We start from the raw sequence: 114,609 nt of genomic DNA on the forward strand, positions 1-114,609 counted from the left end.
GCCGGGCACGCCCGGGGTGCCCGGCACCGTGGTCGACGAGGACGCGCTCGCGCGGTGGGCGGCGCCGCCGGAGCGGGTGGCGCACTGGGAGGCGCGCCTGGCCGAGGTCAGGGCGCTGCGGCAGGATCGACGTCCGTGAGCACCCACGCCGAGCCCACCGGGCCCACCGGGCCCACCGAGACCACCGAGCCGCCCTCGGCCCTGCTGGCGCGCGCGGTGGTGACGGCCCTCCTTTTGCACGGCGTGCGCGACGTGGTGGTCGCCCCCGGGTCGCGCAACGCCCCGCTGTCCTTCGCCGTCCACGACGCGGCGACCGCGGGGCTGCTGCGTCTCCACACCCGCGTCGACGAGCGCTCGGCGGCCTTCCTCGCACTGGGGCTGACCCGGGCCGGGGCCCGGGCGGCGGTGGTGTGCACGTCGGGCACGGCCGTGGCCAACCTGCACCCTGCGGTGCTGGAGGCGGCCCACGCCGGCCAGCCCCTCGTCGTCGTGACCGCCGACCGCCCGGCGCGGCTGCGCGGCACCGACGCCAACCAGACCACCGACCAGGTGGGCATCTTCGGCGCCCTGGTCGCGACCCACGACCTGGCCGGTCCCGACGACGTCCCCGTGCTCGACGACCCGTGGGGCCCGGTGCACCTCGACGTCCAGCTCGACGACCCGCTGCTCCCGGCCGCGCCGTGGCGGCCGGGCGTCGTGCCGGGGGAGCGCCCCGCGCGGGTGCGCCCCGCCGGGGTCGACCGCATCCCGCTCGGCCCGCGCACCGTGGTCGTCGCCGGCGACGACGCCGGCCCGCCCGCCCGCCAGCTCGCCGAGCGCGCCGGCTGGCCGCTGCTGGCCGAGCCCTCCAGCGGCTCGCGCACCGGCACCCACGCGCTGCGCTGCTACCGGCTGCTGCTCGACACCGACCTCGCCCGCAGCGTCGAGCGCGTCGTCGTGGTCGGTCACCCCACGCTGTCGCGTCCGGTGATGCGCCTGCTCGGTCGCGACGACGTCGAGGTGTGGGCCACCCCCGGCCGCGGCGCCTGGCCCGCGCGGCCCTACCGCGTCGACCGCCCGCTGGGCGGCGGCCGCTTCGAGCTGGTCGACCCCGCCGACGACCCCGCCGACGATCCCGCCGCCGACCCGACCGCCGAGGTCGCGGCGGGGCCGGTGCGCACGCCGTGGCTCGAGGCGTGGCTCGAGGCCGACCGCGCGGTCGCCCGGCGCCTCGACGCGCTCGTGGCCGCGGAGCCGGGGCTCACGGCGTACGCCGTGGCGGGGGCCGTCGTGCGGGCCACCCCGCCCGGCGGGCTGCTCGTCGTCGGGCCCTCCAACCCGGTGCGCGACCTCGACCTCATGCAGACCGGCTTCGGGGTCGGCGCCCGCCGCTTCGTGGTCGCCAACCGCGGCCTGGCCGGCATCGACGGCATGGTCTCGACCGCGATCGGCGCCGCGCTGGGCCGTCCGCACAGCACCCGGGCGATCGCCCTGCTGGGCGACGTCACCTTCCTCCACGACAGCAACGGCCTGGTGCTGGGACCCGACGAGCCCCGGCCCGACCTGACCCTGGTGGTGGTCAACGACGACGGCGGGTCGATCTTCGCCACGCTCGAGCAGGGCGCCCCCGAGCACGCCGACCGCTTCGAGCGGCTCTTCGGCACCCCGCACGGCGTCGACCTCGCCGCCCTCTGCGCGGCGACCCGCACCCCCCACTGGCGGGTGGAGAGCCTGCCCGAGCTCGAGCAGGCGCTCGCCTCGCCCGCCGGCGGGATCGAGGTCGTCGAGGTGCGCGTGCCCCGCCAGGACCGCCGTGAGGTCGACGCCCGGATCCGCGGCCTGGCCGCGGACTGACGCCACCGGCCGCCACCGGGGGATGATGGGGCGGTGGAGATCGCCCTGCTGCTGTGTGGACTCGCCGTCGGCGTGCTGGTGTGCACGGCGCTGGCCGACCGGCTCGAGGTGCCGGCGCCCTTCCTGCTGATCGCGGTGGGGGTGGCGGCCTCCTACGTGCCGCAGGTGCCCCAGGTCTACCTCGACCACGACGTCGTGCTCCTCGGCCTGCTCCCGCCGCTGCTCTACGCCGCGGCCCAGCAGACCTCGCTGGTCGACTTCAACGCCAACCGCCGACCGATCCTGCTGCTCTCGGTCGGGCTCGTCGTCTTCACCGCCGCCGGCGTGGCCTGCGTCGTACGGCTCTTCCTGCCCGACCTGCCGTGGGCCCTGGCCCTGGCCATCGGAGCGGTCGTGGCCCCGCCCGACGCGGTCGCCGCCACCGCCATCGGGCGCCGGATCGGTCTGCCCCGGCGGGTGGTCACGATCCTCGAGGGCGAGTCGCTCTTCAACGACGCCACCGCGCTGGTCTTCCTGCGCACGGCCCTGGCCGTCGCGGCGGGCAGCGGCCTCGACGCCGGCGGGGTCGCGCTCGACTTCGTGCTCGCCGCGGGCGGCGGGGCCCTGGTCGGCCTGGCCTTCTTCGTCGTGGTCGGCAAGGTGCGCCGGCGCATCACCGACCCGGTCATCGACTCGGCGATGTCGCTGGTCGTGCCCTTCGCGGCGTACGTGCTGGCCGAGGAGATCCACGCCTCCGGCGTGATCTCCGTCGTGGTGGCCGGGCTGCTGCTGGGCCACAAGGCGCCGGTGCTGCAGACCGCGCAGTCGCGCATCGCGGAGCGGCTCAACTGGCGCACCATCGCCTTCGTCCTGGAGAACGCCGTCTTCCTGCTCATCGGGCTCCAGGCGTGGTGGATCGTCGAGGGTGCGGTCGACTCCGACATCGGGCTGGGGCGCATCGCGGCGGTCTGCGGGGCGACGCTGGCCGCGGTGATCGTGCTGCGGCTGCTGTGGGTCTTCCCGGCGCGCTACCTGCTGGTGCGCCCCGGACCCGACCCCGACCTCGGCCAGGACGCGCCGTGGACCTACACCTTCGTGCTCGGCTGGGCCGGCATGCGCGGGGTCGTGACGCTCGCGGCCGCCTTCGTCGTCCCGGAGGGCACGCCCTACCGCGAGGTGCTCCTGCTCATCGCCTTCACCGTGGTGGCCGGCACCCTCTTCGTGCAGGGGCTGACGCTGCCGATGGTGGCCCGTCGGCTGCGGGTGCCCTCGCCCGACCCCGCCGAGGACGCGCTCGCTCGCGCGACCCTGCTCCAGCAGGCCTCCAAGGCGGCGCTGGAGGAGCTCGACCGGCTGGAGTACGACGACCGGCACGGCGCCGTCGACCTCATCCGCCAGCGCCTCGACCAGCGCAACTTCGCCGCCTGGGAGCGCCTGGCCACCGTCGGCGACCAGGAGTCGCCCAGCGACCTCTACTCCCGCGCGCGCCGGGCCATGATCGGTGCGGAGCGCCGCCGGGTGCTGGAGATCCGCAGCGGCGGCACGGTGCCCGCGGAGGTCGTGGCCGACGTGCTGGCCATGCTCGACGTCGAGGAGTCGATGCTCGACGTGGCCAGCGAGGAGCGCGAGGAGCTGCGCGCCACCGCCGTCGGCCGCCGCCTGGGCGAGGTGTGCGCCGACCTGGAGCGCTTCCCGGCGGTCCTCACGGCCCAGGACCCGGTGTGCGCGCGCTGCCTGGAGGACGGCACGACCTGGGTGGCGCTGCGCCAGTGCCTGGAGTGCGGCCACGTCGGCTGCTGCGACTCCTCACCGCAGCAGCACGCCACCGTGCACTTCCACGAGACCACCCACGCGGTGATGCAGTCGGCGGAGGAGGACGAGAGCTGGCGCTGGTGCTACGTGCACCACCTCACCGGCTGAGCGTGCGGTGCCCGGGCCTGCGAGAGCCGGACCCGGGACGGCCGGGCCGCGACAGCCGGGCCGTGACAGCCGGGCCGGCGGCGGCTCAGGCCAGCGCCTGCTCCAGGGTGCGGGCGTCGTGGCCGGTGACGCGCCGCACGTCGTCGGTGACCCGGGCGCACGAGCCGTCGGCGATGGCGGTGTAGGTGCTGACCCAGGCGTCGAGCTGCCAGTCCTCGGCGTCGTAGGCGGCGCGCCGCGAGGCGTAGGCCTGCTCCACGCCCTCGTCCTCGAAGCGCAGCTCGCGGCCCAGCACGGCGCCGGCGCGGGCGGCCACCTCGGTCATGGTGAGCGCCTCCGGCCCGGTCAGCACGTACGTCGCCCCCGCGTGGGCGGCCGGGTCGCGCAGCACCGCGGCGGCGACGTCGGCCACGTCGGCGCGGGCCACGGCGGCGACCCGGCCCTCGCCCGCGGGCCCGCGGATGACGCCGGCCTCGTCGGCGAAGAGCGGCAGCACGTCGACGTAGAAGTTGTCGCGCAGGAACGTGAAGCCCATGCCGGTCTCCGCGGCCGCCTCGCGGATCGCGGTCTCGGCGTCGTGGTGGTCGCGCCCGAGGGTGAAGGTGGCCTCGGGATCGGCGCCGGCGAAGGAGGTGTAGACCAGGTGGCGCACGCCGGCGTCGGCGGCGGCCCGCACGAAGGTGCGGTGCTGCTCGCGCCGGTCGACGGCCTCGGCCGCGGAGACCATGAGGAGGGTCTCGACCCCGCGCAGGGCCTCCAGCGACGCGGCGTGGTCGGCGTAGGTGCACTCGCGCACGTCGCAGTCGACGTCGGGGGCGCGCGAGGCGTCGCGCACGAGCAGGCGCAGGTCGAGGCGGAAGTCGGCGCCCGCGAGCTGCGCGGTGACGAGGCCGCCGAGCGCCCCCGTCGAGCCGGTGACGCCCACGGTGCGGGTCAGGTCGGTCATGCGTCCTCCTGGACGTCGAAGCGGATCGGGAAGCGGAGCGCGCCGGTGTTGCCCGACACGGGCAGCCAGGTGCCGGGGCCGTCGGGGCGGGCCCCGGGCAGCCGGCGGGCGAGCAGGGGCAGGGCGACGGCCATGTCGGTGCGCGCGACGAGGTGGCCCAGGCAGTGGTGCACCCCGGCCCCGAAGCCGGCGTGCGGCGGCCGCTCGCGCCGCGCCTGGGCCTCGATGTCGAAGGACGGGTCGGCCATCGCGGCCGGGTCGGTGCCGGCGGCGTGGGAGAGCACCTGCACGATGCCGCCTGCCGGCACGCGCAGGCCGCCGAGGTCGACGTCCTCGAGGGCCTCGCGGGTCACCCAGGTGACGGTGGGGTTGACCCGCATCACCTCCTCGACGGCGGCGGCGCCGAGGTCGGGGCGCTCGCCCAGCAGCCGCCACTGGTCGGGGTGGGCCAGCAGCGTCTGCACGGCCAGGCCGATCTGGTTGCGGGTGGTCTCCATGCCCGCGAAGGCCAGGAAGACCAGCGCCACGCTGAGCTCGCGCCCGGTGAGCCGCTCGCCGTCGTCGGCGGCGCGCACGAGCGTGGTCACGAGGTCCTCCGGTGGGTCGTCCGGACCGGGGGCCGGGCCGGAGGCGATCCGGGCCCGCCGGTCGGCGACCACCTCGTCGACGTAGCCGGTCAGCCCCTCCAGCGCGGCCTCGATGCGCGGCAGCCGGGCGGCCACGTCGACCGAGAACGACGCCCCCAGGTCGTCGGCCCAGCGGGCCACCTGCGGCCAGTGCGCCTCGTCGAGGCCGAGCAGCACGCAGATGATGCGGGCGGCGTAGGGCTCGGCGAAGTCGTGGACGAGCTCGACGCGGCCGGTGGCGGCGAAGGCGTCGACGAGCTCGTGGGCCAGCGCCTCGAAGCGCGGTCGCATCGCCGCGATCGCGCGGCCGCGGAAGGCCGGGGCGAGCAGCCGGCGCACACGGGCGTGGTCGTCGCCCTCGAGGCTCAGCAGCGTCTCGGCCCACCAGTCGGAGAAGAGCCCGGAGTGGATGCCGTTCTGCGCCGGCCAGCGGGCGTTGCCCTGCGCGAAGCGGCGGTCGCGCAGCACCGCGGTGGCCTCGGCGTGGCGCAGCACGGCCCAGCCCCACGTGGTCTCGACGTACCAGTCGCGCTCGCGGGCCTCGAGCACCGCGGCGGAGGTGACGTCGAAGGACGGGTCGCCCAGGTCGAGCACGCTCACGTGCCGGCCCGCAGCATGCGCAGGTGGCGCCCGTCGTCGAGCTCGTCGACGGTGCCGTCGAGGCGGAAGCCCTGCCGCTCGTAGAAGCCGATGGCCCGGTCGTTGCCCGCCAGCACCCACAGGTACGCCGCGCGGTCGCCGATCGCCGCCTGCAGCAGCGCGTAGCCGACCCCGGTGCCCCACAGCCGGGCCCGCACGTAGAGCGACCACAGCTCGGTCGCGGTGTCGACGTCGCCGTCGCGGGCCGGGCCCGCGCTGGCGAAGCCCACCAGCTCCTCCCCGCCGCCGGGACCCGCCTCGACCGCGAGCCACAGCGGCTCCTCGCGCGGGCCGGCGAGGATGCCGCGCCAGCGCTCCACGCGGGCCGGCACGTCGGCACGGCGCTCGTCGAGCACGCGCTGCTCCACCAGCCCGGCGTAGGCGTCGTCCCAGACGTCGAGGTGCAGGTGGGTCAGGGCCTCGGCGTCCTCGGGCGTCGCCTCGCGCAGCCGCACGGCGGGAGCGGGTCGGGGGCTGCTCGTGCTCACCCCTGCATCGTAGGGACCACCCGGGTCGCGGGATGGCTACGGTGGGGGCCATGCGCATCACCAAGCTGGGCCACGCCTGCGTGAGGGTCGAGCACGACGGCGGGGTGCTGGTGGTCGACCCCGGGGTCTTCACCGACGCGGCCGCGGCCCTCGACGGGGCCGGCGCGGTGCTGCTGACCCACGAGCACCCCGACCACTACCTCGCCGAGCACCTGCGCCTCAGCGACGCGCCCGTCGTCACGATCAAGGCGGTGGCGGCCCGCATCCGCGAGGACGCCCCCGACGTCGCCGAGCGGCTCGTCGTGGTCGCCCCGGGCGAGCGCTTCACCGCCGCGGGCCTCCCGGTGCGCGCCGTCGGCGAGCGCCACGCGGTCATCCACCCCGAGCTGCCCCGCATCGACAACAGCGGCTACGTCGTGACCTGCGGCGACCAGCGCGTCTACCACCCCGGCGACGCCCTCACGCCGCCCGGCGAGCCCGTCGACGTGCTGCTCTGCCCGGTCAGCGCGCCGTGGCTCAAGGCCGCCGAGGCCATCGACTTCGCCCGCGAGGTCGGCGCCCCCCGGGTGCTGGCGATCCACGACCGCGTCTACTCCGAGGCCGGCCTCGACATCGTCGACGGCCACCTGCGCCGCTTCCTCGAGCCGGCCGGGAGCGCCTACACCCGGCTGCCCGACGGCGCCGACCTCTGAGCGGGGCGGCCGTGACGGCCTGGGTGCGACTCGAGCTCGACCTCGCGGCCTTCGACGAGACACCGTTCCTGCCCTGCCTCGACGCCGCGACCGCCGCCGGCGTCGCCCTTACCACGATGGCCCGCCTCGGCGACGGCGCACGGCAGCGTCGCCGCCTGGAGGCGCTCTGGGCGCGCTGCGCCGCCGACGACCCCGGCGCCGACCTGTCCGCGGGGGTGCCCGAGCGGTGCGCGGCGGCCTCCTACGACCCCCACGGCGCGGTCGTCGCGGTCGAGGGCGAGCACTGGGTGGGGCTCAGCGTCACCTCGCTGCGCCCGCTCGAGGGCTACGCCTTCGGCGAGATGACCGGCGTGGTGCCCGAGCGTCGGGGCCGCGGGCTCGCGGTGGCGATGAAGCTGGAGGCGGTGCGCTGGGCGCGCTCGCGCGGCCACACCCGGCTGCGCACCTTCCACCACCCCGACAACGCCGCGGCGATCGGGCTCAACCTGCGGCTGGGGGCGACGGCTCCGTCGCCGTGATGGCGTCGCGCACGGGCACGAACTTCGCCTGGGCCTCGGCCAGCTCCGACTCGGGGTCGGAGTCGCCGACGATCCCGCAGCCGGCGAAGAGGCGCACGGTCGAGCCGTCCACCGACGCCGAGCGCAGCGCGATGCCCCACTCGCCGTCGCCGGAGGCGTCCATCCAGCCGACGGGCGCGGCGTAGCGACCGCGGTCCATGCCCTCGATCTCGTGGATCAGCGCGGTGGCCGCCGCCGTGGGCGTGCCGCCGACCGCCGCCGAGGGGTGCAGCGCCTCGGCCAGCTGCAGCGACGAGACCGTCGCCGCGTCGTGCACCACGCCGGCGACGTCGCTGGCCAGGTGCATGACGTTGGGCAGGTGCAGCACGAAGGGCGCCTCGGGCACGTTCATCGACGAGCAGTGCGGCTCGAGGGCGTCGGCGACCGAGCGCACGGCGTACTCGTGCTCCTCGAGGTCCTTGGAGGAGCGGGCCAGCGCGGCGGCCAGCGCCAGGTCGCGCTGGTCGTCGCCGCTGCGACGGATGGTGCCGGCCAGCACCCGCGAGGTCACCAGCCCGCGCTCGCGGCGCACCAGCATCTCGGGGGTCGCGCCGAACATGCCGTCGACGTGGAAGGTCCAGCACATGGGGTAGCTCTCGGCCAGGCGGCGCAGGGGCCAGCGCACGTCGACCGGCGCGTGGGCGGTGGCGAGCAGGTCGCGGGCCAGCACGACCTTCTCCAGGTCGCCGGCCTCGATGCGGGCCACCGCGTCGGCCACCACGCTCATCCACCGCTCGCCGTCCAGGGCGCCGTCGACGAAGCTGATCCCGACCGGCACCGCCGGGTCGTCGGCGGGGGCCAGGTCGGGCGACCCGCCCTCCTGCTCGGCCGGGCCGATGGTCGTCACCCAGGTCAGGTCGCCGCGGCGACCCACGACCACCGACGGCACGACCAGCACGGAGTCGCCCGGCTCGTGGGCGAAGGCGAAGGAGCCGAAGCACACCAGGCCCGTGCCCGGCTCGTCGACCGCGTCGTGCTCCACCGAGCGCGCGACCAGCTCCGACCACCACTTCGCGGCGTCGGCGAAGCGGGTCGGCCCTTCGGTGCGCAGCTCGGCGGCGACACCCCAGCCGACGAGACCCTCGCCGCGACGCAGCCACGTGACCGGACGGTCCGCAGGCAGCAGGGACAGCAGCGAGTCGACGTGGCCCGGCTCGACCACGACGGTGCGAGCGACCAGGGGACCGGCGGCCAGACGGTCCGCGGTCGCGCCGGAGGTCTCGCTGGTGCTCACGTCTCGAGGGTACTCAGCCGATGGGCGATCCCGACCGAGGCGTGGGTAACGTCACCGCCGTGACCACCACTCCCACCATCGCTCGTACCCGCGTCGCCGGCGTCGTCCTCGGCGCCGTCCTGCTGGCCCTCATGGTCGTCTTCGCCGTCGTCCTGCCGAGGATCGACAGCGGCGCCGAGGAGCTCTCCGGCGCCGACAGCGTCGCGGCCCTGCCCGACGAGCTGCCGGGCGGCCTGCGGGCCCTCGACCTCGGCGTCGAGGCCCCCGAGGGCCAGGACCCGGCCCAGGCCGAGGAGCTGACGCAGCGCCAGACCGAGCTCCAGGAGTCGGCCGGCGAGCGGCTGGGCGAGGTCTTCGACGCCCCCGCCGAGGTCCGCATCTACGCCGACGAGGCGCTGCAGCGCCAGGCGGCCGTGGCCGTGGTCGGCGTGCCCGCCGGGCTGTTCATCCCCGGCGCCCTGCCCGTCGACCCGGCGCTGCTCGACCTCGCCCGCAGCTCCACCGAGCTCGAGCGGGTCGGCGACGCGGTGTGCCAGCTCACCTACGGGCAGAACGTGCCGGCCGGCCAGCCCGTGCCCGAGGACGACCCCGCCGGCGTGACCTGCCAGCTGGGGGCCGAGGGCACGACGTACTGGATCCAGGGCGGCGGGATCACCGCCGAGGAGGCCGTGGCCGTGCTCGACGACCTCGCCGGCTCCGAGGACTGACCCGGCCCGACCGGCCCGCTCAGGGCAGGCGCGTGCCGTCGTCGGCGTACGCCGCCAGGACGGCGCGCACGTCGACGAGCCGCGGACGGCCCGCGGGGTCGGGGTCGCCGCACGCCGCCAGCAGCGTCGCCAGCTCCGCCGGCGCGTGGGACGCCACCCGCACCGGGGCCGTACGCCGCGCCCGCCACCGCGCGGGGGGTGTCGGCTCCTCGCCGCTGAGCGCCTCGCGCAGCAGCACGCCGAGCCCCCACACGTCGGTCGCGGGCGCGAGGCCCTCGCCGGTGACCTGCTCCGGGGCGAGGTAGCCGGGGGTGCCGGCGCCCGGGCGGCCCGCACCGGGTCGCGCGGCCAGGCTCAGGTCGAGCAGCACCGCCTTGCCGTGCTCGACCACGACGTTGCCCGGCTTGAGGTCCAGGTGCAGCCAGTCGTGGCGGTGCAGGTAGCCCAGCACCGAGACCAGCTGCAGACCGAGCAGGGCGGTGTCCTCGACCCCCAGGGCGCCGTCCTCGACGACCGCGGCCAGGGTGGCGCCGCGCAGGGTCTCGAGCACGACCGCCGCACGCGGGTCGGTGAGCACGGCGTAGCCGCGCACCAGGTGCGGGTGGGTCAGCGTCGTCACGATGCGGCCCTCGCGCAGGACCCCGTCGACGACCTCGCGCTCGTGGCGGCGGTCGGCGCGCACGACCTTGACCACGCAGCGGCAGCCGCGCTCCTCGTCGTAGGCGTCCCAGGTGTCGAGGCGGCGTCCGTGGGCCAGGCGCTGCACCGCGCGGTAGCCGGGCAGCAGCGGCTCGCCGGGGGCGACCTCCGGCGCGGGTCCCGGCACGGCGTCGCGACCGCCCGCGAGGAGCCTGCCCGGGCGCGGCCCGCTCACCGGGACACCGCCGCGGCGACGGGCACGGGGTCGGCCGGGTCGGCCGGTGGGTGGTCGGCGAGGTCCTCGAGCCGCACGACGCGGTCGACGTACTCCAGGGCGAGCGGGTCGTGGGTGAGCAGCAGCACCGTGCGCCCCAGCGCAGGGTCGGTGACGGCCTCCAGCAGCCGGCGGGTGGCGTCGGGGTCGAGCCCGGTGGTGGGCTCGTCGAGCACCAGCACCCGGCTCTCGCGCAGCAGCGCGCGGGCCAGCGAGAGGCGCTGGCGCTGGCCGCCCGAGAGCGTGCGTCCGCGCTGTCCGATCCGGGTGTCGTAGCCCTGGGGGAGCCGCTCCACGAAGGCGTGGGCGTCGGCGGCCCGGGCGGCGGCGCGCACCTCGGCGCGGGTGGCACCGGGCCGGGCGTAGGCGATGTTGTCGTGGACGCTGGCGTCGAGCAGCAGCTGCTCCTGCAGCAGCAGGGTGACCGCGGCGCGCACGGAGGTGGCGGTGTGGTCGGCGACGTCGTGGCCGTCGACGGCGACCACACCGGCGTCGGCGGTGACCTGACGGGTCAGCAGCCGCGCGAGGGTCGACTTGCCCGAGCCGCTGGCACCCACGACCGCGACCCGCTCGCCCGGCGCGACGTGCAGGTCGAGCCCGCTGACGGCGTCGCGTGCTGCGCCGGGGTAGCGCACGGTCACGGCGCTCAGGTCCACGGCGCCCCGGCCGCCGGGCAGCGCGGTGGCCCCCGCCCGGTCTCCCGCGCGGGGCTCGTCGAGCAGCTCCACGAGGCGCTCGACGCCGGCGGTGGCCGAGAAGAGCGACGGCACCAGGTCGCTGAGGTCGCGCACCGGGCGGTAGCACTGCATGAGCAGGGTGAGGAAGGCCAGCAGCCCGCCGAGGGTGAGGCGGTCGGTGGAGAGCGCCCAGACCCCGAGGGTCACCACGAGCAGCACCCCGACCAGCTCGGCCAGGTCGACGAGCGGCAGGAAGAGGCCCCGCACGCGGCTGCCGGCCAGCTCGGCCGCGGCGATCGCGCGGTTCTGCCGGTCGTAGTCGGCGACGGCCTCGCGCTCGCGGCCGTAGGTCTGCACGAGCGTGGCGTTGGCCAGGCTCTCCTCGGTGATGCTCGACAGCGAGCCGCCGCGGCGGCGGCGCTCGCGCGAGACGTCGCGGGTGAAGCGGGCGAAGTGGCTGGAGACCCACCAGAAGACGGGCACGACCACGAGCGAGGCGAGCGCGAGCTCCCACTGCAGCCACAGCAGCGCGCCCACGAAGAGCACCAGCCGCAGCAGGGCGCCCAGGCCGGTGGCGAGCTGGCCGACCATGAAGCTCTCCACCGCGCCCACGTCGGAGGTCAGGCGGGCCATGGTGTCGCCGAGGCGGCGCCGGTCCTGCACCGTGGCGGGCTGGTGAAGGACGTGCTCGAAGGCGTCGCGCCGCAGGTCGACGAGGAAGCGCTGGGAGACCCAGGTGGACAGGTAGTCGTCGGCGCTGGAGACCAGGCCGCTGGCGAGGTTGAGCGCGAGGTAGGCCACGGCGAGGGTGAGGAGCGGGGAGAAGTCGGCCGGCACCAGCACGTCGTCGACGAGGCGCTGGAAGAGCACGATCTCGACGACCTCGATGGCCGGGGCGGCCGCCAGGAGCACCAGCCCGAGGGCCAGCCAGCCGCGCAGCGGACGCAGTCGTGGCCAGAAGCGGCGTACGACGGCGAGCACGGTCAGCTGCCGGGCCGCGTCGACGACGGGTGCGGCGTCGGCCGCGGGGCGCAACGAGGCGATCAGCCTCCGCCAGGCTCGGCGCATCGGGGGTCTCCTCCGGTGGTGGGAACGGCCGCGACGGGGGTGGCTCGCTGCGTGGGAGCCACCCCCGTCGTCCGGGTCCGCCGACGGGGGGTCGGCGGACGGGTGAGCCGAGGCCTCAGTTGGTGCGCGAGCGCGAGCGGCTGCGGTTGCGACGGTTGCGACGGCGGCGCCGGCGACGGCCGCCGTCGCGGCTGTCGGTGTCGGCGCGGCGGGCCATGGTGGCCGGCTTGACGGCGGTGAAGATGCTGGAGCGTGCCATGACGGTCTCTTCTCTCTCGTGCGGTCCGCCCGGCCCTGAGGCCGGGTCGGCCACCCCGGTGGGGTGACGAGAAGAACTCTGCGGCGGTGCGGTGAGGCACGCGTGAGGCGCCGATGAGAGGGCTCTCACCCGTCTCATCGACGCCTCACGGTCGGTCACGCGGCCGGCCCCGACCGCCGCCGGCACGGTCTCAGGACCAGTACACGACCACGTCGTCGCCCAGCCGGACCTCGTCGAAGAGTGCGGCGACCCCGGCGAGGTCGCGGGTGTTGACGCAGCCGTGCGAGGCGCCGGCGTAGCCGGTGGCGGCGAAGTCGGGGGAGTAGTGCACGGCCTGGCCCCCGGAGAAGAACATCGCGTAGGGCATCGCGGTGTCGTAGAGGCTCGAGACGTGGTCGCGGCTCATCCGGTAGACCTCGAAGACCCCCTCGCGGGTGGGGGTCCCGGCGGCGCCGAAGCGGGCGTCGAGGGTGCGCAGCACCTCGCCGTCGACGACCCAGCGCAGCGTGCTGGTGCTCTTGTCGACGCAGATCACCCGGCCCTCGAGGCAGCGCGGGTCGAGCGCACCGGCCTGCTGCGTGCGGCCCTCGAGCTCGGCGTCGGTGGGCTCGGTGGTCATGGCCAGCAGCCGGTCCATGGTGCGCTGGTCGACCTCGCCGGTGACCGGGATCGCGCGCTTGTCCTGGAAGCCGCGCACCGCCGCCTCCGTGATCTCGCCGTAGTGGTCGGTGAGCCCGGCGTCGAACCAGTCGATCTGGGCCAGCCGGGCCTGGAGCTCGCGCACCTCCGCGCCGTCGTCGCCGGGAGAGAGGAGTGCCGGACCGGGCACCAGCTCGGGTGTGGGGGACGGCGTGGCTGTGGCTGTCGGCGGCGGCGGCGGCGTGGGCGCGGTCGTGGCCGTTGGCGTCGACCAGGGGGCGGGCTCGGCCGCGGGACGGGCGGGCCGGCGCTCGGCCGCAGCGCCGGGTCGCGGGTCGGCGGCCCCCGCGCGGTCGGAGCGCTCGTGCCCACCGGACCCGCCGAGGGCGGTCGCGCCGAGCACGGCGACCAGGACGAGGGCCACGGCCAGGCCGAGGGCGAGGGAGAGGCGGCGCAGCAGGGGCATGGGAGGTCCTCGTGGTGTGTGGGTGGCCGACCGGGTCGAGCCGGTCACCAGGGAGACGCACGAGGAGGGCCTCCGGTTGCCCGGGTCCCGGCAGCGATCGCCCGGCGCCCTCCCGGCGCCCGCCCGATGGTGCGGTGCGGTGGTGCGGTGCGGGTGGTGGTGTGCGGTGGGGTGCGACGCCTGGACGCGGGCTAACCTCGGGGTCGTGGCCCGCGCGCAGCTCGACAAGCAACCCATCGACGTCCGTCGCATGTTCGACACCGTGGCGCGTCGCTACGACGTCACCAACGACGTGCTCTCGCTGGGCCAGGACCGCCGCTGGCGCCACGACGTCATCGAGGCCGTCGCGCCGGTCGCCGGCGAGCGCGTCCTCGACCTCGCCGCCGGCACCGGCACCTCGAGCGAGCCCTTCCACGACCGTGGTGCCACCGTCGTGCCGTGCGACTTCTCCCTCGGGATGCTCCGGGTGGGCAAGCAGGCCCGGCCCCACCTGCCCTTCACCGCGGGCGACGGCACGCGGCTGCCCTTCGCCGACGCCACCTTCGACGCCGTGACCATCTCCTTCGGTCTGCGCAACATCGTCGACCCGCTGGCGGGCCTGCGCGAGATGCGCCGCGTGACCCGGCCCGGTGGCCGGCTGGTGGTCTGCGAGTTCAGCCACCCGACGTGGGCGCCCTTCCGCACCGTCTACCTCGAGTACCTGATGAAGGCCCTGCCGCCGATCGCCCGGGCCGTCTCCTCGGCCCCCGACGCCTACGTCTACCTCGCCGAGTCGATCCGGGCCTGGCCCGACCAGCAGGGCCTCTCCGACCTCGTCGCCGAGGCGGGCTGGGCCGGCGTCGAGTGGCGCAACCTCACCGGGGGCGTCGTCGCCCTCCACCGCGCCACCGCCTGAGCCCACCCGAGCCCAGCCGGGCCCGACCCGGGACCGGCAGCGACCGACCGGGCCGGCCATGCCGTCGTCGACGGCCATTAACGCAAGCCCGGGGTGCGTTAAATCCGCAGGTCAGCGCCGCGCACGACTCCTCGCCGACGCGGAATGTGACCGGGGCCACCCCCGGGTCGCCACGCCCGCGAGCGAGTGGCAGTATGTGTCCTGCGCCACTTAGTGATTCTCTTCACAAGGCCACAAGGGGCTTTCGTCGGGCATCGCTCGGGGCGCGTCGACACGGACGTGTGCCACGGGAGGTCGGACGATGGAGCTCTACACACCGGTGCTGGTGCTGGCGGCCCTGGCCGCCGGCTTCGCCGTCTTCTCGGTGGCCGTCAGCACGCTGACCGGGCCCAAGCGCTACAACCGCGCCAAGCTCGACTCCTACGAGTGCGGCATCGAGCCCACTCCGCAGCCCGTCGGCGGTGGCCGCTTCCCGGTGAAGTACTACATCACCGCGATGCTCTTCATCGTCTTCGACATCGAGATCATCTTCCTCTACCCGTGGGCCGTGCGCTTCGACGCGATGGGCCTCTTCGGTCTGGTCGAGATGGTCATCTTCATCGCCACCGTCTTCGTCGCCTACGCCTACGTCTGGCGTCGCGGCGGCCTCGAGTGGGACTGATCCGCGTGGGACCGAGAGGACAGCACTGATGGGTATCGAGGAGAAGCTCCCCAGCGGCGTCCTGCTGACGACCGTCGAGGGCGTCGCGGGCTACATGCGCAAGGCCTCCTTCTGGCCCGCCACCTTCGGCCTGGCCTGCTGCGCCATCGAGATGATGACCAGCGGCGGCCCGAAGTACGACCTGGCCCGCTTCGGCATGGAGGTCTTCCGGGCCAGCCCCCGCCAGGCCGACCTCATGATCGTGGCCGGCCGGGTCAGCCAGAAGATGGCGCCCGTCCTGCGCCAGATCTACGACCAGATGGCCGAGCCCAAGTGGGTGCTCGCCATGGGCGTGTGCGCCAGCTCCGGCGGCATGTTCAACAACTACGCGATCGTGCAGGGCGTCGACCACGTCGTGCCCGTCGACATGTACCTCCCGGGCTGCCCGCCGCGCCCCGAGATGCTCATCGACGCCATCCTCAAGCTCCACGACCAGGTCCAGGCCACCAAGCTCGGCGCCAACCGCGCCGCGCAGATCGCCGAGCTCGAGGCCGAGGCGCTGACCGCGCTGCCGACCTCCGACCGCACGGGCCTGCTGCGATGAGCCCCGACGAGCCCACGCAGGGCGGCGCCCGCGGCACGGTCGACCAGGCCGCCACCGACCAGTCCCCGGAGAACCTCCCGGCACCGCCCGAGGGCCAGCCGGGCTCGCAGACGGTGCGCCAGGTCGGCGAGCGGCGCGGCATGTTCGGCGTCAAGGGCTCCGGCGACACCAGCGGCTACGGCGGCCTGCGCGCCGCCGTCCGCCACCCCGCCGCCACCGCGCGGCCCTACGGCGGCTGGTTCGACGAGGTCGCCGACGCCCTCGAGGTCGCGGCGCGCGACGCCGGCGTCGAGCGGGCCGTCGAGAGCGTCGTGGTGCACCGCGGCGAGATCACCTTCCACGTGCGCGCCGACGACCTCCTGGTGCTGGCGCGGCTGCTGCGCGACGAGCCCCGGCTGCGCTTCGAGCTGCTCTCGAGCGTGAGCGGCGTGCACTACCCCGCCGACACCGGCCACGAGCTCCACGTCGTGCACCACCTGCTGTCGATGACCCACAACCGCCGCATCCGCCTCGAGGTCGCGGTGCCCGACACCGACCCGCGGCTGCCGTCGCTGGTGCCGGTCTACCCCACGGCCGACTGGCACGAGCGGGAGACGTGGGACATGTTCGGCGTGCTCTTCGAGGGCCACCCCTCGCTGACCCGGATCCTCATGCCCGACGACTGGCCCGGCCACCCGCAGCGCAAGGACTACCCCCTCGGCGGCATCCCGGTCGAGTACAAGGGCGGCACCGTCCCCCCGCCCGACCAGCGCCGCTCGTACAGCTGATGCTCGCGCCGCACCGGGCCGTCCGGCCCCCCAGCCACCCCCTCGCCCACCGTCCCCGGAGGTCAGCATGACGACCCAGGAAGACCTGTACGCCGGCACCAGCGAGACCACCGAGGGCCGTGTCTTCACGGTCACCGGGCAGGACTGGGACCAGATCGCCGAGGGCCTGGCCGAGGACGCCGAGGAGCGCGTCGTCGTCAACATGGGCCCCCAGCACCCCTCGACCCACGGCGTGCTGCGGCTGATCCTCGAGCTCGAGGGCGAGACGGTCACCGAGGCCCGCTGCGGCATCGGCTACCTCCACACCGGCATCGAGAAGAACATGGAGTACCGCTCCTGGGTGCAGGGCGTGACCTTCTGCACCCGCATGGACTACCTCAGCCCGTTCTTCAACGAGGCCACCTACGTCCTCGGCGTCGAGCGGCTGCTCGACATCGAGGCCGACGTGCCCGAGAAGGCCCAGGTCATGCGGGTGCTGCTCATGGAGCTCAACCGCATCTCCTCCCACCTCGTGGCCATCGCCACGGGCGGCATGGAGATCGGCGCGCTGACCGTGATGACGATCGGCTTCCGCGAGCGCGAGCTGGTGCTCGACCTCTTCGAGCTCATCACCGGGCTGCGCATGAACCACGCCTTCATCCGTCCCGGCGGCGTGGCGCAGGACCTCCCCGCCGGAGCCCTGGACGAGATCGCCTCCTTCGTGGCGCTGATGAAGAAGCGCCTGCCGGAGTACGCCGCGCTGTGCAACGCCAACCCGATCTTCAAGGCCCGCCTGGAGGGCGTCGGCCACCTCGACCTGGAGGGCTGCCTGGCCCTGGGTCTCACCGGGCCCCCGCTGCGCGCCAGCGGCTACCCGTGGGACCTGCGCAAGACCCAGCCCTACTCCGGCTACGAGGACTACGACTTCGACGTCCAGACCTGGGACACCGCCGACGCCTACGGCCGCTTCCGGGTGCGCCTGGCGGAGATGTGGGAGTCGCTGAAGATCGTCGAGCAGGCCGCGGCCCGGCTCGCCGGCCTCGAGGGCGCGCCCGTCATGGTCGCCGACCGCAAGATCGCCTGGCCCAGCCAGCTGGCCATCGGCTCCGACGGCATGGGCAACAGCCTCGACCACATCCGCCACATCATGGGCGAGTCGATGGAGGCCCTCATCCACCACTTCAAGCTGGTCACCGAGGGCTTCCGGGTGCCGGAGGGCCAGGCCTACGTGCCGGTGGAGTCGCCTCGCGGGGAGCTCGGAGCCCACGTCGTCTCCGACGGCGGCACCCGCCCCTTCCGCGCCCACTTCCGCGACCCGTCCTTCACCAACCTGCAGGCCACGAGCGTGATGAGCGAGGGCGGCATGGTCGCCGACGTCATCGTCGCGATCGCGAGCATCGACCCCGTCATGGGAGGCGTGGACCGCTGATGATCAGCCAGGAGACCTACGACGAGCTCACGGCGATCGCCGCGCGCTACCCCGAGGCCCGCTCGGGCCTGCTGCCCATGCTCCACCTCGTGCAGTCGGTCGAGGGACGGGTGACCCCCGAGGGCATCGAGACCTGCGCCGACATCCTCGGGATCTCCGCGGCCGAGGTCAGCGGGGTCGCGACGTTCTACACGATGTACAAGCGCAAGCCGGTCGGCGACTACCACGTCGGGGTCTGCACCAACACGCTGTGCGCGGTGATGGGCGGCGACGAGATCTTCGCCCGGCTCAAGGAGCACCTCGACGTCGGCAACGACGAGACCACGCGGCTGCGCGACGGCGACCGGGCCACCGTGACGCTGGAGCACCTGGAGTGCAACGCGGCCTGCGACTACGCCCCGGTGATGATGGTCAACTGGGAGTTCATGGACACCATGACGCCCACCTCGGCGGTCGACCTGGTCGACGACCTGCGCGCCGGGCGCGAGGTCACCTCGACCCGCGGCCCGCGCATCTGCACCTGGCGCGAGGCCGAGCGGGTGCTGGCCGGCTTCCCCGACGGCCGCGCCGACGAGGGCCCGTCGGCCGGACCGGCCTCGCTGGTCGGGCTCGGCATCGCCCGCGAGCGCGGCTGGTCGGCGCCCCCGGCCGACCGTGACGCCGACGCCGACGCCGTCCCGGAGGAGCCGGGCGAGGAGCTCGCGGCCGCGCGCGAGTCCGACGACAACCAGGCCGAGCAGGCCGTCGTGGAGGCGGAGAGCGGCTCGTCCGAGACCGCCGCCGAGAAGGGAGAGGCGTCATGACCGCACCGGACACCCTGACCCCCGTGCTCACCGCCACGTGGGCCGACGAGCGCAGCTGGACCCTGGACTCGTACACCGCCAGCGGCGGCTACGAGGGCCTGCGCCGCGCGCTCACCATGAGCCCCGACGACGTCATCGCCGAGGTCAAGGACTCCGGCCTGCGCGGGCGGGGAGGAGCGGGCTTCCCCACGGGCATGAAGTGGGGCTTCATCCCCCAGGACAACCCGAAGCCGAAGTACCTCGTCGTCAACGCCGACGAGTCCGAGCCGGGCACCTGCAAGGACGTCCCGCTGATGATGGCCTCGCCGCACACCCTGGTCGAGGGCGTGATCATCAGCTGCTTCGCCATCCGGGCCCACACCGCCTTCATCTACATCCGCGGCGAGGTGCTGCACGTGGTCCGCCGGGTGCAGGCCGCGGTGGCCGAGGCCTACGCCGCCGGCCACCTCGGTCGCGACATCCACGGCTCCGGCTTCGACCTCGACGTCGTGGTCCACGCCGGTGCCGGCGCCTACATCTGCGGAGAGGAGACCGCGCTGCTCGAGGGGCTCGAGGGCCGCCGCGGCCAGCCGCGCCTGCGCCCGCCCTTCCCGGCCGTCGCGGGCCTCTACGCCAGCCCCACGGTCATCAACAACGTCGAGTCGATCGCCTCGGTGCCCAGCATCGTGCGTCACGGCGCCGCGTGGTTCGCCTCGATGGGCACCGAGAAGTCCAAGGGCTTCGGCATCTTCTCCCTCTCGGGCCACGTCACCCGCCCCGGGCAGTACGAGGCGCCGCTCGGCATCACGCTGCGCGAGCTGATCGGGCTGGCGGGCGGCATCCGCGAGGGCCACGAGCTGAAGTTCTGGACCCCCGGAGGCTCCTCGACGCCGCTGCTCACCGCCGAGCACCTCGACCTGCCGCTCGACTTCGAGGGCATGGCCGCGGCCGGCACGATGCTCGGCACCCGCGCCATCCAGCTCTTCGACGAGACCACCTGCGTGGTGCGCGCGGTGCTGCGCTGGACGGAGTTCTACAAGCACGAGTCCTGCGGCAAGTGCACCCCGTGCCGCGAGGGCACGTGGTGGCTCGTGCAGACCCTCGCCGCGCTCGAGCGCGGCCAGGGCAGCGAGGCCGACCTCGACCTGCTGCTCGACCAGTGCGACAACATCCTGGGCCGCTCCTTCTGCGCTCTGGGCGACGGCGCCACCAGCCCCATCACCAGCTCCATCAGGTTCTTCCGCGAGGAGTACCTCGCCCACCTCACCCACGGCGGCTGCCCCTTCGACGCGGCCCGCTCCACTGCCTGGGCCGGACAGGAGGCGCTCGCATGAGCGACGTCGAGCAGCGCACCGACCTGGTCTCGGTGACCATCGACGGGATCCAGGTCAGCGTGCCGCGCGACACCCTGGTCATCCGCGCCGCCGAGCAGGTCGGCGTGCAGATCCCGCGCTTCTGCGACCACCCGCTGCTCGCGCCCGTCGGCGCCTGCCGCCAGTGCCTGGTCGACGTGCCCGACGCCGGCAACGGCCGCGGCTTCCCCAAGCCGCAGGCCTCCTGCACCCTGCCGGTGGCCGAGGGCATGGTCGTGCAGACCCAGGCCACCAGCGAGGTCGCCGACAAGGCCCAGCAGGGGGTCATGGAGTTCCTGCTGGTCAACCACCCGCTCGACTGCCCGGTGTGCGACAAGGGCGGCGAGTGCCCCCTGCAGAACCAGGCGATGAGCAACGGGCGCGGCGAGTCGCGCTTCGCCGGCTCCGGCAGCGGCGGGGTGAAGCGCACCTTCCCCAAGCCGATCAACCTCTCCCCGCAGGTGCTGCTCGACCGCGAGCGCTGCATCGTGTGCCAGCGCTGCACCCGCTTCGCCGAGGAGATCCCCGGCGACCCCTTCATCGCGCTGGTCGAGCGCGGTGCGCAGCAGCAGATCGGCATCGCCGAGGACGCGCCGTTCCTGTCGTACTTCTCCGGCAACACCATCCAGATCTGCCCGGTCGGCGCGCTGACCTCGGAGTCCTACCGGTTCCGCTCGCGCCCCTTCGACCTCGTCTCGAGCCCGTCGGTGGCCGAGCACGACGCCTGCGGCGCCGCGATCCGCGTCGACCACCGCCGCGGCAAGGTGATGCGCCGTCTCGCCGGCAACGACCCCGAGGTCAACGAGGAGTGGATCACCGACAAGGACCGCTTCGCCTTCACCTACGCCACGCAGCCCGACCGGATCACCTACCCCCGGGTGCGCGACCGCGTCGAGGACGGCGGCGACGGCTCGCTGCGCCCCGCGTCCTGGCCGGAGGCCTTCGCGGTCGCCGCTCGCGGGCTCGCCGCGGCCGGTGCCTGCGCCGTCCTGCCCGGCGGCCGGGTCACCGCCGAGGACGCCTACGCCTACGCCAAGCTGGCCCGCGTCTCGCTCGGCACCAACGACGTCGACTTCCGCGCCCGCCCGCTCTCGGCCGAGGAGGAGTCCTTCCTGGCCGGCCACGTCGTGCTCACCGGCCCCGGCGACGGCGGCGTCACGTACGCCGACCTGGAGCGGGCCTCCAGCGTGGTGCTCGTCGGTCTCGAGCCCGAGGAGGAGGCCGGCACGCTCTTCCTGCGCCTGCGCAAGGCCTCGCGCCGCGGGCTGCGCGTCGTGTCGATCGCCCCCTTCGCCACCCGCGGCCTGCGCAAGCTGTCCGGCACCCTGGTGCAGACGGTGCCGGGTCGCGAGCCCGGCGCGCTGCGCGAGCTCCTGGGGCACGCCGACCACGGCATCGACTCCCGCGCCGTCGTGCTGCTGGGCGAGCGGCTGGCCACGGTGCCCGGCGCCTACACCGCCGCGGCCGAGCTGGCCGCCCGCACCGGTGCCCGCCTGGCCTGGGTGCCGCGCCGCGCCGGCGACCGCGGCGCGCTCGAGGCCGGCTGCCTGCCGAGCCTGCTGCCCGGCGGCCGTCCGGTCGCCGACGCGGCGGCCCGCGTCGACGCCGCCACGTCCTGGGGCGTCGAGAGCGTGCCCGAGACGCCCGGTCGCGACGCCGACGCCATCGTCGCGGCGCTGCTGACCGGCGAGGTCGGCGGCCTGGTCGTCGGTGGCGTCGACCCCGACGACACCGCCGACCCCGACGCGACCCGCCGTGCCGTGGAGGCCGCCCGCTTCGTCGTGGCCCTGGAGCTGCGCGAGACCGAGGTGACCCGCGCGGCCGACGTCGTGTTCCCGGTCACGCCGGTGGTCGGCAAGGCCGGCACCTTCGTCACCTGGGAGGGGCGGCCCCGCCCCTTCGAGGCCGTGCTGGCCGAGGCCGGCGCGCTGCCCGACCTGCGGGTGCTCTCCGGCATCGCCGAGGAGCTCGCCCGGCTCGGCCGCGGCGCCCCCCTCGGCTTCCGCACGGTCGCCGAGGTGCGCGCGGAGATGGCCGAGATCGGGCCCTGGGACGGCGAGCGGGCGACCTTCGCGCCGATGAGCGCCCTGGACACCCCGAGCACCGACGACCCGCTGACCACCGCCGGGGGCGCCCCCGGCTCGGTGCTCGCGACCTGGAAGCAGCTGCTCGACGACGGCGCGATGCAGGCCGGCGACAAGCACCTCGCCGCCACCGCGCGGCCCGCCGTGGCCCGCGTGCCGCGCACCGTGCTCGACGCCCTCGGGCCGGTGGTCACGCTCACCGGCGACCGCGGGTCCGTCACCCTGCCCGCCGAGGCCGCCGACCTGCCCGACGGCGTGGTGTGGGTGCCCACCCGCTCCAGCGGGCGGGGCGTGCTGGCCGACCTGGCCTCGCCGGGTGCCCGCGTCACCGTGAAGGGAGCCGAGCTGTGACCCCCGACGACCTCTCCGCCTTCGGGCAGGACCCGTGGTGGCTGGTGCTGGTCAAGGCCGTGGCCATCTTCGTGGTCCTGGTCCTGCTGACGCTGTTCAACATCTGGTGGGAGCGGCGCGTCGTCGCGCGCATGCAGCACCGCATCGGCCCCAACCGCAACGGTCCCTTCGGCCTGCTGCAGTCGCTGGCCGACGGCGTGAAGCTGGCGCTGAAGGAGGACATCATCCCCAAGGCCGCCGACAAGGTGGTCTTCGTGATCGCGCCGGTCCTGGCCGTCATCCCGGCCTTCGTGACCTTCGCGGTGATCCCCTTCGGCCCCGAGGTGGGGGTGCCGTTCAGCGACCGCACCACCCCGCTGCAGCTCACCGACATGCCGGTCGCGGTGCTGTTCGTGATGGCGATCGCCTCGATCGGCATCTACGGCATCGTGCTGGGCGGCTGGTCGAGCGGCTCGACGTACTCCCTGCTCGGCGGGCTGCGCTCGAGCGCCCAGATGATCTCCTACGAGGTCGCGATGGGCCTCGCGCTGGTGGCGGTGTTCCTCTACGCCGGGTCGATGTCGACCTCGCAGATCGTGGAGGCGCAGAGCGACGTGTGGTTCGGGCTGATCCTGCTGCCCTCCTTCGTCATCTACGTCATCGCGATGGTCGGCGAGACCAACCGCGCGCCCTTCGACCTCCCCGAGGCCGAGGGCGAGCTGGTCGGCGGCTTCCACACCGAGTACTCCTCGCTGAAGTTCGCGCTGTTCTTCCTCGCCGAGTACATCAACATGGCCACGGTCTCGGCCGTGGCGACGACGCTGTTCCTCGGCGGCTGGCGCGCGCCCTTCGGCATCGAGCGGGTCTGGGAGGGCGCCAACGAGGGCTACGTCCCGGTGGTCTGGTTCTTCGCCAAGATGCTCGTCTTCATCTTCTTCTTCATCTGGCTGCGCGGCTCGCTGCCGCGGCTGCGCTACGACCAGTTCATGGCCTTCGGGTGGAAGGTGCTCATCCCGGTCGCGCTGGTGTGGACCGTGGCCGTGGCCACCATGCGCCTGGCGCGCAACGAGGGCTGGTTCGCCGAGCTGCGCGACCCGGTCAGCCTCGCGATCGCCGTCGGCGTCGCGGTGGTCCTGCTCGGTGCCCTGTTCGCCTTCTCCGCCCGCGAGGGCGAGCCCGAGGAGGTGCCCGACACCGCCGCGGCCCGCCCAGGCGGCTTCCCGGTGCCGCCCATGCCCGCCGGCGGCGCCCGCCGCGGTGCGGCCGCGCCGCTGCGCTTCGCGTCCACCAGCCCGTCACCGGGAGCCGCGTCGTCCGACCCGGCGCCCGCGACCGTCCCCGCCGGTGCGGGGGAGGAGCACTGATGTCCGCCTCGACACCCGCCCAGCCCGCGAAGCGGGACCCGGAGAAGGGCCCCACGCTCAAGGAGCAGTTCTGGGACCCCGTGGCCGGCTTCGGCGTCACGTTCCGCACGATGTTCCGCAAGGTCGTCACGGAGCAGTACCCCGAGGACAAGCAGCCCACCGCCCCGCGCTTCCACGGTCGCCACCAGCTCAACCGCTGGCCCGACGGCCTGGAGAAGTGCATCGGCTGCGAGCTCTGCGCCTGGGCGTGCCCGGCCGACGCGATCTACGTCGAGGGCGCCTCCAACGTGGACGGTCCCGGCCCCGACGGCGAGACCTCCGGTCGCTTCAGCCCCGGCGAGCGCTACGGCCGCGTCTACCAGATCAACTACCTGCGCTGCATCCTGTGCGGGCTGTGCATCGAGGCCTGCCCGACCCGCGCGCTGACCATGACCAACGAGTACGAGCTGGCCGACGACAACCGCGCCGACCTCATCTACGAGAAGTCCGACCTCCTCGCGCCGCTGCTGCCCGGCATGGAGCAGCCGCCCCACGCGATGCTGCTCGGCGACGACGAGGGCGACTACTACCGCGGTGCCTACGCCGCGCCGGCGCCGTCCTCCACCACCGAGGAGACCCCCGCGTGACCGCCTTCTGGATCCTCGCCCCGGTCATGGTGCTGGCGGCGCTCGGCATCCTGTTCGTCCGCAAGGCCGTGCACGCAGCGCTGCTGCTGGCGGTGGTGATGATCAGCCTCGCCGTGCTCTACGCCGCGCTCGACGCGCCGTTCCTCTTCGCCGTGCAGATCATCGTCTACACCGGCGCCATCCTCATGCTGTTCCTCTTCGTGCTCATGCTGGTCGGCGTCGACGCCTCCGACTCGGTCGTCGAGACCATCCGCGGCCAGCGCGTGCTCGCGGTGGCCGGCGGCCTGGTGCTCGGGGTGCTGCTCGTCCTCGGGCTCAGCCAGCTGACCCTCGGCACCGTCGTGGGCCTCGACGAGGCCAACTCCGGCGGCAACATCGAGGCGCTGGCCAACATCCTCTTCAGCCGCTACGTCTTCGCCTTCGAGACCACCAGTGCGCTGCTCATCACCGCGGCGGTCGGCGCGATGGTGCTGGCCCACCGCGAGCGGCTGACCCCGAAGGCCGGCCAGGCCGAGCGGGCGGCCCAGCGGGTCCGCGACTTCAGCGAGAAGGGCACCCACCTCGGTCCGCTGCCCTCGCCGGGCGTCTACGCGCGCCACAACGCCGTGGACACCCCGGCGCTGCTGCCCGACGGCACGCCCGCCCCCGACTCGGTCTCGCGGGTGCTCTCCTCGCGCGGCACCGTGCGCTCCGCACCGGCCCTGGCCGACGACATCGAGCAGGTGCGCCGCTCCATCGACGGCGTGCCCGGCGGTGCCAGCGGCGAGCAGGCGACCGCCACCGGCCACAACACCGAGCAGCACTCGCTCGAGGAGGAGGGCCGCTGATGGACACCACGCCCTACGTCGTCCTGTCCGCGATCCTGTTCACGATCGGCACCGTCGGCGTGCTCACCCGCCGCAACGCCATCGTCGTGTTCATGTGCGTGGAGCTGATGCTCAACGCCTGCAACCTCGCGCTGGTCGCCTTCGCGCGCCAGCACGGCAACCTCGACGGCCAGATCGCCGCCTTCTTCGTGATGGTCGTCGCCGCCGCCGAGGTCGTCGTGGGCCTGGCCATCATCATGACCATCTTCCGCACCCGTCGCTCGGCCTCGGTCGACGACGCGAGCCTGCTGAAGTACTGAGACAGGACCGGTGACACCGCAGATGTACCTCATGTCAGAGGGCGGCCACACGATCCCCGTGGTCGCCCCCCTCGAGGCCGAGGGCGCCTACACGCTGCTGTGGCTGGTGGTGGCCCTGCCGCTGCTGGGCGCCGCGGTGCTGCTCGTCGGCGGTCGCCGCACCGACCGCTGGGGGCACCTGCTCGGCACGGCCACGGCGCTCGCGTCGTTCGTGCTCAGCGTCGTGCTCTTCGTCGACCTGCTGGGGCGCGAGGAGTCCGAGCGCCAGGTCGCCCAGCGGCTCTGGGAGTGGATGGAGGTCGGCGGCTTCTCCGTCGGCATGGACCTCCTCTACGACCCGCTCTCGGCGCTCTTCCTGCTGCTCATCACCGGTGTCGGCACGCTGATCCACGTCTACTCGATCGGCTACATGGAGCACGACCCGCGCCGCCGGCGGTTCTTCGCCTACCTCAACCTCTTCGTCGCCGCGATGCTCACGCTGGTCCTGGCGGAGAACTACGTCGTGCTCTTCCTCGGCTGGGAGGGAGTGGGCCTGGCCTCCTACCTCCTCATCGGCTTCTGGCAGCACAAGCCGTCGGCGGCCGCCGCGGCGAAGAAGGCCTTCGTCATCAACCGCGTCGGCGACATCGGCCTGAGCCTGGCCATCGCCCTGATGTTCGTCACCTTCGGCACCACCAGCTTCACGCAGGTCAGCGAGCTGACCTCCGGCGCGGGCGAGGGCACGCTGACCGCGCTCGGCCTGCTGCTCCTGCTGGGGGCCTGCGGCAAGTCGGCGCAGGTGCCGCTGCAGGCCTGGCTGCTCGACGCCATGGAGGGTCCCACCCCGGTCTCGGCCCTCATCCACGCCGCCACCATGGTCACCGCGGGGGTCTACCTCGTGGTGCGCTCCAACTTCGTCTACGAGCTCGCTCCCCACGCTCAGACCGTCGTGGTCGTGGTCGCCACGGTCACGCTGCTGTGGGGTGCGGTGATCGGGTGCGCCCGCGACGACATCAAGAAGGTCCTGGCCGGCTCGACGATGAGCCAGATCGGCTACATGATGCTGGCCGCCGGCCTGGGCGTGTACGGCTACGCCTTCGCGATCTTCCACCTCATCACCCACGGCTTCTTCAAGGCCAACATGTTCCTCGGCGCCGGCTCGGTGATGCACGGCATGGCCGACGACGTCGACATGCGCCGCTACGGCGCGCTGCGCAAGGCGATGCCGGTGACCTTCCTGACCTTCGCGATGGGCTACCTCGCGATCATCGGGTTCCCGCTCTTCTCCGGCTTCTGGTCGAAGGACAAGATCATCGAGACCGCGCTGGTCGAGAGCCCGGTCGCGGGCGTGTGCGCCCTGGTCGGCGCCGGCGTGACCGGCTTCTACATGACCCGCCTCATGCTGATGACCTTCTTCACCGACAAGCGGTGGAAGGAGGGCGTGCACCCCCACGAGTCGCCCTCGGTGATGACCGTGCCGCTCATCGTGCTGGCCGCACTCTCGGTGCTCGGCGGCATCCTGCTGCTCGGCGACTGGATCGTCGGCTGGCTGGCCCCGGTCGTCGGCGAGGCCCCGCACCACGAGCCCCCGGTGCCGGTCATCGTGCTCACGGTCCTCACGGTCGCGGTCGTCGCGGTCGGCGTCGCCGCCGCGTGGTTCCTCGTCGGTCGCCGCGAGGTGGCCCGCACGGCCCCGCAGGACGTCTCGTTCGCGGTCCGCGCGGCTCGCGCCGACCTGTACGGCGACGCGATCAACGACGCCGTCGTGGTGCGGCCCGGCCGCCGGCTGGTCACGCTGCTCCTCGGCGTCGACCACCGCGGCGCCGACGGGCTCTTCACCGGCGGCGGCTCGGCCGTGGCCGGGGTCGGCGGGCTGCTGCGCCGCGTGCAGAACGGCTTCGTGCGCTCCTACGCCCTGTCGGTGCTCGCCGGCGCCCTGATCGTCGTGATCGCCCTGATGGTGGTGAACTCCTGATGTCCGACTTCCCCTGGCTCACGGTGCTCGTGCTGGTGCCGCTGGTCGGCTCCGTCGCCGTGGCCCTGCTCCCGCTGCCCGCGGCGCAGGCCAAGCAGGCCGGTCTGGCCGTCAGCGTGGTCACCCTCGCCCTGGCCGCGGCCGTCGCCGCGCAGTTCGACGTCGAGGGCGGCATGCAGCTCACCGAGACCCACGACTGGATCTCGGCCTTCGGGGTCCACTACGCCCTCGGCGTCGACGGCCTCGGCCTGCTGCTGATCCTGCTCACCGCCGTGCTGGTGCCGCTGGTGCTGCTCGCCGCCTGGTCCGACACCGACCAGCCGCTCGGCCCCGACGGTGAGGACGAGACCACCCGCCAGGGCTCCGGCCGGGCCTTCGTCGCCTGGACCCTCGCCCTGGAGGCGCTCTCGCTGGCGGTCTTCGCCGCGACCGACGTCTTCCTCTTCTACGTCGTCTTCGAGGCGACGCTGATCCCGGCCTACTTCCTGGTCGGGGGCTTCGGCCGCGAGGGTCGCAGCGCCGCGGCGCTGAAGTTCCTCATGTTCCAGCTCGCCGGCGGCCTCGTGCTGCTGGCCTCGGTGATCGGGCTCTACGTCGTCTCCGCCCAGCAGGGCAGCCCGTCGTACCTCCTCTCCGACCTCGAGCAGCTCGACATCGGCACCGAGGCCGGTCGGTGGCTGTTCCTGGGCTTCTTCATCGCCTTCGCGGTCAAGGCCCCGCTCTTCCCGGTGCACACCTGGCTGGCCGACACCACGGAGCGGGCGACCCCGGCCACGAGCGTGCTGCTGGTCTGCGTGCTCGACAAGATCGGCACCTTCGGCATGCTGCGCTTCTGCCTCGGGCTCTTCCCCGAGGCCTCGCAGTGGGCCACGCCGGTCGTGGTCGCCCTCGCCCTGGTCTCGATCGTCTACGGCGCGCTCATCGCGATCGGCCAGGACGACCTCCTGCGCCTGATCGGGCTGACCTCGCTGAGCCACTTCGGCTTCATCACGCTGGGCATCTTCGTGCTCAACACCCAGGGCGGGTCCGGCGCCGTGCTCTACATGGTCAACCACGGTCTCGGCACCGCGGCGCTCTTCCTGGCCGCCGGCTTCGTCATCCGCCGCCGCGGCACCACGCTGATCAGCCAGATGGGCGGGGTCGAGAAGGTCACCCCGGTGCTCGCCGGGCTGTTCCTGGTCGCGGGCCTGGCCACCCTGGGCCTGCCCGGGCTGAGCACCTTCGTCTCGGAGTTCCTCGTCATCATCGCCGCCTTCCAGTACCAGTGGTGGGTCGGCGCGATCGCGGTCACCGGCATCGTCCTGGCCGCCATCTACGTCCTGTGGATGTACCAGCGCACGATGACCGGCCCGACCGTGCCCGCCCTGCCCGGCACCGGGACCGGCGCCGACCCCGACGCGACCGGGTCCACCCGCACCGACCTCACCGTGCGCGAAGGCGTCGTCCTGGTGCCGCTGGTGGTCGGGCTGGTCCTCTTCGGCTTCTACCCCGGGCCGCTGCTGGAGGCCAGCAACCCCTACGTCGGGACGCTGCTGGAGCGGGTCGGGGTCACCGACGACGCGCCCACCGTCACCTCCCCGGAGTCCGAGACTCCGGCGTCCGCCGAGGAAGGCAGCTAGACCATGGACTCCACGACCTTCGTCAAGCCCACCCTCGACTACTTCCACCTCTGGCCGATCCTGGTCGTGCTGGGCGTCGCGGCCCTGGGCGTCGTCGTCGAGGCCTTCGTGCCCCGCGCGCGCCGCTTCGCGACCCAGACCGTGCTCGCCCTCGCCGGCCTGGTCGCGGCCCTGGTGGGCACCGTGCTGGTCGGCCTCGACCTCACCGAGGTCGGCGACGGCGCCGCGCGCGGCCTGCTCACCGCGGGCGGCACCCTGGTGATCGACGGACCCGCGGTCTTCCTGTGGGGGCTGGTCCTGATCTTCGCGGTCGGCGGGGTGCTGCTCTTCGCCGAGCGCCGCCTCGAGGGCGGGGTCTCGGCCTTCGCCGGCCAGGCCGCCGCGCTGCCGGGCACCGAGGCCGAGCGCCAGGCCCAGGGCCTGGACCACACCGAGGTCTACCCGCTGATGATGTTCGCGGTGGCCGGCATGATGATCTTCCCGACCGCGGGCGACCTGCTCACGATGTTCGTGGCCCTCGAGGTCCTCTCGCTGCCGCTCTACCTGCTCTGCGGTCTGGCCCGCCGCCGCCGCCTGCTGAGCCAGGAGGCCGCGATGAAGTACTTCCTGCTCGGGGCCTTCTCCTCCGGCTTCTTCCTCTACGGCGTCGCCCTGGTCTACGGCTTCGCGGGCTCGATGGACCTCGCCGCGATCGACCAGGCCGTGCGCGCCGACACCGGCAACCACACCCTGCTGGCCATCGGCATGGGGCTGCTCGCGGTCGGGCTGCTGTTCAAGGTCGGGGCCGTGCCCTTCCAGTCCTGGACCCCCGACGTCTACCAGGGCGCCCCGACGGCGGTGACGGCGTTCATGGCCGCCGGCACCAAGATCGCCGCCTTCGGCGCGATCCTGCGGCTGTTCTACGTCGGCTTCGGCTCCGACCGCTGGACCTGGCAGCCGATGCTGTGGGTGGTCGCGATCCTCACCATGGTCGTCGGCGCCGTGCTGGCGATCTCGCAGTCCGACGTGAAGCGGATGCTGGCCTACTCCTCCATCGCCCACACCGGCTTCCTGCTCACCGGGGTCCTCGGCGTCCAGACGAGCGCCGAGCTGGCCGACGGCCAGGTCACCTCGCTCCAGGCGATCCTCTTCTACCTCACCACCTACGGCTTCTCGATGGTCGCGGCCTTCGCCATCGTCACGCTGGTGCGCGACTCCGGCGGCGAGGCGACCGCCTTCGACCGCTGGGCCGGCCTGGGCCGGCGCTCGCCGTGGGTCGCCGGGGCCTTCGCGTTCCTGCTGCTGTCGATGGCGGGCATCCCGCTCACCGGCGGGTTCGTGGGCAAGTGGGCGGTCTTCACCGTCGCCTTCTCCGCCGGCGCCTGGCCGGTGGTGCTGGTGGCGATCTTCTCCAGCGTCGTGGCCATCTACTTCTACGTCCGCCACATCCGCCTGATGTTCTTCACCGCACCCACCGCCGACTCGGCCGCGGTGGTCGCGCCCTCGCTGTTGACGTCGGCGACCATCGCGGTGGGCGTGCTCGCCACGGTGCTGCTCGGCATCGTGCCCGGCCCGGTGCTCGACCTCGCGGGCCATGCGGGAGAATTCATCAGGTGACGTCCTCTCCCGCGCCGGCCGCCCTGGCCCTCCCGGTCACCGACGAGGCCCTGGCCGCCCGTCTCCACGGTCGGATGGCGGAGGTCGAGGCGCTCCTGGCCGGCCACGTCGAGGGCCGCACCCGCTACGTCTCCGAGGCCGCGCGGCACCTGCTGCAGGCCGGCGGCAAGCGGTTCCGCCCGCTGCTGGTGCTCCTCGCGGCCGAGACCGGGCCCCACCCGGAGGCCGCGGAGGTGCTGACGGCGGCCTGCGTCGTGGAGATCACCCACCTCGGCTCGCTCTACCACGACGACGTGATGGACGAGGCCGACCTGCGTCGTGGCGCCGACTCCGCCAACGCCCGCTGGGACAACCTGGTCGCCATCCTCACCGGCGACTTCCTCTTCGCCCGCTCCTCCGAGCTCACCGCCACCCTCGGCGCCGACGCCGTGCGCATCCAGGCCGAGACCTTCACCCGGCTCGTCGAGGGCCAGATCATGGAGACCGTCGAGCCGGGCCCTGACGAGGACGCCCTGCAGCACTACCTCGACGTGGTGGCCGGCAAGACCGGCTCGCTGATCGCCACCTCCGCGCGCTACGGCGCCCGCTTCTCCGGCGCCCCGCGCGAGGTCGAGGAGGCGCTCGCGGCCTACGGCGAGATCGTGGGCAGCGCCTTCCAGCTCTCCGACGACATCCTCGACGTGGCCTCGGAGTCGCAGGAGTCGGGCAAGACGCCCGGCACCGACCTGCGCGAGGGCGTGCCGACGCTGCCCGTCCTCATGGCCCGGGCCTCCGAGGACCCCGCCGACGCGCGCCTGCTCGAGCTCCTCGCGGGTGACCTCACCGACGACGCCCGTCACGCCGAGGCCCTGGGCCTGCTGCGCGCCCACCCCGCCATGGATCAGGCCCGTTCCTACGTCGTGGCCCGCGCCGACGAGGCCAAGGCGCTGCTCGACGTGCTGCCCGACAGCCCCGTGAAGGAGGCCCTGGAGGCCTTCGCCGACCTCGTGGCGCTCCGCACGGCCTGAGACGCCGGGGCTCGCGCCGGGCGGGCTGCGCCGCTCAGGCGGCGCTCGACGCCGCGACGGTGAGCCGCAGCTGGCGCCGGTGGTGCCCGACCGCCTCCACGGTGAAGAGCACCAGCGCGAGCCAGACCAGGACGAAGCCGGCCCAGCGGCCGGCCGGCATGTCCTCGCCGTACCAGAGCACGCCGAGGGCGAACTGCAGGATCGGCGCGAGGTACTGCAGCAGCCCCAGCGTCACCATCGGCACCCGTGTGGCGGCCGCGCCGAAGCACAGCAGCGGCACCGCCGTGACGACGCCGAGGGTGGTGAAGAGCAGCGCGTGGCCGACGCCGTGCTGCCCGAACTGCGCGGTCCCGGTGGTGGCCAGCCACGCCAGGTAGGCCCCGGCGAAGGGCGCGATGAAGGCCGTCTCGACCGCGAGGCTCTCCACCGCGGGTGCACCGGCGGTCTTCTTGGCCAGGCCGTAGGTCCCGAAGGAGAAGGCGAGCACGAGGGCCACCCACGGCGGTCGGCCGTAGTCGAGCGTGAGCACGGCGACCGCGGAGGCGGCGATGCCCACGGCCACCCACTGCAGCGGACGCAGCCGCTCGCCGAGCAGCAGGACGCCCATGAGCACCGTCACGAGGGGGTTCATGAAGTAGCCCAGCGAGGTCTCGACCACGCGGCCGTTGGTGACGCCGTAGATGTAGGTGGCCCAGTTGCAGGTGATGGTCACCGCGGCCAGGGCCAGCAGGGCGGTGGTGCGTCGGGAGGCGAGCAGGGCCCTGACACCGGCGGCTCGCCGCAGCGCCAGCACGAGCACGCCCATGGTGAGCACCGACCAGACGATGCGGTGGGCCAGGATCTCGAGCGCACCGGCGGGCTCGAGGAGGGGGAAGTACAGGGGGAAGGCGCCCCACATGAGGTAGGCCGCGGCCCCGAGGGCCACGCCGCGGCGAGAGTCGGACACCGGGGGAGCATAAGTCCGGTCGAGACCGGTGTTTACCGCGGTCCGCGCGGGGCAGGTTCGAGGCGTCCCCCACACCTGAACCCAGGAGCCCCCATGCGGATCACCCGCCTCGTCGCCGGCCTCGTGTCGCTGCTGATCGCCGCCGCGCTGTCGTTCGTCGGAACCTCCTCCACCGCGGCCCCCGCCCCGGCCAAGGAGGCCCGCACGATCAGCATCAGCACCAAGGAGTACAAGCCCGACCGGTTCGCCCTCCAGGGCGACATCACCGGCAGCGGCAAGATCAACTACATCGTCGAGCGCAAGCTCTGCAACCAGAAGACCGGCGCCAACCGTCCCTGCAAGAGCGCCCCCTGGAAGCGCTTCGAGAAGGACCGGACCAAGGACAACGGTCGCTACTACGAGCGCATCGCCAACCCGCCCAAGGGCAAGAACCACGCCTGGTACCGGGTCCGGACCTTCGAGTCCCCGAAGTACGTCGCCGCCACCTCGGGCCTCATCAAGATCTACGTCATCCGCTACTGACCGGAGACGTTCCCCGCGCCACACGTCATCAGGGCCCCCGCCGCACCAGCGGTCGGGGGCCCTGCTGCGTCGCGAGGGCGTCGGTGCTCAGCCGCGGCGCCCACCCGCCCGGCTTCAGACGACCGTCCAGGTGTCGCCGCCGCCGATGAGGCCGGCCAGCCGCTCGGCCGGCTCGCCCGGGGCGGCGTCGCGGGCCGCCGACACCTGTGCGCGGGTCTGGTCGTCGTAGGTGGGGCGCTCCACCTGGCGGAAGACGCCGATGGGTGAGCGGTTGAGGTAGCCCGCGTCGGTGAGCCGGCTGATCGCGAAGGCGGTGGAGGGGTCCTCGGCGTGGGCGTCGTGCACGAGCAGGTCGGCCTCGTCGACGTCGCCCACCTCGACCACCCTGACCCCGCCGGAGGCGGCGTCGCGCGCCAGCCCCAGTGTCCCGCCACCGAAGGTGATCCGCTCGCCGTGCACGAGGGGGATGACCGCCCGCTCGGCCGAGTCGCGGTCCTTGAGGCCGTCGAAGGCGTGGTCGTTGAAGATCGGGCAGTTCTGGTAGATCTCGACCAGCGAGGTGCCGCGGTGGGCCGCCGCGGCGGCGAGGACCCCGGTGAGGTGCTTGCGGTCGGAGTCGATGGTGCGGGCCACGAAGGTGGCCTCCGCTCCCAGCGCCAGCGACACGGGGTTGAAGGGCTGGTCGACCGAGCCCATCGGGGTCGACTTGGTGATCTTGCCGACCTCGGAGGTGGGGGAGTACTGGCCCTTGGTGAGGCCGTAGATCCGGTTGTTGAAGAGCAGGATCGTCATGTTCACGTTGCGCCGCAGCGCGTGGACCAGGTGGTTGCCGCCGATCGACAGCGCGTCGCCGTCGCCGGTGACGACCCACACAGAGAGGTCCTCGCGGGCGGTGGCGATCCCGGTGGCGATCGTCGGGGCCCGGCCGTGGATGGAGTGCATCCCGTAGGTGTCGAGGTAGTAGGGGAAGCGGCTGGAGCAGCCGATGCCGGAGACGAAGACGATGTTCTCGCGGCGCAGGCCGAGGTCGGGCAGGAAGGACTGCACGGCCTTGAGCACGGCGTAGTCGCCGCAGCCGGGGCACCAGCGCACCTCCTGGTCGGAGGTGAAGTCCTTGCCGGTCTGGCTCTCGCCCTCGGCCAGGGTGGGCACGCCCTCGGTGCCGCGCATCGCGGGCACGGGCAGGTCGGTGGTGGTCATCGCTCAGTCCTCCGGGTGGTCGGCGGGGTCGCCGGCGGGTGCGGACAGGTCGACCTCGACGCCCTCCGCCTCGGCCACGAGGGCGCCGATGGCCTCGGCGAGCTCGGCGGCCTTGAGCGGGAGCCCGCGCACGTGGTTGTAGCCCACGGCGTCGACGAGGTAGCGCGCACGCAGCAGCAGCGAGAGCTGGCCGAGGTTCATCTCCGGCACGAGGACCTTGTCGTAGCCGCGCAGGATCTCCCCGAGGTCGTCGGGGAAGGGGTTGAGGTGGCGCAGGTGCACCTGGGCCACGCGGTGGCCGGCACGGCGCACGCGACGCACGCCCGCGCCGATGGGGCCGTAGGTGGAGCCCCAGCCGATGACCAGGACCGAGGCCGCGCCCGAGGGGTCGTCGACCTCCAGCGGCGGCAGCGAGGCGGCGATGCGGTCGACCTTGGCCTGCCGGGTGCGGACCATGCGGTCGTGGTTGGCGGGGTCGTAGGAGATGTTGCCGTGGCCCTCGCCCTTCTCGAGCCCACCGATGCGGTGCTCGAGTCCGGGGGTGCCCGGCACGGCCCAGGGGCGGGCGAGGGTGTCCTCGTCGCGCAGGTAGGGCCAGAAGTCGCGGGTGTCGGGGTCGTCGGGGGAGACCACGTGGTTGGGCTCGGTGGCGAAGCCCGGGTCGATGCGCGGGAGGTCCTCGACGTCGGGGATGCGCCACGGCTCCGAGCCGTTGGCGAGGTAGCCGTCGGAGAGCAGGATGACCGGCGTGCGGTAGGTGACCGCGATCCGGGTGGCCTCGAGCGCGGCGTCGAAGCAGTCGCCGGGCGACCGCGGCGCGACGACCGGCACCGGGGCTTCGCCGTTGCGCCCGAACATCGCCTGGAGCAGGTCGGCCTGCTCGGTCTTGGTGGGCAGCCCGGTGGAGGGTCCGCCGCGCTGCACGTCGATGACCACGAGGGGCAGCTCGGTCATGACCGCCAGGCCGATCGCCTCCGACTTCAGCGCCACGCCGGGCCCGGAGGTCGTGGTCACCCCGAGGTGGCCCGCGAAGGAGGCGCCGATGGCCGAGCCGACTCCCGAGATCTCGTCCTCGGCCTGGAAGGTCGTGACGCCGAACGCCTTGTGCTTGCTCAGCTCGTGGAGGATGTCGGAGGCCGGGGTGATGGGGTAGGACCCCAGGAAGACCGGCAGGCCCGACTGCACGCCCGCGGCGACGAGGCCGTAGGACAGCGCGAGGTTGCCGGTGATGTTGCGGTAGGTGCCGGGGGCCATCGGCGCCGGCTTGACCTCGTAGCGCACCGCGAAGGTCTCGGTGGTCTCCCCGAAGCTCCAGCCCGCGGAGAAGGCGGCGAGGTTGGCGTCGCGGATGGCCGGCACCTTGGCGAAGCGCTTGGCCAGGAACGCCTCGGTCGAGTCGGTCGGCCGGCCGTACATCCACGACAGCAGCCCCAGGGCGAACATGTTCTTGGCGCGCGCCGCGTCCTTGCGCGAGAGCCCGAACTGCTTGACCGCCCCGACCGTCATGCCGGTGAGGTCCACGGGGTGGACCGCGAAGTCGGCCAGCGGCGAGCCGGGGGACTCGAGGTCGGCCAGCGGGTCGGAGTCGTAGCCGGCCTTGGTGAGGTTGCGGCCGCCGAAGTCGTGGGTGTCGACGATGATCGTGGCCCCGCGGGGCAGGTCGGGCAGGTTGGCCCGCAGGGCGGCGGGGTTCATGGCGACCAGGACGTCGGGGGCGTCGCCGGCGGTGAGGATGTCGTGGTCGGCGAAGTGCACCTGGAAGGACGACACGCCCGGCAGCGTGCCTTGGGGGGCGCGGATCTCGGCCGGGAAGTTGGGCAGGGTGACCAGGTCGTTGCCGAAGGCCGCCGACTCCTGGGTGAACCGGTCGCCGGTCAGCTGCATGCCGTCACCGGAGTCCCCGGCGAACCTGATGATGACCCGGTCGAGCTGCTTGACCTGCTTCGACACCTCGCGACACTCCTCGCCTCGGACGTGTTCGGACTGTAGCCCGCGTCACGTGAGGCGCCCTGGGTTTCCAGGTGCTGGACGACCCCCTGGACGACCCTCTGGGCGTCCCCGGCGCGAGACCGCGCGACGCGCCGGACGACTCTGTCCAGACCAGTGGTCGTTTAAACCTCATTTGTGCAGTAATCTACGCGAGATTGGTTGTTCACTCCTGTTCTGTCGGGAGTGGTGAGCAGCCTCTGGGTGCAGGGGCGGACAAGGGACACACGATGAACAAGCAGCTCAAGGCGGCGCTGGCGCTCGGTGCGACGGGGGTGCTGGCCCTGACCGGGTGCTCCACCTCCAGCGGCAGCGAGTCGGGCGAGACCATCAGCGTCAACGCCTTCTCGGTCATGGAGGCGGCCAACGAGCCGGTCTTCGAGGACTTCGTCGGCACCGACGCCGGCGAGGGGATGTCGGTCGGCGACTTCACCACCTCCTACGGCGCCTCCGGCGACCAGAGCCGTGCGGTCGAGGCCGGTGCCGACGCCGACGTCGTGCACTACTCCCTCGAGACCGACGTGACCCGCCTGGTCGGCGACGGCCTCGTGGCCGAGGACTGGAAGGACAACGCCACCAACGGCATCGCGACCTCCTCGGTCGTCGTCTTCGTCGTGCGCTCGGGCAACCCCGAGGGCATCGAGACCTGGGACGACATCGTCGAGCCCGGCGTCGAGGTCATCACCCCCAACCCCGGCTCCTCGGGCTCGGCCCGGTGGAACATCCTGGCGGCCTGGGCGCACATCGCCGGCAACGGCGGCACCGAGGACGAGGCGCGCGACTTCGTGACCTCGCTGCTCGACAACACCATCGCCCTGCCCGGCAGCGGCCGCGAGGCCACCACGGCCTTCACCGACGGCAGCGGCGACGTGCTGCTGTCCTACGAGAACGAGGCCATCCTGGCCAAGCAGAGCGGCGCCGACATCGACTACGTCGTGCCGCCGGACACCCTGCTGATCGAGAACCCCGCCGCCGTCACCGTCGACGCCGACGAGACCGCCCAGGCCTTCCTCGACTTCATGACCAGCCCCGAGGCGCAGGCCGACTACGCGCAGTCGGGCTTCCGCCCCGTCGTCGACGGCGTCGACGTGGGCGAGGTGGAGGGCGCCAACGACCCGGCCGACCCGTTCCCGACCCCCGAGGAGCTCTTCACCATCGACGACGACTTCGGTGGCTGGGGCGAGGCGGCCGACCTCTACTTCGGCGACGGCGAGGACGGCAACCCGCTCGGCATCATCACCGAGCTGCAGCAGGAGACCGGCAAGGTCGGCGAGGAGTGACCAGCACCCCTGTGCTCGAGCGGCCGGCGTCCCCCGAGGGACGCCGGCCCCGGCGCGTGCGCCGTACGACGCCCCGCAGCACGCTGACGCGTGGTGCGGGCCTGGGCCTGGGCATCGCGATGCTGTGGTTCAGCATCCTGGTGCTGCTCCCGCTCTCCGCCGTGGTCGCCGCGGCCGCGGAGGGGGGCTGGGGCCGCTACCTCTCGGTCCTGCAGAACGACCAGACCTGGGCCGCGGTCACCCTGACCGTCTCCCAGGCCGTCCTGGTCACGCTGGTCAACGTCGTGGTCGGCACCGTCATCGCCTGGGTGCTGGTGCGCGACCGCTTCTGGGGCAAGCGCGCCCTCGACGTGGTCATCGACGTGCCCTTCGCCCTGCCCACCATCGTCGCCGGGCTCGTGCTGCTGTCGCTCTACGGGCCGAACAGCCCGCTGGGCCTGCACTGGGCCTTCACGCCCAACGCCGTCACGCTGGCCCTGGCCTTCGTGACGCTGCCCTTCATCGTGCGCACGGTGCAGCCGGTGCTCGAGGAGCTCGAGACCGACGTCGAGGAGGCGGCCGCCTCGCTGGGGGCCAAGCGCTCGACGATCTTCCGGCGCATCATCCTGCCCAGCCTCGTGCCGGCCATCACCGCCGGTGCGGCGCTGTCCTTCGCCCGCGCGATCTCGGAGTACGGCTCGCTGGTCCTGCTGAGCGGCAACAAGCCCTACGAGACCGAGGTGGTCTCGGTGCGGGTGCTGACCTTCATCGAGAACGGCAACACCGCCTCCGCGGCGGCGCTGGCCTCGGTGATGCTGGCGATCGCGCTGGTGGTCATCGTGCTGCTCGACGTGCTCCAGCGACGGGTGTCGCGCCGTGGCTAGCCGGGGCACGAGCACCGCGATGGTCTCGCCGCCGGTGAAGTGGGGCCTGCGGGTCCTGGCCGTCGGCTACGTGTTCTTCCTGGTGGCCTGGCCGCTGGCGCTGCTGGTGCGCCAGACCTTCGGCAACGGCCTGGGCAACCTCGTCGACGCGCTCGGTGACGAGCAGGTCACCGGGGCGCTGCAGCTGACGGCGATGATCGCCTTCTGGGCCGTGGTCATCAACCTGGTCTTCGGCGTGACGATCTCGATCCTGCTGGTGCGCTACGAGTTCCCCGGCAAACGGGTGCTCTCGGCTCTCATCGACCTGCCGCTGTCGGTGTCGCCGGTCGTGGTCGGCCTGGCGCTGGTGCTGGCCTACAACGGCCGCAACGGCCTGGTCGGCCCCGAGCTGGAGGCCCGCGGCGTGCAGGTCATCTTCGACTCCCCGGGCATGATCATGGCCACCTGCTTCGTGGCGCTGCCGCTGGTCATCCGCGAGGTCGTGCCGGTGCTGGTCGAGGTCGGCGACGACCAGGAGCAGGCCGCGCGCAGCCTCGGCGCCAACGCGCCGCAGACCTTCTGGCGGATCACCCTGCCCAGCATCAAGTGGGGCGTGGTCTACGGCGTGGTGCTCAGCCTCGCCCGCTCGGTCGGCGAGTTCGGCGCGGTGAAGATCGTCTCGGGCAACATCACCGGCCGCACGCAGACCGCCACCCTCGTCGTCGAGCAGAAGTACCAGAACTTCCAGCAGGAGACGGCCTACGCGACGTCCTTCCTGCTGATCCTGGTCAGCATCGCCTGCCTCCTCGTCGTCGCCTTCCTCCGCCCCAAGCACGACTCGTGACCTCCCGAAGGAGCCACCCATGAGCATCGAAGTCTCAGGTCTCACCAAGAAGTTCGGCGACTTCGTCGCCCTCGACGACGTGTCGGTCTCGCTGCCCACGGGCCAGCTCACCGCGCTGCTCGGCCCCTCGGGCGGCGGCAAGTCGACCCTGCTGCGCATCATCGCGGGCCTCGACACCGCCGACTCCGGCACCGTCTCGATCGAGGGCGTCGACGCCACCGGGCTGCCGGCGCAGAAGCGCAACGTCGGCTTCGTCTTCCAGCACTACGCCGTCTTCAAGCACATGACGGTGGCCAAGAACGTCGCCTTCGGCCTGGAGATCCGCAAGCGGCCCAAGGCGGAGATCGCCCACCGGGTGGAGGAGCTGCTCGAGCTCGTCCACCTCTCGCAGTTCTCCCACCGCCTGCCCTCCCAGCTCTCCGGCGGCCAGCGCCAGCGGATGGCCCTGGCTCGGGCCCTGGCGGTCGAGCCGAGCGTGCTGCTGCTCGACGAGCCCTTCGGCGCGCTGGACGCCAAGGTCCGCAAGGAGCTGCGCGACTGGCTGCGCCGGCTGCACGACGAGGTGCACGTGACGACGGTCTTCGTGACCCACGACCAGGAGGAGGCCCTCGAGGTCGCCGACGAGATCGTGGTGATCAACGAGGGCCGCGTCGAGCAGGTGGGCTCGCCCGACCAGCTCTACGACGAGCCGGCCAACGACTTCGTCATGGGCTTCCTGGGCGAGGTCACCACGCTGGGCGGCGTGGTGCTGCGCCCGCACGACATCGAGGTCGCGCTCCAGCCCGGCCTCGCCGGCGCGGTGCGCGGCACGGTCACCCGCGTGCTGCGGGTCGGCTTCGAGGTCCGCGTGACGGTGCGCACCGGTGACGGTGACCCGACCGCGGTCTCGGCCCAGGCCAGCCCCGAGACCACCGTGGTGCTGACCCGCACCCACGCCCGCCAGCTCGGCCTCGACGCCGGCACGCAGGTGTGGCTGACGCCGGCCTCCGGCGCCACGACGGTCTCGTCGATGGCGCCGGCCGGTCGCCGCGCGGCCGTCACCTCGGGGGTCTGATACTCCCGGTCGCGGGTGGGAACGCACCCTCCCATCCGCGACCGGGTTCCTCCTCCGGGCCTCGTGCCCGGACCGTGCGTCAGCGGTAGTTGGTGAACTGCACCGCGAAGTCGTAGTCCTGGCCCCGCACCAGCGCCTGCACGGCCTGGAGGTCGTCGCGCTTCTTCGACGACACCCGCAGCTCGTCGCCCTGGATCTGGGCCTTGACGCCCTTGGGTCCCTCGTCGCGGATCAGCTTGGAGATCTTCTTGGCGTCCTCGGAGGTGATGCCCTCCTTGAGCGCGATCGCGATCTTGCTCTGCTGGCCCGACTGGCGCGGCTCGGAGGCGTCGAGCACCTTGAGGCTGACGTCGCGCTTGACGAGCTTGCCCTTGAAGACGTCGAGCACGGCGCTGGCCCGGTCGTCGGCCGAGGCGCTGATCTCGATGGCCTGGTCGCCCTGCCACTCGATGGTGGCGCCGGTGCCCTTGAAGTCGAAGCGGGTCGCGATCTCGCGGGCGGTCTGGCCCAGGGCGTTGTCGACCTCCTGGCGGTCGAGCTTGCTGACGATGTCGAACGACGAGTCGGCCATGTCGGTCCTCTGCGCTGGTGGCAGCTGGTCGCTGCGGGTGATCGGGTCGGCCCCGGCCGGTGTTTTCCTCCTGTGCCGGGGGCTGCGCTATTGTTTCGCCTCGTCGTCCTCCGGCCAAGCCGGGGCGAGCGACGCCCGGCAGGTTGCCCGAGCGGCCAATGGGAGCGGACTGTAAATCCGTCGGCTTTGCCTTCGAAGGTTCGAATCCTTCACCTGCCACGAGCGCCCCCGGTCTCCACCGACCGGGGGCGTTCCTCGTCTGCGGCCCGGCCCTGGTCGGCCCGGCGCGGTCCGGGTCAGTCCTGCGTGCCGGCGGGGCGCCGCGAGAGCAGGTCGAAGGCCGGCCCGATCGCTCGGTCCCACACCGCCGGGGCGAGGGTGAAGGCCGCGACCAGGGCGTAGTTGGTCAGGCCGGTCTGGGCCCGCGGCCCGGGGGCGTCGAGGCAGGCGACGAGCTGGCGGCCCACCCGCTCGGGGCTGATGCTCGGCGGCGGGGGCCGGTTGACCATGCCGGCGGAGTCGAGGGCGCTGTCGTAGATCGGGGTGTCGACGCTGCCCGGCGAGACGTGGCAGACGTGCACGTGCGGGAGGTCGGAGCTCTCGATCTGCAGCTGGCGGGCCAGGGCGCGCACCCCCCACTTGCTCACGACGTAGGGCGTCATGTCGGGCACGGCGACGTGACCCAGCAGGGAGCCCACCAGCACCAGCACGCCGCGTTCCTGGCGTCGCAGCACGCGCATGGTGTGGCGGGCCACGTTGGCCGAGGCCAGCAGGTTGGTGCGCACGACGGCGTCGAAGGTCTCGGCGTCGAGCTCCTCGGCGCGCCCGTAGGCCACGACCCCCGCGGAGTGCACGAGGGCGTCGACGCGGCCGTGGCGCTCGAGCACGAGGTCGACCAGCGCGGCGACGTCCTCGTCGGCGTCGAGGTCGGCGGGCAGCACCAGCGCGGAGGCGGCGCCCTCGTCGCGGCACACCTCGGCGACCTCGTCGAGCACCTCCTCGCGGCGCGCGACGAGCACGACGTGGTCACCGCGGCGCGACAGCTCCAGGGCGGTGGCGCGGCCGATGCCGCTCGAGGCGCCCGTGACCACCACGACCCGCGGGTGGGGTCCGGCGTCGGAGCGGCGCAGCAGCCCGGCGGCCCGGGCGACGGCGGCCGGGGCCGGCAGGAGCAGCGGCAGGGGCAGGCGCGGGAGCTGGGGGAGGAAGGAGGGGAGGGACGGCACGGGGACTCCTGGTGCGGTGGGGTCGAGCAGGGGATGGTGCCGGGGCGGTGCCGGGCTGGTGCCGGGCTGGTGCCGGGCTGGTGCCGGGACGGTGCAGCGGTCGTGGCGGGGCGCGAGGGGCGCGAGGCGGGCTCAGCGCCGCCAGCGGGCCCCGCTGCCCTCGCGGGTGCGGCGGCGACCGAGGAGGGTCCAGACGCCGCGCTCGGTGTGGCCGCCGGTGGCGGCCTCGAGGACGTTGCCGCCGTCGGGGCCCACGGCGGGCCCGCGCAGCACCACGGCCCGCACGGCGGGACCGACGACGCGGTCGTAGACGAAGGGCGCGAGCCGGAAGCCGAGGATCGTGGCCAGGTTGGCGGGGCCCACCTCGACGTGGCGGCGGCGCGGGTGGTCGAGGCAGCGCTCGACCGCGCGGGCCACCCGGTCGGGCCCGACCACCGGCGGCGGGGCCGAGCCGCGGCTGCCGGCGTAGGTCGCCGCCTCGTCGTAGATGGGGGTGTCGATGGCGCCGGGGGAGACCAGGCACACGTGGAGGCCCGGCTCGTCGCGCAGCTCGAGCTGCAGCGAGCGCACCAGCCCGAGCTGGCCCCACTTGGCGGTGACGTAGGTGCTCATCGAGGGCACGGCCACCTCGGCCAGCAGGGAGCTGACGACGACGAGGGTGCCCGCGCCCTGGGCGCGGAAGACGGGCAGCGTCGCCCGCACGAGGTGGGCGGTGCCGTGCACCGCGGTCTCGACGACGTGCTCGAAGACCTCGCGCGGCACCTGCTCGACGGTGCCGTAGGCCATGCCCTGCGCGGTGGTGACCACCGCGTCGAGCCGACCGTACGCCGCCACCGCGGCCCTCACGCACGCCTCCACCTGGGCGGGGTCGGTGAGGTCGGTGGGCACCACCAGGGTGGCGGCGGCCCCGGCGTCGCGGCAGGCGGCGGCGGTGCGGTCGAGCGCCGCGGGGTCGCGGGCGGCCAGCACGAGGCGGGCGCCACGGGCCGACAGCCGCCGGGCCGTGGCCAGGCCGATGCCGGAGGAGGCCCCGACGACGAGCACGGCGGGGCGGGCGGCGCGGTGGTCGCCGCTCAGGCCGCCGGTGCTGGCCGACGAGGGGCGCCCGGGGGCCTCGGTGGACGGGCCGGGCGAGGGATCGTGCGTGGGGTGCATGCGGACCTCCGCACGAGGGGACGGGTCGTCCCCGACGCTACCCGCGTGCGCCGCGACCTCCCCCGCCCCGAGGGGTGGGGCCGGAGGCGACGGGGCGGAGCCGGACCAGACCTCTGGGCGGCGACACGCCGGCGGCACCCATCCGTGACGACGGCGGCTCCGAAGCAGGGTCAGTCACGCCTCCGTGGCCCGGATCACACCCTCCTCGAAAGGCCGTCCTGTGAACCTCCCTCGCCTGCGTCGCCCCACCCCCTCCATGGCCGTCTCCGTGATGGCACTCGTCGTCGCCATGGGCGGCACCTCCTACGCCGCGGTCAAGATCAGCTCCGAGGACGTCGTCAACAACTCGCTGACCGGCCAGGACATCAAGAACGACTCGGTGGCCTCCATCGACGTCAAGAACGGCACGCTGCAGGCCAAGGACTTCCGCGACGGCACCCTGGTCCAGGGCCCGGCGGGTCCCGCCGGGGCCGACGGTGCGGGCCGCTGGCTGCTCGTGGGCGCCGACGGCAGCATCGTGGACCAGTCGGGCGGCTTCTCGATCGTGGCGGCCTACCCCACGCTCCCCAACACCGCGCCCGCCGGCTCGCCCGACAACAGCCTGCGCGCCAACGGCAACGTCTACATCAGCGCCGGCGACGACATCTCCGACAGCGGCTTGGTCGCCACCATCTCGCTGCAGAACACGGTGGACCAGAACGGCGACGGCGTGACCACCGGCCGCGCCCCCGGCGCCGACGCCAACCCGGAGTTCTCCGGCGAGATCTCGGTCAGCCGCTGCAACGTCGGCGCGCCGACCACCCCGCCCTCGGGCCCGACCAACTGCGCGCCCGCCGGCGCCCAGAACGCCCAGAGCTTCGTGGTCTCCCCGCGCAACAGCGACGGCTCCGTCACCACCGACGGCACCCGCAAGCCGTTCTACGTCGTCCTCACCGAGGCCCCGGTGCCCGCGGGTCGCTGACCCCCGGTCCCACCTGCACGACCGCACCACCCGCTCGACCACGCAGCACCCCCGGCGACCCCGCGGGGAGCGAGTTCGGCTGACGTTCACCGACCGCTCCTCGCGGGGTCGACCTGTGTGCGGGCGGCGGCCCTCCGGGCTCCCTAGCCTGCGCTGGTGCTGACTCGAGGGCTCGCCGGCAGCCTGCTCGTGCTCCTGGGGGGCCTGGTGGTCTCGACGCTGCCGGCCAGCTCGCCCGTGCTCGACGCCGACGCGCTGGTGGCGCTGCGCGCGCACCCGGCCGGGCGCATGCTCGGCCTGACCGTGGTGCTCACCGGTCTGGGGCTGCTCGCCGCCTCCTGGCTGCGCCTGTGCCGCCGCGTCGCGCTTCCCCACGGTGAGAACACCGCCGACCGGCTGGCGCTGGTGCGCCACGCGTGCGTGGTCTGGTCGGCCCCGCTGGTGCTCGCACCGCCCCTGTTCTCCCGCGACGGCTGGTCCTACGCCGCCCAGGGCACGTTGGCCCACCTCGGGCTCTCGCCCTACGACCACGGCCCGTCGGTGCTCTCGGGCCCGGTGGTCGAGGCCGTCGACCCGATGTGGCTCGACACCCCGGCGCCCTACGGGCCGCTGCCGCTCGCGCTGGGCGACCTCGCCGCCGCCCACACCGGCAACCCGTGGGTGCTGGTGGTCGCCCACCGGGGCGTGGCGCTGGTGGGGCTGCTCCTGCTGGCCTGGGCGGTGCCGCGGCTGGCCCGCTGGAGCGGGGTCGACCCCGCCCTGGCCAGCGCGGTGGTGCTCGTGTCGCCGCTGATGCTGGCCAACGGCGTGGGCGGCCTGCACAACGACCTGCTGATGGTCGGCCTGATGGCCGCGGCCCTGGTGGTGGCCGCCGAGCACGGCTGGGCGGCCGGTGCGGTGCTGGGCGGACTCGCCGCCGCGGTCAAGGTACCGGGCGGCCTGGTGTGCCTGGGCGTCGTCCTGGTCGGGCTGCCCGCGGCCGCGGGGGCGCTCGAGCGGGTGCGCCGCGCCGCGGCGGTGGCCGGCGTCGCGGTCGGCACGCTGGTGGGCCTCGGCGCCGTGACCGGACTCGGACTCGGATGGGTCGCCGCGCTGGGCGTGCCGGGCACCGTGAGCACCCCGCTGTCGACGACCACGCTGGTGGGCGGCGCGCTCGACCGCGTCGCCGGACTGGTCGGGCTCGGCCCGGGCCCGCTGGACCTCGTCGACGTGCTGCGCACGGCGGGCACGCTGGCCGCCCTGCTGCTGGGCGTGTGGGCGCTGCTGCGCCGGCCCGCGGGCGACCGCGCCTCGGCGGTGGCCACCGTCGCCCTGGTGGTCGGGGCCACGGTGGTCCTCAGCCCCGTCGTGCACCTGTGGTACTTCCTGTGGGCCGCGCCCTTCCTCGCCGTGCTGCGCCTCGACCGGCTCGGGATGGTCGCGCTGCTCGCGGCCTCCACCGTGCTCGGGCTGGTCGCCCCGCTCGACTCCTCGCTGCACGGCGCCTACCTCGCGATCGTGCTGGGCTGCCTGCTCGTGGCGGCCCTGCTGCCGGTGCTCCTGCTCACCCGCCGCGCCCGCGCCCGGCTCGGGCGCATCGCCCACGCCAGCCCGGCGCGCACGCCCGCAGGGGGTGCGGGGCCCGCGTCGGTCGCTCAGCCCGCGGCGGGAGCGACGGTGCCACGCACCTCGCCGAGCGTGATACGACCGCCGCTGGTCGACGGCGCGGAGTAGCGCAGCACCACCTCGTCGCCGTCCTCGAGGAAGCCGCGCCCCGCGACCTCCACCTGCCCGCCCCGGGTCAGCTCGAGCAGGCAGCCCCGCTCGTCGTCACCGGGGCCGCTGATCGTGCCCGAGGCGAGCAGGTCGCCGGTGCGCAGCGCGGCGCCGTTGGAGGTCAGGTGGGCCAGCATCTGCGCGGGTGCCCAGTAGGTCGTGGCGTACGACGGTCGGCTCACCACCGTGCCCGCCACCTCGACCTCGACCCGGACGTCGAGCCCCCGCGGGGTGGAGCCGCCGGCGTGGCGCAGGTGCGGCAGCGGGGCGGGCTCCTGGCCCGGGAGGTCGCACCAGGCCGCCTCGAGCGCCGCCAGCGGGGTCACCCACGCCGAGACCGAGGTGGCGAAGGACTTGCCGAGCATCGGACCGAGCGGCACGTACTCCCACGCCTGGAGGTCGCGCGCCGACCAGTCGTTGACGCCCACGACGCCGAAGACGTGGTCGGCCAGGGCGTCCACGCCCACCGTGCTCCCCAGGGCGCTCGGGACCCCGACCACGAAGCCGAGCTCGGCCTCGAGGTCCAGGCGCCGCGTGGGGCCGAAGGCCGGCCGGTCGGGCTCCTCGCGGGAGGGACGACCCTGGCCGCGGGGGCGGACGACCGGGGTGCCGCTGACGACCACGGTGCCCGCGCGGCCGTGGTAGCCCACCGGCAGGTGGCGCCACTGCGGGGGCAGCGGGTCCTGACCGGGCCGCAGGATCTCCGCCACGCGGGTGGCGTGGTGCTCGGAGGCGTAGAAGTCCACCAGGTCGGCCACCTCGAAGGGCAGGTGCAGCACGACCTCGGCCAGGTCGTGGGAGGGTGCGACCCCGGTGGCGGCCAGGTCGCGCACCTGCTCCCGGGTCTCGGCCCACACCGCCGGCCCCAGGGCCATCAGCGCGTTCAGCGACGCCGTGGCGAGCTCGGGACGCCCGGTGGCCTCGGCCAGGTCGACCACCCGGTCGCCCAGCCGCGCCCCGACGCGGCGCGGACCGCCGTCGCGGGAGAAGACGCCGTAGGGCAGGTGGTCGAGGCCGAAGCCGTCCGCCGCGCCGTCCCCGGCGCCGTCGGGGCTCACAGGGCTCACAGGGCTCACAGGGCCACGCCCAGGTCGCGCAGGGCCGCGCCGAGGGCCTCGACCTCGGCCGGTGAGGCGAGGTCGGCGCCGGTGAGCCAGCGTCGGGCCCCCGCGAGCCCGTCCAGGCCGAGCAGCGCGGCCGCGTCGGCCGTCGTGAGCGCCTCGACGACCTCGCCCCGCGAGGCGCCGTCGAGGGCCAGGCGGGTGGCGGCCAGCAGCGCCAGCGGACCGGGGGCGGGCACGGGGGCGGCGGTGGACCCGCCGGCGTGCCACGGGGTCTCGCGGTCGAGGGCGGCGTCGACCAGCGCCGCGAGCAGCCCGGGCTCCGTGGCGGCGGGCAGCAGCAGGCCGAGCTCGGCGGCGGCCAGCTCGTCGAGCGCCGCCAGCCAGGCGGCCGTGGGGCCGGTGGGTCCGAGGTGGCCGGCCGGCACGCCCACCTGCACGACGACGTCGTCGGCGAGGGCGCCCTCCCCGCGCGCCGCGTCGACCGCGGCGACGACCCGGCGGGCGTTGCCGGCCAGGTCGTCGAGGTCGCGCAGCGTCACCGCCAGCCGCGTCAGGCGCACCTGCGGCCGGCGCGCGCACCACCCGGCCGGACCGGCCAGCTGACCGGCCCCGCCGGTCACCGCGACGGCCACGGCGAGCCGGCCCTCCTGCGGCAGCGCCAGCCGCGGCAGGTCGGTGTCGGCGACCAGCGCCGCGCCCGGCAGGGAGCCGAGGCGCTCGTCGTACGACGGGGGGAGGGCGGGGTCGCTCACGACCGTGTCGGCGAGGGCGTGGGTCCACGGTGCGGGCACGACCGGCAGCCTAGAGGGCCGGAGCCGGCCACGCCGGGGCCACGGCGACGTCGCCGTCCGTTCACCGCGTGCCGCCACGGTGACCCGCGTGCGCATCGCCCAGCTGGCCAACTTCATCGGCCCGTCCTCCGGCGGCATGCGGACCGCCGTCGCCGCGCTCGGGCAGGGGTACGCCGCGGCCGGCGCGCGACGGCTGCTCGTCGTGCCGGGCCCGGTCGACGCCCGCACCGAGACCCCGGAGGGCGACGTCGTGCAGCTGCGCGCGCCGCGTGTCGGTGGCGGCTACCGCCTGATCGTCGAGCCCTGGCGCGTCACCGACGTGCTGGAGGACTTCGCGCCCACCTCGGTGGAGCTCAGCGACAAGACGACGCTGCTGCCCGTGGCGCGCTGGGCCCGTCGCCGTGGGGTCGGCAGCGTACTCTTCTCCCACGAGCGCCTCGACGACATGCTCGCCCTGCGCACGGGCCTCGACCTCGGGGCCAAGGCCTCGGTGCGCGTGCTCAACCGGTTGCTCGTGCGCAGTGTCGACACCCTCGTGGTGACCTCCGACTACGCGCGCCGCGAGTTCGCGCAGGTCGCCGCGGCCGCCGGCTGCCCCGTCGCGCAGGTGCCGCTCGGGGTCGACCTCGCGACCTTCCGCCCCGACCCGTCGCGCGCCCCCGCGGGGCCGGAGCTGCGCCTGGTGCACGTCGGCCGGCTCTCGCGGGAGAAGTCGCCGCACCTGGCCGTCGCCACCGCCGTGGAGCTCCACCGTCGCGGGGTGCCCGTGCGTCTCGACGTCTACGGCGAGGGCCCGCACCGCGACGAGCTGGAGGCGCTGGCCGGCGCCTCACCGGTGCGCCTGCACGGCTACGTCGCCGGTCGCGCCGAGGTCGCCGGTCGGCTGGCCGCGGCCGACGTCGCCCTGTCGGTCTGCCCGGGGGAGACCTTCGGGCTGGCCGTGCTCGAGGCCCTGGCCTGCGGCACGCCGGTCGTCACCGCCGACCGCGGTGGCGCCCGCGAGCTGGTCGACGCCGCCTCGGGCGCCTGGGGCGCGCCCGACGCCGCCTCCCTGGCCGACGCGGTGTTGGAGCTCGCCGCCCGGCCGGAGGGTGCGCGCCGGGCGGCCGCCCGGGCCCGCGCCGAGCTCTTCACCTGGCCGCAGACGGTCGAGGCGATGCTCGCCGTGCACGCACGCGTGTCGGGGCGGGCCAGGCTGTCGGCCTGACCCGCCCCGAGGCGGTGCTGCTGGGCGCTGCTGGGCGCTGCTGGGTGCTGCTGGTGCTGTCGGGTCAGCCGACCTTGACCACGTGGGTGCCGCCGGCGAACTTGTCGTGCCAGCCCTGGCGCTGGGCCTTGTCGCCGTTGATCTGCACGGCGATGACGATGACGGCCACGAGGGTCGCCAGGCTGCCGATGATCCCGAGGAACGGCACCAGCCCGGCCAGGCCGAAGGCGAGGAAGATGTTGCGCTTCACCGCGGTGGCGAGGGTCGGGTTGCCGCCCTCGGGGGCGACCACGCGCAGCTTGAGCAGCTGCTTGCCCAGCGTGGCGCCGCGGGAGGACTCCAGGAAGCCGAAGTAGGCGAGGTTGACGATGACGCCCAGCAGGGTCGCGGCCGCGGCGGCGGCGTAGCTCTGGCCGTCGGTGCCGTCGGTGGCGACCACGTTGCCGCCGAAGACCATGCCGATGATGAAGCTGACGATGCCCATCAGCACACCGTCGATGAGCCGGGCCAGGAAGCGCTCGAGCAGACCCGCGGGCACCGGGCCGCCCGGCTGGCCGCCGTACTGCGGCGCGCCGTACTGGGGAGCCCCGTACTGGGGTGCGCCGTACTGCGGGGCGCCGTAGCCGGGCTGGCCGGCGCCCTGCTGGCCGTAGGGGTCCTGCGGGTTCGGGGGGTTCGGCGGGTCGTAGGACGACATGGTCTCTCCTGGGTGGGGCTCGGTGGGTGCTCGCACACCTCGGAGCCCGCAATCTAGCGGCGCGGCGCGGGCGTGAGCCAGGTCTGCCACCCGGGCAGGTGTGGTGGCGCTGGTGCGCCGGAGCATGATGGTGCCCATGAGCCGCACCGCCCCCCGCCACGACATCGACGAATCCGACCTCGAGGTCGGCGGCACCGCCCACGCCGCTGCCGGCAAGACCGCGGTCGCGGTCTCCATGAAGCGCTCCATCGAGCAGATGGGTGTCGTGCGCACCGCGCAGACCCTCCTCAAGCTCAACCAGGCCGACGGCTTCGACTGCCAGGGCTGCGCGTGGCCCGACCCCGACCCGTCGCACCGCCACACCGCCGAGTTCTGCGAGAACGGCGCGAAGGCGGTCACCGAGGAGGCCACCAAGCGCACCATCGGCCGGGAGTTCTTCGCCGCCCACCCCCTGGCGGAGCTGCGTGAGCGCACCGACTACTGGCTGGGCCAGCAGGGACGCCTCACCGAGCCGATGGTCGTGCGGGCCGGCGGCACCCACTACGAGCCGATCAGCTGGGACGACGCGTTCGCCCTCATCGGCGGCCACCTCAAGGGTCTCGACAGCCCCGACGAGGCGGTCTTCTACACCTCGGGCAAGACCTCCAACGAGGCGGCGTTCGCCTACCAGCTCTTCGTGCGCGCCTTCGGCACCAACAACCTCCCCGACTGCTCCAACATGTGCCACGAGTCGACCTCGGTCGGCCTGGCCGAGGTGATCGGCATCGGCAAGGGCTCGGTCAGCCTGGAGGACATCCACGTCGCGAAGCTCATCGTGATCGCCGGCCAGAACCCCGGCACCAACCACCCGCGCATGCTCAGCGCGCTGGAGATCGCCAAGAAGAACGGCGCGAAGATCCTCGCGATCAACCCGCTGCGCGAGGCCGGCCTGGTGCGGTTCAAGAACCCCCAGACGCCCAAGGGCATGGCGCTCAACGGCACCGAGATCGCCGACATGCACCTGCCGGTCAAGATCAACGGCGACCAGGCGCTCTTCCAGGCCATCGGCTCGCTGCTCCTGGAGTGGGACGCCCTGGACCACGACTTCATCGAGCGCCACACCACCGGCTTCGAGGCCTGGGCCGAGACCGCCCGCGCGCTCGACTGGGACCTCGTCCTGCGCGCCACCGGCCTGAGCCGCGAGCAGATCGAGGCGGCCGCGCGGATGTTCGCCGAGTCCGACGCCACCACGATCTGCTGGGCCATGGGCATCACCCAGCACCGCAACGGCGTGGCCACGGTCAAGGAGATCTCCAACCTCGCCTTCCTGCAGGGCAACATCGGCAAGCCCGGTGCGGGTCTGTGCCCGGTGCGCGGGCACTCCAACGTGCAGGGCGACCGCACGATGGGCATCTGGGAGCGCCCGCCGGCGCACTTCCTCGACGCCCTCCAGGCGGAGTTCGGCTTCGACCCGCCCCGCGAGCACGGCGTCGACGCGGTCGCCGCCGTGTGCGAGATGCGCGACCACAAGATCAAGGTCTTCTTCGGCATGGGCGGCAACTTCGTCTCGGCGATGTCGGACACCACGGTCACCGAGGCGGCCATGCGCAACGCCGACCTGACCGTGCACGTCTCGACCAAGCTCAACCGCTCGCACGTCGTGCACGGCACGGAGGCCCTCATCCTCCCCGTGCTGGGCCGCAGCGAGAAGGACCACACCGGCGGCCGCGAGCAGCGCATCACCGTCGAGGACTCGATGTCGGCCGTGCACGCCTCCAAGGGCCCGCTCAAGCCGGCCTCGGAGCACCTGCGCAGCGAGGTCGACATCATCTGCTCGATGGCCCAGGCCACCATCGGCGATCGCCACGACCTCCCCTGGGACGCGTTCCGCTCCGACTACAGCGAGATCCGGCACCGCATCGCGCGGGTCGTGCCCGGCTGCGAGTCCTACGACGAGAAGGTCGCGCAGCCCGGCGGCTTCGTCCTGCCGCACCCGCCCCGTGACACCCGCACCTTCCCCACGAAGGTCGACAAGGCCGTCTTCACCGCGATCCCCACCGAGATCCTCGAGGTGCCGCAGGGCCGGCTGGTGCTGCAGACCATGCGCTCGCACGACCAGTTCAACACCACGATCTACGGTCTCGACGACCGCTACCGCGGCGTCAAGAACGGTCGCCGCGTCGTGTTCGTCAACCCCGAGGACATCACCGAGCTGGGCCTGGTCGACGGCCAGATGGTCGACCTGTGCAGCGAGTGGGAGGACGGCTCGCGGCGCGAGGCGCCGGCCTTCCGGGTCGTCTCCTACGAGCAGCCCCGCGGCTGCGCGGCCGCCTACTACCCCGAGACCAACCCCCTGGTCCCGCTGGAGTCCAAGGCGCTCGGCAGCAACCAGCCGGCCTTCAAGTCCGTGATCGTCACGCTGCGGCCCACCGACGCGGTCGCCGGCGACGAGGTCAACAGCAACGCCGGCCGGCTGTTCGACCCGACCGTCGACGCCGACGGCGAGGGCAAGCACTGGGTCGAGCCCGACCAGCTCTCCTGACCGGCGCGGTCCAGGACGCAGCAGCCGTGAGCAACCTCGAGGAGCGACCCGACGAGGTCACCTGCGCCGCGGGGTCGACGACCGTGGAGGTCGTCGCCCCGCGGCTGGTGCCGCTCGGCGGCCCGCGCGGCATGACGGTGCGCCGCACGCTGCCCCAGCGGGGGCGCTCCCTCATCGGCGCGTGGTGCTTCCTGGACCACTACGGGCCCGACGACGTCGCCGCCACCGGAGGCATGGTCGTCGCACCCCATCCCCACACCGGCCTGCAGACCGTGAGCTGGCTGTTCACCGGCGAGGTGCAGCACCGCGACAGCCTCGGCACGGCCGCGATGGTGCGACCCGGTGAGCTCAACCTCATGACCGCCGGTCGGGGCATCAGCCACTCCGAGGTGTCGCCTCCCGGCACGACCACCCTCCACGGCGCGCAGCTGTGGGTGGCCCTGCCCGACGGGGCCCGCTCCGTCGACCCCGCCTTCGCCCACCACGCACCCGCACCGCGCACCGGGGACGGCTGGGTGGCCCGGGTGTTCCTCGGGTCGCTGCTGGGGGAGACCTCCCCGGTCTCCACCCACACCCCGTTGCTGGGCGCCGAGCTGCTGCTGGAGCCCGGGGCGCGGCTCGACCTCGACGTCGACCCCTCCTTCGAGCACGGGGTGCTCGTCGACACCGGCTCGGTCCACGCGGCGGGGGAGGCGGTCGAGGCCCACGAGCTCGCCTACGTGCCACCCGGAGCGCGCGTCCTGCCCCTGCACGCCGGTGCCGAGGGGGCGCGCCTGCTGGTGCTCGGCGGCCCGCCCTTCGGGGAGGCCATCGTGATGTGGTGGAACTTCGTGGGCCGCGACCACGACGAGGTCGTCGCCCACCGCGCCGCCTGGCAGGCCCAGGTCGAGGCCGGCGCGGGCCCCGACGGCGTCCCCGACCACGCCGCCGACGGACCCTTCGGCGTGGTGTCCGGTGAGTCGCTGGCGCCGATCCCGGCCCCCGACCTGCCGCGGGTGCGGCTGCGCGAGCGCCGGTGAGCGGCACCGGGGTGGGGCCCGTCGTCGGGGAGGACGGCGTGGCGCGGTGCCCGTGGGCGGGTGCGCCCGGCACGATGCGCGACTACCACGACCAGGAGTGGGGTCGGCCGGTGTCCGGGGAGTCGGCGTACTTCGAGCGGCTCACGCTGGAGGCCTTCCAGTCGGGTCTGTCGTGGTCGACGATCCTGGCCAAGCGCCCGGCCTTCCGCGAGGTGTTCCTCGGCTTCGACGCCGAGCGGGTGGCCGCCTTCGACGTCGCCGACACCGAGCGGCTGATGGCCGACGCCCGCATCGTGCGCAACCGCCGCAAGATCGAGGCCGCGCTCACCAACGCCGCGGCGACGGTCGCGCTGCGCTCCTCCGGTGGCCTGGAGGCGCTGGTGCTCGAGCACGCTCCGCAGGCTCCTCCGGCCCCGCACCACACCGGGGAGCAGCAAACCACCTCGCCGGAGTCCACGGCGCTGTCGAAGGCCCTGAAGCGGCACGGCTACGCCTTCGTGGGGCCGACCACGATGTTCGCCCTCATGGAGGCCGTCGGCGTCTTCGACCCCCACCTGCTCGGTTGCCACCGCAGGGGGGAGGTCACGCAGTAACGTCCCGGCATGCGCGTGCACGCCTTCACCGACGACGCCCTGGCCGACCACGACGCCGTCGGCCTGGTCGCCGCGTTGCACAGCGGCGAGGTCTCGGTGCGTGAGGTCGTCGACGCGGCCGTCGCCCGGGTGGAGCGGGTCGACCCGGTCCTCGGCGCGGTCGCCCACGCTGCCCACGACCGGGCCCGCACCGAGGCGCTCGACCCCCGGCCGGGCTTCTTCGCCGGGGTGCCGACGTACCTCAAGGACAACGTGGCGGCGGCGGGGATGCCCACGGGCGACGGCACCGACGCCTACACCGCGCCGGTGGCCAGGCGCGACGGCGACGTGGCCCGGATGGTCCGTGCGACGGGGCTCGTCGTGCTGGGCAAGACCCGGCTCTCGGAGTTCGGCTTCAACGCCGTCGCCGAGCACCCCCGTCTGGGGCCCGTGCGCAGCCCCTGGTCGACCGACCACCCGGCCGGGGCCTCGTCGGCCGGCGCCGCTGCGCTCGTGGCCGCAGGGGCCGTGCCGCTGGCCCACGCCAACGACGGAGGCGGCTCCATCCGCATCCCCGCCTCGGTCAACGGCCTGGTCGGCCTCAAGCCCACGCGCGACCGGCTGGCCCAGGACCGTGTGCACCGCGGCATGCCGGTGCGCATCGTCAGCGACGGGGTGCTGACACGCTCGGTGCGCGACACCGCCGCCTTCCTGCGCGAGGCCGAGCGGGTCTACCGCGCGCTCCACCTCCCGCCCGTCGGCGACATCACCCGCCCCGGCCGTGCCCGGCTGCGTGTGGCGTTGAACACCACCGGCATGCGCCACGGCGCCAGCCCCGAGGTCGCGGCGCTGACGCGGGGCGTGGGTGCGCTCCTGGAGGAGCTGGGCCACCACGTCGAGGAGGTCGCCGAGGTGCCCGCCGACGCCTCCCTCCCCGACGACTTCCTGCTCTACTGGGCCTTCCTCGCCTCCGCCGTGGTCCGCACCGGCCGCCTGGTCCACCGCTGCGACTGGCACCCCGAGCGGCTCGACCACCTCACCCGCGGGCTCGACCGCCACCTGCGCCGCCACGTGCACCACCTGCCCGCGGCACTGCTGCGGATGCGCCGGGCCCCCGACCGCTCCGCGGCCTTCTTCGCCCGTCACGACGTCCTGCTGACCCCCACCGTGGCCCACGAGACGCCGCTCCTGGGACACCTGTCACCGACCCTCGACCACGCCACGATCGTGGAGCGGCTGCTGGCCTGGGTGGCCTTCACCCCGGTGCAGAACGTCACCGGCGACCCGTCCGTGTCGCTGCCCCTGGCGACCACCTCCTCGGGGCTCCCGCAGGGGGTCGTGCTGTCCGCCGGCGCGGGGCGCGAGGCCCTGCTGCTCGAGCTGTCGCTGGAGCTCGAGCAGGCCCGTCCGTTCGCCTCCGTGAGGGGGTCCGGAGCGGCTCCCGGGGCCGTGTCCTGAGCGTCGCCGCGGGCCGATTTTTCGATCCCGCCCGGCGTGTGTATGGTTCTCGGTCGTTGCCCCTTTAGCTCAGTCGGCAGAGCGTCTCCATGGTAAGGAGAAGGTCTACGGTTCGATTCCGTAAAGGGGCTCTGGCACAGGCGTGACGCCCCCCGGGCTACTCTGGGGGGCGCACTCCTGCCCGTGTGGCGGGGTAGCTCAGGTGGTTAGAGCACACGACTCATAATCGTGGTGTCGCGGGTTCGAGTCCCGCTCCCGCTACCAATCTCCGCACCCATCGACGACCCGCAAGGACTTCCCGTGGCCAGCAAGAGCTCCGACGTTCGCCCCAAGATCACGCTCGCCTGCGTCGAGTGCAAGGAGCGCAACTACATCACCAAGAAGAACCGCCGCAACGACCCCGACCGGCTCGAGCTGGCGAAGTTCTGCCCCCGCTGCCGTCAGCACCAGGCTCACCGCGAGACCCGCTGACACCGCGTCCCCGACGCTCCACGACCCGCCCGGTCCGACCGGGCGGGTCGTCTGCTTTCCACGGGCCACCCTCCAGGGTCACGCCGCGTCGTCCCGGCCGCCGGCTGCGACTAGGTTGGGGCGCATGCCAGTCGACTCCTCGCTCGTCGGTCGTGCCTACCCGCCCACCCGGCCCTACCCGGTCTCGGAGGAGCGCCTCCGGGCCTTCGCGGAGGCCTCGGGCGGCTCCTGGGAGGGTGGCCCGGCCCCCGCGACGTTCCCGATCGTGCTCGCCTTCGACGCCATGAACGACTTCCTCGAGGCCGAGCAGGTCGAGCTGCGCCGCATCGTCCACGGCGAGCAGCGCTTCACCTACGCCCGCCCGGTGGTCGCCGGCGACGTGCTCACCGCGACGCTGACCGTGGCCACGCTGCGCCAGATCGGCGGCAACGACATCATCGGCACCAGCAGCGACATCTCCGACGCCGACGGTGCGCTCGTCTGCACCGCCACCGCCACCCTCGTCCACCGGGGCGAGGCGTGAGCGCGGCGCCGGGGGCGGGTGCCCTGGAGAAGGGCGCCGTGCTGGAGCCGCGCACCTTCTCCGTCACCCGTGCAGACCTGGTGCGCTACGCCGGCGCCAGCGGCGACTTCAACCCGATCCACTGGTCCGAGCGCGTGGCGACGTCGGTGGGTCTGCCGGGGGTCATCGCGCACGGCATGTTCACGATGGCCCTCGCCGCGCGGGCGGTGGCCGACTGGACCGACGGTGCCGAGGTCGTCGAGCTGGGCTGCAAGTTCACCCAGCCGGTCGTCGTGCCCGACGACGAGGACGGGGTCGAGGTCGTGGTGGGCGCGAGCGTCAAGGACGTCGCCGACGGTCTGGTCACCCTCGCCCTCGAGGTCACCTGCGGGGGCACGAAGGTGCTCGGCATGCCCCGTGCCGTCGTGCGCGCATGAGCGAGCGGCTGGCCGACCACACCACCCTGCGCGTCGGGGGCCCGGCGCAGCGCTTCGTCACCGCGACCACCGAGGAGGAGCTCCTGGCCGCCGTGCGCGAGGCCGACGCGGACGCCACCCCGGTGCTCGTGCTCGGCGGCGGGAGCAACCTGGTCGTCGCAGACGAGGGCTTCGCGGGCACGGTCGTCGCCGTCGCCACCCGCGGCGTGCGACCCGACGTCGACCCCGAGGAGGCCGCCTCCTGCGGCGGGGTCATGGTCGAGGTCGCCGCGGGGGAGGGCTGGGACGCCCTCGTCGCCCGTGCCGTCGAGGCCGGGTGGGCGGGCATCGAGGCCCTCGCCGGCATCCCCGGCGCGGTCGGCGCCACCCCGATCCAGAACGTCGGCGCCTACGGCCAGGAGGTCGCCTCCACCATCGCCTCGGTGCGCGTCTGGGACCGGGTGGACTCCCGGGTCCTCACGCTGGCCAACGCCGAGTGCGGCTTCGGCTACCGCCACTCCCGCTTCAAGGCCGAGCCCGGGCGCTTCGTCGTGCTCAGCGTGACTTTCCAGCTGCGCGTCGGCACCCTCGGCGAGCCGGTCCGCTACGCCGAGCTGGCGCGCGCCCTCGGCGTCGAGGTCGGCCAGCGCGCCCCGCTCGCCGACGTGCGTGCGGCCGTGCTCGGACTGCGCCGCGGCAAGGCGATGGTGCTCGACGCCGCCGACCACGACACGTGGAGCGCCGGCTCGTTCTTCACCAACCCCGTCGTGGCCCCCGGCGACCTCCCCGAGGGCGCCCCGGCCTGGCCGCAGCCCGACGGCCGCGTGAAGACGTCGGCGGCCTGGCTGATCGAGCACGCCGGCTTCGGCAAGGGCCACGGCTCGGGCCCCGCGACGCTGTCGACGCGTCACACCCTCGCCGTCACCAACCGCGGTGCGGCGCGGGCGGCCGACGTCCTGGAGCTGGCCCGCGAGGTCCGCGACGGCGTCGAGGCGCGCTTCGGCGTACGCCTGGTCAACGAGCCGGTGCTGGTGGGCTGCTCGCTGTGACCCCGCGCCGGGTCCTCAGACCGAGGAGCCGGCGACCGCGAGCGTGACCAGCAGCACTGCCGCGAGCACGCCCAGGCCGAGCAGCACGGTGCCGACGATGCCGAGGACCATGCCGGTGTTGGCCTCGCTGCGACCGCTCCAGCGACCAGGCTCGGCCTCGATCTCCCGCTTGGCCTTCGCCCCGACGTACCACGCGAAGGGCGACACCAGCACGGGCAGGCCGCACACGAACATGCCGCCGATCGCCACGATGCCGAGCACGAGGGCGGTGTTGGCCTGGGGGTGGGTGGTCGTCGGGGCTGCGTACCCGTAGGGCTGGCCGTAGGGCTGCTGTCCGTACGGCTGGCCGTAGGGCTGGCCGTAGGGCTGGCCGTAGGGCTGGGTCGCGGGCGGCTGGCCGTAGGGGCCCTGCTGGGAGGAGGCCTGCCCGTAGGGGGCCTGCGGCTCGGGCGGCTGGCCCTGCCCGGACGCCGGAGCGTCGCCTGACCGTCCCGCGCCGCCGTAAGGCTGGTGCGTGGGGGGCATCGTCTCGTCGGGGTCGCTCACGGGGCGATCCTCCCACCCGGGGCGCGTTCGCGGGGGCCACCGCGGCGATCGGGCCCAGGTGGCCGGGCGCAGGTGGCCGGGCGCAGCCGACCGGGTGCCGGGGGCGGGGGCCTACGGCGCGGGGGCCCGCAGCCAGTCGTCGACCTCGGCGAGCGCGCGCTCGCGCAGGTCGTCGGGAGCCCGGGAGGCCCGCAGCGACATCCGGGCCAGGTCGGCCAGCCGGGTGTCGTCGAGGTCGTGGGCGGCGCGCATCGTGGCGTACTGCCCGGCCAGGCGCGAGCCGAAGAGGAGCGGGTCGTCGGCGCCGAGCGCGACCTGGGCGCCCGCGGCCAGCAGGGTGGGCAGCGGCACCGAGGTGAGGTCGCTGTAGACGCCCAGGGCGACGTTCGAGACCGGGCAGACCTCCAGCGCCACACCGGCCGCGACCAGCTGGTCGAGCAGGCGCGGGTCCTCGGCCGCGCGCACGCCGTGGCCCAGGCGGTCGGCCCCCAGGGCGTCGAGGCAGCGGCGCACCGAGGCCGGCCCCAGCAGCTCCCCGCCGTGGGGGGCGAGCAGGAGGCCGGCGCGGCGGGCGATGGCGAAGGCCGGGCCGAAGTCCTCGGTCACCCCGCGGCGCTCGTCGTTGGAGAGCCCGAAGCCGACCACGCCCCGCCCGGCGTACTGCGCGGCGAGCCGGGCCAGGGTGCGGGCGTCGAGCGGGTGGCGGGTGCGGTTGGCGGCGACGACCACGCCGATGCCCAGGCCCGTGGCGCGCGAGGCCTCCGCCACGGCGTCGAGCACCAGGTCGGTGAAGGCGGTGATGCCGCCGAAGCGGGCGCCGTAGCCGCTCGGGTCGACCTGGATCTCCAGCCACCGGCCGCCGTCGCGGACGTCGTCCTCGGCGGCCTCGTGCACGAGCCGGCGCACGTCGGCCTCGGTGCGCAGCACCGAGCGCGCGACGTCGTAGAGCCGCTGGAAGCGGAACCACCCCTTCTCGTCGGCGGCGCTCAGCCGGGGCGGCCAGTCCTCCACCAGGGAGTCGGGCAGCGCGATGCCGTCGCGCTCGGCCAGCTCCAGGAGCGTGGCGTGGCGCATCGACCCCGTGAAGTGCAGGTGGAGGTGGGCCTTGGGCAGGGCCTGGAGGTCGCGCACGCCGGCCATCGTAGGGCTGGTCGCCCAGGGCGCCCGGACCGGTTTTTGGCGCCTGCCGGGTGCAGTGCGTAGAGTTCTCGACTGGCGGTCTGTCCACATGCTTCGGCATGCCCGCGGTCCGCCGGAGGGCACTAGCTCAACTGGCAGAGCATCGGTCTCCAAAACCGAAGGTTGGGGGTTCAAGTCCCTCGTGCCCTGCAGGACAACCGGTCGGACCCGACCGGTCGGACTCAACGAGGAGAGGTGACGGTCGTGTCGGACAGCAAGGCGGTCCGCGACCCGGGCGACAGCAGCACCGCGAAGCGCACGAGCCTGCCGACGTTCTACCGCCAGGTCGTCGCCGAGCTCCGCAAGGTCGTCTACCCGACCCAGGAGCAGCTGGTCACCTACTTCTTCGTGGTGATGGTGTTCGTCCTCGTGATGATGGCGCTCGTGTCGGCCCTCGACCTCGGCCTGGGCCGCCTGGCGTTCGCCGTCTTCACCGGCAACGCCGCGCAGTAGCGACGCGCACCCACCGCCGGCCCCCCGGGGCGGGCACCCGGCACCGGCCGACGCCGTGCCGACGACGAGACACAGACCTGATGGAGCACTTGTGACGGAGCAGCACGACTCGATCGAGACCGAGGAGACCGACGCGGCCCTCGAGACGTCGGGCAACCCCGACGAGGCGCCCGGCGCCGTCGACGAGCTGGGTCTGCCCCTCCAGGCGACCGAGCCCGTGGACGTCGTCGAGGACACCAGCGACTCCGAGGGTCTCCCCGGTGACGACGCCGAGGCCGCCGAGGCCGAGGCCGCCGACGGTGACGAGCCCGACGGGGACGACCCGCTCGAGCGCTTCCGCCGCGAGCTGTGGGCCAAGCCCGGCGACTGGTTCGTCGTGCACACCTACTCCGGCATGGAGAACCGGGTGAAGTCCAACCTCGAGAACCGCATCATCTCGCTCAACATGGAGGACTACATCCACGAGATCGTGGTCCCCACCGAGGAGGTCGCGGAGATCAAGAACGGCCAGCGCAAGATGGTGCGACGCACCGTCCTGCCGGGCTACGTCCTCGTGCGCATGGACCTCACCGACGAGTCGTGGTCGGCCGTGCGCCACACGCCGTCGGTCACCGGCTTCGTCGGCAACAGCCACCAGCCCGTGCCGCTGACCATGAGCGAGGTCGAGGACATGCTCGCCCCCGCCGTCGTGGCCCGCGCCGAGGCCGAGGCCGTCGCGACCGGCACCTCGACCCCCGGCAGCGCCACCACCGCGAAGAAGCCCGTCGAGGTCGCCGACTTCGACGTGTCCGACTCCGTCATGGTGGTCGACGGTCCGTTCGCCACGCTGCACGCCACGATCACCGAGATCAACGGTGAGTCGCAGAGGGTCAAGGCCCTCGTCGAGATCTTCGGCCGGGAGACCCCGGTCGAGCTGAGCTTCAGCCAGATCCAGAAGGTCTGAGGCCCGGCCGCCCCCGAGGCGGCCAGCACCACGCACATGTGGCAGGGGGACCGCCCCCGTCATGACCACGGAAGAGAGAAGTAGAGATGCCTCCGAAGAAGAAGATCGCCGCACTGGTCAAGGTGCAGCTCCAGGCCGGCGCCGCGACGCCGGCCCCGCCGGTCGGTACCGCCCTCGGTCCGCACGGTGTCAACATCATGGACTTCTGCAAGGCCTACAACGCCCAGACCGAAGCCATGCGCGGCAACGTGATCCCGGTCGAGATCACCATCTACGAGGACCGGTCCTTCACCTTCATCACGAAGACCCCTCCGGCCGCCGAGCTGATCAAGAAGGCCGCCGGCCTCAAGAAGGGCTCGGGCGTCCCGCACAAGGAGAAGGTCGGCAAGCTGACCAAGGACCAGGTGCGCGAGATCGCCACGACCAAGCTCCCCGACCTGAACGCGAACGACATCGACGCCGCGATCAAGATCGTCGAGGGCACCGCCCGCTCCATGGGCATCACCACCGACTGACGCACCACCTCCACGCACCACGTGGCAGGGCCGCGCTGGCCCACCTGACCACACCTGGCATTCGACGAAAAGAGACCCAGACATGCAGCGCAGCAAGACCTACCGCGCGGCGGCCGAGTCGTTCGACAAGGACGAGATCCACGCCCCGCTGGCCGCGATCAAGATCGCCAAGACCACCAGCAAGAAGAAGTTCGACGAGACCGTCGACGTCGTGATGCGCCTCGGCGTCGACCCCCGCAAGGCCGACCAGATGGTCCGCGGCACGGTCAACCTGCCCCACGGCACCGGCAAGACCGCCCGCGTCCTCGTCTTCGCGAACGGCGACAAGGCCGAGGCCGCCCGTGAGGCCGGCGCCGACGTCGTCGGCGGCGACGACCTCATCGAGAAGGTCTCCGGCGGTTGGCTCGACTTCGACGCCGTCGTGGCGACCCCCGACATGATGGGCAAGGTCGGCCGCCTCGGCCGCGTGCTCGGCCCCCGCGGCCTCATGCCGAACCCGAAGACCGGCACCGTCACCCCCGACGTGGCCAAGGCCGTCACCGACATCAAGGGCGGCAAGATCGAGTTCCGCGTGGACCGTCACGCCAACCTGCACTTCATCATCGGCAAGGCCTCGTTCTCCGAGACCCAGCTGGCCGAGAACTACGCCTCGGCGCTCGAGGAGGTGCTGCGGCTCAAGCCCGCCAGCTCCAAGGGCCGCTACATCAAGAAGGTCACCGTCTCGACGACCATGGGCCCCGGCGTCCAGGTCGACCCGAACCGCGTGAAGAACGTCGCCTCCGACGACGAGGCCACGGCCTGAGCGCTGCGGTCCCGCGCGCCGCTGGCGCGCGACCGGCCTGACGACGAAGGCCCGGTGCCCCCCGCGAGGGGGCACCGGGCCTTCGTCGTACGCCGGGGGCGCCGGCTCAGCCGCTGAGCGACTCGGCGGCCGCGAGCGCCACGCAGGTGGCGACGCCGGCCATGGCGGTCTCCACCTCGCCCAGCGAGGGGAAGGTGGGGGCCAGGCGGATGTTGCGGTCGCGGGGGTCCCGGCCGTGGGGGAAGGACGCCCCTGCCGGGGTCAGGGCGATGCCGGCCGCCTTCGCCAGCTCCACCACCCGCGACGCGGTGCCGTCGAGCACGTCGAGGTTGACGAAGTAGCCACCGGTGGGCCGGGTCCACTCCGCGACGTCGAGGCCCTCGAGCTCGGCGGTGAGGGCCGCGTCGACGGCGGCGAACTTCGGCGCGATGATCTCGCGGTGCTTGCGCATGTGGGCGCGCACCCCGTCGGCGTCGCCGAAGAACTCGACGTGGCGCAGGTGGTTGACCTTGTCGGGGCCGATGGAGGCCATGCCGAGGTGGCGCAGGAACCACGCCTTGTTGGCCTCCGAGAGCGCGACGACCGCGACGCCGGCGCCGGCGTAGGTGATCTTCGAGGTCGAGGCGAACATGATCGGGCGGTCGGGGTGGCCGGAGGCGGCGGCGAGGCTGAAGGCGTCGGCGCTCTTGACCTCGGCGTCGGTGAGGTGGTGCACGGCGTAGGCGTTGTCCCAGAAGACGCGGAAGTCGGGCGCGGCGGTCGGCATCGCCATGAGTCGCGCCGCGACCTCCTGCGAGCACACCGAGCCCGAGGGGTTGGCGTAGGTGGGCACGATCCACAGCCCCTTGACGCTCGGGTCGTCGGCCACCAGGGCGGCGACGGCGTCGACGTCGGGGCCGTCCTCGTGCATCGGCACCGTCACCATCTCGATGCCGAAGTCGGCCAGCATGGAGAAGTGACGGTCGTAGCCGGGCACCGGGCAGACGAACTTCACGACCTCCTCGTCCCTCCAGGGGCGGTCGACGTCCGGCGCCCCCCACAGCAGCAGGTCGGTGACGACCTGGTGCATCAGGGTCAGGCTCGAGTTGCCCTGGCACAGCACCTGGGCGGTCTCGACGCCGAGGAGGTCGGCGAAGATCTCACGCAGCTCCAGGAGGCCCTCGAGACCGCCGTAGTTGCGCACGTCGGTGCCGGCCCGGTCCGTGGTGGTGGTCGGCAGCGAGAGCAGCCGGTCGGAGAGGTCGAGCTGCTCGCTCGACGGCTTGCCGCGGGTCAGGTCCAGCTTCAGGCCGCGGGCCTGGAGGGCGGCGTAGTCGTCGGCGCGTGCCGAGCGGTAGGCCGCGAGGTCGTCGGCGGACAGGGTGCTGAGCGGGGCTCGCTGGGTCATGCCCCGATCCTGCCAGCGTCGCGGTCCGCGGGCACGCGCGGTCCGCGGCGGGAGGGGTGCGGTAGCGGCGCAGCGACGGGCCGCCCGCGATTTGGGTGCGCCCCGCCGCGCGGCGTACTGTCCTGCCTTGTAACCAGAGACCGCCGGTTGTCGTGTCGCACCAGCAGCACGATCGAAGGCTCCGCGAGAGCGGACGACCCGCGCAGGATGCAGAGCAGCTGATCGTCACGATCCCCGCCCTGAGCCTGCGCTCGGGGCGTTCGTCTTTTCCGGGGATCGGGCGGTGGTCTCCCAGATCGGAAGGAGACCCATGTCGCGAGCTGACAGGCAGGCGGCTGTCGCGGAGATCGTGGAGTCGTTCAACGACGCCGCGGGCGCCGTGCTGACCGACTACCGCGGTCTCACCGTGAAGCAGCTGCAGGAACTGCGGCGCTCCCTCGGCGAGAACGCCAACTACGCCGTGGTCAAGAACACGCTGGCCAAGATCGCCGCCAACGAGGTGGGCATCTCCGGCTTCGACGACCTGCTCGCCGGCCCGACCGCGATCGCCTTCATCCAGGGCGACGTCGTCGAGGCGGCCAAGGGTCTGCGTGACTTCGCCAAGGCCAACCCCGCCCTGATCATCAAGGGCGGTGTCCTCGACGGACAGCCCCTCGACGCCGCCGAGATCGCCAAGCTGGCCGATCTCGAGTCGCGCGAGGTGCTCCTGGGCAAGATGGCCGGCGCCATGCTGGCCAGCCTCAGCCAGGCCGTCTACCTGCTCAACGCCCCCCTCGCCCAGGCCGCCCGTGTCGCGGGTGCGCTCCAGGCGAAGGCCGAGCAGGACCCCTCGATCCTCGCAGGTGGTGCCGGCACGCCGGCCGCCGCCGAGGAGGCCCCGGCCGAGGCTCCGGCCGACGCCGATGCCCCCGCCGACGAGGCGCCCGCTGCCGCGGACGCCTCTGACGAGGGCGACGCCACCGAGGCCTGATCCGTCCAGGATCCGGCTCCGGCTACCCACCACCTGAAACCCGGCCCGGCGCGCGAGCGCCGAGCCACCGAATGGAAGGAACCGCCACCATGGCGAAGCTCACCACCGACGAGCTCCTCGACGCGTTCAAGGAGATGACCCTCATCGAGCTCTCCGAGTTCGTGAAGCAGTTCGAGGACACCTTCGGCGTCACCGCTGCGGCCCCGGTCGCCGTGGCCGCCGCCCCCGCTGCCGGCGGCGCCGCCGGCGGTGCGGCCGAGGAGGCCCAGGACGAGTTCGACGTCATCCTCGAGGCTGCCGGCGACAAGAAGATCAACGTCATCAAGGAGGTGCGCGCCCTCACCTCGCTCGGCCTGAAGGAGGCCAAGGAGCTGGTCGAGGCCGCGCCGAAGGCCGTCGTCGAGAAGGTCGACAAGGCCACCGCCGACAAGGCCAAGGAGGCCCTCGAGGGCGCCGGGGCCACCGTCTCCCTGAAGTGACCTCGGCGTGACCCCTGCGGTCACGCCACCGCCGGCCCCGGCCGGCACCGCTGCACCCGATGGGGGCGGCTCCGCGCACGACGTGCGCGGGGTCGCCCCCATCGTCGTTCCGCGACGTCCCCGCCGTCGCGCCCGGCGCCCTCGCACGAGGCGGGTCCGGTCCGGTGTGCCGACCGGTCGGGTGCACGGTCGTGCACCGGGTCTCGGGTCGGTCTCGGTTCCTGGGTTCGCCGTGACGGAGGTGACAATATTGCGTAACCTCACCGCGGTAACCCCGTTGTTACTCATCAGTGTGCTGCGCGGATTGGGACGCGCGTCACGCGGAGGCAGCGGTCGGACGGTCGAGGGGAGATGCACGTCATGGGCGTGGAGATCAAGGTCAACGAGCTCACGAAGTCGTTCGGCAAGCAGCTCATCTGGGGCGACGTCACGCTCACCATCCCGGCCGGGGAGATCTGCGTCATGCTGGGCCCCTCCGGCACCGGCAAGTCGGTCTTCCTCAAGACCCTGATCGGGCTGCTGAAGCCTGACCGGGGCTCGATCATCATCGAGGGCACCGACATCGCCTCCTGCTCCGAGCGCGAGCTCTACGAGATCCGCAAGCTCTTCGGCGTGCTGTTCCAGGACGGCGCGATGTTCGGCTCGATGAACCTCTACGACAACATCGCCTTCCCGCTGCGCGAGCACACCAAGAAGTCGGAGTCGGAGATCCGCGCGATCGTCATGGAGAAGATGGACCTCGTCGGCCTCATCGGCACCGAGGACAAGCTGCCCGGTGAGATCTCCGGCGGCATGCGCAAGCGCGCGGGCATCGCGCGCGGCCTGGTCCTCGACCCCGAGATCGTGCTCTTCGACGAGCCCGACTCCGGCCTCGACCCGGTGCGCACCGCGTTCCTCAACCAGCTCATCGTCGACCTCAACGCCCAGATCGACGCGACCTTCCTCATCGTCACCCACGACATCAACACCGCCCGCACGGTGCCCGACAACATCGGCCTGCTCTACCACAAGCACCTGGCGATGTTCGGGCCCCGCGAGATGCTGCTGAGCTCCGACGAGCCGGTCGTGCGCCAGTTCCTCAACGCCCAGCGGGTCGGCCCGATCGGCATGTCGGAGGAGAAGGACGCCGACGAGCTCGCCGCCGAGGCCGACCAGGAGCTCCCGCCGATCCCGCCGATCCCCATGCAGCTCGAGCCCTCCAACGGCATCGCCCGGCGCTCGCAGCGCGAGCCGGGCGCCTGGTGCCGGGAGAACGGCATCACCCCGCCTCCCGGCTCCTTCGAGGACAACATGTCCATGGTCACCGGGGTCTGAGGTGGCATCTGGCACCGCCACCCGGGTCCTCGCCCCGATCGGCACCGCGGGCAAGCTCTTCGCCTTCGGTCTCGACGTCGGGCGCGGGCTCTTCCGGCGTCCCTTCCAGCTGCGCGAGTTCCTGCAGCAGGCGTGGTTCATCGCCTCGGTCACCATCATCCCGACGGCGCTCGTGGCCATCCCCTTCGGCGCGGTCATCGCGCTGCAGGTGGGCGGCCTGATCAAGCAGTTCGGTGCGCAGTCGTTCACCGGCTCCGCGGCCGTCCTGGCGGTGGTGCGGGAGGCCGGGCCCATCGCCACCTCGCTGCTCATCGCCGGGGCCGGCGGGTCGGCCATCGCGGCCGACCTGGGCGCCCGCAAGATCCGCGAGGAGCTCGACGCGATGATGGTGCTGGGCATCGACCCCATCCAGCGCCTGGTCGTCCCCCGGGTGCTGGCGTGCATGCTCGTCGCGGTCTTCCTCAACGGCCTGGTCAGCGTGGTCGGGGTGGCCGGCGGCTACGTCTTCAACGTCGTCCTCCAAGACGGCACACCAGGGGCCTACCTAGCGAGCTTCACCGCGCTCGCCCAGCTGCCCGACCTGTGGCAGGGCATGATCAAGGCGCTGGTCTTCGGGCTGATCGCCGCCATCGTGGCCTGCTACAAGGGCATGAACGCCGGTGGCGGCCCCAAGGGCGTCGGCGACGCCGTCAACGAGTCGGTCGTCATCACCTTCATGCTCCTGTTCCTCGTCAACTTCGTGATGAGCGCGATCTACCTCCAGCTCGTCCCCCCGAAGACGGGATAGCCCATGGCCTCCGTGAAATCGGTCTACGAGCGCCCGCTCAAGACCCTCGACAACCTCGGCTCCGAGCTCGCCTTCTTCATCAAGGCACTGGCCTGGACCCCGCGCACGATCCGGCGCTACAAGAAGGAGATCCTCCGCATCCTCGCGGAGGTGACCCTCGGCTCCGGCTCGCTGGCCGTCATCGGCGGCACCGTCGGCGTCATCACCGCCATGTGCTTCTTCACCGGCACCGAGGTCGGCCTCCAGGGCTACGCCGCGCTCAACCAGATCGGCACCGCCGCGCTGTCGGGCTTCGTCTCGGCCTACTTCAACACCCGCGAGATCGCGCCCGTGGTGGCGGCGATCGCGCTGGCCGCCACCGTCGGCTGCGGCTTCACCGCGCAGCTGGGGGCCATGCGGATCTCCGAGGAGGTCGACGCGCTCGAGGTCATGGCGATCCCGTCGCTGCCGTTCCTGGTGACCACCCGCATCGTCGCCGGGCTCATCGCCATCGTGCCGCTCTACGTCGTGGGCCTGTTCATGTCGTACTTCGCGACGCGGCTGACGATCACGCAGTTCTTCGACCAGAGCACCGGCACCTACGACCACTACTTCTTCCTCTTCCTGCCACCCGGCGACGTGCTGTGGTCCTTCGGCAAGGTGCTGATCTTCGCCGTCGTGGTGATCCTGGTGCACTGCTACCACGGTTACAACGCCTCCGGCGGACCCGCCGGCGTGGGCGTGGCCGTGGGCCGCGCGGTGCGCACGAGCATCGTGGCCATCAACGTCATCGACCTCTTCCTGTCCATGGCGATCTGGGGCACGACCACGACGGTGAGGTTGGCGGGCTGATGGCGATCCTCAAGTACGTCAAGATCCTCGGCGTGGTCTTCCTGGCCCTCGCCGTGGGGGCGGTGTGGCTGACCTACGCCGTCTTCACCAAGAAGTTCACCGACTACCAGGAGGTCTCGCTGGAGACCTCCAGCATCGGCCTGCAGCTGCCCAACCGCGCAGACGTGAAGATCCGTGGCGTCATCGTGGGCGAGGTGCTCGACGCCGAGACCACCGCCTCGGGAGCCACGCTCACGCTGGGGATCTTCCCCGATGAGATCGACACCATCCCCGCCGACGTGACCGGCTCGATCGTGCCCAAGACCCTCTTCGGCGAGAAGTACGTCTCCCTGGTGGTGCCCCAGGACCCCGCCCGCGACCACATCGAGGCCGGCGCGACCATCGACCGCACCGTGGTCTCCACCGAGGTCGAGCAGGTGCTCTCCGACCTCTACCCGCTGCTGCGCACCGTGCAGCCGGCCGAGCTCAACATGACGCTCAACGCGCTCGCCACCGCGCTCGAGGGTCGAGGCGAGGACCTCGGCGAGACAATCGAGACCCTCGACGCCTACCTCAAGCGCTTCAACCCCCAGGTCCCGGCCCTCGTCGAGGACCTGCGCCTGACGGCCGAGGTCTCCGACATCTACGCCGACGTGCTCCCGGAGGTCGGTCAGATCCTGCGCAACACGATCACGACCACCTCGACCCTGGAGGACCGCGAGGAGCGGTTGCAGGCGGTCTTCACCGACGTCACCGCCTTCTCCGACACCACCCGCGGCTTCCTGGAGACCAACGGCGACAACCTCATCCGTCTCGCCGACCTCTCCGTGCCCCAGGTCGGGTTGCTGGCGAAGTACGCCCCGGAGTTCCCCTGCCTGCTGGGCGGGGTCGTCAACGCCGGCTCGCGGCAGGCCGAGGCCTTCCGCGACTACACCCTCCACATCGTGCTCGAGACGATCCCCAACCAGCCCCGCAAGTACACCGCCGCCGACGCGCCCCGCTTCGGCGAGTCGCGGGGTCCGAGCTGCCTCAACCTGCCGAACCCGCCCTGGGACCAGGACAACCCCCTGCGCTCGGTGCCGAACTTCGACGACGGTGTCGACGAGCCGACCGGCAAGGGCACCTCGCGCGTCGCGCCGAGCTACTGGCTGCGCTCCGGCGACGGCTACGCCGGCAGCGCGGCCGAGACCGACCTGATCAACTCGCTGCTGGCGCCCGGCATGGGCGTGGCGGCCGACGACGTGCCCGACCTCGGCGGCCTGCTCGTCGGTCCGCTGGCGCGCGGCGCGGAGGTGGAGCTGCGATGAAGCTGCTGGACAAGAAGACCACGGGCGACCTCGTCCGACTGCTGATCTTCATCGTGGTGACGACCCTGGCCACGGGCCTGCTGGTCATCACGATCGGCAACATCTCCTTCAAGCCCAGCACCGACTACCGCGCGGTCTTCGTCGACGCCACCGGCGTGGTCAAGGGCGACGACATCCGCGTCGCCGGCGTCAAGGTCGGCTCGGTCAAGGACGTGCAGATCGTCGACCGCACCCGCGCGGTCGTCAGCTTCTCGGTCGAGGAGGACGTGCGCCTGACCGGGGCCACCCAGGCCAGCATCCGCTACCGCAACCTCGTCGGGCAGCGCTACATCTCGCTGACCGAGGGCGTCGGCGACACCCAGCCGCTCGAGGACGGCGACACCATCGAGGTCGCCAACACCTCGCCCGCCCTCGACCTGACCGTGCTCTTCAACGGCTTCAAGCCGCTCTTTCAGGCGCTGTCGCCCTCCGACATCAACAAGCTCTCCTACGAGGTCGTGCAGGTCTTCCAGGGCGAGGGCGGCACGCTCGAGAGCCTGCTGGCCTCGACCGCCTCGGTGACCAAGACGCTGGCAGCGCGCGACGACGTCATCAGCGCCCTGATCGAGAACCTCGACGGCGTGCTCGACAACCTCGGAGACCGCGACCAGCAGCTGAGCCAGCTCATCATCAACTTCCGCCAGCTCGTCGGCGGGCTCAAGGACGACCGCGTGGCCATCCTCGACTCCCTCGACCAGATCTCCGAGCTGTCGGTGCAGACCGCGGGCCTGGTCTCGGGCATCCGCGAGCCGCTGACCGAGGACGTGAAGCAGCTGCGGCGCTTCGCCGGCAACATCAACGCCAACCGCGGCGAGCTCGACCGGGCGCTCCAGGTGCTGCCGATCAAGCTCAACAAGGTCGGCCGCACGGCGACCTACGGCTCGTACTTCAACTTCTACCTGTGCCAGTTCCAGGGCCGGGTGCGACTGCCGGGCGGCTCGAGCGTGCCGCTCACCTACAACACCGGGGGAGCGAGGTGCGACCTCGGATGAGTCCCGCCGCCCACGCACCGACACCGACACCGACCAGCGACACGACCACGAGGGGAGCCCGGCGATGAGCAAGCCCTTCCGGGAGCGCAACCCCGTGATGATCGGCGCGATCAGCATGGCCGTGATCGTGCTGATGGTGCTCGCCGCCTTCCGTGCGCAGGACCTGCCGCTCATCGGCGGAGGAGACACCTACTACGCCGCCTTCTCCGAGTCCGGCGGCCTCAAGGTCAACGACGAGGTGCGGATCGCCGGCGTCCGCGTGGGCAAGGTCGAGAGCATCGAGCTCGACGGCGACCAGGTGATGGTCGGGATGCGGGTCGACACCCCCTCGGAGTTCGGCCCCGACACCCGGGCCGCGATCAAGGTCAAGACCCTGCTGGGGGCGATGTTCGTGTCGCTGGAGCCGGCGGGCTCCGGCCAGCTCGAGGAGGGCTCCACCATCCCGGTCGCGCGCACCAGCTCGCCCTTCAACGTGGTCGACGCCTTCGAGGGCCTGGCCGAGACCTCCGAGGGCATCGACACCGACCAGCTCGCCCAGTCGCTCACCACCCTGGCCGACCTGACCCGCAACACCCCCGAGGAGTTCAAGGGGGCCCTCGACGGCGTCTCGGCCCTCTCGACCAACATCGCCGCCAAGAACGACCAGATCAACAGCCTGCTCAAGAACCTCCAGCGGGTCTCGTCGGTGCTCGACGACCGCGACGAGGACATCGTGGCGCTCATGCAGGACGGCGACGTCCTCTTCCGGGCCCTCATCGCACGCCGTGACGCCGTCCACCGGCTGCTGGTCTCGACCTCGACGCTCTCGCGCGAGCTGACCACGCTCGTGCGCGACACCCGCAGCGACCTCAAGCCGGCCCTCGACCAGGTCGAGGACGTGCTGGCCGTGCTGAACAAGAACGAGGACAACATCGACAACGCGATCCGCCTGGCGGCGCCGTTCTATCGGGTCTTCGCCAACACCCTCGGCAACGGCCCCTGGTTCGACACCTACATCCAGAACCTTCCGCCCGTGCCCGACCTCGCCAACGGAGGTGGTCTGGGATGAACGTCCTCCAGCGGCTCATCGCCCCCGTGATCCTGCTGCTCGTCGTGGTCACCGCCGTGGTGTTCCTGACCGGTCGCGAGGAGCTCAAGACCCTCACCGCCCACTTCCCGCGCACCGTGTCGATCTACGAGGGCAGCGACGTGCGCGTGCTCGGCGTGCCGGTCGGCACGGTCGACACCGTGACCCCGTCGGGCACCGACGTGGTCGTCACGATGTCCTACGACGCCGAGGTGAAGATCCCGGCCGACGCGAAGGCCCTCATCGTCGCCCCGGCGGTCGTGGGTGACCGCTACATCCAGCTGACCCCGACCTTCGCCGAGGGCGACAAGGAGATCGGCGACGAGGAGATCCTGGGCGAGGACCGCACCGGCGTGCCGCTCGAGCTCGACCAGATCTACTCCAGCATCGACGAGCTCACCGTGGCCCTGGGCCCCAACGGCGCCAACGCCGAGGGCGCCCTCACCGACCTGCTCCAGGTCACCGCCCGCAACTTCGGCGGCGAGGGCGAGCAGCTCAACCAGACCATCTCCGACTTCGGCAAGCTGTCGACGACCCTCGACGACAACAAGGAGGAGCTCTTCGCCTCGGTCAACGAGCTCGAGAGCTTCATCGGCACGCTGGCCCGCAACGACCAGACGGTGCGCGACTTCAACCAGTCCCTCGCGGGCGTCTCCGAGGTCCTTGCCGGCGAGCGCCAGGAGCTGGCCTCGTCGCTGGCCAACCTGTCGACCGCTCTCGGCGAGGTGTCGACCTTCGTCGAGACCAACCGCGAGGTGCTCGGTCGCGACATCGAGGGCCTCAACCGCGTGGCCAAGGTCCTGGTGCGCCAGCGGGCCGCGTTGGAGGAGACCCTCGAGGTGGCGCCCCTGGCGCTGAACAACCTCGCCCTCACCTACAACCCGCAGGCCGGCACCCTCGACGTCAGCGCCAACATCCAGAACGCCCTGGGTCAGATCCAGAACGATCCCGCGTTGCTGCTGTGCACGATCGTCGACCAGGCCGACTCGACGGGCAACCTGTGCGACCTCCTCGACGGCGTGCTCCCGCGCCCGGGGGCGCTCGAGGCCCTGCGCGGCGGTGGAGAGGGGGCCGCCCGCAGCGGTCCGCTGTTCGACTCCTCGCTCGGTGGACTGGTGGAGGTGCCCTGATGAGGCGACACGCGACACGACCCGCCGAGCGCCGCCGCCCGGTGCGCCGCGGCGCCCGGGCCCTGGTGGGCCTGGCGCTCGGCTCGATGCTGCTGAGCGGCTGCGACTTCGACGTCTACCAGATCCCGCTGCCCGGCGGCCCCGACGTGGGCGACAACCCGATGGAGATCGAGGTCGTCTTCTCCGACGTGCTCGACCTCGTCCCCCAGTCGACGGTCAAGGTCAACGACGTCACGGTGGGCCAGGTCAAGGACATCGAGCTGGAGGACTACGCGGCCACGGTGACGCTGGAGATCCAGGACGGCACCGAGCTGCCCGCCGACGCCGTGGCCACCATCCGCCAGACCAGCCTGCTCGGCGAGAAGTTCGTCTCCCTCGCCGCGCCCACCGACGGCGGCAGCGGCCGGCTGGAGGACGGCGACGAGATCCCGATCGAGCGGACCGGGCAGAACCCCGAGGTCGAGGAGGTGCTGGGTGCGCTGAGCCTGGTGCTCAACGGTGGCGGCGTCGCCCAGCTCAAGACCATCGCGGGAGAGCTCAACAACGCCCTGGAGGGCCGCGAGGACTCCGCCCGCTCCGTGCTGACCCAGGTCGACACGCTGGTGAGCAACCTCGACGACAACAAGGCCGACATCGTCGACGCGATCGAGTCGCTCAACCGGCTCGCGCTCGCGGTGAAGAAGGAGCAGCCGACGATCAACGCCGCGCTCGAGGAGCTGCCGAGCGCGATCACCTCGCTCGACCGCCAGCGCGACGACCTCGTGCGCATGCTCCAGTCGCTGAACCGGCTGGGCGACGTGGGCGTGCGGGTCATCCGCGCCTCCAAGGCCGACACCATCGAGGTGGTGCGCCAGCTCCAGCCCGTGCTGGGGCAGCTGGCCGCCTCGGGCGACAACTTCGTCAAGGCCTTCAACGTCTTCCTCACCTACCCCTTCGTCGACGAGGTCGTCGGCCGCGACCCGCAGGTCGCGCGCAACCTGCAGGTCGGCGACTACACCAACCTGTCGGTGCAGCTCGACCTCGACCTCTCCCTCGGCATCACCGGCATCCCCACCGAGCTGCCGACGCTGCTGCCCACCGAGCTCGACCCGACCGCGATCGTCGACAACGTGCTCAAGTGCCTCCAGAGCGGCGACCTCACGAGCAAGGCCTGTCGCGACGTGCTCAACACCCCGGCCGCGCTGCTGGAGCTGCGCGAGCTGTGCCGCAAGCCGAAGAACAAGGACAAGGCCGTGTGCACGCTGCTCAACCAGGTGCCCGGGCTGCCCGAGCTACCCGGGCTGCCCGACCTCCCCGGCCTCGGCGGCAGCACCGGCGGCGGCGGCCTGCTCGACGGCCTGCTGCGCCCGGGCGCGCTGCCCGGCGACGGCACCGCCTCGCAGGCCTTCGGCGAGCGCGGCCCGACCATGCAGGAGATGACCCAGATGTTCGATCCCGGCCTGGTCCAGCTGCTCGTGCCCGCGGCGGTGGTCCGGTGATCACCCGTCGCACGAAGATCCAGCTGCTGGTCTTCGTCATCATCACCATCGTCGGCGTGAGCTACGTCGGGGCCCGCTACGCGCGCCTCGACCGGCTGTTCTACGACAGCTCCTACACCGTCGTGGCGCACTTCCCGGAGTCCGGCGGCATCTTCGCCGGCGGCGAGGTGACCTACCGCGGCGTCGGCATCGGCAAGGTCGAGAAGCTCGAGCTCACCGACAGCGGCGTCGACGTCTACCTCGACATCGAGAACCGCTACGACTCGATCCCGGCCGACACCCTCGCCCTGGTCGGCAACCGCTCCGCCGTGGGCGAGCAGTACGTCGAGCTCCAGCCGCGGACCGACTCCAAGCCCTACCTCTCCGACGACTCCCAGATCGACGTCGCCGACACCGAGACGCCCATCCGCACCGAGAAGCTGCTGGAGGACCTCTCCGACACCGTCTCCTCCGTCGACCGGCCGGCCCTCAAGACGACGATCACCGAGCTGGGTGCGGCGTTCTCCGGGACCGGCGAGGACCTCCAGCGGATCCTCGACACCGGCAACTCCTTCATCCAGGCCGCCGACGACAACTTCGAGGTCACCACCGACCTCATCCGCGACGCCAACACGGTGCTCGGCACCCAGATCGACTCCGAGAGCTCGATCCGCACCTTCGCCGACCAGCTCGGCCTCTTCAGCGACACCCTCGCCGACGCCGACCCCGACCTGCGCCGCCTCATCGACAACGCCAGCCCCGCGGCCACCCAGCTGCGGCGCCTGATCGAGGACAACCAGGTCGAGCTCGGCGACCTCATCAACAACCTCATCACCACCGGCGAGGTGGTCACGCGACACCTCGACGGCATCGAGCAGCTCCTGGTGATCTACCCCTACGTCGTCGAGGGCGGCGTCACGGTGGTCTCCAAGTCGCCCGACACGGGTCTCTACGACGCCCACTTCGGCCTGGTGCTGACCCCGGCGCAGCTCTGCGAGCGCGGCTACCAGGGCACCGACACCCGCCCGCCCGACGACCGGGGCAACCGTCCGCTCAACGTCGACGCGCGCTGCGACGAGCCCCCGACGGTCACCAACCCCCGCGGTGCGCAGAACGCGCCCCGTCCGGCCGCCGACTACTCGGCTCCCGCCGCGACCTACGACCCCGAGACCGGCGAGCTGGTCTGGGGCGCCGAACGTGCGCAGCGTCTGGAGAGCCGGGGTACGGTGGCGCCTCCGACCTTGGGAGAGGAGTCGTGGAAGTGGCTGTTCCTCCAGCCCCTGATGTCTCAGGACTGACGGACGACAGCCGCACCGACGACCCCGCACGCACCGAGCCGGCACCAGCGCCCTCCCGCGCGTCGGCCCGGTTCCGGCTCGCCTTGCTGGTGGTCCTCGTCGCGGTCGCGCTGGCCTCGGTCGCCTCCCTGGTGACCCTGGCCGCGACCCGCGCCGACGGTGGCCTGGGCGAGCGTCTGGGCAGCCTCGTCGGGTCCTCCGACGACGGCGAGCAGGCCCAGCGCGAGGAGGTCATGGACGCCGCGACCCAGTTCGTGCTCCGCCTCAACAGCTACGGCCCCGACGACCTCGACGACTCCGGCCAGATGCCGGGCTACCGCGCCTCGGTGTCGGAGGTCATCACGCCGAAGTTCCGCACCGAGTTCGAGCAGAGCGTCAACCTCGCCGAGCAGACCGTGGCCCAGGCCGACCTCGAGCGCACGTGCGACGTCTTCGCCTCGGGGGTCTCCTCGATGGACGAGGACTCCGCCGAGGTGCTCGTCGCCGGGGAGTTCACCAACACCTACACCCAGGCCGACGACGGCGAGCCCTTCCAGGACCGGCCGGCGCAGTTCCGCCTCGTCGTCACCGTGCTCCTGGTCGACGGCGAGTGGCTGGTCGACGACTTCGTCCCCGCGACCGGCGACGGCGTCGAGCTGCCCTCGGGCGCGGCTCCCGGCGCCTCCACCGCGCCGTCGCCGGGCCAGGGCGGCGGCACCGGACGACCGAGCGGAGGAGCCACCCCGTGACCCCGAGCTGGTACGACGTCCTGGGCGTCGACCCCGACGCGAGCACCGAGGAGGTGCGCGCCGCCTGGCGCGCGGCCATCGCCGACCTCGACCCCGCCGACCGGCGCTTCCGCTCGCTCAACCAGGCCGCGGAGGTGCTGCTCGACCCCGAGCGCCGCGCCGCCTACGACGCCACGCTCGAGCCCGACGCCGGGCTCGACGCCGACCCGGCCACCGGCACCGACCCCGGTCCCGACGGACGCACCGCCGCGCCGCTCGCCGCCGGTGGTCCCTCGGCGTCCCGCCCGCCGCGCAGCCCCCGGGTCGTCCCGGGCTGGTCGCTGGTGGTGGCGGGGGTGCTCGCGGTGGCGCTGGCGGCGCTGACCGTCCTGGCCCTCGTCAGCCCGGCCGCCTCCGGCGAGGCCGACGCGGAGGAGGCCCGCGAGGTGGCGGTCCGCGCGATCGTGCCGGTGCTGTCCTACGACTACCGCTCGATGGACGAGAGCGCGGCGGCGGCGAGCACCTACATGACCTCGGCGTTCAAGACGCGCGACTACGACCCGCTCTTCGCGGTGCTCCAGGAGAACGTCGCCGAGACCGAGACCGTGGTCGAGGCCGAGGTCGTCGACTCCGGCGTCGTGCGCACCGGCGAGGACCGCGTCGAGGTGCTGCTCTTCGTCGACCAGCCCACCACCAACGTGCGCTTCACCGAGCCGCAGACCTACCAGAACCGGGTGGTCGTCACGATGGTCAAGGACGGCGAGGACTGGCTCATCGACAAGCTCGTCACCACCGGCACCGGCCCGGCCGCGGGGGAGTAGCGCGCAGCCGTCGGCGACCGGACGGTCCACAGCCTCGCCGCGGCGGTGCTTGACCTCGCCGGTGCCGGCAGTCATCATCGTCGCGAACGCTCACCTGCGAGGTGCCTGCCGCAGTTGTCGCGCGCCCTCTGTTCGGGTACTGTTGCGCTTTGCGCCTGCCCTCAGATGCCCTCAGCCTTCCCGGTGGCTGACGTGTGGTCGGTCGGCGCCTCTCGCCCAGCGTTCTCTCGAAGGACTCCCTCTTGGCCGCGCGCAGCACCACTGCCTCCTCCGTCGCAAGCAAGTCCCGCATCTCGTTCGCGAAGATCACCGAACCGCTCGAGGTGCCGCAGCTCCTCTCCCTCCAGACCGACAGCTTCGACTGGCTCGTCGGCAACGAGAAGTGGGACGCCGTCGTCGAGCGTCGCCGCTCCGAGGGCGAGGACGTCTCCAGCAAGTCCGGTCTGCAGGAGATCTTCGAGGAGATCTCGCCGATCGAGGACTTCTCCGAGACCATGTCGCTCTCGTTTGAGAACCCGGTCTTCTACGACCCCAAGTACACCGTCGACGAGTGCAAGGAGAAGGACTTCACCTACTCCGCACCGCTCTACGTTTCCGCCGAGTTCACCAACAACGACACCGGTGAGATCAAGGGCCAGACGGTCTTCATGGGCGACTTCCCCCTGATGACCGACAAGGGCACGTTCATCATCAACGGCACCGAGCGTGTCGTCGTCAGCCAGCTCGTCCGCTCGCCGGGCGTGTACTTCGAGCGCTCGGCCGACAAGACGTCCGACAAGGACATCTACACCTCCAAGATGATCCCGAGCCGCGGCGCGTGGCTGGAGTTCGAGATCGACAAGCGCGACATGGTCGGCGTGCGCCTCGACCGCAAGCGCAAGCAGAACGTCACGGTGCTCCTCAAGGCGCTCGGCTACACCAACGAGCAGATCCGCGAGGAGTTCGGGCAGTACGAGTCGATGATGCTGACCCTGGAGAAGGACAACACCCAGGGCCAGGACGACGCGCTGCTCGACATCTACCGCAAGCTGCGCCCGGGCGAGCCGCCGACGCGCGAGGCCGCCCAGACGCTGCTGAACAACTACTACTTCAACCCCAAGCGCTACGACCTGGCCAAGGTCGGTCGCTACAAGATCAACAAGAAGCTGGGGCTGACGCAGGCGTTCGACCAGCAGACGCTGACCGTCGAGGACATCGTCGCCGCGATCAAGTACATCGTCGCGCTGCACGACGGCCAGGAGCAGCTGGAGACGCCCCAGGGCGAGCTCCCGATCTCCCCCGACGACATCGACCACTTCGGCAACCGCCGCATGCGCACCGTGGGCGAGCTGATCCAGAACCAGCTCCGCACCGGCCTGGCGCGGATGGAGCGGGTCGTGCGCGAGCGGATGACGACCCAGGACGTCGAGGCCATCACCCCGCAGTCGCTGATCAACATCCGCCCCGTCGTCGCGGCGCTGAAGGAGTTCTTCGGCACCTCGCAGCTGAGCCAGTTCATGGACCAGACCAACCCGATCGCGGGCCTGACGCACAAGCGTCGCCTCTCCGCGCTGGGTCCCGGTGGTCTGTCCCGTGACCGCGCCGGCATGGAGGTCCGTGACGTCCACCCGTCGCACTACGGCCGCATGTGCCCGATCGAGACCCCCGAGGGTCCCAACATCGGTCTGATCGGCTCGCTGGCCTCCTACGGCCGGATCAACCCGTTCGGCTTCGTGGAGACGCCCTACCGCAAGGTCGTCGACGGCACCGTCACCGACCAGATCGACTACCTCACCGCCGACGACGAGGACCGCTTCGTCATCGCCCAGGCCAACGCGGCCATGGACGACGCCGGGAAGTTCGTCGAGGAGCGCGTGCTGGTGCGCCAGCGCGACGGCGAGGTCTCGGAGATCCTGGCCGACGAGGTCGACTACATGGACGTCTCGCCGCGCCAGATGGTGTCGGTCGCGACCGCACTGATCCCGTTCCTCGAGCACGACGACGCCAACCGCGCGCTCATGGGCGCCAACATGCAGCGCCAGGCCGTGCCGCTCATCAAGAGCGACTCGCCCTTCGTCGGCACGGGCATCGAGTTCCGCGCCGCCGTCGACGCCGGTGACGTCGTCACCGCGACCGCCGCCGGTGTCGTCTCGTCGGTCTCGGCCGACCTGATCGAGACCATGAACGACGACGGCACCTACTCCAGCTACAAGCTGGCGAAGTTCCGCCGCTCCAACCAGGGCACCTGCATCAACCAGCGCCCGCTGGTCGCCGAGGGCGACCGCCTCGAGGTCGGCAGCCCCATCGCCGACGGCCCCTGCACCGACGACGCGGAGATGGCGCTGGGCACCAACCTGCTCGTCGCCTTCATGCCGTGGCAGGGCCACAACTACGAGGACGCGATCATCCTCAGCCAGCGCCTGGTGCAGGAGGACGTCCTCACCTCGATCCACATCGAGGAGCACGAGGTCGACGCCCGCGACACCAAGCTGGGCCCCGAGGAGATCACCCGCGACATCCCCAACGTCTCCGAGGAGATGCTGGCCGACCTCGACGAGCGCGGGATCATCCGCATCGGCGCCGAGGTGCAGACCGGCGACATCCTCGTCGGCAAGGTGACCCCGAAGGGCGAGACCGAGCTGACCCCCGAGGAGCGCCTGCTGCGCGCGATCTTCGGCGAGAAGGCGCGCGAGGTGCGCGACACCTCGATGAAGGTGCCCCACGGTGAGTCCGGCACGGTCATCGGCGTCCGGGTCTTCGACCGCGAGGACGGCGACGAGCTGCCCCCGGGCGTCAACCAGCTGGTCCGCGTCTACGTCGCCCAGAAGCGCAAGATCTCGGTGGGCGACAAGCTCGCCGGTCGTCACGGCAACAAGGGCGTCATCGCCAAGATCCTGCCGATCGAGGACATGCCGTTCATGGAGGACGGCACCCCCGTCGACGTCGTGCTCAACCCGCTGGGTGTGCCGCGACGCATGAACATCGGCCAGATCCTCGAGCTCCACCTCGGCTGGCTGGCCAAGCAGGGCTGGGACCTCGACCTGTCGGACGACAAGAGCGACGCCGACTGGAAGCAGCGCCTGATCAAGATCCACGCCGACAAGGCCGCCGCGAACTCCAAGGTCGCGACCCCGGTCTTCGACGGTGCGCGCGAGGACGAGATCACCGGCCTGCTCGGTGCGACCATCCCCAACCGCGACGGCGTGCGGATGATCGACGAGACCGGCAAGGCCGACCTGTTCGACGGCCGCTCCGGCGAGCCGTTCCCCGACCCGGTCTCGGTCGGCTACATGTACATCCTCAAGCTGCACCACCTCGTGGACGACAAGATCCACGCGCGCAGCACCGGCCCCTACTCGATGATCACGCAGCAGCCCCTGGGCGGTAAGGCCCAGTTCGGCGGCCAGCGGTTCGGCGAGATGGAGGTCTGGGCGATGGAGGCCTACGGCGCCGCCTACGCCCTGCAGGAGCTGCTCACGATCAAGTCCGACGACGTCCCCGGACGCGTCAAGGTCTACGAGGCGATCGTCAAGGGCGAGAACATCCCCGACTCGGGCATCCCCGAGTCGTTCAAGGTGCTCGTCAAGGAGATGCAGTCGCTCTGCCTGAACGTCGAGGTCCTGAGCCAGGACGGCTCGTCGATCGAGCTGCGCGACGCGGAGGAGGACGTCTTCCGCGCCGCCGAGGAGCTGGGCATCGACCTGTCGCGTCGCGAGCCCAGCAGCGTCGAAGAAGTCTGAGCGTGACGGCGGGGCGCCCCCAGCGGCGCCCCGCCCCCGCCAGTCCACGACTCGTTTCACACAGATCTAACGAAGGACAACAGCCACCGTGCTCGATGTGAACTTCTTCGACCAGCTTCAGATCGGCCTGGCCACCGCGGACGACATCCGCACCTGGAGCCACGGCGAGGTCAAGAAGCCGGAGACCATCAACTACCGCACGCTCAAGCCCGAGCGTGACGGCCTCTTCTGCGAGAAGATCTTCGGTCCCACCCGGGACTGGGAGTGCTACTGCGGCAAGTACAAGCGCGTGCGCTTCAAGGGCATCATCTGCGAGCGCTGCGGCGTCGAGGTGACCCGCTCCAAGGTGCGTCGTGAGCGCATGGGCCACATCGAGCTGGCCGCTCCCGTGACGCACATCTGGTACTTCAAGGGCGTGCCCAGCCGGCTGGGCTACCTGCTCGACCTGGCCCCGAAGGACCTCGAGAAGGTCATCTACTTCGCGGCCTACATGATCACCTCCGTCGACGAGGAGGCCCGCCACAGCGACCTCTCCTCGCTGGAGAACAAGGTCGGCCTGGAGCGCGAGCGCCTCGAGAAGCGTCGCGACCAGTCGCTGGAGGACCGCAGCAAGAAGCTCGAGGAGGACCTCGCCGCGCTCGAGGCCGAGGGCGCCAAGGCCGACGCCCGCCGCAAGGTGCGCGACGGCGCCGAGCGCGAGATGAAGCAGCTGCGCGACCGTGCGCAGCGCGAGATCGACCGCCTCGACGAGGTGTGGAACACCTTCAAGTCCCTCAAGGTCCAGGACCTGATGGGCGACGAGATGCTCTACCGCGAGATGAAGAACTGGTTCGGCAAGTACTTCGAGGGCCACATGGGCGCCACGGCGATCCAGAAGCGCCTCCAGGACTTCGACATCCCCGCCGAGGTGGAGTCGCTGCGCGACACCATCGCCAACGGCAAGGGCCAGAAGAAGGTCCGCGCCCTCAAGCGCCTCAAGGTCGTCGACGCCTTCCGCAAGACCGGCAACAAGCCCCAGGGCATGGTCCTCGACGCCGTCCCGGTCATCCCGCCGGACCTGCGCCCGATGGTGCAGCTCGACGGTGGCCGCTTCGCGACCTCCGACCTCAACGACCTGTACCGCCGCGTCATCAACCGCAACAACCGCCTCAAGCGGCTGCTCGACCTCGGCGCGCCCGAGATCATCGTCAACAACGAGAAGCGGATGCTCCAGGAGGCCGTCGACTCGCTGTTCGACAACGGCCGCCGCGGTCGTCCCGTCACCGGCCCGGGCAACCGGCCGCTGAAGTCGCTGTCCGACATGCTCAAGGGCAAGCAGGGCCGCTTCCGTCAGAACCTGCTCGGCAAGCGCGTCGACTACTCGGGCCGCTCGGTCATCGTCTCGGGCCCGCAGCTCAAGCTTCACCAGTGCGGTCTGCCCAAGCAGATGGCGCTCGAGCTGTTCAAGCCCTTCGTGATGAAGCGCCTGGTCGACCTGTCGCACGCGCAGAACATCAAGTCGGCCAAGCGCATGGTCGAGCGCGCCCGTCCGGTCGTGTGGGACGTGCTCGAGGAGGTCATCACCGAGCACCCGGTGCTGCTGAACCGTGCGCCCACGCTGCACCGCCTCGGCATCCAGGCCTTCGAGCCCCAGCTGATCGAGGGCAAGGCCATCCAGATCCACCCGCTCGTCTGCTCGGCCTTCAACGCCGACTTCGACGGCGACCAGATGGCGGTGCACCTGCCGCTGTCGGCCGAGGCCCAGGCCGAGGCGCGGATCCTGATGCTGTCGACCAACAACATCCTCAAGCCGTCGGACGGCCGTCCGGTGACCATGCCCACCCAGGACATGATCATCGGCCTGTTCTTCCTGACGACCGACCGTGAGGACCAGGTCGGCGACGGCCGGGTCTTCTCCTCCCCGGCCGAGGCCATCATGGCCTTCGACCGCGGCGAGATCTCGATCCAGAGCAAGGTCCGCATCCGCCTCGACGACATCGTCCCGGCCGCCGACCAGGCCCTGCCCGAGGGTTGGGAGCAGGGTCAGCCGCTCATCGTCGAGACGACGCTGGGTCGCGCCCTCTTCAACGACACGCTGCCCGCCGACTACCCCTTCGTGAACTACGAGGTGGGCAAGAAGCAGCTCGGCGCGATCGTCAACGACCTCGCCGAGCGCTACACCAAGGTCGAGGTGGCCGCCTCGCTCGACGCGCTGAAGGACGCCGGCTTCCGCTGGGCGACCTTCTCGGGTGTCACCGTCTCGATCGACGACGTCACCACCCCCGCCGACAAGCTCCAGATCCTCGAGAGCTACGAGGCGCAGGCCGCCAAGGTGCAGAAGCAGTTCGAGCGCGGTCTGGTCACCGACGACGAGCGTCGTCAGGAGCTCGTCGAGATCTGGACCGAGGCCTCGAAGAAGGTCGGAGACGCCATGGAGAAGGCGTTCTCGAAGTCGAACCCCATCTACATGATGGTCGACTCGGGTGCGTCCGGAAACATGAACCAGATCCGTCAGGTCGGCGCCATGCGTGGTCTCGTGGCCAACCCGAAGGGCGAGATCATCCCGCGCCCGATCAAGGCCAACTTCCGCGAGGGCCTGACCGTGCTGGAGTACTTCATCTCCACCCACGGTGCCCGCAAGGGTCTGGCCGACACCGCCCTGCGCACCGCCGACTCGGGCTACCTCACCCGTCGTCTGGTCGACGTCTCGCAGGACGTCATCATCCGCGAGGACGACTGCGGCACCGAGCGTGGTCTGCCCAAGGTCATCGGCGAGCGCCGTCCCGACGGCACCGTGGTCAAGCACGAGAACGCCGAGACCGCGGCCTACGCCCGCTCGGCGGCCACCGAGGTCACCCACCCGGAGACCGGCGAGGTGCTGGCCACCGCGGGTGAGGACTTGGGCGACGTCAAGATCGGCGAGCTGGTCGAGGCCGGCATCGAGTCGGTCAAGGTCCGCTCCGTGCTGACCTGCGACGCCCGCACCGGCACCTGTGCCAAGTGCTACGGCCGCTCGCTGGCGACCGGCAAGCTCGTCGACATCGGCGAGGCCGTCGGCATCATCGCGGCCCAGTCGATCGGTGAGCCCGGCACGCAGCTGACCATGCGCACCTTCCACACCGGTGGTGTGGCCTCGGCCGACGACATCACGCAGGGTCTGCCCCGCGTGGTCGAGCTCTTCGAGGCCCGCTCGCCCAAGGGTCTGTCCCCGATCTCGGAGGCCGCCGGCCGCGTCGAGATCGAGGAGACCGACAAGGCGCGCAAGGTGCTGGTGACCCCCGACGACGGCTCCGACGTCATCGAGTACGTCGTCAGCCGCCGATCGCGCCTGCTCGTCGGCGACGGCGACCACATCGAGGTCGGCCAGATGCTGACGCTCGGCACGCCCGACCCGAAGGAGGTGCTGCGCATCCTCGGCGTGCGTCGCACCCAGCAGCACCTCGTCGACGAGGTCCAGCAGGTCTACCGCAGCCAGGGCGTGTCGATCCACGACAAGCACATCGAGATCATCGTGCGGCAGATGCTGCGCCGGATCACGGTCATCGAGTCGGGCGACACGAACCTGCTGCCCTCCGACCTGGTCGACCGCGTGCTCTTCGAGGAGGAGAACCGTCGCGTGGTCTCCGAGGGCGGCAAGCCGGCCTCGGGTCGTCCCGAGCTCATGGGCATCACCAAGGCCTCGCTCGCGACCGAGTCGTGGCTCTCGGCGGCCTCCTTCCAGGAGACCACCCGCGTGCTCACCGACGCCGCGATCCACGGCCGCTCCGACTCGCTGCGCGGCCTGAAGGAGAACGTGATCATCGGCAAGCTGATCCCGGCGGGCACCGGCCTCGAGCGGTACCGCAACATCCGGGTCGAGCCCACCGAGGAGGCACGGGCCGCGGCGTACTCCGTCACCGGCTACGACTCCTACGACTACGAGTTCGGCAACGCCGGAGCCGGCCAGGCCGTCGCCCTGGACGACTTCGACTTCGGGTCGTACCAGAACTGACCCCGGCGTAGTCCCGCAGCACCGCACCACCGACGGACCCCCGTCGCCCACCCGGGCGGCGGGGGTTCTTCGCGTCTTCTCAGGCTCCTGCGCCAACCACCACGGCCCCGGCGGCGTCTCATGTCAGGTGGGTGAGGGTCACCCACTCCCGAAGGAGGCACCATGACAACCCCTCGCAGCTCGCTCCGCCTCGTCCTCGCCGCGGCTCTCGCCGCCGGCACGGTCGTCCTCGCCGGCCCCGCCGGCGCGGCCCCCGCACCGGCGGTGCGCACGTGCGGCAACGCCGACCTCACCGCGTCCTACCACGGCGGGGAGGGCGCGGCCGGTCACACCTACGGCCGGATCCGGCTGACCAACACCTCCGACAGCAGCTGCCGCGTGCGCGGCTTCGGCGGTCTGTCGTACGTCGGGGGAGGTGACGGCACGCAGGTGGGCGCGGCCGCCGACCGCACGGGGAAGACCACCCCCGCGGTGACCCTGCGACCCGGTCAGCGGGTGGTGAGCCGGGTCGACGAGCTGGACGCCGGGAACTTCCCGCGCAAGCAGTGCCGCCCCACCGCGGTCGACGGCTTCCGGGTCTACGTGCCCGACGCGACCCGGTCGCAGTTCGTCGAGCACGCCACCACCGGGTGCCGCGACGACGCGGTGCACCTGCTCGCGCACCGCTCCTTCCGTCGACCGTGACGGTTGACACGCAGCAGGGCGCGTGAGGCGATGGCCCCATGAGCCAGCCCCACGACGAGCCGCCCGCCGAGGCGAGTCCCGAGGAGGTGGCCGCCGAGCGCGACGAGCGCCTCGACCCCGACCACCGCCCGGAGAACGCCGAGGTCGACAACACCGACCGGGAGTTCGACGCCGAGAAGGCGATGTTCACCGACGCCGAGGGCTACGACGAGGCGCCCGCGGTCTTCCCGCCCGTGGAGGAGCAGGACGCCTGAGCCCGCACACGCCGCCCCGACCCCGCACCGGGTCGAGGCGGCGTGTCCCGGTGCCCACCCGCCTGCGAGAATCGGGGCGTGAGCACCACTCCGGTCGAGACCGACGTCCTCGTGGTCGGCGCGGGGCCGGCGGGGTCCGCCGCGGCGGCCTGGGCCGCGCGTGCCGGCCTCGACGTCCTCCTCACCGACGCGGCGACCTTCCCGCGCGACAAGACCTGCGGCGACGGCCTGACCCCGCGTGCGGTCGGCGAGCTGCAGCGCCTGGGCCTGGAGCCCTGGCTGCGCGAGCGGGTCACGAGCCGGGGCCTGCGCGCCCACGGCTTCGGCCAGACCCTCCACCTGCCCTGGCCCGGCGGCACCCTGCCCGACTGGGGCAGCGCGGTGCCGCGCACCGAACTCGACGACCACCTGCGCACCACCGCGGTCTCCTGGGGTGCCTCGGCCCTCGACGGCGTCCGCGCGGTCGACGTCCGGCGCGAGGGTGACCGGGTCGCCGCCGTCGTCTTCGAGCGCCGCGGCGACGGCAGCCGCGAGCGCTTCGAGGTGCGCTGCCGCCACCTCGTGGTCGCCGACGGCGTGCGCTCGCCGCTGGGCAAGGTCCTGGGCCGCGAATGGCACCGCGAGACCGTCTACGGCGTCGCCGGGCGGTCCTACGTCGACTCCTCGCGCTCGGAGGACCCCTGGATCAGCTCCCACCTCGAGCTGCGCGGCGAGGACGGCGCGATCCTGTCCGGCTACGGCTGGATCTTCCCGCTCGGCGGCGGCCAGGTGAACCTCGGCGTCGGCACGCTCGCCACGGCCAAGCGGCCGGCCGGCATCGCCGTGAAGCCCCTCATGGCCTTCTACGCCGAGCAGCGCCGTGAGGAGTTCGACCTCGACGGCGACCTGCGCGCGCCGACCTCGGCGCTGCTGCCCATGGGCGGCGCGGTGAGCCACGTGGCCGGCCCCAACTGGGCGCTGATCGGTGACGCCGCGGGCTGCGTCAACCCGCTCAACGGCGAGGGCATCGACTACGGCCTGGAGACCGGCCGCCTCGTGGCGGAGATGATCGCCGACGGCGGCGACCTCGCCTCCGGCTGGCCGGCGCTGCTGCGCGAGCACTACGGCGAGTCCTTCTCCATCGCCCGGCGCCTGGCCGGCCTCGTCACCGTGCCCCGGCTGCTGCCGACGCTCGGGCCGGCGGGCATGCGCTCGGACTGGCTCATGACGCTGGCGCTGCGCTGGATGGGCAACCTGGTCACCGACGACGACCGCGACCGGGCCGCGCGCGTGTGGCGCTGGGCCGGGCGGCGCTCGCTGGCGGTCGACCACCGTCCGCCCTTCTCCTGAGCCGTCGGGAGCCGACGGTGGGGGATCGCACCTACGACCTGACGATCGCGCTGGGCCGGGTGGCCCTGCGCGCCCTCGACGTCACCACCCGCGTCCACGGCGCCGAGCACCTGCCTCGCACCGGCCCGGCCGTGATGGCCAGCGTGCACGTGGGCTACCCCGACTTCCTCTTCGTCGGCAAGGCCGGGCTCGAGCAGGGGCGCCACGTGCGCTTCCTGTGCCGCCACGACATCTGGCACAGCCCGGTCGCGGCGCCCATGACGGCCATGGGCCACGTGCCCGTCGACCGGGAGGCGCCGGCGGCGGCGTACCTGCAGGCCCGCCGGCTGCTGCGCGCGGGGGAGGTGGTGTGCGGCTTCCCGGAGGCCGGCATCTCGTGGTCCTACACCGTGCGCTCCCTGATGCGCGGCCTGCCCGCCCTGGCCCGCGAGACCGGGGCGCCACTGGTGCCGGTGGCCGTGTGGGGCACGCAGCGGATGTGGTCGGTGGGCCTGCCGGTCGACGGGCGCAAGCCCGCGCCGAGCCTGCGCCGGGGGCGGGTGGTGGACGTGGCGTTCGGCGAGCCGATGGGGGTGGCGCCGGGGGACGACCTGGTCACGACGACCCGGCGGCTCGGCCACGTGCTGACCGGGCTGCTGGAGGACCTCCAGCAGCGCCCCGAGCACCGGCCGCGGCCCGGCGAGCGCGCCGTGTGGCACCCGGCCCACCTCGGCGGCGCCGCGCCCGACCGGGAGGCGGCGCGGGCCTGGGACTCGGTGCCCCGCGCGGCGCTCGCGCCCACCTGGGGGCCCGGCACGGAGCCCGGGGGCCGCCCGCGGCTACGGTGAGGACATGGGGGGTCTGCCGCGCACGCAACGGGTCGCGGCCTACGCCGTGGTCGTGCGCGACGAGCAGGTCCTGCTCAGCCGCCTCGCACCGCGCCTGAGCCGCTCCGAGCTCTGGACGCTGCCCGGCGGGGGTCTCGAGCACGGCGAGGACCCCCGTGACGCGGTCGTGCGCGAGGTGCACGAGGAGACCGGCCTCGACGTGCGGGTCGGTGACACCTCCCGGGTCTACTCCCAGCGCCAGCGCCGCGACCGCCGGGGCGGGCGCCGCGTCGACTCCTGGTCGCTGCGCATCGTCTACGAGGGCTGGGTGCCGCGCGACGCACCGGCCCCGCACGTGGTCGAGGTCGACGGCACGACCGTCGACGCCGCCTGGCACCCCCTCGCGGCGGTGCGCTCGGGACGGGTGCGGGTGAGCGCGCTGGTGCGCGAGGCCCTCGCCGACCACACCCCCGCCCGACGGCAGCGGGTCGGCGCCTACGCGCTGGTCACCCGCGCCGGCGGCGCCCAGGTGCTGCTGACCCGGATCTCCGCGCGCGGGCACCACGCCGGCTGCTGGACCCTGCCGGGCGGCGGCGTCGACCACGGCGAGGCCCCGCGCGACGCCGTGCGCCGCGAGCTGGCCGAGGAGTGCGGGCTCGTGGGCGTGGTCGGCGACGTGGTGGCCGTCGACGACGTGCACCTCGCCGGCACCGCGCCCTCGGGGCGCCACGAGGACTTCCACGGCGTGCACCTGGTCTTCCGGGCCGAGGTGGACCCCGACGTCGCGCCGCGGGTCGTGGAGGCCGACGGCACCACCGACGCCGTGGCCTGGGTCGACGTCGCCGAGGTCGAGGCCGGATCGGTCGAGGTGCTCGAGGTCGTGCGCGCGGCGCTGACCCGACGCTGACCCGCCGCTGACCCGCCCCACGACGCGGACGGCCGAGACGGTGCGGGCGCGGTGGGACCCGGCGGATATCGTGGCCTGGACCCAGGAGGCACACCTTGAGCGAGACCATCTTCACCTACGCCGCACCGGCCCTGAAGTTCGGCAGCGGGTCCTCGGCCGAGGTCGGCCACGACCTCGCCGGCTTCGGCGCGCGTCGCGTGATCCTGGTGACCGACCCCGGCCTCGCGGCCACCGGCCACCCCCAGCGCATCGCCGAGCAGGTCCGGGCGAGCGGCATCGAGGTCGTCGTCTTCGACCAGGCCCACGTCGAGCCCACCGACGAGTCGCTGCAGCTGGCGATCGACTTCGCGCGCGACGCCGGGCCCTTCGACGCCGTCGTGGCCGTGGGCGGCGGGTCGTCGATCGACACCGCCAAGGCGGTCAACCTGCTCACCACCAACCCCGGCGAGCTGATGGACTACATCAACGCCCCCGTCGGCAAGGCGCTCGCCCCGGTCAACCGGCTGCTGCCGCTCGTCGCGGTGCCGACCACCACCGGCACCGGCAGCGAGAGCACCACCATCTGCGTGCTCGACGTGCTGAGCCTCCACGTCAAGACCGGCATCAGCCACCCCGCCCTGCGCCCCACCCTGGCCGTGGTGGACCCGCAGCTCACGCTGGGCCAGCCGTCGATGGTCACCGCCGCCTCGGGCATGGACATCCTGTGCCACGCCCTGGAGAGCTACACCGCGAAGTGGTACGCCGACTTCGACGCCAAGCGCCCCGAGCAGCGGGTGCCCTACTGCGGCGCCAACCCGATCGCCGACCTGTGGTCGGAGCGCGCGATGGGCCTGCTGGCGGGCTCCTTCCGCGCCGCGGTGGCCGACGGCACCGACCAGCTGGCGCGCGAGCAGATGGCGATGGCCGCGACCTTCGCCGGGCTGGGCTTCGGCAACGCCGGCGTGCACATCCCCCACGCCAACGCCTACCCGATCGCCGGGCGCGTGCGCGACTACCGCCCGGCCGGCTACCCCCAGGACGAGGCGATGGTGCCGCACGGCATGGCCGTCTCGCTCACCGCGCCCGAGGCCTTCCGGTTCACCTACGAGGCCGCGCCCGAGCGCCACCTGGCCGCCGCCCGCCTGCTCGACCCCGCGGCCACCGGCACCGGCCCCGACGTCCTGCCCGACGTCATCTCGACCCTGATGCGCGACATCGGCCTGCCCAGCGGCCTGGCCGAGGTCGGCTACGGCGACGGCGACGTCGACGACCTCGTGGGCGGAGCGCTGCAGCAGCAGCGCCTGCTCGCGACCGCGCCGCGCGAGGCGACCCCCGACGACCTGGCCGCGGTGTTCCGCGGCTCGATGGAGCACTGGTGACCCTGCACGTCCCCGACCACGCCGGCCCCGACAGCACCTCCGGGGGCACCGGGGTGGGCGACCTGCTCGGCGAGCTGCGCCGCCGGGGCGTCACCGACGTCGACGACTCGGTGCTCACCCGGGCGCTCTACTCCACCGACGCCTCGCTCTACCGCGTGCTGCCCCAGGTGGTGGCCCGGCCACGCCACACCGACGAGCTGCTCGCCGTGCTCGACGTCGCCCGGGCGACCGGCACCCCGCTGACCATGCGTGGCGCCGGCACCTCGATCGCCGGCAACGCCGTCGGTCCCGGCATCGTCGTCGACACCGCCCGCCACCTCGGGCGCGTGCTGGAGATCGACGCCGAGGCCCGCACGGCGCGCGTCGAGCCCGGCGTGGTCCACGCGACGCTGCAGCAGCAGGCCCAGGCCCAGGGCCTGCGCTTCGGCCCCGACCCCTCCACCCACACCCGCTGCACGATCGGCGGCATGATCGGCAACAACGCCTGCGGCTCGCGCGCCCTGGGCTACGGCCGCACCTCCGACAACGTCGAGTCGCTGCGCGTGGCCTTCGGCACCGGCGAGGTCTGGTCGGGCGGCGGCGGTGCGGTGGCCGACGGCCTGGCCGCGATCACCGACGCCAGCCTCGAGCACGTGCGCACCTCCTTCGGCCGGTTCACCCGCCAGGTCAGCGGCTACGCCATGGAGCAGCTGCTGCCGGAGAACGGTCGCCGTCTCGACCGGTTCCTCACCGGCTCGGAGGGCACCCTGGGCCTGGTGCTCGACGCCACCGTGCGGCTGGTCGTGGACGAGACCTCGCGCCAGCTGGTCGTGCTCGGCTACCCCTCGATGGTCGAGGCCGCCGACGCCGTGCCGGCCCTGCTGGCCGCCGCCGGCACCCCCGTCGACAGCCCCGCCGGCATGGAGACCGCGGGCGCCGGGCTCGTCGCCTGCGAGGGCATCGACGCCCGCATCGTCGACCTGGTGCGCGCCCGCGGCGCCGTGCCCGACCTGCCCCGCGGAGCCGGCTGGCTCTTCGTCGAGGTCACCGACCCGGGCCTGGTCGCGCCGCTGGTCGCGGTCTCCGGGGCCCTCGACCACCGCCTGGTCACCGACCCCCGCGAGGCCGCCGCGCTGTGGCGGATCCGCGAGGACGGCGCCGGCCTCGCCGCGCGGAGCACGCAGCGCCAGGCCCTCTCGGGCTGGGAGGACGCCGCCGTGCCCCCCGACCGGCTCGGGGCGTGGCTGCGCGACTTCGATGCGCTGCTGCTCGAGCACGGCCTGCAGGGCGTGCCCTACGGCCACTTCGGCGACGGCTGCGTGCACGTGCGCATCGACTTCGACTTCACCGACCGCGAGAGCGACGCCGCCGCCGGCCCGCGCCGCTTCCGGGCCTTCGTGGAGGACTGCGCCCGCGAGCTGTCGAAGCACGGCGGCTCGCTCTCGGGCGAGCACGGCGACGGCCGCGCCCGCTCGGAGCTGCTGACCCACATGTACGACGAGGAGTCGCTGCGGCTCTTCCGCGCGGCCAAGGCCGTCTGCGACCCCGACGGCCTGCTCAACCCCGGCGTGCTGGTCGACCCCGACCCCTTCGACGCCTCCCTGCGCCCGGCCCGGCCGCGCGCGGGGGTGCGCCCGCTGCTGCGGCTGGCCCACGACGGCGGGTCCTTCGGCGACGCCGTGCACCGCTGCACCGGCGTCGGCAAGTGCGTGGCGCCCTCGGCGACCGGCGTGATGTGCCCCTCGTGGCAGGCCACCCGCGACGAGAAGGACTCCACCCGCGGCCGCGCCCGCGTGCTCCAGGAGGCCGTCGACGGCTCCTTGGTCGGCGGGCTGGGCGACCCGGCGGTCTCCGAGGCCCTCGACCTGTGCCTGGCCTGCAAGGGCTGCGCGTCGGACTGCCCGACCGGGGTCGACATGGCCACCTACAAGGCCGAGGCGCTCTTCCAGAAGTACGACGGCCCCGAGGCGACCGCGCGGCGCCCGCGCAGCCACTACCTGCTCGGTCGGCTGCCGCGGTGGGCCGCCCTGGCGGCGCCGATGGCGCCGGTGGCCAACGCGATGATGCGGCTGCGCCCGGTGGCCAGCGCCGCGCGGGCGACCGCCGGCATCGACCAGCGCCGCTCGATCCCGGCCTTCGCGCCGAGGACGCTGCGCCGCACGACCAGGGGCCGCGGCGGCGACCGGGCGCCCGACGTGTGGGTGTGGGCCGACTCCTTCACCGACCACTTCTTCCCGCGCAGCGGCCTCGCGGCCATCGAGGTGCTGGAGGCGGCCGGGCTGCGGGTGCGGGTGATCTCCGACGACGCCTGCTGCGCGCTGACCTGGATCACCACGGGTCAGCTCGACAAGGCCCGGGCCATCATGGAGCGCACGGTGGCCACGCTCGCGCCGTACGTCGCCTCCGGGGTGCCGGTCGTCGGGCTCGAGCCGTCGTGCCTGGCCACGCTGCGCAGCGACGCGACCGAGCTGACCGCCGACCCGCGGGCCGCCGAGGTCGCCGGCGGGGTGCTGACCTTCGCCGAGCTCGCCACCCGCCTCGACCTGCCGCTGCCCGACCTCACCGGCGTCGAGGTCGTGGCCCAGCCCCACTGCCACCAGCACGCCGTGCTCGGCTGGGAGGCCGACCGCTCGCTGCTGGAGCGGGCCGGGGCCTCGGTGACGAAGGTGTCGGGCTGCTGCGGCCTGGCCGGCAACTTCGGCATGGAGAAGGGCCACTACGAGGTGTCGGTGGCCGTGGCGGAGACCCACCTGCTGCCGGCGGTGCGCTCGCACCCCGACGCCGTCGTGCTCGCCGACGGCATGTCGTGCCGGGTGCAGCTCGACGACCTCGCCGACGTGCCGACGATGCACCTGGCCGAGCTGTGGGCCTCCCGGCTGCCGGCCGGCGCCCGCGGGGACCGCGCGTGAGCCCCCGCCAGCGCCGCTGGATCATCCCGGTCGCCCTCGCCGCGCTGCTGCTCATCGTGGTCGTGACCTCGGTCCTCGACCGGTGAGCGGCGCGACGGGAGGGGCCCTGGAGGAGGCGCTCGCGCGCCTGCGGGCGCCGCTGCTCGACCCCGAGCGGCTCGTGCGCGCGGTCGCGTCGGGCCGGCGCAAGGGCCAGGAGCCGCCGCGGTGGCGGCGCCTCGAGCTGCGCCACGTCGACCTCAAGGCCGGGCCCCACCTGCAGGTCACGGCCTACGACGCCACGCAGGCCCACACCTCCAACCACGCCCTCGCCGGCGCCGACGCCGCCGACGCCCTCGACGCGCTGCTGGCGCTGCCCTTCGGCAACTGGCACGTCGAGACCACGACCGAGACGGTGCAACTGCGGGTGACCAAGAAGCTCGACGCCGTCGTGCACACCGCGCGCCGTGCCGAGGCCGTCGCGGTCGACCGCGCCCACGACCGCGACAAGCCCCGGCTGCTGGCCGAGGACGACCCCGTCTTCCGCGAGCTCGGCCTGACCGACGCCCAGGGCCGGCTCAAGCCCACCCGACAGGCGAAGTACCGCCAGGTCGAGGAGTTCCTCCGGCTGCTCGACGCCTCGATCACCGAGGCCCGGGCCAAGGGCCACCTGCGCCGGCCGACGCCCGAGGACCCGCTGCGGATCGTCGACCTCGGCTGCGGCAACGCCTACCTCACCTTCGCCGCCCAGCGCTTCCTCACCGCCACCCGCGGGCTGCCGGTGGTCGTCACGGGGGCCGACGTCAAGGAGCAGTCGCGCGAGCACAACAGCGCCGTGGCCGCCCGCCTCGGCGTCGACGCGGAGTTCGTGGTCGGCTCGATCGCCGACGTCGAGCTCCCGCAGCCGCCCGACGTGGTGCTGGCGCTGCACGCCTGCGACACCGCCACCGACGAGGCGCTGGCGCGGACCGTGGGCTGGGAGGCGCCGCTGGTGCTCGCCGCGCCCTGCTGCCACCACGACGTCGCCGCCCAGCTGCGACGCCTGCCCACCCCGGCGCCCTGGGCGATGCTCACCCGCCACGGCATCCTGCGCGAGCGCCTCGCCGACACCCTCACCGACGGCCTGCGCGCCTCGCTGCTGCGCCAGCGCGGCTACCGCGTCGACGTCGTGCAGTTCGTGGAGAGCCAGCACACCCCGCGCAACACCATGCTGCGCGCCGTGCGCACCGGCGGCGAGGCCCCCGAGGCGCGCGAGGAGTACGACGAGCTCGTGGGCGCCTGGGGCGTCCGGCCCCGCCTCGCCGAGCTGCTCGAGGCCGACCGGGCCGGTGCGTGAGCGCGTGATCGACGGGTTGCTCGCCGCAGCGGTCGCGCTGCCCTTCGCCGTGGGCCTCGGGGTCGGGCCGGGCGGACCCGACGCCGAGGTCGCCTTCGCCTTCCGCGACCCTGCTGTGGTCGAGTCGAGCGGGCTCGTCGCCCGCGACGGGCTCGTGCTCACCACCAACGACTCCGGCGACACCGGGCGGGTCTTCGCCGTCGACCCCGCCACGGGCCGCACCGTGGGCGTCACCACCTGGAGCCAGGACCCCGTCGACGTCGAGGCGCTCGCCCCCGCCGACGGGCCCGGCGCGCGACCCGGCGAGGTCTGGGTCGGCGACATCGGCGACAACCCCGGCGAGCGGACCTCGGTGTCGGTGACCCGCGTGGCCGTGGGCCGGGGCACGCTGGGGGCCGCGGGCACGACGTACGAGCTGGTCTACCCCGACGGTGGGCAGGACGCCGAGACGCTGCTGGTGGAGCCGCGCAGCGGGCGGCTGCTGGTGGCCTCCAAGGCCTTCCTGGGCGGCACGCTCTACCGCGCCCCGGCGCGGCTCTCGCCCGACGCCCCCAACCGGCTCGAGCCGGTCGGGTCGGTGCTGTCGATCGCCACCGACGGCGCCTTCTTCCCCGACGGTCGCCACCTCGTGGTGCGCGGCTACGGCGGCGCGGTCGTCTACGCCTGGCCCTCGATGGAGGAGGTCGCCGACCTCGACCTGCCCACGCAGCAGCAGGGCGAGGGGATCGCGGTCGACGAGGACGGGCGGGTGCTGCTCTCCAGCGAGGGGCAGTACGCCGAGGTGCTGGAGCTCGACCTGCCCGCGGACGTGCGGGCCGTCGTCGACGGCACGGGCGCCGACCGGGCCGACCGGGCCGGACGGGAGGCCGGGCGCGACCCCGACCTCGTCACCGAGACCGACACCGCGGAGCTGACCCTGATCACCGGCTGGATGCTCGGGGGCGCACTGGCGGTGCTGGGCCTGCTGGTGGGGCTCGTGGTGCTGCTGCTCCGTCGCCGCTGAGGGTGAGCCGCGGTGGCGGTGGCGCTCCTAGTCTCGGGCCATGGTCCGCCTGCGCCGCACCTCGCCCGACCAGCCGGGGTGGACGCGTCGTCGCGCGGGCAGTGGCTTCAGCTACCTCGACGCGGCCGGTGACCGGCTGCCGGCCGACGACGTCCAGCGGGTGCGCGACCTGGTGATCCCGCCGGCCTGGCAGGACGTCTGGATCACCCCCCACGCCAACGGCCACCTGCAGGCGGTCGGCACCGACGAGGCCGGGCGCCGGCAGTACCTCTACCACCCCGAGTGGCGCACCCGGCGCGACGCGGAGAAGTTCGACCGGATGCTGGAGTTCGGGAAGGCCCTGACCCGCGCCCGCGAGCTGGTGGTGGCCGACCTCGGCCGCGAGGGCATGCCTCTCGAGCGCGCCTGCGCCGCCGCCGTGCGGCTGATCGACCTGGGCTACTTCCGCATCGGCAACGACGTCTACGCCGACACCAACGGCAGCTTCGGGCTCACCACCCTCGAGCGGCGCCACGTGCGCCGGCGCCAGGAGCAGCTGGTGTTCACCTTCGTGGGCAAGTCGGGGGTGTCCCACGAGATCCGCATCGACGACGCCGTGGTCATCGAGGCGATCGAGGTGATGCGTCGCCGCCGCGGCCAGGACCTGCGGCTGCTGTCGTACAAGACGGGGCGCTCGTGGCGCTCGGTGCTGCCCGAGCTGGTCAACGAGTACGTGCGCTCCTCGACGGGGATCGAGGCCACGGCCAAGGACTTCCGCACCTGGCACGCCACCGTGCTGGCCGCGGCGGCGCTGGCCGAGACCCCCGAGCACGGGGAGACCCGGGCCTCGCAGAAGCGAGCGGTCTCGGGGGCGATGAAGGAGGTCTCCTCCTTCCTCGGCAACACCCCCACGCTGGCGCGCTCCTCCTACGTCGACCCCCGTGTGGTCGAGGCCTACGAGGACGGCCGCACCATCGTCGGCACCACCCGCCGCCACCACGACAGCCCCGACGTGCGGCAGGCCGCCCTGGAGCGTGCGACCCTGAGGTTGATCAAGGAGAGCTGAGCCCCCCGTCGGGAGGCCGCTCCTGGTCGACCGTCCCGGCTCCCGGGGCGGCAGGACGGAGCACCATGCAGCTCAACGTCGTCGAGGGCGACCTCACCACCCAGCGCGTCGACGCGGTCGTCAACGCCGCCAGCACCGCGATGCGCGGCGGGGGAGGCGTCGACGGCGCCCTCCACCGCGTCGGCGGGCCCGCCGTGCTCGCCGACTGCGTCGCGCGCTTCCCCGACGGGCTGGCCACCGGCGACGCCGGCTGGACCACCGCCGGCGACCTGCCGGCGCGGTGGATCATCCACGTCGTGGGTCCCGACCGCGCGGCGGGCCAGACCGACCGCGGCCTGCTCGAGTCCTGCTATCGCCGCGCGCTCGAGGTCGCCGACGAGCTCGGAGTGCGCACGATGGCCTTCCCGCTGGTCGGCGCCGGGGTCTACGGCTGGCCGCGCGCCGACGCCGTGGCCGCGGCGATCGAGACCCTGCGCGAGACCCCGACGCAGGTGGAGACGGCCACCATCGTCGCCTTCGGCCGCACGGCCTACGTCGACGTGCGCTCGGTGCTGGGCCGCTAGGCGCGTCTGCTCAGGAGTGCTCGACGACCCAGTCGACGCAGGCGGTGAGGGCGCGCACGTCGTCGGGGTCGATCGCGGGGAACATCGCCACGCGCAGCTGGTTGCGGCCCAGGCTGCGGTAGGGGTCGACGTCGACCACGCCGTGCTCGCGCAGTGTCGCGATCACCGCGGGGGCGTCGACGGCCTCGTCGAGGTCGATCGTGCCGACGACCAGCGAGCGGTGGTCGGGGTCGGCGACGAACGGCGTGGCGTAGGAGGAGGCCTCGGCCCACGCGTAGAGCGCGCCCGAGGACTCCGTGGTGCGCGCGACCATGGCGTCGAGCCCGCCCTGGGCGTGCATCCAGTCCAGCTGCTCGGCCATGAGGAAGAGCGTGGCGACGGCGGGGGTGTTGTAGGTCTGCTGCTTGCGCGAGTTGCTGATCGCGGTGGGCAGGTCGAGGAACGCCGGCACGTGGCGCCCGCTCGCCGCGACCTCCTCGGCCCGCGCCAGGGCCGCCGGCGACATCAGGGCCACCCAGAGCCCGCCGTCGGAGGCGAACCCCTTCTGGGGCGCGAAGTAGTAGACGTCGCTCTGGGCGACGTCGACGGGCAGCCCGCCCGCGCCCGAGGTGGCGTCGACGAGCACCAGCGACCCCGGGTCGGTGCCCTCGGGTCGCAGCACCGGGGTCATCACGCCCGTCGAGGTCTCGTTGTGGGCCCAGGCGTAGGCGTCGACGCCGGCCTCGGCGGCCGGGGCCGGCCGCGAGCCCGGCGCGGAGGAGATCACCGACGGCTCCAGGAGCCAGGGTGCGGCCGTGGCGGCCGTGGCGAACTTGGAGGAGAACTCCCCGCAGACCAGGTGCTGGCTGCGGCGGGTGAGCAGGCCGTGGGTGGCGACGTCCCAGAAGGCGGTGGACCCGCCGTTGCCCAGCACGACCTCGTAGCCCTCCGGCAGGTCGAAGAGACCTGCGACGCCCTCCATGACCCGGCCGACCAGACCGCGCACCGGCGCCTGGCGGTGCGAGGTGCCCATCAGCGTGGAGCCGGTGGCGGCCAGGGCGTGGAGGTGGGACTGCTGCACCTTGGAGGGGCCCGACCCGAAGCGCCCGTCGGCGGGCAGCAGGTGGTCGGGGATGCGCGGCGAGCGGGTCATGTGCTTCTTCCGTCGAGGGCGGCGCGGCCGGGGCCGCCCGGTGGATCGGGCGGTCCTATTCTGTCACCGCGCCACCCCCGGCCCCTCGCGCCGCCAACCCTCGGGAGAGCCCGTGACCCAGCCCGTGACCCCGCCTGCGACCCACGACGGGACCCCCACCCCGAGCCCCCACGACCTCGAGCTCGTGCGCGTGCCGGCCGACCACCCCGACGCGGTGCGGCTCGTCGAGGAGGTCCAGGCCGAGTACGTCGCGCGCTACGGCTCGCCCGACGCCAGCCCCTTCGACCAGGAGGTCTTCGCGCTGCCCTCGGGCGCCTTCTTCGTGGGCTACCTCGACGGCGACGCCGTCGCCACCGGCGCCTGGCGCCGCAGCCCGGTGGAGGCGCTGGGGTCCTCGGTCACCGCCGAGGTCAAGCGGATGTACGTCGTGCCGCGCGCCCAGCGCCGGGGCCTGGCCCGCCGGATGCTGGCCCACCTCGAGGCCACCGCGGCCGAGGCCGGCGTGGAGGTGCTGGTGCTGGAGACCGGCACGCTGCAGCCCGAGGCGATCGCGCTCTACACCTCGGCGGGCTACGTGCCGGTGCCCGGCTTCGGCCACTACCGCGACTCGCCGCTCTCGCGCTGCTTCGCCACCGACCTGCGCGGGCGCGCCACCACGAGGTAGCGGTCGTCGCTGATCTCGCGACCCCACAGCGCGGGGTCGACGAGCGGGGTGTGGGCCGGCTCGAGGTCGGCCGCCTCGGCCAGCGCCACGCACTCCGCGCCGGTGATGCCGGCTCCGGTCGACCAGCTGCCCTCGACCAGCACGAGCACGCCGCCGGGGCGCAGCAGCGCGCTCCAGCGTCGCAGCACCGCCACCGGGTCGGGCAGGGCCCACAGCACGTGGCGGCACAGGACGACGTCGTAGGAGTCGGACGTCAGGGGCGGGTGGGCGGCGTCGCCGGCGAGCACCCTCACGGGCGACCCGGGCAGCCCGGCCACCTTGGCCCGGGCCCGCTCGAGCATGGCGGGGGAGAAGTCGACGGCGTCGACGCGGTGACCCGCCGCGGCGAGCAGGGCGCTCAGCGTGGCGGTGCCGCAGCCGAGCTCGGCCACCCGGGCCGGGGCCGACGGCAACAGGGGCAGCAGCAGCGCCGACCACGCGGCGCGCACCGCCGGGTCGCGCAGGCCGTGGTCGGCAGGGTCGTCGTAGGCCGCCGCCTCGGCGTCCCACACCGCGATGCGCCCGGCCAGCCCGGGGTCGTCGGTCGGCTCGGATCGGGGCGGTCCGCTCAGGTCGTCCACGCTGCGACCGTAGTGACGGTCACCGACACCCGCCACCCGGCGCCCCCGCGCCGCCCCCTCCCTGGACCGACCATGACCCAGCACCAGCACCAGCACACGCATCAGCACCAGCACACGCATCAGCACCGCCACCTGAGGGCCACCGCGGCGGCCCTCGTGACCTTCGTCGTCCTGCTCGGCGCCGCGCTCGTGCCGGGCGCGGCGCAGGCCGAGCCCCGCCCGCTGGAGGACTATGCCTCCTACCAGCCGCAGACCCGCTGCGCGCCCGGGGCCAAGCCGGGCACGGTGGCGCTGGGGCGCTGGCTGGTGCGCCACCACGGCGGCGGCTTCGGGCGGATCGGGTCGACCTGCTCGAAGCACACCACCTCCGAGCACCAGGAGGGCCGCGCCTTCGACTGGATGATGAGCGCGCGGACCAAGGCCGACCGCCGCGAGGTGAAGGAGGTCTTCGAGCGGCTCTTCCGCGCCGACCAGGCCGGGCGCGAGGACGCCTGGGCGCGCCGGATGGGCATCATGTACCTGATCTGGGACGACGAGATCTACAGCGCGTGGAACGCCTTCGAGCCCGAGCCCTACCTCAGCTCGTCGTGCGCCACGAAGAAGAAGTGCAGCCAGACGCTGCGCCACCGCGACCACGTGCACGTCTCCCTCACCCGCCGGGCCGGGCGCGGCCTCACCAGCTGGTACGACGGCCGGCTCCCCGCGAAGGACTGAGCCCCCCGTCCCGGAGGGAGCGAGGGGCTCAGTCGGCGCGGAGCGGGCTCAGCCGGCCCACTCGGCCTTCCAGCCGTCGACCTCGTCGGCGCCGCGGGCGGCGGGGCCGGTGTAGATCGCCGAGGGGCGGATGAGGCGGCCCGTGCGCTTCTGCTCGAGGATGTGCGCCGACCAGCCGCCGGTGCGGGCGCAGGTGAACATCGAGGTGAACATCGTGGCCGGGACCTCGGCGAAGTCGAGGACGATCGCGGCCCAGAACTCCACGTTGGTCTCGAGCACGCGGTCGGGGCGACGCTCGCGCAGCTCGGCCAGGGCGGCCTTCTCCAGGGCCTCGGCCACCTCGTAGCGGGGGGCGTCGAGCTCCTTGGCGGTGCGGCGCAGCACGCGGGCGCGGGGGTCCTCGGCGCGGTAGACGCGGTGGCCGAAGCCCATCAGCCGCTCGCCGCGGTCGAGCAGGCCCTTGACGTAGGCCTCGGCGTCGCCGGACTCCTCGACGTCGGCGATCATGCCGAGCACGCGGCTCGGGGCGCCGCCGTGCAGCGGGCCGCTCATCGCGCCGATGGCTCCGGAGAAGGCGGCGGCGACGTCGGCGCCGGTGGAGGTGATGACGCGGGCGGTGAAGGTGGAGGCGTTCATGCCGTGCTCGGCGGCGCTGCTCCAGTAGGCGTCGATGGCCTTGACGTGCTGCGGGTCGGCCTCGCCCTTCCAGCGGAGGAGGAACTTCTCGGCGAGGGTGCTGCCCTCGTCCACGACCTTCTGGGGCACGACGGGGGCGTGCAGGCCGCGGGCGGACTGCGCGGCGTAGGAGAGGACCATGACGGCGACGCGGCCGAGGTCCTCGCGGGCCTGCTCGTCGGAGATGTCGTAGGTCTGGCCGAAGCCGAAGGCCGGCGCCAGCATGGCCACGGCGGCCTGCACGTCGACGCGCACGTCGCCGGTGTGCACGGGCAGGTTGTAGGGCTCGGCGGGGGCCAGGCCGGGGGCGTAGGTGCCGTCGATCAGCAGGCCCCAGATGTTCTCGAACGGCACCCGGCCGACGATGTCCTCGATGTCGACGCCGCGGTAGCGGAGCGCGGACCCCTCCTTGTCGGGCTCGGCGATCTCCGTCTCGAAGGCGACGACGCCTTCCAGTCCGTGGTGTACCTCGGGCATGCGTTCGACTCCTGTGTCGGGTGGTCAGAGGGGGTCGCCGCGGTGGGCAACCTCGGCATTGTGTCAGCCGTCCTACTGTCAGGTACATGGCCACCGACCTGCGAACGCTCCGCCACGAGTACGCCGCCCGCGGCCTCGCCGAGACCGAGCTGACCGACGACCCGCTCGAGCTCTTCCGCACCTGGCTGGAGGAGGCCGTGGCGGCCGGGATCGGCGAGCCCAACGCCGTCGTCGTATCGACCGTCACCGCCGCCGGCACCCCGACCTCGCGCACCGTGCTGCTCAAGGGCCTGCACGGCGGCGACGACGGGGACGGGGGCCGGGACGAGGGTTTCGTGTTCTACACCAACCACTCCTCGGCCAAGGGCCGCGACCTCGACGCCCGCCCCGGCTGCGCGCTGCTCTTCCCCTGGCACGACCTCGAGCGCCAGGTCCGCGTGGAGGGCACGGCGGCCCGGCTCCCGCGGGCCGAGGTCGAGGCCTACTTCGCGGTGCGCCCGCGCGGCTCCCAGCTGGGCGCCTGGGCCTCCCACCAGTCCTCGGAGGTGGCCGACCGCGCCGAGCTGGAGCGGGCCTACACCGCCGCCGAGCAGCGTTTCGCGGGCGGCGACGTGCCCGTGCCGGAGGAGTGGGGCGGCTACGTCGTGCGCCCCGAGGTCGTGGAGTTCTGGCAGGGCCGGCCCAGCCGCCTGCACGACCGGCTGGTCTACCGGCGCGAGGGCGCCGGCTGGACCACGCGGCGCTTGGCGCCCTGAGCGTCCCTCGCCCGGCCGTGGCCCCACGGCCGTGCCGCCCGGTCGTCTCAGACCGGGCGGGTGGCGGTGATGCCGCCGTCGACCGGCAGGTCGACCCCGTGGAGGTAGGCGGCCGCGGGGGAGACCAGCCACGTCACCGCGGCGGCGACCTCCTCCGGTCGCCCCGCGCGCCCGGCGGGGGTGCCCGCGACCATCGAGGCGATGACGTCGCCGTCGGAGTCGTTGATCGGGGTGCGGGTCGGGCCCGGTGAGACGGTGTTGACCCGGACGCCGCGTGGACCGAACTCGGCCGCCCAGCTGCGGGCCAGCTGCGCCTCGGCGGCCTTGGTCGCGGAGTAGAGGCCGACGAAGGGGTGCCCCACGCCGGCCATCCAGGAGCCGATCACCACGATGCAGGCGCCGTCGCGCCCGAGCATGCCCGGCGCCAGGGCGGCCGTCAGCACGTGCGGCGCGCGGACGTTGACCGCCAGCGCGGTGTCGAGGTCCTCGTCGGTGAGGCCGAGCGTGTCCACCGGCGGGCACACCGCGGCGTTGTGCACGAGGACGTCGACGCCCCCGCCGAGCACCTCGGTGACCTCGCCGGCGAAGTGGCGCAGGTCGGCGTACGACGCGGTGAGGTCGGCCGCGACCCAGTCGGCGCGGCCGCCGGCGGCGCGGAGCCGCTCGACCACGGCCGTGCCGCGGGCGACGTCGCGGCCGCTGACGACGACGTGGGCCCCGGCGGCGGCGAGGTCGGTCGCGATCGCCGCGCCGATGCCGCTGCTGGAGCCGGTGACGAGGGCGGTGCGGCCGGCGAGGAAGCGGGCGGGGTCGGCGGCGCGGTCGGTGGTGGGGGACGTGGGGGCGGTGGTGGGTCCGGTGGAGGTCACGGCGCCAGCCAACGGGCTCGGTGGGCCGTGCGCCAGGGCGGGCCCGACCTGGGCACGCCAGGACCAGGCAGGGGCCGGGCGGCGCGCCTAGGCTGGGGTGATGGGACGGGACCGGGCGGAGCTGGGGGCGTTCCTGCGCTCGCGGCGCGACCGGCTGACCCCGGCGCAGGCGGGGATGGACCCCTTCCCGGGGCCGCGGCGCGTGCCGGGCCTGCGCAAGGAGGAGCTGGCCGTGCTGGCCGGGGTCAGCCCCGACTACTACAGCCGCCTCGAGCAGGGCCGGCAGGCCAACGTCTCGCGCGAGGTGCTCGACGCGCTCGCCCGGGCGCTGCGACTCGACGAGACCGAGCAGGCCCACCTGGCCGACCTGGCGGGACCGCCCGCCCGCACCGCGCGGTCCACCACCGCGTCGCAGCGTCCCGACCCGGGACTGCTGCGGCTGATGACCGCGCTCGACCACCTGCCCGTGGTGCTGCTGGGCCAGCGCACCGAGGTGCTGGCCGCCAACGCGCTGCTGGCTGCGGTGCTGAGACCGCTGGCGCCGGGCACGTCGTTCGTGCGCTTCCTCTTCCTCGATCCGCTCGCCAGGGAGCGGATCGTGAATTGGGAGCACTTCGCCGCCACCGCCGTGGCCGCGCTGCGCCGTGACCTCGGCCGCCATCCCCACGACGCGCGGCTGCGCGACCTGGTGGCCGAGCTGCGCCGCGACGCCGACGTGGAGCGCTGGTGGGTCGACCACGCCGTGCGCGACTACGCCTCGGTGGCCAAGCAGATCGCGCACCCGGTGGCGGGCGACCTGGCCTTCGACATCGAGATCGTCTCCCCGCCCCACGACCCCGACCAGCGTCTGGTCGTCTACACCGCGCAGCCCGACTCGCGCACCGCGCGGGTGCTGCCGATGCTGGCCAGCTGGCAGGGCACCTCGGCGCCCGCCTGAGCCGACCCGTGCCGTCGCTCAGGCCTCGGGTGCGGCGCCGAGGGCGGCGAGGGTCAGGGCGACGTGCCACACCAGGGGCAGCGACCCCGCCTCCTGCGGCGTGGCCCACCGGTGGGCGTCGTGCTCGCGCGCGCTGAGCCGCACCTCGACGGGCGGTCCGGTCTCCTCCAGCGCGTAGGTGAGGGTGTGGAAGACCAGGTCGCGGCCCTCGGTGTCTCGGTTGCGGTGGTGGCTGACCTCGGAGCCGGCGCGCACCCGCAGCCCCGCCTCCTCCCAGCACTCCCGGACCGCGGCCGCGGCCGGTGACTCGCCGGGCTCGACCGTGCCGCCCGGCACGTCCCACTGCCCGCCGAGGTAGCGCCCCTCACGGCGCCTGAGCAGGAGGTACCGCCCGCCGCGCTCCACGAGGCCGTGGGCGACGACGCGGTCGGTCGCGTCGCTCGACCGCTCCGCGGCGCTGGCGTCCTCCACGCCTCGAGGGTAGACCGCTCCTACCCCCTAGGGGTATATGTTCGGTGCGTGGGACCACCCGAGGAGGAGACGATGAGCACCACCCAGGACCACCAGCACGACCACCAGGGCGACGCGGGGCACGACCTCGGGTCGCGCTCGATGGCCGTGAGCGCGACGCTGCACTGCCTCACCGGCTGCGCGATCGGCGAGATCGTCGGGCTCCTGGTCGGCACGGCCCTCGGCCTCGCGACGTTGCCGACCGTCGTCCTGAGCGTCGCGCTGGCGTTCGTGTTCGGCTTCACGCTGTCCTCGCTGCCCCTCGTCCGTGCCGGCCTGGGCGTCCTCGCCGCTCTCGGCACCGTGGTGGCCGCCGACACCGTGTCGATCGCGACCATGGAGGTCGTCGACAACCTGGTGATGGCGCTGCTGCCCGGCGCGATGGGCGCCGGCCTGGTCAACAGTGTCTTCTGGATCGGCATGACCCTCTCGCTCGCGGCCGCCTTCGTGGCGGCGCTCCCGGTCAACCGCTGGCTGCTGGCCCGCGGCAAGGGCCACGCCCTCACCCACCGGTTCCACGGCGCGCAGGTCGTGGGTCGTCGCCGGTGGATCCCCGACCCGCCCACCTCGACGCTGGTGGCGGTCATCGCGGCGTTCATCCTGGGTGGGCTGGTCGTGTCGGTGGCCGACGGGCTCGGCGCCGGCGACGGTGCCCACGCCGGCGCAGCGCCGACCTCGGTCGTCGGGCGGTCGCACGCGGTCCGATGAGGCCGGCGGTCATGCGCCGTCCCGACGCCGACGGTTCGGCGTCGGCGTCGTGGGCCCGATCAGGACCTCTGGCGGGCCGGACCTGCCCCACGGGCCCCGCGCCCCCTCGGCCCCTCGGTCGGTGCGGGGGGCCGGTGCGCCCGGTGAGCTGGCCCAACCGCAGGTGGAGGCGCCCAGTGCCACGACCGCCGCGCCCACGAAGGCCGCCGGGAGCCCGTGACCGCCCGCGGCCGCCCCGACGAGGGTCGAGCCCACGGCCTGGCCCAGCACGAGGGTGACGAACAGGGTCGCGGTGGCTCCGGCCACCGACCCCGGCAGCACCTCCCCGGACCAGCTGATGAGCGCTGTGGTCGCTGCGACGAAGGACCAGCCCGCGAGCACGCACGCGAGGAGCGCCGCCGTCCGTGACGACGGGGCGACGCCGAGCAGGCCGAGCGCGGCGGCGAGCCCCGTGCAGGTGAGCGTCCAGGCCGTGGGGGCGGGGCGGCGTGACAGCAGGCCGGCGGTGGCAGCGGTCACCGTGCCGCCCACGCCGACGCCGATCCAGGCCGCCGTCGACCACCCCGCGCCGAGACCGGCCCCGACGAGGAGGCTGCGACCGTAGGTCCACAGGGCGGCCGAGGCCGCCCCGAGGAGCAGGGCCCCTCCCGCGGGTCGCGCCAGACGGGACCACGCGGCCGGCCCGGTCCGCTGCGGGCGAGGGGCGAGGACGCCCCGCGCCTCGGGGCCGTGGGCGCGCGCCCGGGCTCCGCGCGGTCCGTCGAGCAGCAGGACGGCGAGGCCGGCCGCCGCCGAGACGGCGGCGCTGACGACGAAGGCCGTGCGCCAGTCGGGCGAGAGGGCCGCGGCGAGCACGCCGGCCGCGACGAGGCCGGGGCCGGTCCCGGAGTTCACGACGCCCTGGGCCCGGTCTCCCCGGGGTCCGTCGAGGTGGTGCTGCACCACCGCGACGAGGGCGGGGGAGGCGAGGCCGGCGGAGGTCGAGGCCACGACGGCCGCGGTCGCGAAGCTCGCCACCCCGCTCGCGGTGGCCATGCCGAGCGAGCCGGCGACCGCGGTCGTCAGCGCGGCGGCGACCAGGACGCGACGACGGCGTCCGGCCGCGGAGCCGCACAGGGCGCCGACGCAGTAGGCGACGGAGGCGGCAGAGGAGACCGCTCCCGCGGTGGCGGTCGTCAGCCCCAGGCTGGCCTGCACGTCGGGGAGGAACAGTCCGTAGGCCAGCCGCACCAAGCCGTAGGTCGCCGCGATGAAGCAGGTCGCGGCGACGACGAGGGAGGTGTCGTGCGACGACGCTGACGATAACGACCGTTTCATTTTCGGGAGTCTAGGGTCTCGGCATGGCGATCCGCGCGAGCACCGAGGCCCGACTGCTCGACGCCGCCGACGCGCTGCTCTTCCGGCGGGGCGTGGCGGCGACGCCCGTCGACCGCGTGCTCGAGCTGGCCGGCGCCTCCCCGGCCACGCTCTACCGGGCCTACGGCAGCAAGGAGGGCCTGGTCGCCGCCGCGCTCGCCCGCCGCCACGAGCGGTGGCTGGCGGTCTGGGACGAGGCGGTGGCCGAGGCCGCCGACGACCGGGGTCGGCTGCTGGCCGTCTTCGAGGCGCTCGACCGGTTCCGGGCGCGCCCCGACGGTGCGCGCTGGTGCGCGGTGCTGGGCACCGCGGCGGAGTACGCCGAGGCCCCGCTCGAGATCGACGCGGCCGTGCGTCGCGACACCGACGCCCTCCGGGCCCGCCTGCAGGCGCGGGCCGCGCCGCTGGTCGGCCCCGCGGCGGCGGAGGGGCTCGCCGAGGCGCTGCTGCTCGTGGTGTCCGGTGCGCTCGCCATGCGGCTGCGCGACGAGGCCGGCGGACCCGGTCGCGCCGTGGCCGAGGTGCTGGTCGACGCGGCGGTCCGCGACACCAGCGGGTCGTCCGCCTGACGCGTCGCGCCCTCCGGCGCCGCGGGCGCCGGGGTGGCTGACCCCGCGTCGACGTGCACGCACCGTGGCGCACTGTCCTCCGCTGGGCCGCGGGGCCGCTGGGCCGCGGGGCTGCGGGGTCGCGGGGCCGCGGAGTAGCGGGGCCGCGGAGTCGCCGAGTGGTGGCGAACGACAGGCTGGTGACCCTCTGGCTCGTCGTCTGCCGCCACTTGCCGCGGGTGTCGGCGCGCCCGGCAGCTGTGGGCGTCTCTCGGAGGCGCCGCGACTCCACTGCTGGGGCGCCGCGCCGCGGTGGGTGTCGGGGTGCGCCGGACCCGGTGGAGGTCGTCTGCTGGTCGTGGAGTGGCGGCGAACGACAGGCTGGCGACCCTCCGGCTCGTCGTTTGCCGCCACTTGTCGCGGGTGTCGGCGCGCGCCGGCAGCCGCGGGCGTCCGTCGCTGGCGCCGCGACTCCGCCGTGGGTGCCGCGCCGGCGCTGGCGGGGGTCGTCCGCCTCGGGTGTCGGCGCGCCACTGCTGCGGCGGGCGGTCGCGGCGGCTGGTCGCGGAATGGCGGCGAACGACAGGCTGGTGACCCTCCGGCTCGTCGTTTGCCGCCACTTGCCGCGGGTGCGGTCGTGCGCCGGCCGCTGGGGGCGTCCGTCGCGGGCGCCGCGACTCCACTGCTGGCGCGCCGCGCCGCGGTGGGTGTCGGGGCTCGCCGGACCCGGTGGGGGTCGTCCGCTGGTCAGGAAGTGGCGGCGAACGACAGGCTGGTGACGCTCCGGCTCGTCGCTTGCCGCCACTTCGTCGGGGGTGTCGGCGCGCGCCGGCAGCCGCGGGCGTCCGTCGTGGGCGACGCGACTCCACCGCGGGTCTCGCGCCGGCCCCGGCGGGGGCGTCCGCCGCGGGAGCCGGCGCGCCACTGCTCCGGCGGGTGGTCGCGGCGGGTGGCGGAGGGGCGGCGTACGGCGGGTCGGCGGCCTCGAGCCGTCCTGGGCCGCGGTGCCTCCGAAGGGGCCGGGGACCTCCTTGTGAGTGAGTGCTCACTCATCTACGCTCGACGGCATGCCTCCCCGCGCCGCGCCGATGACCCCGCAGGAGCGCCACGACCAGCTGGTCGACGTCACCCTGCGCCTGCTGCGCGAGCACGGGCGCGCGGTGACCACGAAGCAGATCGCGGAGGCCGCGGGGATCGCGGAGGGCACGATCTTCCGGGTCGTGACCAGCAAGGACGAGCTGGTCGACGCGGCACTCGCGCGGGCCTTCGACCACGACGCGATCTTCGACCGCATCGCCGAGATCGACCCGGCGCTCGACCTGCGCGACCGGATGGTGCGCCTGGTGTCGATCCTGCAGCAGCGCTTCCGCGCGACCTTCGGGCTGATCCGCAAGGTCGGGATGCTCGGGCCGCCCGCCCACCTGCACGACTCCGCCGAGGCCGACGCCGTGCGGGCCCGGCTCGAGCGGGCGTGCGTCGAGCTGGTCGGCGCCGACGCCGAGCACCTGAGCGTCGAGCCGGGGGAGATGGTGCACCGGCTGCGCCTGCTCACCTTCGCCGGCAGCCACGAGCAGGTCGCCGACGGCCGCCTGCTGAGTCCCGAGGAGATCGTCGACACCGTGCTGACCGGGCTGCTCGCCCCCGCTGCGAGGCCGACCTGCGCCGACCCCGCCACCACGCCGGCGCGGCCCGCGCGGCCGGTGCGTGAGGAGGCGTCGTGCTGATCCCGCTGCTGCGCGAGCGCCTCGCGGCGTACCGGCCCTGGCTGCTCGCCGTGGTCGGGCTCCAGTTCGTCGGCGTGCTGGCGATGCTCTACCTCCCCAGCCTCAACGCCGACATCATCGACCGCGGGATCGCCACCGGCGACACCGCCTACATCTGGCGCGTCGGCGCCGTCATGCTCGCGGTCTCGGTGGTGCAGATCGTGTGCTCGGTGGGCGCCGCCTGGTTCGGGGCGCGTACGGCGATGAGCCTCGGTCGCGACCTGCGCGGGGAGCTCTTCGCCCGGGTCGGCACCTTCTCCAAGCGCGAGGTCGACCACTTCGGTGCGCCCTCGCTGATCACCCGCGGCACCAACGACGTGCAGCAGGTGCAGATGCTCGTGCTGATGGCCTGCCTCATCGCGGTGTCGAGCCCGATCATGATGGTGGGCGGCGTCGTGATGGCGCTGCGCGAGGACGTCGGGCTGGGCTGGGTGCTCGCCGTGGTCGTGCCGGCGCTCTTCGTGACGGTCGGCTTCGTGGTGAGCCGCATGGTGCCGAGCTTCCGGCTGATGCAGTCGCGCATCGACGAGGTCAACCGCGTGCTGCGCGAGCAGATCACCGGGGTGCGCGTGGTGCGCGCCTTCGTGCGCGAGCCCCACGAGACCGAGCGCTTCGCGGGCGCCAACGCCGACCTGACCGCCGTGGCGACCCGGGCCGGGCGCTGGCTGGCCGCGATGTTCCCGCTGGTGATGATCGTGGTCAACGTCTCCAGCGTGGCGGTCATCTGGTTCGGCGGGCAGCGCGTCGACAGCGGCCAGATGGAGGTCGGGGCGCTGACGGCCTTCCTGTCCTACCTGATGCAGATCCTGATGTCGGTGATGATGGCGACCTTCATGCTCATGCAGGTGCCGCGCTCGGCGGTGTGCGCCGACCGGATCGCGGAGGTGCTCGGCACGTCGAGCTCGGTGGTGCCCTCGGCCACGCCGACCACGCCCGACCCCGCCCGCCGCGGTCACCTCGACCTGGTCGACGTCGGGTTCTCCTACCCCGGCGCGGAGTCGCCGGTGCTCGCGGGGGTCACCGTCTCGGCGCGGCCGGGGCAGGTGGTGGCCGTCGTCGGCTCGACCGGCTCGGGCAAGTCCACCCTGGTCAACCTCGTGCCCCGCCTGGTCGACGCCACGGCCGGCCAGGTGCGGGTGGCAGGCGTCGACGTGCGCGACCTCGACCCCGACGTGCTGTGGGAGCAGATCGGGCTCGTGCCCCAGCAGGGCTACCTCTTCAGCGGCACCATCCGCTCCAACCTCCGGCACGGCCGCGCCGACGCCGGTGACGAGGAGCTGTGGCGCGCGCTCGAGATCGCCCAGGCCCGCGACTTCGTCGAGCGGCTGCCCGAGGGCCTGGAGGCGCCGGTGGCCCAGGGCGGCACCAACTTCTCCGGGGGGCAGCGCCAGCGCCTCGCGATCGCGCGCGCCGTGGTGCGCCGCCCCGGGCTCTACCTCTTCGACGACTCCTTCTCCGCCCTCGACCTGGCCACCGACGCGCGGCTGCGCGCCGCGCTGCGGCCCGTGACCCGCGACGCCACCGTCGTGGTCGTGGCGCAGCGGATCTCGACGGTGCGCGACGCCGACCTGGTGGTCGTGCTCGACGACGGGCGGGTGGTCGGCCAGGGCACCCACGAGGAGCTGCTCGCCTCGTGCCCGACCTACCAGGAGATCGTGGCCTCGCAGGAGAGCGCGACCGCGGGGGTGGGCGCGTGAGCACGACCGAGGAGCGCCCGGGCCAGCTGCGCGCGACCGACCGGCCCCCGCCGCCGGCGGGAGGCCCCGGCCGCGGCCCGATGGGCGGCGGGGGCGTGGCGCAGAAGGCCATGGACTTCGGCCCGTCGGCCAGGCGCCTGGTCGCGCGGCTGCGCCCGGAGCGCGCCGCGGCGCTGCTCGTCGTCGCCCTCGGCGTGGTCAGCGTGCTGCTCATGGCCGTCGGACCGCGCATCCTCGGGCGCGCCACCGACCTCGTCTTCGCGGGCCTGCTGGGCCGTCAGTACGCCGGGGCCGACGCGGCCGACCTCCCCGACGCGGCCCGCGGGCTCGACGTCGTGCCCGGGCGCGGCGTCGACTTCGACGCCGTCGGCCAGGTGCTGCTGCTGGCCCTCGGGGTCTACGTCGCGGCCTCGCTGCTGGCCTTCCTGCAGGGCTACGTGCTCAACGGGGTGGTGCAGCGCACCGTCTACCGGATGCGCGAGGAGGTCGAGGAGACCCTCCACCGGCTGCCCCTCACCTACTTCGACCGCAGCCCCCGCGGCGAGCTGCTCAGCCGGGTCACCAACGACATCGACAACGTCAGCCAGACCCTCCAGCAGACGATGAGCCAGCTGCTCACCTCGCTGATGACCGTGGTCGCCGTGCTCGCGATGATGCTGTGGATCTCCCCGCTGCTGGCCCTCGTGGCGCTGGTGTCGGTGCCGCTGTCGCTGCTGGTGACCCGGGCCATCATGCGCCGCTCGCAGGGCCAGTTCGTGGCCCAGTGGAAGCGCACCGGCCAGCTCAACGCCCAGGTCGAGGAGGCCTTCTCCGGTCACGAGCTGGTCAGCGTCTTCGGTCGTCGCCGCGAGGTCGAGGAGCGCTTCACCGAGGAGAACGACGCGCTCTTCGACGCCAGCTTCCGCGCGCAGTTCGTCAGCGGCCTGATCATGCCGGCGATGATGTTCATCGGGAACCTCAACTACGTCGTCGTCGCCGTCGTGGGCGCCCTGCGCGTGGCCAGCGGCTCGCTGACCCTGGGCGAGGTGCAGGCCTTCGTGCAGTACACCCGCCAGTTCACCCAGCCGCTCACCACCGTCGCCTCGATGGCCAACCTGCTGCAGTCGGGCGTCGCCTCGGCCGAGCGGGTCTTCGAGCTCCTCGACGCCGACCTCGAGCGCCCCGACCCGGACGAGGCCGGGGACGAGGCCGGGGCCGGGGGCACGGCGGTGGCCGCGGGCTCCGGCGTACGACGCGGTGAGGTGGCCTTCGAGCACGTGTCGTTCTCCTACAGCCCCGACCGCGAGCTCATCACCGACCTCTCCCTCGTGGCCCGGCCGGGCCAGACCGTGGCCATCGTCGGGCCCACCGGGGCGGGCAAGACCACCCTGGTCAACCTCGTCATGCGCTTCTACGAGCTCGACGGCGGCCGGATCACCCTCGACGGCGTCGACGTGTCGTCGATGTCGCGGGCGCGGCTGCGCGGGCGGATCGGCATGGTGCTCCAGGACACCTGGCTCTTCGAGGGCACCATCCGCGACAACATCGCCTACGGCCGGCCGGGGGCGTCGGCCGACGACGTGCTCGAGGCCGCGCGTGCGACCTTCGTCGACCGCTTCGTGCGCTCGTTGCCCGAGGGCTACGACACCGTCGTCGACGAGTCGGGCTCCAACCTCTCGGCGGGGGAGCGCCAGCTCGTCACGATCGCCCGGGCCTTCCTCACCGCGCCCGCGCTGCTCATCCTCGACGAGGCGACGTCGTCGGTCGACACCCGCACCGAGGTGCTGGTGCAGCACGCGATGGCGGCGCTGCGCGCCGACCGCACGTCGTTCGTCATCGCCCACCGGCTCTCCACCATCCGCGACGCCGACCTCATCCTGGTGATGGAGGACGGGGCCATCGTCGAGCAGGGCACCCACGAGGAGCTGCTCGCCGCCGCCGGGGCCTACGCCCGGCTCCACGCCAGCCAGTTCGCGGCGGTCGAGGCCCCGGCCGACGGGGCGGTCCGGGGGTCGGTCCAGGGGCCCGACGAAAACCCCTTGTGACGCCGCCGACGTCGACCTACCGTGGACGCACACGGGAAAGGAGGTGGTCCGAAGAATGAGTTCTTCCAGGACGCGTGAGGTGGCTGCCCGCTAGCAGCCCAGCGCCAACGAGGGGTGGAAGTCCCTCCGGCTGCTGGTGAATCCTCAGCAGTCACCCGACCCGCAGGTGATCCGGTCGCACGTCCGCCGGAGCGGCTCCCCGGAGCCACACCTGCGGGTCGTCCCACGTCCGGGCCCGTTCAGCGGGCCCATCCACCGGACCCACTCACTGGGCGGGCAGCTCCTCGGTCGGGGCCTCGTCGGCCGGCACGACGGCCGGCTGCGCGGCCGACGGCTCGCCGACCATCATCGCCACCAGCGAGATCGCGACCCAGCAGACCACGACGGCCACGAGCCAGCGGGTGACGGCCACGTCGACGGTGACCGCGCCCGAGACGAACCCGCCGTAGAGCGCGGGGGACGCGACGAGCGCCGCGGCGCCGAGCACCGGGCCGGAGAGCAGGTTCACGAGGTGACCTCCATGACGCGCTCGCCGCTGACCACGCCCGCGGAGCGGACCTGGGCGGTGCCGGTGAGCTCGGGGTAGGACAGCACGGGCAGCCGGTCGACCGCCGGTCGGATGAGACGGCGTACGGCGGGCCGCAGCCCGGGCGCGCACACCAGCACGGGGCGCACGTTGCGGTTCTCGGCGTCGACCAGCAGCTGCGCCAGCCCGCCGATGACCGTCTGCAGGGTCACCGGGTCGAGCGCGATCATCGCGCCCTGCTCGGTGATGCGCAGGCACTCGAGCATCCGCTGCTCGAACTGCGGCTCGAAGCTGATCACGTGCACGACGCCGTCGACCAGGTGCGGCGCGACCACGGCCGGGCCGAGCGCGGCCCGGGCGGCCTCGACGAGGCCGTCGAGGTCCTTGCTCGACTGCGCCTTGAGCGAGAGCGCCTCGTAGATGCGCACCAGGTCGCGGATCGAGATGCCCTCGTCGAGCAGGTGCTGGAGCACCCGCTGCACCTCGCCCAGCGACAGGGCGCCCGGGGTGAGCTCCTCGACGACGTTGGGGTGGCTGCGCTTGACCACGTCGGTGAGCATCCGCACGTCCTCGCGGCCCAGCAGGCGCGCGGCGTGGGAGGAGACCACCTCGGCCAGGTGGGTGGTGATGACGGCGCTGCGGTCGACGACGGTGGCGCCGCTGAGCTCGGCCTGGCTGCGCAGCTCGGCGGGGATCCACTTGGCGTCGAGGCCGAAGACCGGCTCCTGGGTGGGCTCGCCGGGCAGCGAGCCCAGGAAGTCACCGATGGCCAGCACGGTGCCCGGGGGCGCTTCGCCGCGCGCGACCTCGATGTCGAAGAGCTTGATGACGTAGGTGCGCGAGGGCAGGTCGAGGTTGTCGCGGGTGCGCACGAGCGGCACCACCACGCCGAGCTCGCCGGCGACCTTGCGCCTCAGCGCCTTGACCCGCTCGAGCAGGTCGCCGCCGGAGCCGACGTCGACGAGGTCGATGATGTCGGCCGAGAGCTCCAGGCCCAGCGGGTCGACCTGGATCTCCTCGGCGAGGGTCTCGGGGTGGTCGCGCGAGGGCGCCTCGATCGCGGCGGCCTCCGCGGCGGCGGCCAGCGCGGCCGGGCTGCCGGGGGTGGCGGGGGCGTCATCGGGCACGCGGGTCGACAGCAGCAGCAGCGCCCCGCCGGTGAGCAGGAAGGGGATCTTGGGCAGGCCCGGGATGAGGCAGAGCGCCATGCCCGCGAAGCCGGCGATGCGCAGCGGCATCCGGTTGGCGGTGATCTGGCGGACGATGTCGGAGCCCATGTCGCCCTCGCCGGCGCTGCGGGTGACGACGAGGCCGGTGGCCACCGACAGCAGCAGGGCGGGGATCTGGGAGACCAGGCCGTCGCCGACCGTCAGCAGCGAGTACGTCGTCACCGCGTCGCCGGCCGACATGCCCATCTGGGCCATGCCGACCGCGAAGCCGCCGACGAGGTTGACCAGCGTGATGATGATGGCCGCGATCGCGTCGCCCTTGACGAACTTCGAGGCGCCGTCCATCGCGCCGTAGAAGTCGGCCTCGGCGTGCACCTCGGCGCGGCGCTGGCGGGCCTGGTCCTCGTCGATGAGACCGGAGTTGAGGTCGGCGTCGATGGCCATCTGCTTGCCGGGCATCGCGTCGAGGGTGAAGCGGGCGCCGACCTCCGCGACGCGGCCCGCGCCGTTGGTGATGACGACGAACTGGATGATCAGCAGGATCGAGAAGATGATCAGCCCGACGATCAGCGAGCCGCCCACCACGAAGTGGCCGAAGGTCTCGATCACCTTGCCGGCGTAGCCGTCGATGAGCACCAGCCGGGTCGCGCTCACGTTGAGCGCCAGGCGGAAGAGCGTCATCACCAGCAGCAGCGCCGGGAACGACGCGAAGTCGA

Annotated in this window: 105 protein-coding genes and 4 tRNA genes (2 of these 109 only partly in view); 81 read left to right on the plus strand and 28 right to left on the minus strand. The window is 73.3% G+C overall.

Annotated elements, in window-relative coordinates; genetic code table 11:
• The 3 genes in view from IR170_RS08275 to IR170_RS08285 are tightly spaced (at most 33 nt apart) and all read left to right on the plus strand, a layout consistent with a single transcriptional unit that may run on beyond the window.
• Positions 1–139 carry the end of an o-succinylbenzoate synthase gene (locus IR170_RS08275; RefSeq protein ID WP_193661969.1) on the plus strand. It extends 848 nt beyond the left edge of the window, so 139 of the gene's 987 nt are visible here — the last part of the coding sequence; its start codon lies beyond the left edge, outside the window; its stop codon occupies positions 137–139.
• On the plus strand, positions 136–1,833 hold the full coding sequence (menD, locus tag IR170_RS08280) for a 2-succinyl-5-enolpyruvyl-6-hydroxy-3-cyclohexene-1-carboxylic-acid synthase (RefSeq protein ID WP_193661970.1): 1,698 nt from the start codon (positions 136–138) through the stop codon (positions 1,831–1,833). The genes IR170_RS08275 and menD overlap by 4 nt, the downstream gene beginning before the upstream one ends.
• A gap of 33 nt (positions 1,834–1,866) precedes the next feature.
• Positions 1,867–3,732 (plus strand): Na+/H+ antiporter, encoded by a 1,866-nt coding sequence (locus IR170_RS08285; RefSeq protein ID WP_193661971.1) that lies wholly within the window; start codon positions 1,867–1,869, stop codon positions 3,730–3,732.
• Between the two features lie 85 nt (positions 3,733–3,817).
• Here the strand turns inward: IR170_RS08285 and IR170_RS08290 are convergent, their stop codons facing one another.
• From IR170_RS08290 to IR170_RS08300, 3 genes are read right to left on the minus strand one after another with little or no spacing between them, the layout of a single operon-like run.
• Positions 3,818–4,678 (minus strand): NmrA family NAD(P)-binding protein, encoded by an 861-nt coding sequence (locus IR170_RS08290; RefSeq protein ID WP_193661972.1) that lies wholly within the window; start codon positions 4,676–4,678, stop codon positions 3,818–3,820.
• Positions 4,675–5,904 carry a cytochrome P450 gene (locus tag IR170_RS08295; RefSeq protein WP_193661973.1) on the minus strand — a complete coding sequence of 410 codons (1,230 nt, stop codon included), beginning with the start codon at positions 5,902–5,904 and terminating at the stop codon, positions 4,675–4,677. Before IR170_RS08295 ends, IR170_RS08290 begins: the two co-directional genes overlap by 4 nt.
• On the minus strand, positions 5,901–6,431 hold the full coding sequence (locus IR170_RS08300; protein ID WP_193661974.1) for a GNAT family N-acetyltransferase: 531 nt from the start codon (positions 6,429–6,431) through the stop codon (positions 5,901–5,903). The genes IR170_RS08295 and IR170_RS08300 overlap by 4 nt, the downstream gene beginning before the upstream one ends.
• A gap of 50 nt (positions 6,432–6,481) precedes the next feature.
• On the opposite strand from IR170_RS08300, the gene IR170_RS08305 reads away from it, so the two are divergent.
• Together IR170_RS08305 and IR170_RS08310 are read left to right on the plus strand one after the other, a co-directional pair.
• The gene (locus tag IR170_RS08305) at positions 6,482–7,123 is read left to right on the plus strand and encodes an MBL fold metallo-hydrolase (protein ID WP_193661975.1); all 642 of its coding nucleotides are present in this window, start codon (positions 6,482–6,484) and stop codon (positions 7,121–7,123) included.
• Between the two features lie 11 nt (positions 7,124–7,134).
• The gene (locus tag IR170_RS08310; protein WP_193661976.1) at positions 7,135–7,641 is read left to right on the plus strand and encodes a GNAT family N-acetyltransferase; all 507 of its coding nucleotides are present in this window, start codon (positions 7,135–7,137) and stop codon (positions 7,639–7,641) included.
• Here IR170_RS08310 and IR170_RS08315 read toward each other — a convergent pair.
• Positions 7,604–8,914, minus strand: a complete 1,311-nt coding sequence (locus IR170_RS08315) for an isochorismate synthase (protein WP_319804973.1) — start codon at positions 8,912–8,914, stop codon at positions 7,604–7,606. The two genes, IR170_RS08310 and IR170_RS08315, sit on opposite strands and share 38 nt — an antisense overlap.
• Positions 8,915–8,973: 59 nt before the next feature.
• On the opposite strand from IR170_RS08315, the gene IR170_RS08320 reads away from it, so the two are divergent.
• Entirely contained in the window at positions 8,974–9,621 is a 648-nt protein-coding gene (locus tag IR170_RS08320) for a hypothetical protein (RefSeq protein ID WP_193661977.1), read from the plus strand.
• Positions 9,622–9,640: 19 nt separating this feature from the next.
• On the opposite strand, the gene IR170_RS08325 is transcribed toward IR170_RS08320, so the two are convergent.
• The 4 genes from IR170_RS08325 to IR170_RS08340 all read right to left on the minus strand — a co-directional run bounded on the left by IR170_RS08325 (position 9,641) and on the right by IR170_RS08340 (position 13,643).
• Positions 9,641–10,495 carry a serine/threonine-protein kinase gene (locus IR170_RS08325; protein ID WP_193661978.1) on the minus strand — a complete coding sequence of 285 codons (855 nt, stop codon included), beginning with the start codon at positions 10,493–10,495 and terminating at the stop codon, positions 9,641–9,643.
• Positions 10,492–12,279 (minus strand): ABC transporter ATP-binding protein, encoded by a 1,788-nt coding sequence (locus IR170_RS08330; RefSeq protein ID WP_193661979.1) that lies wholly within the window; start codon positions 12,277–12,279, stop codon positions 10,492–10,494. The genes IR170_RS08325 and IR170_RS08330 overlap by 4 nt, the downstream gene beginning before the upstream one ends.
• Positions 12,280–12,394: 115 nt before the next feature.
• Entirely contained in the window at positions 12,395–12,538 is a 144-nt protein-coding gene (locus tag IR170_RS08335; RefSeq protein ID WP_156697935.1) for a hypothetical protein, read from the minus strand.
• A gap of 190 nt (positions 12,539–12,728) precedes the next feature.
• Entirely contained in the window at positions 12,729–13,643 is a 915-nt protein-coding gene (locus IR170_RS08340; protein WP_193661980.1) for a L,D-transpeptidase family protein, read from the minus strand.
• A gap of 205 nt (positions 13,644–13,848) precedes the next feature.
• Here IR170_RS08340 and IR170_RS08345 point away from each other — a divergent pair, with 205 nt between their 5' ends.
• The 16 genes from IR170_RS08345 to IR170_RS08420 all read left to right on the plus strand — a co-directional run bounded on the left by IR170_RS08345 (position 13,849) and on the right by IR170_RS08420 (position 31,797).
• Positions 13,849–14,538, plus strand: coding sequence for a demethylmenaquinone methyltransferase (locus IR170_RS08345; RefSeq protein ID WP_193661981.1), 690 nt, complete (start codon positions 13,849–13,851; stop codon positions 14,536–14,538).
• A 301-nt stretch (positions 14,539–14,839) separates the two neighbouring features.
• On the plus strand, positions 14,840–15,199 hold the full coding sequence (locus IR170_RS08350; RefSeq protein WP_193661982.1) for an NADH-quinone oxidoreductase subunit A: 360 nt from the start codon (positions 14,840–14,842) through the stop codon (positions 15,197–15,199).
• Positions 15,200–15,227: 28 nt separating this feature from the next.
• Positions 15,228–15,782 (plus strand): NuoB/complex I 20 kDa subunit family protein, encoded by a 555-nt coding sequence (locus tag IR170_RS08355; RefSeq protein WP_056864825.1) that lies wholly within the window; start codon positions 15,228–15,230, stop codon positions 15,780–15,782.
• Positions 15,779–16,549 (plus strand): NADH-quinone oxidoreductase subunit C, encoded by a 771-nt coding sequence (locus IR170_RS08360; protein ID WP_193661983.1) that lies wholly within the window; start codon positions 15,779–15,781, stop codon positions 16,547–16,549. Before IR170_RS08355 ends, IR170_RS08360 begins: the two co-directional genes overlap by 4 nt.
• A gap of 67 nt (positions 16,550–16,616) precedes the next feature.
• Positions 16,617–17,957 carry an NADH-quinone oxidoreductase subunit D gene (locus IR170_RS08365; protein ID WP_193661984.1) on the plus strand — a complete coding sequence of 447 codons (1,341 nt, stop codon included), beginning with the start codon at positions 16,617–16,619 and terminating at the stop codon, positions 17,955–17,957.
• Positions 17,957–18,760 carry an NADH-quinone oxidoreductase subunit NuoE gene (gene nuoE / locus IR170_RS08370; RefSeq protein ID WP_193661985.1) on the plus strand — a complete coding sequence of 268 codons (804 nt, stop codon included), beginning with the start codon at positions 17,957–17,959 and terminating at the stop codon, positions 18,758–18,760. The genes IR170_RS08365 and nuoE overlap by 1 nt, the downstream gene beginning before the upstream one ends.
• Entirely contained in the window at positions 18,757–20,073 is a 1,317-nt protein-coding gene (gene nuoF / locus IR170_RS08375; protein ID WP_056864821.1) for an NADH-quinone oxidoreductase subunit NuoF, read from the plus strand. The genes nuoE and nuoF overlap by 4 nt, the downstream gene beginning before the upstream one ends.
• On the plus strand, positions 20,070–22,526 hold the full coding sequence (locus IR170_RS08380) for an NADH-quinone oxidoreductase subunit G (protein WP_193661986.1): 2,457 nt from the start codon (positions 20,070–20,072) through the stop codon (positions 22,524–22,526). The genes nuoF and IR170_RS08380 overlap by 4 nt, the downstream gene beginning before the upstream one ends.
• Positions 22,523–23,869: an NADH-quinone oxidoreductase subunit NuoH gene (gene nuoH, locus IR170_RS08385; RefSeq protein ID WP_193661987.1), complete on the plus strand. Its 1,347-nt coding sequence runs from the start codon at positions 22,523–22,525 to the stop codon at positions 23,867–23,869. Before IR170_RS08380 ends, nuoH begins: the two co-directional genes overlap by 4 nt.
• Entirely contained in the window at positions 23,869–24,495 is a 627-nt protein-coding gene (nuoI, locus tag IR170_RS08390) for an NADH-quinone oxidoreductase subunit NuoI (RefSeq protein WP_193661988.1), read from the plus strand. Before nuoH ends, nuoI begins: the two co-directional genes overlap by 1 nt.
• A 26-nt stretch (positions 24,496–24,521) precedes the next feature.
• Positions 24,522–25,322 (plus strand): NADH-quinone oxidoreductase subunit J, encoded by an 801-nt coding sequence (locus tag IR170_RS08395; RefSeq protein ID WP_227488944.1) that lies wholly within the window; start codon positions 24,522–24,524, stop codon positions 25,320–25,322.
• The gene (nuoK, locus tag IR170_RS08400; protein WP_056864818.1) at positions 25,322–25,621 is read left to right on the plus strand and encodes an NADH-quinone oxidoreductase subunit NuoK; all 300 of its coding nucleotides are present in this window, start codon (positions 25,322–25,324) and stop codon (positions 25,619–25,621) included. The genes IR170_RS08395 and nuoK overlap by 1 nt, the downstream gene beginning before the upstream one ends.
• A gap of 31 nt (positions 25,622–25,652) precedes the next feature.
• Positions 25,653–27,575, plus strand: coding sequence for an NADH-quinone oxidoreductase subunit L (gene nuoL / locus IR170_RS08405; protein WP_406603378.1), 1,923 nt, complete (start codon positions 25,653–25,655; stop codon positions 27,573–27,575).
• On the plus strand, positions 27,575–29,194 hold the full coding sequence (locus IR170_RS08410; protein WP_193661990.1) for an NADH-quinone oxidoreductase subunit M: 1,620 nt from the start codon (positions 27,575–27,577) through the stop codon (positions 29,192–29,194). Before nuoL ends, IR170_RS08410 begins: the two co-directional genes overlap by 1 nt.
• Positions 29,195–29,197: 3 nt before the next feature.
• Positions 29,198–30,790, plus strand: coding sequence for an NADH-quinone oxidoreductase subunit NuoN (gene nuoN, locus IR170_RS08415; protein WP_193661991.1), 1,593 nt, complete (start codon positions 29,198–29,200; stop codon positions 30,788–30,790).
• Positions 30,787–31,797, plus strand: coding sequence for a polyprenyl synthetase family protein (locus IR170_RS08420; protein ID WP_193661992.1), 1,011 nt, complete (start codon positions 30,787–30,789; stop codon positions 31,795–31,797). The genes nuoN and IR170_RS08420 overlap by 4 nt, the downstream gene beginning before the upstream one ends.
• 34 nt (positions 31,798–31,831) lie before the next feature.
• On the opposite strand, the gene rarD is transcribed toward IR170_RS08420, so the two are convergent.
• Entirely contained in the window at positions 31,832–32,743 is a 912-nt protein-coding gene (gene rarD / locus IR170_RS08425) for an EamA family transporter RarD (RefSeq protein ID WP_193661993.1), read from the minus strand.
• 93 nt (positions 32,744–32,836) lie between these two features.
• Here rarD and IR170_RS08430 point away from each other — a divergent pair, with 93 nt between their 5' ends.
• Positions 32,837–33,265, plus strand: coding sequence for a hypothetical protein (locus tag IR170_RS08430; RefSeq protein WP_193661994.1), 429 nt, complete (start codon positions 32,837–32,839; stop codon positions 33,263–33,265).
• Positions 33,266–33,379: 114 nt separating this feature from the next.
• On the opposite strand, the gene IR170_RS08435 is transcribed toward IR170_RS08430, so the two are convergent.
• Both IR170_RS08435 and IR170_RS08440 read right to left on the minus strand, forming a co-directional pair.
• Complete coding sequence (locus tag IR170_RS08435) at positions 33,380–34,465, minus strand: 2-oxoacid:ferredoxin oxidoreductase subunit beta (protein ID WP_193661995.1); 1,086 nt, start codon at positions 34,463–34,465, stop codon at positions 33,380–33,382.
• Between the two features lie 3 nt (positions 34,466–34,468).
• Positions 34,469–36,415, minus strand: coding sequence for a 2-oxoacid:acceptor oxidoreductase subunit alpha (locus IR170_RS08440; RefSeq protein WP_193661996.1), 1,947 nt, complete (start codon positions 36,413–36,415; stop codon positions 34,469–34,471).
• A gap of 266 nt (positions 36,416–36,681) precedes the next feature.
• Between IR170_RS08440 and IR170_RS08445 the strand changes: the two genes are divergently transcribed.
• Genes IR170_RS08445 through IR170_RS08460 form a run of 4 tightly spaced genes read left to right on the plus strand, consistent with a single transcriptional unit; the run spans position 36,682 to position 40,471 of the window.
• On the plus strand, positions 36,682–37,731 hold the full coding sequence (locus IR170_RS08445; RefSeq protein ID WP_056864809.1) for a sulfate ABC transporter substrate-binding protein: 1,050 nt from the start codon (positions 36,682–36,684) through the stop codon (positions 37,729–37,731).
• Positions 37,728–38,594, plus strand: coding sequence for a sulfate ABC transporter permease subunit CysT (gene cysT, locus IR170_RS08450; RefSeq protein WP_056864808.1), 867 nt, complete (start codon positions 37,728–37,730; stop codon positions 38,592–38,594). The genes IR170_RS08445 and cysT overlap by 4 nt, the downstream gene beginning before the upstream one ends.
• A gap of 19 nt (positions 38,595–38,613) precedes the next feature.
• Positions 38,614–39,417: a sulfate ABC transporter permease gene (locus IR170_RS08455; protein ID WP_056864807.1), complete on the plus strand. Its 804-nt coding sequence runs from the start codon at positions 38,614–38,616 to the stop codon at positions 39,415–39,417.
• 19 nt (positions 39,418–39,436) lie between these two features.
• A complete protein-coding gene (locus IR170_RS08460; RefSeq protein ID WP_193661997.1) occupies positions 39,437–40,471 on the plus strand; it encodes a sulfate/molybdate ABC transporter ATP-binding protein in 1,035 nt (344 codons plus the stop codon).
• Between the two features lie 79 nt (positions 40,472–40,550).
• Here the strand turns inward: IR170_RS08460 and IR170_RS08465 are convergent, their stop codons facing one another.
• The gene (locus tag IR170_RS08465; protein WP_056864805.1) at positions 40,551–41,042 is read right to left on the minus strand and encodes a YajQ family cyclic di-GMP-binding protein; all 492 of its coding nucleotides are present in this window, start codon (positions 41,040–41,042) and stop codon (positions 40,551–40,553) included.
• 137 nt (positions 41,043–41,179) lie between these two features.
• Here IR170_RS08465 and IR170_RS08470 point away from each other — a divergent pair.
• Positions 41,180–41,261 (plus strand) — tRNA-Tyr (locus IR170_RS08470).
• Positions 41,262–41,338: 77 nt separating this feature from the next.
• Here IR170_RS08470 and IR170_RS08475 read toward each other — a convergent pair.
• Together IR170_RS08475 and IR170_RS08480 are read right to left on the minus strand one after the other, a co-directional pair.
• The gene (locus IR170_RS08475; protein WP_056864804.1) at positions 41,339–42,268 is read right to left on the minus strand and encodes an SDR family NAD(P)-dependent oxidoreductase; all 930 of its coding nucleotides are present in this window, start codon (positions 42,266–42,268) and stop codon (positions 41,339–41,341) included.
• Between the two features lie 132 nt (positions 42,269–42,400).
• Positions 42,401–43,423: an SDR family NAD(P)-dependent oxidoreductase gene (locus IR170_RS08480; RefSeq protein WP_193661998.1), complete on the minus strand. Its 1,023-nt coding sequence runs from the start codon at positions 43,421–43,423 to the stop codon at positions 42,401–42,403.
• A 220-nt stretch (positions 43,424–43,643) separates the two neighbouring features.
• Here IR170_RS08480 and IR170_RS08485 point away from each other — a divergent pair, with 220 nt between their 5' ends.
• The gene (locus IR170_RS08485) at positions 43,644–44,384 is read left to right on the plus strand and encodes a hypothetical protein (protein ID WP_193661999.1); all 741 of its coding nucleotides are present in this window, start codon (positions 43,644–43,646) and stop codon (positions 44,382–44,384) included.
• Between the two features lie 156 nt (positions 44,385–44,540).
• Entirely contained in the window at positions 44,541–46,097 is a 1,557-nt protein-coding gene (gene mptB / locus IR170_RS08490) for a polyprenol phosphomannose-dependent alpha 1,6 mannosyltransferase MptB (protein ID WP_193662000.1), read from the plus strand.
• Here mptB and IR170_RS08495 read toward each other — a convergent pair.
• Together IR170_RS08495 and IR170_RS08500 are read right to left on the minus strand one after the other, a co-directional pair.
• The gene (locus IR170_RS08495; protein WP_319804974.1) at positions 46,019–47,206 is read right to left on the minus strand and encodes a fumarylacetoacetate hydrolase family protein; all 1,188 of its coding nucleotides are present in this window, start codon (positions 47,204–47,206) and stop codon (positions 46,019–46,021) included. The two genes, mptB and IR170_RS08495, sit on opposite strands and share 79 nt — an antisense overlap.
• Before the next feature lie 5 nt (positions 47,207–47,211).
• A complete protein-coding gene (locus tag IR170_RS08500; RefSeq protein ID WP_193662001.1) occupies positions 47,212–47,994 on the minus strand; it encodes a hypothetical protein in 783 nt (260 codons plus the stop codon).
• A 79-nt stretch (positions 47,995–48,073) separates the two neighbouring features.
• Here IR170_RS08500 and IR170_RS08505 point away from each other — a divergent pair, with 79 nt between their 5' ends.
• Entirely contained in the window at positions 48,074–49,201 is a 1,128-nt protein-coding gene (locus IR170_RS08505; RefSeq protein ID WP_193662002.1) for a glycosyltransferase, read from the plus strand.
• Positions 49,202–49,265: 64 nt separating this feature from the next.
• Here the strand turns inward: IR170_RS08505 and IR170_RS08510 are convergent, their stop codons facing one another.
• On the minus strand, positions 49,266–49,898 hold the full coding sequence (locus IR170_RS08510) for an RDD family protein (RefSeq protein WP_193662003.1): 633 nt from the start codon (positions 49,896–49,898) through the stop codon (positions 49,266–49,268).
• Positions 49,899–50,034: 136 nt separating this feature from the next.
• Between IR170_RS08510 and IR170_RS08515 the strand changes: the two genes are divergently transcribed.
• The 10 genes from IR170_RS08515 (at position 50,035) to IR170_RS08560 (ending at position 57,906) form a co-directional block, all read left to right on the plus strand.
• A complete protein-coding gene (locus tag IR170_RS08515; RefSeq protein WP_193662004.1) occupies positions 50,035–52,419 on the plus strand; it encodes an FdhF/YdeP family oxidoreductase in 2,385 nt (794 codons plus the stop codon).
• A gap of 26 nt (positions 52,420–52,445) precedes the next feature.
• Positions 52,446–53,438, plus strand: a complete 993-nt coding sequence (locus tag IR170_RS08520) for a pirin family protein (RefSeq protein ID WP_193662005.1) — start codon at positions 52,446–52,448, stop codon at positions 53,436–53,438.
• The gene (locus tag IR170_RS08525; protein WP_319804975.1) at positions 53,435–54,031 is read left to right on the plus strand and encodes a DNA-3-methyladenine glycosylase I; all 597 of its coding nucleotides are present in this window, start codon (positions 53,435–53,437) and stop codon (positions 54,029–54,031) included. Before IR170_RS08520 ends, IR170_RS08525 begins: the two co-directional genes overlap by 4 nt.
• A gap of 9 nt (positions 54,032–54,040) precedes the next feature.
• Entirely contained in the window at positions 54,041–55,468 is a 1,428-nt protein-coding gene (locus IR170_RS08530; RefSeq protein WP_193662006.1) for an amidase, read from the plus strand.
• Positions 55,469–55,526: 58 nt separating this feature from the next.
• A tRNA-Thr gene (locus IR170_RS08535) sits at positions 55,527–55,599 on the plus strand.
• Positions 55,600–55,655: 56 nt separating this feature from the next.
• Positions 55,656–55,732, plus strand: a tRNA-Met gene (locus IR170_RS08540).
• A 36-nt stretch (positions 55,733–55,768) separates the two neighbouring features.
• On the plus strand, positions 55,769–55,939 hold the full coding sequence (gene rpmG / locus IR170_RS08545) for a 50S ribosomal protein L33 (RefSeq protein WP_056864794.1): 171 nt from the start codon (positions 55,769–55,771) through the stop codon (positions 55,937–55,939).
• A 124-nt stretch (positions 55,940–56,063) separates the two neighbouring features.
• Positions 56,064–56,462 (plus strand): FAS1-like dehydratase domain-containing protein, encoded by a 399-nt coding sequence (locus IR170_RS08550; protein WP_056864793.1) that lies wholly within the window; start codon positions 56,064–56,066, stop codon positions 56,460–56,462.
• Positions 56,459–56,878, plus strand: a complete 420-nt coding sequence (locus IR170_RS08555) for a MaoC/PaaZ C-terminal domain-containing protein (protein WP_251532605.1) — start codon at positions 56,459–56,461, stop codon at positions 56,876–56,878. The genes IR170_RS08550 and IR170_RS08555 overlap by 4 nt, the downstream gene beginning before the upstream one ends.
• Entirely contained in the window at positions 56,875–57,906 is a 1,032-nt protein-coding gene (locus tag IR170_RS08560) for a UDP-N-acetylmuramate dehydrogenase (protein WP_193662007.1), read from the plus strand. Before IR170_RS08555 ends, IR170_RS08560 begins: the two co-directional genes overlap by 4 nt.
• 15 nt (positions 57,907–57,921) lie before the next feature.
• Here IR170_RS08560 and IR170_RS08565 read toward each other — a convergent pair whose 3' ends face one another.
• Positions 57,922–58,452, minus strand: coding sequence for a DUF4190 domain-containing protein (locus IR170_RS08565; protein WP_193662008.1), 531 nt, complete (start codon positions 58,450–58,452; stop codon positions 57,922–57,924).
• Between the two features lie 111 nt (positions 58,453–58,563).
• The gene (locus IR170_RS08570; RefSeq protein WP_193662009.1) at positions 58,564–59,592 is read right to left on the minus strand and encodes an adenosine deaminase; all 1,029 of its coding nucleotides are present in this window, start codon (positions 59,590–59,592) and stop codon (positions 58,564–58,566) included.
• Positions 59,593–59,708: 116 nt separating this feature from the next.
• Between IR170_RS08570 and IR170_RS08575 the strand changes: the two genes are divergently transcribed.
• The 5 genes from IR170_RS08575 (at position 59,709) to rplA (ending at position 62,344) form a co-directional block, all read left to right on the plus strand.
• Positions 59,709–59,781, plus strand: a tRNA-Trp gene (locus IR170_RS08575).
• Between the two features lie 54 nt (positions 59,782–59,835).
• Entirely contained in the window at positions 59,836–60,084 is a 249-nt protein-coding gene (secE, locus tag IR170_RS08580) for a preprotein translocase subunit SecE (protein WP_056865227.1), read from the plus strand.
• 187 nt (positions 60,085–60,271) lie between these two features.
• Entirely contained in the window at positions 60,272–61,027 is a 756-nt protein-coding gene (nusG, locus tag IR170_RS08585) for a transcription termination/antitermination protein NusG (RefSeq protein WP_193662137.1), read from the plus strand.
• 86 nt (positions 61,028–61,113) lie between these two features.
• Positions 61,114–61,542, plus strand: a complete 429-nt coding sequence (gene rplK, locus IR170_RS08590) for a 50S ribosomal protein L11 (protein WP_056864789.1) — start codon at positions 61,114–61,116, stop codon at positions 61,540–61,542.
• An 82-nt stretch (positions 61,543–61,624) separates the two neighbouring features.
• Positions 61,625–62,344, plus strand: a complete 720-nt coding sequence (rplA, locus tag IR170_RS08595) for a 50S ribosomal protein L1 (protein WP_056864788.1) — start codon at positions 61,625–61,627, stop codon at positions 62,342–62,344.
• A gap of 106 nt (positions 62,345–62,450) precedes the next feature.
• Here rplA and IR170_RS08600 read toward each other — a convergent pair whose 3' ends face one another.
• On the minus strand, positions 62,451–63,731 hold the full coding sequence (locus IR170_RS08600; protein ID WP_193662010.1) for an aminotransferase class I/II-fold pyridoxal phosphate-dependent enzyme: 1,281 nt from the start codon (positions 63,729–63,731) through the stop codon (positions 62,451–62,453).
• Between the two features lie 310 nt (positions 63,732–64,041).
• On the opposite strand from IR170_RS08600, the gene rplJ reads away from it, so the two are divergent.
• From rplJ to IR170_RS08730, 26 genes are all read left to right on the plus strand, one after another.
• Positions 64,042–64,701 carry a 50S ribosomal protein L10 gene (gene rplJ / locus IR170_RS08605; protein ID WP_056864786.1) on the plus strand — a complete coding sequence of 220 codons (660 nt, stop codon included), beginning with the start codon at positions 64,042–64,044 and terminating at the stop codon, positions 64,699–64,701.
• 89 nt (positions 64,702–64,790) lie between these two features.
• Positions 64,791–65,180 carry a 50S ribosomal protein L7/L12 gene (gene rplL, locus IR170_RS08610; protein ID WP_056864785.1) on the plus strand — a complete coding sequence of 130 codons (390 nt, stop codon included), beginning with the start codon at positions 64,791–64,793 and terminating at the stop codon, positions 65,178–65,180.
• 360 nt (positions 65,181–65,540) lie between these two features.
• The gene (locus IR170_RS08615) at positions 65,541–66,494 is read left to right on the plus strand and encodes an ABC transporter ATP-binding protein (RefSeq protein WP_056865225.1); all 954 of its coding nucleotides are present in this window, start codon (positions 65,541–65,543) and stop codon (positions 66,492–66,494) included.
• A gap of 1 nt (position 66,495) precedes the next feature.
• On the plus strand, positions 66,496–67,281 hold the full coding sequence (locus IR170_RS08620; RefSeq protein ID WP_056864784.1) for an MlaE family ABC transporter permease: 786 nt from the start codon (positions 66,496–66,498) through the stop codon (positions 67,279–67,281).
• 3 nt (positions 67,282–67,284) lie between these two features.
• Positions 67,285–68,112, plus strand: coding sequence for an MlaE family ABC transporter permease (locus tag IR170_RS08625; RefSeq protein WP_056864783.1), 828 nt, complete (start codon positions 67,285–67,287; stop codon positions 68,110–68,112).
• The gene (locus tag IR170_RS08630) at positions 68,112–69,398 is read left to right on the plus strand and encodes an MCE family protein (RefSeq protein WP_193662011.1); all 1,287 of its coding nucleotides are present in this window, start codon (positions 68,112–68,114) and stop codon (positions 69,396–69,398) included. Before IR170_RS08625 ends, IR170_RS08630 begins: the two co-directional genes overlap by 1 nt.
• Positions 69,395–70,429 (plus strand): MCE family protein, encoded by a 1,035-nt coding sequence (locus tag IR170_RS08635; RefSeq protein ID WP_056905348.1) that lies wholly within the window; start codon positions 69,395–69,397, stop codon positions 70,427–70,429. The genes IR170_RS08630 and IR170_RS08635 overlap by 4 nt, the downstream gene beginning before the upstream one ends.
• A 64-nt stretch (positions 70,430–70,493) precedes the next feature.
• Positions 70,494–71,477 carry an MCE family protein gene (locus tag IR170_RS08640; RefSeq protein ID WP_193662012.1) on the plus strand — a complete coding sequence of 328 codons (984 nt, stop codon included), beginning with the start codon at positions 70,494–70,496 and terminating at the stop codon, positions 71,475–71,477.
• On the plus strand, positions 71,474–72,625 hold the full coding sequence (locus IR170_RS08645) for an MCE family protein (protein ID WP_193662013.1): 1,152 nt from the start codon (positions 71,474–71,476) through the stop codon (positions 72,623–72,625). The genes IR170_RS08640 and IR170_RS08645 overlap by 4 nt, the downstream gene beginning before the upstream one ends.
• Positions 72,625–74,103 (plus strand): MCE family protein, encoded by a 1,479-nt coding sequence (locus tag IR170_RS08650; protein WP_193662014.1) that lies wholly within the window; start codon positions 72,625–72,627, stop codon positions 74,101–74,103. The genes IR170_RS08645 and IR170_RS08650 overlap by 1 nt, the downstream gene beginning before the upstream one ends.
• Positions 74,100–75,380 carry an MCE family protein gene (locus tag IR170_RS08655; protein WP_193662015.1) on the plus strand — a complete coding sequence of 427 codons (1,281 nt, stop codon included), beginning with the start codon at positions 74,100–74,102 and terminating at the stop codon, positions 75,378–75,380. The genes IR170_RS08650 and IR170_RS08655 overlap by 4 nt, the downstream gene beginning before the upstream one ends.
• An 89-nt stretch (positions 75,381–75,469) precedes the next feature.
• Positions 75,470–76,108 carry a hypothetical protein gene (locus tag IR170_RS08660; protein ID WP_193662016.1) on the plus strand — a complete coding sequence of 213 codons (639 nt, stop codon included), beginning with the start codon at positions 75,470–75,472 and terminating at the stop codon, positions 76,106–76,108.
• Positions 76,105–76,908 carry a J domain-containing protein gene (locus IR170_RS08665; protein ID WP_193662017.1) on the plus strand — a complete coding sequence of 268 codons (804 nt, stop codon included), beginning with the start codon at positions 76,105–76,107 and terminating at the stop codon, positions 76,906–76,908. Before IR170_RS08660 ends, IR170_RS08665 begins: the two co-directional genes overlap by 4 nt.
• 242 nt (positions 76,909–77,150) lie before the next feature.
• Complete coding sequence (gene rpoB / locus IR170_RS08670; RefSeq protein ID WP_056864774.1) at positions 77,151–80,627, plus strand: DNA-directed RNA polymerase subunit beta; 3,477 nt, start codon at positions 77,151–77,153, stop codon at positions 80,625–80,627.
• Between the two features lie 88 nt (positions 80,628–80,715).
• Positions 80,716–84,597 carry a DNA-directed RNA polymerase subunit beta' gene (locus IR170_RS08675; protein WP_056864773.1) on the plus strand — a complete coding sequence of 1,294 codons (3,882 nt, stop codon included), beginning with the start codon at positions 80,716–80,718 and terminating at the stop codon, positions 84,595–84,597.
• A gap of 162 nt (positions 84,598–84,759) precedes the next feature.
• Positions 84,760–85,281, plus strand: a complete 522-nt coding sequence (locus tag IR170_RS08680) for a DUF4232 domain-containing protein (protein ID WP_193662018.1) — start codon at positions 84,760–84,762, stop codon at positions 85,279–85,281.
• Positions 85,282–85,319: 38 nt separating this feature from the next.
• A complete protein-coding gene (locus tag IR170_RS08685) occupies positions 85,320–85,535 on the plus strand; it encodes a hypothetical protein (protein WP_193662019.1) in 216 nt (71 codons plus the stop codon).
• A 78-nt stretch (positions 85,536–85,613) separates the two neighbouring features.
• Positions 85,614–86,864, plus strand: a complete 1,251-nt coding sequence (locus tag IR170_RS08690) for a geranylgeranyl reductase family protein (protein WP_193662020.1) — start codon at positions 85,614–85,616, stop codon at positions 86,862–86,864.
• A gap of 17 nt (positions 86,865–86,881) precedes the next feature.
• Positions 86,882–87,691, plus strand: a complete 810-nt coding sequence (locus IR170_RS08695) for a lysophospholipid acyltransferase family protein (RefSeq protein ID WP_193662021.1) — start codon at positions 86,882–86,884, stop codon at positions 87,689–87,691.
• A 4-nt stretch (positions 87,692–87,695) separates the two neighbouring features.
• Positions 87,696–88,577, plus strand: coding sequence for an NUDIX hydrolase (locus IR170_RS20270; protein WP_193662022.1), 882 nt, complete (start codon positions 87,696–87,698; stop codon positions 88,575–88,577).
• Positions 88,578–88,672: 95 nt separating this feature from the next.
• Positions 88,673–89,935, plus strand: coding sequence for a hydroxyacid-oxoacid transhydrogenase (locus tag IR170_RS08705; protein WP_193662023.1), 1,263 nt, complete (start codon positions 88,673–88,675; stop codon positions 89,933–89,935).
• Positions 89,936–89,937: 2 nt separating this feature from the next.
• Positions 89,938–92,823, plus strand: coding sequence for an FAD-binding and (Fe-S)-binding domain-containing protein (locus tag IR170_RS08710; protein WP_227488962.1), 2,886 nt, complete (start codon positions 89,938–89,940; stop codon positions 92,821–92,823).
• 82 nt (positions 92,824–92,905) lie between these two features.
• Positions 92,906–94,138, plus strand: a complete 1,233-nt coding sequence (locus tag IR170_RS08715) for a class I SAM-dependent methyltransferase (RefSeq protein WP_193662024.1) — start codon at positions 92,906–92,908, stop codon at positions 94,136–94,138.
• Positions 94,131–95,141: a hypothetical protein gene (locus IR170_RS08720; RefSeq protein ID WP_193662025.1), complete on the plus strand. Its 1,011-nt coding sequence runs from the start codon at positions 94,131–94,133 to the stop codon at positions 95,139–95,141. The genes IR170_RS08715 and IR170_RS08720 overlap by 8 nt, the downstream gene beginning before the upstream one ends.
• A gap of 40 nt (positions 95,142–95,181) precedes the next feature.
• Positions 95,182–96,186 carry a DNA topoisomerase IB gene (locus IR170_RS08725; RefSeq protein ID WP_193662026.1) on the plus strand — a complete coding sequence of 335 codons (1,005 nt, stop codon included), beginning with the start codon at positions 95,182–95,184 and terminating at the stop codon, positions 96,184–96,186.
• A gap of 65 nt (positions 96,187–96,251) precedes the next feature.
• Positions 96,252–96,749 carry a macro domain-containing protein gene (locus IR170_RS08730; RefSeq protein WP_193662027.1) on the plus strand — a complete coding sequence of 166 codons (498 nt, stop codon included), beginning with the start codon at positions 96,252–96,254 and terminating at the stop codon, positions 96,747–96,749.
• A 10-nt stretch (positions 96,750–96,759) separates the two neighbouring features.
• Here the strand turns inward: IR170_RS08730 and serC are convergent, their stop codons facing one another.
• Entirely contained in the window at positions 96,760–97,881 is a 1,122-nt protein-coding gene (serC, locus tag IR170_RS08735) for a phosphoserine transaminase (RefSeq protein WP_193662028.1), read from the minus strand.
• A 112-nt stretch (positions 97,882–97,993) separates the two neighbouring features.
• Here serC and IR170_RS08740 point away from each other — a divergent pair, with 112 nt between their 5' ends.
• On the plus strand, positions 97,994–98,545 hold the full coding sequence (locus IR170_RS08740) for a GNAT family N-acetyltransferase (protein ID WP_319804978.1): 552 nt from the start codon (positions 97,994–97,996) through the stop codon (positions 98,543–98,545).
• On the opposite strand, the gene IR170_RS08745 is transcribed toward IR170_RS08740, so the two are convergent.
• The gene (locus tag IR170_RS08745) at positions 98,479–99,165 is read right to left on the minus strand and encodes a class I SAM-dependent methyltransferase (RefSeq protein WP_319804979.1); all 687 of its coding nucleotides are present in this window, start codon (positions 99,163–99,165) and stop codon (positions 98,479–98,481) included. The genes IR170_RS08740 and IR170_RS08745 overlap by 67 nt on opposite strands.
• Before the next feature lie 156 nt (positions 99,166–99,321).
• Between IR170_RS08745 and IR170_RS08750 the strand changes: the two genes are divergently transcribed.
• Positions 99,322–99,879, plus strand: coding sequence for a hypothetical protein (locus IR170_RS08750; protein WP_193662029.1), 558 nt, complete (start codon positions 99,322–99,324; stop codon positions 99,877–99,879).
• Positions 99,880–99,927: 48 nt separating this feature from the next.
• On the opposite strand, the gene IR170_RS08755 is transcribed toward IR170_RS08750, so the two are convergent.
• Positions 99,928–101,031 (minus strand): citrate synthase 2, encoded by a 1,104-nt coding sequence (locus IR170_RS08755; RefSeq protein ID WP_193662030.1) that lies wholly within the window; start codon positions 101,029–101,031, stop codon positions 99,928–99,930.
• A gap of 86 nt (positions 101,032–101,117) precedes the next feature.
• Between IR170_RS08755 and pdxH the strand changes: the two genes are divergently transcribed.
• Positions 101,118–101,786 carry a pyridoxamine 5'-phosphate oxidase gene (gene pdxH / locus IR170_RS08760; RefSeq protein ID WP_193662031.1) on the plus strand — a complete coding sequence of 223 codons (669 nt, stop codon included), beginning with the start codon at positions 101,118–101,120 and terminating at the stop codon, positions 101,784–101,786.
• Between the two features lie 47 nt (positions 101,787–101,833).
• On the opposite strand, the gene IR170_RS08765 is transcribed toward pdxH, so the two are convergent.
• Positions 101,834–102,655, minus strand: a complete 822-nt coding sequence (locus IR170_RS08765; protein ID WP_193662032.1) for an SDR family NAD(P)-dependent oxidoreductase — start codon at positions 102,653–102,655, stop codon at positions 101,834–101,836.
• A 100-nt stretch (positions 102,656–102,755) separates the two neighbouring features.
• Between IR170_RS08765 and IR170_RS08770 the strand changes: the two genes are divergently transcribed.
• Complete coding sequence (locus IR170_RS08770; RefSeq protein WP_193662033.1) at positions 102,756–103,592, plus strand: helix-turn-helix transcriptional regulator; 837 nt, start codon at positions 102,756–102,758, stop codon at positions 103,590–103,592.
• Positions 103,593–103,610: 18 nt separating this feature from the next.
• Here IR170_RS08770 and IR170_RS08775 read toward each other — a convergent pair whose 3' ends face one another.
• Complete coding sequence (locus IR170_RS08775; RefSeq protein ID WP_193662034.1) at positions 103,611–104,063, minus strand: NUDIX domain-containing protein; 453 nt, start codon at positions 104,061–104,063, stop codon at positions 103,611–103,613.
• Positions 104,064–104,135: 72 nt separating this feature from the next.
• Here IR170_RS08775 and IR170_RS08780 point away from each other — a divergent pair, with 72 nt between their 5' ends.
• The gene (locus IR170_RS08780) at positions 104,136–104,810 is read left to right on the plus strand and encodes a DUF4396 domain-containing protein (protein ID WP_227488788.1); all 675 of its coding nucleotides are present in this window, start codon (positions 104,136–104,138) and stop codon (positions 104,808–104,810) included.
• A gap of 9 nt (positions 104,811–104,819) precedes the next feature.
• Here IR170_RS08780 and IR170_RS08785 read toward each other — a convergent pair whose 3' ends face one another.
• Positions 104,820–106,127 carry an MFS transporter gene (locus tag IR170_RS08785; RefSeq protein ID WP_193662035.1) on the minus strand — a complete coding sequence of 436 codons (1,308 nt, stop codon included), beginning with the start codon at positions 106,125–106,127 and terminating at the stop codon, positions 104,820–104,822.
• A gap of 23 nt (positions 106,128–106,150) precedes the next feature.
• On the opposite strand from IR170_RS08785, the gene IR170_RS08790 reads away from it, so the two are divergent.
• The 4 genes from IR170_RS08790 (at position 106,151) to IR170_RS08805 (ending at position 112,198) form a co-directional block, all read left to right on the plus strand.
• Positions 106,151–106,735 (plus strand): TetR/AcrR family transcriptional regulator, encoded by a 585-nt coding sequence (locus IR170_RS08790; RefSeq protein WP_193662036.1) that lies wholly within the window; start codon positions 106,151–106,153, stop codon positions 106,733–106,735.
• A 1,046-nt stretch (positions 106,736–107,781) separates the two neighbouring features.
• A complete protein-coding gene (locus IR170_RS19415; protein WP_227488789.1) occupies positions 107,782–108,438 on the plus strand; it encodes a TetR/AcrR family transcriptional regulator in 657 nt (218 codons plus the stop codon).
• Positions 108,432–110,174, plus strand: coding sequence for an ABC transporter ATP-binding protein (locus IR170_RS08800; RefSeq protein WP_193662037.1), 1,743 nt, complete (start codon positions 108,432–108,434; stop codon positions 110,172–110,174). Before IR170_RS19415 ends, IR170_RS08800 begins: the two co-directional genes overlap by 7 nt.
• 80 nt (positions 110,175–110,254) lie before the next feature.
• Positions 110,255–112,198, plus strand: coding sequence for an ABC transporter ATP-binding protein (locus IR170_RS08805; protein ID WP_193662142.1), 1,944 nt, complete (start codon positions 110,255–110,257; stop codon positions 112,196–112,198).
• A gap of 265 nt (positions 112,199–112,463) precedes the next feature.
• On the opposite strand, the gene IR170_RS08810 is transcribed toward IR170_RS08805, so the two are convergent.
• Both IR170_RS08810 and flhA read right to left on the minus strand, forming a co-directional pair.
• Positions 112,464–112,706: a hypothetical protein gene (locus IR170_RS08810; RefSeq protein ID WP_193662038.1), complete on the minus strand. Its 243-nt coding sequence runs from the start codon at positions 112,704–112,706 to the stop codon at positions 112,464–112,466.
• Positions 112,703–114,609 carry the 3' portion of a flagellar biosynthesis protein FlhA gene (gene flhA / locus IR170_RS08815; protein ID WP_056864752.1) on the minus strand. It continues 172 nt past the right edge of the window, so 1,907 of the gene's 2,079 nt are visible here — the last part of the coding sequence; the start codon falls outside the window, past its right edge; it ends in the stop codon at positions 112,703–112,705. Before flhA ends, IR170_RS08810 begins: the two co-directional genes overlap by 4 nt.

Origin of the sequence: Nocardioides kribbensis (genome assembly GCF_015070375.1) — a bacterium.
GTDB classification, from domain to species: domain Bacteria; phylum Actinomycetota; class Actinomycetes; order Propionibacteriales; family Nocardioidaceae; genus Nocardioides; species Nocardioides kribbensis.

Bases quoted from the DNA above. Each gene is read 5' to 3' on its own strand.
- IR170_RS08290 (WP_193661972.1), bottom strand. From the start codon at position 4,678: ATGACCGACCTGACCCGCACCGTGGGCGTCACCGGCTCGACGGGGGCG.
- IR170_RS08305 (WP_193661975.1), top strand. From the start codon at position 6,482: ATGCGCATCACCAAGCTGGGCCACGCCTGCGTGAGGGTCGAGCACGAC.
- IR170_RS08330 (WP_193661979.1), bottom strand. From the start codon at position 12,279: ATGCGCCGAGCCTGGCGGAGGCTGATCGCCTCGTTGCGCCCCGCGGCC.
- IR170_RS08335 (WP_156697935.1), bottom strand. From the start codon at position 12,538: ATGGCACGCTCCAGCATCTTCACCGCCGTCAAGCCGGCCACCATGGCC.
- IR170_RS08340 (WP_193661980.1), bottom strand. From the start codon at position 13,643: ATGCCCCTGCTGCGCCGCCTCTCCCTCGCCCTCGGCCTGGCCGTGGCC.
- IR170_RS08350 (WP_193661982.1), top strand. From the start codon at position 14,840: ATGGAGCTCTACACACCGGTGCTGGTGCTGGCGGCCCTGGCCGCCGGC.
- IR170_RS08355 (WP_056864825.1), top strand. From the start codon at position 15,228: ATGGGTATCGAGGAGAAGCTCCCCAGCGGCGTCCTGCTGACGACCGTC.
- IR170_RS08360 (WP_193661983.1), top strand. From the start codon at position 15,779: ATGAGCCCCGACGAGCCCACGCAGGGCGGCGCCCGCGGCACGGTCGAC.
- IR170_RS08365 (WP_193661984.1), top strand. From the start codon at position 16,617: ATGACGACCCAGGAAGACCTGTACGCCGGCACCAGCGAGACCACCGAG.
- nuoE (WP_193661985.1), top strand. From the start codon at position 17,957: ATGATCAGCCAGGAGACCTACGACGAGCTCACGGCGATCGCCGCGCGC.
- nuoF (WP_056864821.1), top strand. From the start codon at position 18,757: ATGACCGCACCGGACACCCTGACCCCCGTGCTCACCGCCACGTGGGCC.
- IR170_RS08380 (WP_193661986.1), top strand. From the start codon at position 20,070: ATGAGCGACGTCGAGCAGCGCACCGACCTGGTCTCGGTGACCATCGAC.
- nuoI (WP_193661988.1), top strand. From the start codon at position 23,869: ATGTCCGCCTCGACACCCGCCCAGCCCGCGAAGCGGGACCCGGAGAAG.
- IR170_RS08395 (WP_227488944.1), top strand. From the start codon at position 24,522: ATGGTGCTGGCGGCGCTCGGCATCCTGTTCGTCCGCAAGGCCGTGCAC.
- nuoK (WP_056864818.1), top strand. From the start codon at position 25,322: ATGGACACCACGCCCTACGTCGTCCTGTCCGCGATCCTGTTCACGATC.
- nuoL (WP_406603378.1), top strand. From the start codon at position 25,653: ATGTCAGAGGGCGGCCACACGATCCCCGTGGTCGCCCCCCTCGAGGCC.
- IR170_RS08410 (WP_193661990.1), top strand. From the start codon at position 27,575: ATGTCCGACTTCCCCTGGCTCACGGTGCTCGTGCTGGTGCCGCTGGTC.
- nuoN (WP_193661991.1), top strand. From the start codon at position 29,198: ATGGACTCCACGACCTTCGTCAAGCCCACCCTCGACTACTTCCACCTC.
- IR170_RS08430 (WP_193661994.1), top strand. From the start codon at position 32,837: ATGCGGATCACCCGCCTCGTCGCCGGCCTCGTGTCGCTGCTGATCGCC.
- IR170_RS08435 (WP_193661995.1), bottom strand. From the start codon at position 34,465: ATGACCACCACCGACCTGCCCGTGCCCGCGATGCGCGGCACCGAGGGC.
- IR170_RS08445 (WP_056864809.1), top strand. From the start codon at position 36,682: ATGAACAAGCAGCTCAAGGCGGCGCTGGCGCTCGGTGCGACGGGGGTG.
- IR170_RS08455 (WP_056864807.1), top strand. From the start codon at position 38,614: ATGGTCTCGCCGCCGGTGAAGTGGGGCCTGCGGGTCCTGGCCGTCGGC.
- IR170_RS08460 (WP_193661997.1), top strand. From the start codon at position 39,437: ATGAGCATCGAAGTCTCAGGTCTCACCAAGAAGTTCGGCGACTTCGTC.
- IR170_RS08465 (WP_056864805.1), bottom strand. From the start codon at position 41,042: ATGGCCGACTCGTCGTTCGACATCGTCAGCAAGCTCGACCGCCAGGAG.
- IR170_RS08480 (WP_193661998.1), bottom strand. From the start codon at position 43,423: ATGCACCCCACGCACGATCCCTCGCCCGGCCCGTCCACCGAGGCCCCC.
- IR170_RS08510 (WP_193662003.1), bottom strand. From the start codon at position 49,898: ATGTCGTCCTACGACCCGCCGAACCCCCCGAACCCGCAGGACCCCTAC.
- IR170_RS08515 (WP_193662004.1), top strand. From the start codon at position 50,035: ATGAGCCGCACCGCCCCCCGCCACGACATCGACGAATCCGACCTCGAG.
- IR170_RS08530 (WP_193662006.1), top strand. From the start codon at position 54,041: ATGCGCGTGCACGCCTTCACCGACGACGCCCTGGCCGACCACGACGCC.
- IR170_RS08550 (WP_056864793.1), top strand. From the start codon at position 56,064: ATGCCAGTCGACTCCTCGCTCGTCGGTCGTGCCTACCCGCCCACCCGG.
- IR170_RS08560 (WP_193662007.1), top strand. From the start codon at position 56,875: ATGAGCGAGCGGCTGGCCGACCACACCACCCTGCGCGTCGGGGGCCCG.
- IR170_RS08570 (WP_193662009.1), bottom strand. From the start codon at position 59,592: ATGGCCGGCGTGCGCGACCTCCAGGCCCTGCCCAAGGCCCACCTCCAC.
- rplK (WP_056864789.1), top strand. From the start codon at position 61,114: ATGCCTCCGAAGAAGAAGATCGCCGCACTGGTCAAGGTGCAGCTCCAG.
- rplA (WP_056864788.1), top strand. From the start codon at position 61,625: ATGCAGCGCAGCAAGACCTACCGCGCGGCGGCCGAGTCGTTCGACAAG.
- IR170_RS08600 (WP_193662010.1), bottom strand. From the start codon at position 63,731: ATGACCCAGCGAGCCCCGCTCAGCACCCTGTCCGCCGACGACCTCGCG.
- rplJ (WP_056864786.1), top strand. From the start codon at position 64,042: ATGTCGCGAGCTGACAGGCAGGCGGCTGTCGCGGAGATCGTGGAGTCG.
- rplL (WP_056864785.1), top strand. From the start codon at position 64,791: ATGGCGAAGCTCACCACCGACGAGCTCCTCGACGCGTTCAAGGAGATG.
- IR170_RS08615 (WP_056865225.1), top strand. From the start codon at position 65,541: ATGGGCGTGGAGATCAAGGTCAACGAGCTCACGAAGTCGTTCGGCAAG.
- IR170_RS08625 (WP_056864783.1), top strand. From the start codon at position 67,285: ATGGCCTCCGTGAAATCGGTCTACGAGCGCCCGCTCAAGACCCTCGAC.
- IR170_RS08630 (WP_193662011.1), top strand. From the start codon at position 68,112: ATGGCGATCCTCAAGTACGTCAAGATCCTCGGCGTGGTCTTCCTGGCC.
- IR170_RS08635 (WP_056905348.1), top strand. From the start codon at position 69,395: ATGAAGCTGCTGGACAAGAAGACCACGGGCGACCTCGTCCGACTGCTG.
- IR170_RS08640 (WP_193662012.1), top strand. From the start codon at position 70,494: ATGAGCAAGCCCTTCCGGGAGCGCAACCCCGTGATGATCGGCGCGATC.
- IR170_RS08645 (WP_193662013.1), top strand. From the start codon at position 71,474: ATGAACGTCCTCCAGCGGCTCATCGCCCCCGTGATCCTGCTGCTCGTC.
- IR170_RS08650 (WP_193662014.1), top strand. From the start codon at position 72,625: ATGAGGCGACACGCGACACGACCCGCCGAGCGCCGCCGCCCGGTGCGC.
- IR170_RS08680 (WP_193662018.1), top strand. From the start codon at position 84,760: ATGACAACCCCTCGCAGCTCGCTCCGCCTCGTCCTCGCCGCGGCTCTC.
- IR170_RS08685 (WP_193662019.1), top strand. From the start codon at position 85,320: ATGAGCCAGCCCCACGACGAGCCGCCCGCCGAGGCGAGTCCCGAGGAG.
- IR170_RS20270 (WP_193662022.1), top strand. From the start codon at position 87,696: ATGGGGGGTCTGCCGCGCACGCAACGGGTCGCGGCCTACGCCGTGGTC.
- IR170_RS08725 (WP_193662026.1), top strand. From the start codon at position 95,182: ATGGTCCGCCTGCGCCGCACCTCGCCCGACCAGCCGGGGTGGACGCGT.
- IR170_RS08730 (WP_193662027.1), top strand. From the start codon at position 96,252: ATGCAGCTCAACGTCGTCGAGGGCGACCTCACCACCCAGCGCGTCGAC.
- serC (WP_193662028.1), bottom strand. From the start codon at position 97,881: ATGACCCGCTCGCCGCGCATCCCCGACCACCTGCTGCCCGCCGACGGG.
- IR170_RS08755 (WP_193662030.1), bottom strand. From the start codon at position 101,031: ATGCCCGAGGTACACCACGGACTGGAAGGCGTCGTCGCCTTCGAGACG.
- pdxH (WP_193662031.1), top strand. From the start codon at position 101,118: ATGGCCACCGACCTGCGAACGCTCCGCCACGAGTACGCCGCCCGCGGC.
- IR170_RS08770 (WP_193662033.1), top strand. From the start codon at position 102,756: ATGGGACGGGACCGGGCGGAGCTGGGGGCGTTCCTGCGCTCGCGGCGC.
- IR170_RS08780 (WP_227488788.1), top strand. From the start codon at position 104,136: ATGAGCACCACCCAGGACCACCAGCACGACCACCAGGGCGACGCGGGG.
- IR170_RS08785 (WP_193662035.1), bottom strand. From the start codon at position 106,127: ATGAAACGGTCGTTATCGTCAGCGTCGTCGCACGACACCTCCCTCGTC.
- IR170_RS08790 (WP_193662036.1), top strand. From the start codon at position 106,151: ATGGCGATCCGCGCGAGCACCGAGGCCCGACTGCTCGACGCCGCCGAC.
- IR170_RS19415 (WP_227488789.1), top strand. From the start codon at position 107,782: ATGCCTCCCCGCGCCGCGCCGATGACCCCGCAGGAGCGCCACGACCAG.
- IR170_RS08805 (WP_193662142.1), top strand. From the start codon at position 110,255: ATGGGCGGCGGGGGCGTGGCGCAGAAGGCCATGGACTTCGGCCCGTCG.